At 72.1% G+C, this 112,171-nt stretch carries 97 protein-coding genes, 1 tRNA gene and 6 pseudogenes (1 of these 104 only partly in view); 55 read left to right on the forward strand and 49 right to left on the reverse strand.

Annotated elements, in window-relative coordinates; translation table 11 throughout:
• Positions 1 to 211 precede the first annotated feature (211 nt).
• The 7 genes from ACZ7GZ_RS10970 to lgt all read left to right on the forward strand — a co-directional run bounded on the left by ACZ7GZ_RS10970 (position 212) and on the right by lgt (position 5,890).
• Complete coding sequence (locus ACZ7GZ_RS10970) at positions 212 to 604, forward strand: DUF2752 domain-containing protein (RefSeq protein ID WP_471023135.1); 393 nt, start codon at positions 212 to 214, stop codon at positions 602 to 604.
• A 135-nt stretch (positions 605 to 739) separates the two neighbouring features.
• Positions 740 to 1,549 (forward strand): indole-3-glycerol phosphate synthase TrpC, encoded by an 810-nt coding sequence (gene trpC, locus ACZ7GZ_RS10975; RefSeq protein WP_471022833.1) that lies wholly within the window; start codon positions 740 to 742, stop codon positions 1,547 to 1,549.
• Between the two features lie 21 nt (positions 1,550 to 1,570).
• The gene (gene trpM, locus ACZ7GZ_RS10980) at positions 1,571 to 1,777 is read left to right on the forward strand and encodes a tryptophan biosynthesis modulator TrpM (protein ID WP_471022834.1); all 207 of its coding nucleotides are present in this window, start codon (positions 1,571 to 1,573) and stop codon (positions 1,775 to 1,777) included.
• Between the two features lie 68 nt (positions 1,778 to 1,845).
• Positions 1,846 to 3,129 (forward strand): tryptophan synthase subunit beta, encoded by a 1,284-nt coding sequence (trpB, locus tag ACZ7GZ_RS10985; RefSeq protein WP_471022835.1) that lies wholly within the window; start codon positions 1,846 to 1,848, stop codon positions 3,127 to 3,129.
• 11 nt (positions 3,130 to 3,140) lie between these two features.
• Positions 3,141 to 3,962 (forward strand): tryptophan synthase subunit alpha, encoded by an 822-nt coding sequence (gene trpA / locus ACZ7GZ_RS10990; RefSeq protein WP_471022837.1) that lies wholly within the window; start codon positions 3,141 to 3,143, stop codon positions 3,960 to 3,962.
• Positions 3,963 to 4,058: 96 nt separating this feature from the next.
• The gene (locus ACZ7GZ_RS10995) at positions 4,059 to 4,835 is read left to right on the forward strand and encodes a DsbA family protein (RefSeq protein ID WP_471022838.1); all 777 of its coding nucleotides are present in this window, start codon (positions 4,059 to 4,061) and stop codon (positions 4,833 to 4,835) included.
• 101 nt (positions 4,836 to 4,936) lie between these two features.
• Positions 4,937 to 5,890, forward strand: coding sequence for a prolipoprotein diacylglyceryl transferase (gene lgt / locus ACZ7GZ_RS11000; protein WP_471022841.1), 954 nt, complete (start codon positions 4,937 to 4,939; stop codon positions 5,888 to 5,890).
• 67 nt (positions 5,891 to 5,957) lie between these two features.
• Here lgt and ACZ7GZ_RS11005 read toward each other — a convergent pair whose 3' ends face one another.
• The 7 genes from ACZ7GZ_RS11005 to ACZ7GZ_RS11035 are packed head-to-tail and all read right to left on the reverse strand — an operon-like array spanning position 5,958 to position 14,255.
• Positions 5,958 to 6,770, reverse strand: a complete 813-nt coding sequence (locus ACZ7GZ_RS11005) for an HpcH/HpaI aldolase/citrate lyase family protein (RefSeq protein WP_471022842.1) — start codon at positions 6,768 to 6,770, stop codon at positions 5,958 to 5,960.
• Positions 6,767 to 7,978, reverse strand: a complete 1,212-nt coding sequence (locus ACZ7GZ_RS11010) for a CaiB/BaiF CoA transferase family protein (RefSeq protein ID WP_471022845.1) — start codon at positions 7,976 to 7,978, stop codon at positions 6,767 to 6,769. The genes ACZ7GZ_RS11005 and ACZ7GZ_RS11010 overlap by 4 nt, the downstream gene beginning before the upstream one ends.
• Positions 7,975 to 8,868, reverse strand: coding sequence for a ribokinase (gene rbsK, locus ACZ7GZ_RS11015; RefSeq protein ID WP_471022848.1), 894 nt, complete (start codon positions 8,866 to 8,868; stop codon positions 7,975 to 7,977). The genes ACZ7GZ_RS11010 and rbsK overlap by 4 nt, the downstream gene beginning before the upstream one ends.
• On the reverse strand, positions 8,865 to 10,283 hold the full coding sequence (locus ACZ7GZ_RS11020; protein ID WP_471022850.1) for an ADP-ribosylglycohydrolase family protein: 1,419 nt from the start codon (positions 10,281 to 10,283) through the stop codon (positions 8,865 to 8,867). Before ACZ7GZ_RS11020 ends, rbsK begins: the two co-directional genes overlap by 4 nt.
• The gene (locus ACZ7GZ_RS11025) at positions 10,271 to 11,485 is read right to left on the reverse strand and encodes an ADP-ribosylglycohydrolase family protein (RefSeq protein ID WP_471022852.1); all 1,215 of its coding nucleotides are present in this window, start codon (positions 11,483 to 11,485) and stop codon (positions 10,271 to 10,273) included. Before ACZ7GZ_RS11025 ends, ACZ7GZ_RS11020 begins: the two co-directional genes overlap by 13 nt.
• Before the next feature lie 8 nt (positions 11,486 to 11,493).
• Positions 11,494 to 12,612 carry an ADP-ribosylglycohydrolase family protein gene (locus ACZ7GZ_RS11030; RefSeq protein WP_471022854.1) on the reverse strand — a complete coding sequence of 373 codons (1,119 nt, stop codon included), beginning with the start codon at positions 12,610 to 12,612 and terminating at the stop codon, positions 11,494 to 11,496.
• Entirely contained in the window at positions 12,609 to 14,255 is a 1,647-nt protein-coding gene (locus ACZ7GZ_RS11035) for an ADP-ribosylglycohydrolase family protein (protein WP_471022856.1), read from the reverse strand. Before ACZ7GZ_RS11035 ends, ACZ7GZ_RS11030 begins: the two co-directional genes overlap by 4 nt.
• Positions 14,256 to 14,526: 271 nt before the next feature.
• Between ACZ7GZ_RS11035 and ACZ7GZ_RS11040 the strand changes: the two genes are divergently transcribed.
• The 4 genes from ACZ7GZ_RS11040 to ACZ7GZ_RS11055 all read left to right on the forward strand — a co-directional run bounded on the left by ACZ7GZ_RS11040 (position 14,527) and on the right by ACZ7GZ_RS11055 (position 22,631).
• On the forward strand, positions 14,527 to 15,258 hold the full coding sequence (locus ACZ7GZ_RS11040) for a VIT1/CCC1 transporter family protein (RefSeq protein ID WP_471022857.1): 732 nt from the start codon (positions 14,527 to 14,529) through the stop codon (positions 15,256 to 15,258).
• A 472-nt stretch (positions 15,259 to 15,730) separates the two neighbouring features.
• Positions 15,731 to 20,332, forward strand: a complete 4,602-nt coding sequence (gene gltB, locus ACZ7GZ_RS11045) for a glutamate synthase large subunit (protein WP_471022859.1) — start codon at positions 15,731 to 15,733, stop codon at positions 20,330 to 20,332.
• Positions 20,325 to 21,788 carry a glutamate synthase subunit beta gene (locus ACZ7GZ_RS11050; RefSeq protein WP_471022861.1) on the forward strand — a complete coding sequence of 488 codons (1,464 nt, stop codon included), beginning with the start codon at positions 20,325 to 20,327 and terminating at the stop codon, positions 21,786 to 21,788. Before gltB ends, ACZ7GZ_RS11050 begins: the two co-directional genes overlap by 8 nt.
• 117 nt (positions 21,789 to 21,905) lie before the next feature.
• Positions 21,906 to 22,631 carry a VWA domain-containing protein gene (locus tag ACZ7GZ_RS11055; protein WP_471022863.1) on the forward strand — a complete coding sequence of 242 codons (726 nt, stop codon included), beginning with the start codon at positions 21,906 to 21,908 and terminating at the stop codon, positions 22,629 to 22,631.
• A gap of 1 nt (position 22,632) precedes the next feature.
• Here the strand turns inward: ACZ7GZ_RS11055 and ACZ7GZ_RS11060 are convergent, their stop codons facing one another.
• Positions 22,633 to 23,667: an acyl-CoA dehydrogenase family protein gene (locus ACZ7GZ_RS11060; RefSeq protein WP_471022865.1), complete on the reverse strand. Its 1,035-nt coding sequence runs from the start codon at positions 23,665 to 23,667 to the stop codon at positions 22,633 to 22,635.
• Entirely contained in the window at positions 23,667 to 24,806 is a 1,140-nt protein-coding gene (locus ACZ7GZ_RS11065) for an acyl-CoA dehydrogenase family protein (RefSeq protein WP_471022866.1), read from the reverse strand. The genes ACZ7GZ_RS11060 and ACZ7GZ_RS11065 overlap by 1 nt, the downstream gene beginning before the upstream one ends.
• Before the next feature lie 60 nt (positions 24,807 to 24,866).
• On the opposite strand from ACZ7GZ_RS11065, the gene ACZ7GZ_RS11070 reads away from it, so the two are divergent.
• Genes ACZ7GZ_RS11070 through ACZ7GZ_RS11080 form a run of 3 tightly spaced genes read left to right on the forward strand, consistent with a single transcriptional unit; the run spans position 24,867 to position 27,477 of the window.
• On the forward strand, positions 24,867 to 25,652 hold the full coding sequence (locus ACZ7GZ_RS11070; RefSeq protein ID WP_471022868.1) for an SDR family oxidoreductase: 786 nt from the start codon (positions 24,867 to 24,869) through the stop codon (positions 25,650 to 25,652).
• A 15-nt stretch (positions 25,653 to 25,667) separates the two neighbouring features.
• Positions 25,668 to 26,279 (forward strand): TetR/AcrR family transcriptional regulator, encoded by a 612-nt coding sequence (locus tag ACZ7GZ_RS11075; protein WP_471022870.1) that lies wholly within the window; start codon positions 25,668 to 25,670, stop codon positions 26,277 to 26,279.
• A 40-nt stretch (positions 26,280 to 26,319) separates the two neighbouring features.
• Positions 26,320 to 27,477, forward strand: a complete 1,158-nt coding sequence (locus tag ACZ7GZ_RS11080) for an acetyl-CoA C-acetyltransferase (RefSeq protein ID WP_471022872.1) — start codon at positions 26,320 to 26,322, stop codon at positions 27,475 to 27,477.
• A 24-nt stretch (positions 27,478 to 27,501) separates the two neighbouring features.
• On the opposite strand, the gene ACZ7GZ_RS11085 is transcribed toward ACZ7GZ_RS11080, so the two are convergent.
• The 4 genes from ACZ7GZ_RS11085 to ACZ7GZ_RS11100 are packed head-to-tail and all read right to left on the reverse strand — an operon-like array spanning position 27,502 to position 30,895.
• Positions 27,502 to 28,563, reverse strand: coding sequence for an NAD(P)H-dependent flavin oxidoreductase (locus tag ACZ7GZ_RS11085; protein ID WP_471022874.1), 1,062 nt, complete (start codon positions 28,561 to 28,563; stop codon positions 27,502 to 27,504).
• Complete coding sequence (locus tag ACZ7GZ_RS11090; protein WP_471022876.1) at positions 28,563 to 29,318, reverse strand: CoA-transferase subunit beta; 756 nt, start codon at positions 29,316 to 29,318, stop codon at positions 28,563 to 28,565. Before ACZ7GZ_RS11090 ends, ACZ7GZ_RS11085 begins: the two co-directional genes overlap by 1 nt.
• Complete coding sequence (locus ACZ7GZ_RS11095; RefSeq protein ID WP_471022878.1) at positions 29,315 to 30,151, reverse strand: CoA transferase subunit A; 837 nt, start codon at positions 30,149 to 30,151, stop codon at positions 29,315 to 29,317. Before ACZ7GZ_RS11095 ends, ACZ7GZ_RS11090 begins: the two co-directional genes overlap by 4 nt.
• Positions 30,152 to 30,895: an enoyl-CoA hydratase family protein gene (locus ACZ7GZ_RS11100; protein WP_471022880.1), complete on the reverse strand. Its 744-nt coding sequence runs from the start codon at positions 30,893 to 30,895 to the stop codon at positions 30,152 to 30,154. It lies immediately after the preceding gene.
• Between the two features lie 85 nt (positions 30,896 to 30,980).
• On the opposite strand from ACZ7GZ_RS11100, the gene ACZ7GZ_RS11105 reads away from it, so the two are divergent.
• Both ACZ7GZ_RS11105 and ACZ7GZ_RS11110 read left to right on the forward strand, forming a co-directional pair.
• Positions 30,981 to 31,751: an SDR family oxidoreductase gene (locus tag ACZ7GZ_RS11105; protein WP_471022881.1), complete on the forward strand. Its 771-nt coding sequence runs from the start codon at positions 30,981 to 30,983 to the stop codon at positions 31,749 to 31,751.
• A 1-nt stretch (position 31,752) separates the two neighbouring features.
• On the forward strand, positions 31,753 to 32,658 hold the full coding sequence (locus tag ACZ7GZ_RS11110) for an SDR family oxidoreductase (protein ID WP_471022883.1): 906 nt from the start codon (positions 31,753 to 31,755) through the stop codon (positions 32,656 to 32,658).
• A 6-nt stretch (positions 32,659 to 32,664) separates the two neighbouring features.
• Here the strand turns inward: ACZ7GZ_RS11110 and ACZ7GZ_RS11115 are convergent, their stop codons facing one another.
• Positions 32,665 to 33,147 (reverse strand): MarR family winged helix-turn-helix transcriptional regulator, encoded by a 483-nt coding sequence (locus ACZ7GZ_RS11115; RefSeq protein ID WP_471022885.1) that lies wholly within the window; start codon positions 33,145 to 33,147, stop codon positions 32,665 to 32,667.
• A gap of 137 nt (positions 33,148 to 33,284) precedes the next feature.
• Between ACZ7GZ_RS11115 and ACZ7GZ_RS11120 the strand changes: the two genes are divergently transcribed.
• Complete coding sequence (locus ACZ7GZ_RS11120) at positions 33,285 to 34,724, forward strand: MFS transporter (protein ID WP_471022887.1); 1,440 nt, start codon at positions 33,285 to 33,287, stop codon at positions 34,722 to 34,724.
• A 47-nt stretch (positions 34,725 to 34,771) separates the two neighbouring features.
• Here the strand turns inward: ACZ7GZ_RS11120 and ACZ7GZ_RS11125 are convergent, their stop codons facing one another.
• Together ACZ7GZ_RS11125 and ACZ7GZ_RS11130 are read right to left on the reverse strand one after the other, a co-directional pair.
• Positions 34,772 to 35,653, reverse strand: a complete 882-nt coding sequence (locus ACZ7GZ_RS11125) for a hypothetical protein (protein WP_471022888.1) — start codon at positions 35,651 to 35,653, stop codon at positions 34,772 to 34,774.
• A 58-nt stretch (positions 35,654 to 35,711) separates the two neighbouring features.
• On the reverse strand, positions 35,712 to 37,472 hold the full coding sequence (locus ACZ7GZ_RS11130) for a glycoside hydrolase family 35 protein (RefSeq protein WP_471022890.1): 1,761 nt from the start codon (positions 37,470 to 37,472) through the stop codon (positions 35,712 to 35,714).
• Positions 37,473 to 37,557: 85 nt separating this feature from the next.
• On the opposite strand from ACZ7GZ_RS11130, the gene ACZ7GZ_RS11135 reads away from it, so the two are divergent.
• The 5 genes from ACZ7GZ_RS11135 to ACZ7GZ_RS11155 all read left to right on the forward strand — a co-directional run bounded on the left by ACZ7GZ_RS11135 (position 37,558) and on the right by ACZ7GZ_RS11155 (position 44,836).
• Complete coding sequence (locus tag ACZ7GZ_RS11135) at positions 37,558 to 38,475, forward strand: helix-turn-helix domain-containing protein (protein WP_471022892.1); 918 nt, start codon at positions 37,558 to 37,560, stop codon at positions 38,473 to 38,475.
• A gap of 5 nt (positions 38,476 to 38,480) precedes the next feature.
• Positions 38,481 to 38,828, forward strand: a complete 348-nt coding sequence (locus ACZ7GZ_RS11140; protein WP_471022894.1) for a chorismate mutase — start codon at positions 38,481 to 38,483, stop codon at positions 38,826 to 38,828.
• 132 nt (positions 38,829 to 38,960) lie between these two features.
• Complete coding sequence (gene pepN, locus ACZ7GZ_RS11145; protein ID WP_471022896.1) at positions 38,961 to 41,510, forward strand: aminopeptidase N; 2,550 nt, start codon at positions 38,961 to 38,963, stop codon at positions 41,508 to 41,510.
• Between the two features lie 540 nt (positions 41,511 to 42,050).
• Positions 42,051 to 43,427, forward strand: a complete 1,377-nt coding sequence (locus ACZ7GZ_RS11150; RefSeq protein WP_471022898.1) for a pyridoxal phosphate-dependent decarboxylase family protein — start codon at positions 42,051 to 42,053, stop codon at positions 43,425 to 43,427.
• Positions 43,424 to 44,836 carry a lysine N(6)-hydroxylase/L-ornithine N(5)-oxygenase family protein gene (locus tag ACZ7GZ_RS11155; protein ID WP_471022900.1) on the forward strand — a complete coding sequence of 471 codons (1,413 nt, stop codon included), beginning with the start codon at positions 43,424 to 43,426 and terminating at the stop codon, positions 44,834 to 44,836. Before ACZ7GZ_RS11150 ends, ACZ7GZ_RS11155 begins: the two co-directional genes overlap by 4 nt.
• Positions 44,837 to 44,926: 90 nt before the next feature.
• Here the strand turns inward: ACZ7GZ_RS11155 and ACZ7GZ_RS11160 are convergent, their stop codons facing one another.
• Positions 44,927 to 45,220 carry a hypothetical protein gene (locus tag ACZ7GZ_RS11160; RefSeq protein ID WP_471022901.1) on the reverse strand — a complete coding sequence of 98 codons (294 nt, stop codon included), beginning with the start codon at positions 45,218 to 45,220 and terminating at the stop codon, positions 44,927 to 44,929.
• Between the two features lie 152 nt (positions 45,221 to 45,372).
• Here ACZ7GZ_RS11160 and pyk point away from each other — a divergent pair, with 152 nt between their 5' ends.
• Positions 45,373 to 46,809, forward strand: a complete 1,437-nt coding sequence (pyk, locus tag ACZ7GZ_RS11165; RefSeq protein WP_471022902.1) for a pyruvate kinase — start codon at positions 45,373 to 45,375, stop codon at positions 46,807 to 46,809.
• 76 nt (positions 46,810 to 46,885) lie between these two features.
• On the opposite strand, the gene ACZ7GZ_RS11170 is transcribed toward pyk, so the two are convergent.
• Positions 46,886 to 46,960: transfer RNA gene (locus tag ACZ7GZ_RS11170), tRNA-Leu, on the reverse strand.
• A gap of 99 nt (positions 46,961 to 47,059) precedes the next feature.
• On the opposite strand from ACZ7GZ_RS11170, the gene ACZ7GZ_RS11175 reads away from it, so the two are divergent.
• Entirely contained in the window at positions 47,060 to 47,713 is a 654-nt protein-coding gene (locus ACZ7GZ_RS11175; protein WP_471022905.1) for an ANTAR domain-containing response regulator, read from the forward strand.
• Between the two features lie 58 nt (positions 47,714 to 47,771).
• Here the strand turns inward: ACZ7GZ_RS11175 and ACZ7GZ_RS11180 are convergent, their stop codons facing one another.
• The 7 genes from ACZ7GZ_RS11180 to ACZ7GZ_RS11210 all read right to left on the reverse strand — a co-directional run bounded on the left by ACZ7GZ_RS11180 (position 47,772) and on the right by ACZ7GZ_RS11210 (position 57,083).
• On the reverse strand, positions 47,772 to 48,488 hold the full coding sequence (locus ACZ7GZ_RS11180) for an ABC transporter ATP-binding protein (protein WP_471022906.1): 717 nt from the start codon (positions 48,486 to 48,488) through the stop codon (positions 47,772 to 47,774).
• Entirely contained in the window at positions 48,485 to 49,636 is a 1,152-nt protein-coding gene (locus ACZ7GZ_RS11185) for an ABC transporter ATP-binding protein (protein ID WP_471022907.1), read from the reverse strand. The genes ACZ7GZ_RS11180 and ACZ7GZ_RS11185 overlap by 4 nt, the downstream gene beginning before the upstream one ends.
• A 6-nt stretch (positions 49,637 to 49,642) precedes the next feature.
• Positions 49,643 to 51,433 (reverse strand): branched-chain amino acid ABC transporter permease, encoded by a 1,791-nt coding sequence (locus tag ACZ7GZ_RS11190; RefSeq protein ID WP_471023138.1) that lies wholly within the window; start codon positions 51,431 to 51,433, stop codon positions 49,643 to 49,645.
• A gap of 5 nt (positions 51,434 to 51,438) precedes the next feature.
• Entirely contained in the window at positions 51,439 to 52,377 is a 939-nt protein-coding gene (locus tag ACZ7GZ_RS11195; protein WP_450796524.1) for a branched-chain amino acid ABC transporter permease, read from the reverse strand.
• Positions 52,378 to 52,486: 109 nt separating this feature from the next.
• Positions 52,487 to 53,695: a branched-chain amino acid ABC transporter substrate-binding protein gene (locus ACZ7GZ_RS11200; protein WP_471023141.1), complete on the reverse strand. Its 1,209-nt coding sequence runs from the start codon at positions 53,693 to 53,695 to the stop codon at positions 52,487 to 52,489.
• Between the two features lie 537 nt (positions 53,696 to 54,232).
• Positions 54,233 to 54,724: a hotdog fold thioesterase gene (locus tag ACZ7GZ_RS11205; protein WP_471022908.1), complete on the reverse strand. Its 492-nt coding sequence runs from the start codon at positions 54,722 to 54,724 to the stop codon at positions 54,233 to 54,235.
• 46 nt (positions 54,725 to 54,770) lie between these two features.
• Positions 54,771 to 57,083 (reverse strand): FdhF/YdeP family oxidoreductase, encoded by a 2,313-nt coding sequence (locus ACZ7GZ_RS11210; RefSeq protein WP_471022909.1) that lies wholly within the window; start codon positions 57,081 to 57,083, stop codon positions 54,771 to 54,773.
• Positions 57,084 to 57,294: 211 nt separating this feature from the next.
• Between ACZ7GZ_RS11210 and polA the strand changes: the two genes are divergently transcribed.
• Positions 57,295 to 60,021, forward strand: coding sequence for a DNA polymerase I (gene polA, locus ACZ7GZ_RS11215; RefSeq protein ID WP_471022910.1), 2,727 nt, complete (start codon positions 57,295 to 57,297; stop codon positions 60,019 to 60,021).
• 269 nt (positions 60,022 to 60,290) lie between these two features.
• A complete protein-coding gene (locus ACZ7GZ_RS11220) occupies positions 60,291 to 60,701 on the forward strand; it encodes a hypothetical protein (RefSeq protein WP_471022912.1) in 411 nt (136 codons plus the stop codon).
• On the opposite strand, the gene ACZ7GZ_RS11225 is transcribed toward ACZ7GZ_RS11220, so the two are convergent.
• The gene (locus ACZ7GZ_RS11225; RefSeq protein ID WP_471022914.1) at positions 60,619 to 61,479 is read right to left on the reverse strand and encodes a DUF4184 family protein; all 861 of its coding nucleotides are present in this window, start codon (positions 61,477 to 61,479) and stop codon (positions 60,619 to 60,621) included. The genes ACZ7GZ_RS11220 and ACZ7GZ_RS11225 overlap by 83 nt on opposite strands.
• A 315-nt stretch (positions 61,480 to 61,794) precedes the next feature.
• Here ACZ7GZ_RS11225 and ACZ7GZ_RS11230 point away from each other — a divergent pair, with 315 nt between their 5' ends.
• The 3 genes from ACZ7GZ_RS11230 (at position 61,795) to pgfA (ending at position 64,871) form a co-directional block, all read left to right on the forward strand.
• Entirely contained in the window at positions 61,795 to 63,552 is a 1,758-nt protein-coding gene (locus tag ACZ7GZ_RS11230) for a lytic transglycosylase domain-containing protein (RefSeq protein WP_471022916.1), read from the forward strand.
• 163 nt (positions 63,553 to 63,715) lie between these two features.
• The gene (locus ACZ7GZ_RS11235; protein WP_471022917.1) at positions 63,716 to 63,850 is read left to right on the forward strand and encodes an SPW_0924 family protein; all 135 of its coding nucleotides are present in this window, start codon (positions 63,716 to 63,718) and stop codon (positions 63,848 to 63,850) included.
• Positions 63,851 to 63,878: 28 nt separating this feature from the next.
• The gene (gene pgfA / locus ACZ7GZ_RS11240; RefSeq protein WP_471022920.1) at positions 63,879 to 64,871 is read left to right on the forward strand and encodes a cell envelope lipid trafficking protein PgfA; all 993 of its coding nucleotides are present in this window, start codon (positions 63,879 to 63,881) and stop codon (positions 64,869 to 64,871) included.
• Here pgfA and hrpB read toward each other — a convergent pair.
• Positions 64,861 to 67,386: an ATP-dependent helicase HrpB gene (hrpB, locus tag ACZ7GZ_RS11245; protein ID WP_471022922.1), complete on the reverse strand. Its 2,526-nt coding sequence runs from the start codon at positions 67,384 to 67,386 to the stop codon at positions 64,861 to 64,863. The two genes, pgfA and hrpB, sit on opposite strands and share 11 nt — an antisense overlap.
• A 69-nt stretch (positions 67,387 to 67,455) precedes the next feature.
• Positions 67,456 to 68,361 carry a class I SAM-dependent methyltransferase gene (locus tag ACZ7GZ_RS11250; RefSeq protein WP_471022923.1) on the reverse strand — a complete coding sequence of 302 codons (906 nt, stop codon included), beginning with the start codon at positions 68,359 to 68,361 and terminating at the stop codon, positions 67,456 to 67,458.
• Between the two features lie 296 nt (positions 68,362 to 68,657).
• On the opposite strand from ACZ7GZ_RS11250, the gene rpsA reads away from it, so the two are divergent.
• From rpsA to ACZ7GZ_RS11270, 4 genes are all read left to right on the forward strand, one after another.
• Positions 68,658 to 70,151 (forward strand): 30S ribosomal protein S1, encoded by a 1,494-nt coding sequence (gene rpsA, locus ACZ7GZ_RS11255; RefSeq protein ID WP_067015219.1) that lies wholly within the window; start codon positions 68,658 to 68,660, stop codon positions 70,149 to 70,151.
• A 261-nt stretch (positions 70,152 to 70,412) separates the two neighbouring features.
• Entirely contained in the window at positions 70,413 to 71,351 is a 939-nt protein-coding gene (locus ACZ7GZ_RS11260) for a PAC2 family protein (RefSeq protein WP_471022924.1), read from the forward strand.
• 69 nt (positions 71,352 to 71,420) lie between these two features.
• Positions 71,421 to 72,044, forward strand: a complete 624-nt coding sequence (gene coaE, locus ACZ7GZ_RS11265) for a dephospho-CoA kinase (protein ID WP_471022925.1) — start codon at positions 71,421 to 71,423, stop codon at positions 72,042 to 72,044.
• A 50-nt stretch (positions 72,045 to 72,094) separates the two neighbouring features.
• Complete coding sequence (locus ACZ7GZ_RS11270) at positions 72,095 to 72,475, forward strand: tetratricopeptide repeat protein (protein WP_471022926.1); 381 nt, start codon at positions 72,095 to 72,097, stop codon at positions 72,473 to 72,475.
• 23 nt (positions 72,476 to 72,498) lie between these two features.
• Here the strand turns inward: ACZ7GZ_RS11270 and ACZ7GZ_RS11275 are convergent, their stop codons facing one another.
• Entirely contained in the window at positions 72,499 to 72,834 is a 336-nt protein-coding gene (locus ACZ7GZ_RS11275) for a DUF6343 family protein (protein ID WP_471022928.1), read from the reverse strand.
• Between the two features lie 175 nt (positions 72,835 to 73,009).
• Between ACZ7GZ_RS11275 and ACZ7GZ_RS11280 the strand changes: the two are divergent.
• Both ACZ7GZ_RS11280 and ACZ7GZ_RS11285 read left to right on the forward strand, forming a co-directional pair.
• Positions 73,010 to 73,237, forward strand: a pseudogene (locus ACZ7GZ_RS11280) (acyltransferase domain-containing protein); the annotation flags it as partial.
• Positions 73,238 to 73,321: 84 nt separating this feature from the next.
• Positions 73,322 to 73,555, forward strand: a pseudogene (locus ACZ7GZ_RS11285) (hypothetical protein); the annotation flags it as partial.
• A gap of 163 nt (positions 73,556 to 73,718) precedes the next feature.
• Here the strand turns inward: ACZ7GZ_RS11285 and ACZ7GZ_RS11290 are convergent.
• On the reverse strand, positions 73,719 to 74,480 hold the full coding sequence (locus tag ACZ7GZ_RS11290; RefSeq protein ID WP_471022930.1) for an RNA-binding S4 domain-containing protein: 762 nt from the start codon (positions 74,478 to 74,480) through the stop codon (positions 73,719 to 73,721).
• 773 nt (positions 74,481 to 75,253) lie between these two features.
• Here ACZ7GZ_RS11290 and ACZ7GZ_RS11295 point away from each other — a divergent pair.
• Together ACZ7GZ_RS11295 and ACZ7GZ_RS11300 are read left to right on the forward strand one after the other, a co-directional pair.
• Positions 75,254 to 75,949 carry a uracil-DNA glycosylase gene (locus ACZ7GZ_RS11295; RefSeq protein ID WP_471022933.1) on the forward strand — a complete coding sequence of 232 codons (696 nt, stop codon included), beginning with the start codon at positions 75,254 to 75,256 and terminating at the stop codon, positions 75,947 to 75,949.
• 2 nt (positions 75,950 to 75,951) lie between these two features.
• Positions 75,952 to 76,386: pseudogene (locus tag ACZ7GZ_RS11300) on the forward strand (aspartate/glutamate racemase family protein); the annotation flags it as partial.
• 22 nt (positions 76,387 to 76,408) lie between these two features.
• On the opposite strand, the gene ACZ7GZ_RS11305 reads toward ACZ7GZ_RS11300, so the two are convergent.
• From ACZ7GZ_RS11305 to ACZ7GZ_RS11315, 3 genes and pseudogenes are all read right to left on the reverse strand, one after another.
• Positions 76,409 to 76,864, reverse strand: a complete 456-nt coding sequence (locus ACZ7GZ_RS11305; RefSeq protein ID WP_471023143.1) for a GNAT family N-acetyltransferase — start codon at positions 76,862 to 76,864, stop codon at positions 76,409 to 76,411.
• A 42-nt stretch (positions 76,865 to 76,906) separates the two neighbouring features.
• A pseudogene (locus tag ACZ7GZ_RS11310) lies at positions 76,907 to 77,287 on the reverse strand (RidA family protein); the annotation flags it as partial.
• A gap of 73 nt (positions 77,288 to 77,360) precedes the next feature.
• On the reverse strand, positions 77,361 to 77,501 hold the full coding sequence (locus ACZ7GZ_RS11315) for a hypothetical protein (protein WP_471022935.1): 141 nt from the start codon (positions 77,499 to 77,501) through the stop codon (positions 77,361 to 77,363).
• A gap of 48 nt (positions 77,502 to 77,549) precedes the next feature.
• Here ACZ7GZ_RS11315 and ACZ7GZ_RS11320 point away from each other — a divergent pair, with 48 nt between their 5' ends.
• The 5 genes from ACZ7GZ_RS11320 (at position 77,550) to ACZ7GZ_RS11340 (ending at position 83,310) form a co-directional block, all read left to right on the forward strand.
• Positions 77,550 to 78,482, forward strand: coding sequence for a nucleotidyltransferase domain-containing protein (locus ACZ7GZ_RS11320; RefSeq protein WP_471022937.1), 933 nt, complete (start codon positions 77,550 to 77,552; stop codon positions 78,480 to 78,482).
• Positions 78,483 to 78,630: 148 nt separating this feature from the next.
• Positions 78,631 to 80,499, forward strand: coding sequence for an FUSC family protein (locus ACZ7GZ_RS11325; RefSeq protein WP_471022938.1), 1,869 nt, complete (start codon positions 78,631 to 78,633; stop codon positions 80,497 to 80,499).
• A gap of 88 nt (positions 80,500 to 80,587) precedes the next feature.
• Positions 80,588 to 81,574, forward strand: coding sequence for an SMP-30/gluconolactonase/LRE family protein (locus ACZ7GZ_RS11330; protein ID WP_471022941.1), 987 nt, complete (start codon positions 80,588 to 80,590; stop codon positions 81,572 to 81,574).
• Between the two features lie 158 nt (positions 81,575 to 81,732).
• The gene (locus ACZ7GZ_RS11335; RefSeq protein ID WP_471022942.1) at positions 81,733 to 82,899 is read left to right on the forward strand and encodes a cytochrome P450 family protein; all 1,167 of its coding nucleotides are present in this window, start codon (positions 81,733 to 81,735) and stop codon (positions 82,897 to 82,899) included.
• 234 nt (positions 82,900 to 83,133) lie between these two features.
• On the forward strand, positions 83,134 to 83,310 hold the full coding sequence (locus ACZ7GZ_RS11340) for a hypothetical protein (RefSeq protein ID WP_351246887.1): 177 nt from the start codon (positions 83,134 to 83,136) through the stop codon (positions 83,308 to 83,310).
• A 6-nt stretch (positions 83,311 to 83,316) separates the two neighbouring features.
• On the opposite strand, the gene ACZ7GZ_RS11345 is transcribed toward ACZ7GZ_RS11340, so the two are convergent.
• The 3 genes and pseudogenes from ACZ7GZ_RS11345 to ACZ7GZ_RS11355 all read right to left on the reverse strand — a co-directional run.
• Entirely contained in the window at positions 83,317 to 85,260 is a 1,944-nt protein-coding gene (locus tag ACZ7GZ_RS11345; RefSeq protein WP_471022943.1) for an ABC transporter ATP-binding protein, read from the reverse strand.
• Positions 85,261 to 85,630: 370 nt separating this feature from the next.
• A complete protein-coding gene (locus ACZ7GZ_RS11350) occupies positions 85,631 to 86,014 on the reverse strand; it encodes a hypothetical protein (RefSeq protein ID WP_471023147.1) in 384 nt (127 codons plus the stop codon).
• A 335-nt stretch (positions 86,015 to 86,349) separates the two neighbouring features.
• Positions 86,350 to 86,934 (reverse strand): annotated as a pseudogene (locus ACZ7GZ_RS11355) (ATP-binding protein); the annotation flags it as partial.
• A 250-nt stretch (positions 86,935 to 87,184) separates the two neighbouring features.
• Here ACZ7GZ_RS11355 and ACZ7GZ_RS11360 point away from each other — a divergent pair.
• Positions 87,185 to 88,045: a helix-turn-helix domain-containing protein gene (locus ACZ7GZ_RS11360; protein ID WP_471022945.1), complete on the forward strand. Its 861-nt coding sequence runs from the start codon at positions 87,185 to 87,187 to the stop codon at positions 88,043 to 88,045.
• Entirely contained in the window at positions 88,046 to 88,300 is a 255-nt protein-coding gene (locus tag ACZ7GZ_RS11365) for a DUF397 domain-containing protein (RefSeq protein WP_023551555.1), read from the forward strand.
• A 106-nt stretch (positions 88,301 to 88,406) separates the two neighbouring features.
• On the opposite strand, the gene pdxR is transcribed toward ACZ7GZ_RS11365, so the two are convergent.
• Positions 88,407 to 89,864, reverse strand: a complete 1,458-nt coding sequence (pdxR, locus tag ACZ7GZ_RS11370) for a MocR-like pyridoxine biosynthesis transcription factor PdxR (RefSeq protein ID WP_471022948.1) — start codon at positions 89,862 to 89,864, stop codon at positions 88,407 to 88,409.
• Positions 89,865 to 89,910: 46 nt separating this feature from the next.
• Between pdxR and ACZ7GZ_RS11375 the strand changes: the two genes are divergently transcribed.
• Entirely contained in the window at positions 89,911 to 90,429 is a 519-nt protein-coding gene (locus ACZ7GZ_RS11375; protein ID WP_471022950.1) for a carboxymuconolactone decarboxylase family protein, read from the forward strand.
• A gap of 86 nt (positions 90,430 to 90,515) precedes the next feature.
• On the opposite strand, the gene ACZ7GZ_RS11380 is transcribed toward ACZ7GZ_RS11375, so the two are convergent.
• The 5 genes and pseudogenes from ACZ7GZ_RS11380 to ACZ7GZ_RS11400 all read right to left on the reverse strand — a co-directional run.
• Positions 90,516 to 92,003, reverse strand: coding sequence for a glutamate synthase subunit beta (locus ACZ7GZ_RS11380; protein WP_471022952.1), 1,488 nt, complete (start codon positions 92,001 to 92,003; stop codon positions 90,516 to 90,518).
• Between the two features lie 256 nt (positions 92,004 to 92,259).
• A complete protein-coding gene (locus tag ACZ7GZ_RS11385) occupies positions 92,260 to 92,709 on the reverse strand; it encodes a DUF2293 domain-containing protein (protein ID WP_471022955.1) in 450 nt (149 codons plus the stop codon).
• A gap of 17 nt (positions 92,710 to 92,726) precedes the next feature.
• A complete protein-coding gene (locus ACZ7GZ_RS11390) occupies positions 92,727 to 92,864 on the reverse strand; it encodes a hypothetical protein (RefSeq protein ID WP_471022956.1) in 138 nt (45 codons plus the stop codon).
• A 157-nt stretch (positions 92,865 to 93,021) separates the two neighbouring features.
• The gene (locus ACZ7GZ_RS11395) at positions 93,022 to 93,441 is read right to left on the reverse strand and encodes a hypothetical protein (RefSeq protein WP_471023154.1); all 420 of its coding nucleotides are present in this window, start codon (positions 93,439 to 93,441) and stop codon (positions 93,022 to 93,024) included.
• Between the two features lie 22 nt (positions 93,442 to 93,463).
• A pseudogene (locus ACZ7GZ_RS11400) lies at positions 93,464 to 93,544 on the reverse strand (hypothetical protein); the annotation flags it as partial.
• Positions 93,545 to 93,662: 118 nt separating this feature from the next.
• Between ACZ7GZ_RS11400 and ACZ7GZ_RS11405 the strand changes: the two are divergent.
• Positions 93,663 to 94,295 (forward strand): nucleoside/nucleotide kinase family protein, encoded by a 633-nt coding sequence (locus tag ACZ7GZ_RS11405; protein WP_471022957.1) that lies wholly within the window; start codon positions 93,663 to 93,665, stop codon positions 94,293 to 94,295.
• Between the two features lie 31 nt (positions 94,296 to 94,326).
• Here ACZ7GZ_RS11405 and corA read toward each other — a convergent pair whose 3' ends face one another.
• Positions 94,327 to 95,454 (reverse strand): magnesium/cobalt transporter CorA, encoded by a 1,128-nt coding sequence (gene corA, locus ACZ7GZ_RS11410; RefSeq protein ID WP_471022960.1) that lies wholly within the window; start codon positions 95,452 to 95,454, stop codon positions 94,327 to 94,329.
• A gap of 178 nt (positions 95,455 to 95,632) precedes the next feature.
• On the opposite strand from corA, the gene ACZ7GZ_RS11415 reads away from it, so the two are divergent.
• Positions 95,633 to 96,427, forward strand: coding sequence for a class I SAM-dependent methyltransferase (locus tag ACZ7GZ_RS11415; protein WP_471022962.1), 795 nt, complete (start codon positions 95,633 to 95,635; stop codon positions 96,425 to 96,427).
• Positions 96,428 to 96,963: 536 nt separating this feature from the next.
• On the opposite strand, the gene ACZ7GZ_RS11420 is transcribed toward ACZ7GZ_RS11415, so the two are convergent.
• Both ACZ7GZ_RS11420 and ACZ7GZ_RS11425 read right to left on the reverse strand, forming a co-directional pair.
• Complete coding sequence (locus ACZ7GZ_RS11420; protein WP_471022965.1) at positions 96,964 to 97,893, reverse strand: carbohydrate kinase family protein; 930 nt, start codon at positions 97,891 to 97,893, stop codon at positions 96,964 to 96,966.
• A complete protein-coding gene (locus ACZ7GZ_RS11425; protein WP_471022967.1) occupies positions 97,878 to 98,786 on the reverse strand; it encodes a pseudouridine-5'-phosphate glycosidase in 909 nt (302 codons plus the stop codon). Before ACZ7GZ_RS11425 ends, ACZ7GZ_RS11420 begins: the two co-directional genes overlap by 16 nt.
• Positions 98,787 to 98,887: 101 nt before the next feature.
• Between ACZ7GZ_RS11425 and ACZ7GZ_RS11430 the strand changes: the two genes are divergently transcribed.
• Positions 98,888 to 99,319 carry a VOC family protein gene (locus ACZ7GZ_RS11430; RefSeq protein ID WP_471022968.1) on the forward strand — a complete coding sequence of 144 codons (432 nt, stop codon included), beginning with the start codon at positions 98,888 to 98,890 and terminating at the stop codon, positions 99,317 to 99,319.
• Positions 99,320 to 99,328: 9 nt separating this feature from the next.
• Here the strand turns inward: ACZ7GZ_RS11430 and ACZ7GZ_RS11435 are convergent, their stop codons facing one another.
• Together ACZ7GZ_RS11435 and ACZ7GZ_RS11440 are read right to left on the reverse strand one after the other, a co-directional pair.
• Entirely contained in the window at positions 99,329 to 99,883 is a 555-nt protein-coding gene (locus tag ACZ7GZ_RS11435; protein ID WP_471022970.1) for a methylated-DNA--[protein]-cysteine S-methyltransferase, read from the reverse strand.
• Positions 99,884 to 99,924: 41 nt separating this feature from the next.
• Positions 99,925 to 100,794, reverse strand: coding sequence for a glycerophosphodiester phosphodiesterase (locus tag ACZ7GZ_RS11440; protein WP_471022972.1), 870 nt, complete (start codon positions 100,792 to 100,794; stop codon positions 99,925 to 99,927).
• A 280-nt stretch (positions 100,795 to 101,074) separates the two neighbouring features.
• Here ACZ7GZ_RS11440 and ACZ7GZ_RS11445 point away from each other — a divergent pair, with 280 nt between their 5' ends.
• The 6 genes from ACZ7GZ_RS11445 (at position 101,075) to ACZ7GZ_RS11470 (ending at position 109,449) form a co-directional block, all read left to right on the forward strand.
• A complete protein-coding gene (locus ACZ7GZ_RS11445; protein ID WP_471022974.1) occupies positions 101,075 to 101,941 on the forward strand; it encodes an MHYT domain-containing protein in 867 nt (288 codons plus the stop codon).
• Positions 101,942 to 101,981: 40 nt separating this feature from the next.
• Entirely contained in the window at positions 101,982 to 104,129 is a 2,148-nt protein-coding gene (gene uvrB / locus ACZ7GZ_RS11450; protein ID WP_471022977.1) for an excinuclease ABC subunit UvrB, read from the forward strand.
• Positions 104,130 to 104,285: 156 nt separating this feature from the next.
• Positions 104,286 to 104,864 (forward strand): TerD family protein, encoded by a 579-nt coding sequence (locus ACZ7GZ_RS11455; RefSeq protein WP_471022980.1) that lies wholly within the window; start codon positions 104,286 to 104,288, stop codon positions 104,862 to 104,864.
• 55 nt (positions 104,865 to 104,919) lie between these two features.
• Positions 104,920 to 106,953: a TerD family protein gene (locus ACZ7GZ_RS11460; RefSeq protein ID WP_471022981.1), complete on the forward strand. Its 2,034-nt coding sequence runs from the start codon at positions 104,920 to 104,922 to the stop codon at positions 106,951 to 106,953.
• Between the two features lie 222 nt (positions 106,954 to 107,175).
• On the forward strand, positions 107,176 to 108,177 hold the full coding sequence (locus ACZ7GZ_RS11465) for a TerC family protein (RefSeq protein WP_471022983.1): 1,002 nt from the start codon (positions 107,176 to 107,178) through the stop codon (positions 108,175 to 108,177).
• Positions 108,178 to 108,348: 171 nt separating this feature from the next.
• Positions 108,349 to 109,449 (forward strand): calcium:cation antiporter, encoded by a 1,101-nt coding sequence (locus ACZ7GZ_RS11470; protein ID WP_471022986.1) that lies wholly within the window; start codon positions 108,349 to 108,351, stop codon positions 109,447 to 109,449.
• Positions 109,450 to 109,464: 15 nt separating this feature from the next.
• Here ACZ7GZ_RS11470 and ACZ7GZ_RS11475 read toward each other — a convergent pair whose 3' ends face one another.
• Positions 109,465 to 110,736 carry an MFS transporter gene (locus tag ACZ7GZ_RS11475; RefSeq protein WP_471022988.1) on the reverse strand — a complete coding sequence of 424 codons (1,272 nt, stop codon included), beginning with the start codon at positions 110,734 to 110,736 and terminating at the stop codon, positions 109,465 to 109,467.
• Between the two features lie 209 nt (positions 110,737 to 110,945).
• Here ACZ7GZ_RS11475 and aroQ point away from each other — a divergent pair, with 209 nt between their 5' ends.
• Positions 110,946 to 111,419: a type II 3-dehydroquinate dehydratase gene (gene aroQ / locus ACZ7GZ_RS11480; protein WP_471022990.1), complete on the forward strand. Its 474-nt coding sequence runs from the start codon at positions 110,946 to 110,948 to the stop codon at positions 111,417 to 111,419.
• A 28-nt stretch (positions 111,420 to 111,447) separates the two neighbouring features.
• Here aroQ and ACZ7GZ_RS11485 read toward each other — a convergent pair whose 3' ends face one another.
• Positions 111,448 to 112,171 carry the 3' portion of an amino acid ABC transporter ATP-binding protein gene (locus tag ACZ7GZ_RS11485; RefSeq protein WP_471022992.1) on the reverse strand. Its footprint extends 35 nt past the window's final position, so only the last 724 of its 759 coding nucleotides appear in the window; the start codon falls outside the window, past its right edge; its stop codon occupies positions 111,448 to 111,450.

The raw sequence follows: 112,171 nt of genomic DNA on the forward strand, positions 1-112,171 counted from the left end.
CGAGCGGGGTGCGCAGGGAGCCGACTAGGGCGAAGCGGTAGGCGGGCGCCCGGCCCCCCCCCCCCCCCCCCCCCCCGCCCCCCCCCACCCCCCCCCCCCCCCCCCCCCCCCCCCTCGCGCATGGTGCCGACTCGCAGGAGACAATGGTCGCGTGAACGCCGACAGTCCCCCGGCCCCGCAGGCCGTTCCGTACGACGCCGTCGCGGACCCGCTGTGGCGGCGCCTGGCCGTCCCGGCCGGGCTCCTCACGGCCGTCGCCGGAGCCTTCGCATACGTCGGTGCCGTCGACCCCGGCGAACCCGGTCACTACCCCGTCTGCCCGCTGTACCGGCTCACCGGCCTGTACTGCCCCGGCTGCGGCGGCCTGCGCAGCGCGCACGCCTTCGTCCACGGCGACCTCCTCACCGCCCTGCACGACAACGCGCTGGGCGTCGCCGCCTACCTGGGCTTCGCCGTGCTGTGGACCGTGTGGGTGATCCGTGCGGCGCGCGGCCGGCCGATGCGCGTGGACCTGGGACCGGTGCACCTGTGGGCCGCCGGTGCGGTGCTCCTGTTGTTCACGGCTGTGCGGAACCTGCCGTCGGGCGGCTGGCTGCATCCCTGATCGGTCGGGTCGACGTCCAGGTGGTGGGACCGGCGTCCACCGGATGCGAAGGCTCCGCACCGCTGCGGATACCATCGCAGTGACCACAAGTTTTCAAAACCTGAAGGAACCACCGTCTGAAAGGGGGCCGCTCGCGTGAGTGTGCTCGACGAGATCATCGACGGAGTCCGTGCCGACCTGGCGGAGCGGCAGGCACGCGTCAGCCTCGACGAGCTCAAGGAGCGCGCGGCCAAGGCTCCTGCCGCCAAGGACGGAGTGGCCGCGCTCAAGGGCGACGGCGTGAAGGTGATCTGCGAGGTCAAGCGCTCCAGCCCCTCCAAGGGCGCGCTGGCCGCGATCGCCGACCCCGCCGGGCTGGCCGCGGACTATGAGGCGGGCGGTGCGGCCGTCATCTCCGTCCTCACCGAACAGCGCCGCTTCGGCGGCTCGCTGGCCGACCTCGAGGCCGTCCGTGCGCGCGTGGACGTCCCGCTGCTCCGCAAGGACTTCATCGTCACCTCGTACCAGCTGTGGGAGGCCCGGGCGTACGGCGCCGACCTCGCGCTGCTGATCGTGGCCGCCCTGGACCAGCCGGCCCTGGAGTCGCTGATCGAGCGCGCGGTCTCCATCGGCCTCACCCCGCTCGTCGAGGTCCACGACGAGGACGAGGTCGAGCGGGCCGTGGACGCGGGCGCCAAGATCATCGGCGTCAACGCGCGCGACCTGAAGACCCTGGAGGTCGACCGCGGCACGTTCGAGCGGGTCGCGCCGGAGATCCCGGACCACATCGTCAAGGTCGCCGAGTCCGGTGTGCGGGGCCCGCACGACCTGATCGCCTACGCCAACGCCGGTGCCGACGCGGTCCTGGTCGGCGAGTCCCTGGTCACCGGCCGTGACCCGAAGACGGCCGTCTCCGACCTGGTCGCCGCGGGCGAGCACCCCGCTCTGCGGCACGGGCGGGGCTGATCGCCGGTAGGCTGGGTAACGATGACTCTCACCGTGACGACCGTGGACCGGCACGCCCGCCTGGCGCGTGGCTGCCGCCCGAGGGGCTGTCGCGCCCCGGCGAGGCGCGTCCACGGCCGCCGCGTGCGTTACGTCATCGGTGACGAGCCCGGGCAGGTGAACGGCCGTCGATGGCAGCGCGCCCCACAGGGGCGCGGGGAACTGCGCGACCAGCCGTACACGGCCTGAGGTCGTACGACGAACTCCGCCCCCACGGCGAACAGTGTCTTTTCACACACTCACCGTGAGGTATTCGCATGCCCAGCGATTTCTTCTTCCCTGACCCCACCGGCCAGGTGCCCAGCGCCGAGGGCTACTTCGGCGCGTTCGGCGGCAAGTTCATCCCGGAGGCCCTCGTCGCCGCCGTCGACGAGGTCGCCGTCGAGTACGACAAGGCCAAGCAGGACCCCGAGTTCGCCCGAGAGCTCGACGACCTGCTCGTCAACTACACGGGGCGCCCGTCGGCGCTGACCGAGGTACCCCGTTTCGCCGCGGAAGCGGGGGGCGCCCGGGTGTTCCTCAAGCGCGAGGATCTCAACCACACCGGTTCCCACAAGATCAACAACGTGCTCGGCCAGGCCCTGCTCACCAAGCGGATGGGCAAGACCCGGGTCATCGCCGAGACCGGCGCCGGCCAGCACGGTGTCGCCACGGCCACCGCCTGTGCCCTCTTCGGCCTCGACTGCACCATCTACATGGGCGAGGTCGACACCCGGCGCCAGGCCCTGAACGTGGCCCGCATGCGCATGCTGGGCGCCGAGGTCGTCGCCGTGAAGTCCGGCAGCCGCACCCTGAAGGACGCCATCAACGAGGCGTTCCGCGACTGGGTCGCCAACGTGGATCACACGCACTACCTGTTCGGGACCGTCGCCGGACCGCACCCCTTCCCGGCCATGGTCCGCGACTTCCACCGGGTCATCGGCGTCGAGGCCCGCCGCCAGCTGCTGGAGCGCGCCGGGCGCCTCCCGGACGCCGCCATCGCCTGCGTCGGCGGCGGCTCCAACGCCATCGGACTCTTCCACGCCTTCATCCCCGACGAGGGCGTCCGCCTCATCGGCTGCGAGCCGGCCGGACACGGCCTCGAGACGGGAGAGCACGCGGCCACCCTGACCGCGGGCGAGCCCGGCATCCTGCACGGCTCCCGGTCCTACGTGCTGCAGGACGACGAGGGCCAGATCACCGAGCCGTACTCGATCTCGGCGGGCCTGGACTACCCGGGCATCGGACCGGAGCACTCCTACCTCAAGGACTCCGGCCGCGGCGAGTACCGCGCGATCACGGACGACGCGGCCATGCAGGCCCTGCGCCTGCTGTCCCGTACCGAGGGGATCATCCCGGCCATCGAGAGCGCCCACGCCCTGGCCGGCGCCCTGGAGGTCGGCAGGGAGCTGGGCAAGGACGGCCTGATCATCGTCAACCTCTCCGGCCGCGGCGACAAGGACATGGACACCGCCGCCCGCTACTTCGGCCTGTACGACACCGACGCCGAGGTGGCCGCCGACCAAGCCGACACCGCCGAGATCGAGGGGGACGCCAAGTGAGCGGGGCCGCATTGAACAGCACCAAGGGTCAGCTGCTGTCCGACACCCTCGCCGCCGCCAAGGCCGGGGGAAGGTCCGCGCTGATCGCCTACCTCCCGGCCGGCTTCCCGACCGTGGACGGCGGCATCGAGGCGATCAAGGCCGTCTTCGAGGGCGGGGCGGATGTCGTGGAGGTGGGTCTGCCGCACAGCGACCCCGTCCTCGACGGCCCGGTCATCCAGACCGCCGACGACATCGCCCTGCGGGGCGGCGTCAGGATCGCCGACGTCATGCGGACGGTCCGCGAGGCGTACGCCGCGACCGGCAAGCCCGTGCTCGTCATGACGTACTGGAACCCCATCGACCGCTACGGCGTCGAGCGGTTCACCGCCGAGCTGGCCGAGGCGGGCGGCGCGGGCTGCATCCTGCCCGACCTGCCGGTGCAGGAGTCGGCCCTGTGGAGGGAGCACGCCGAGAAGCACGGCCTCGCGACGGTCTTCGTCGTGGCGCCGAGCAGCAAGGACGAGCGGCTCGCCCAGATCACCGCGGTGGGCAGCGGCTTCGTCTACGCGGCGTCGCTGATGGGTGTCACCGGCACCCGCGAATCCGTCGGCGCCCAGGCCCAGAACCTGGTCGAGCGCACCCGCGCCACCGGCACCGAGCTGCCCGTCTGCGTCGGACTCGGCGTCTCCAACGCCGCCCAGGCCGCCGAGGTCGCGGGCTTCGCCGACGGTGTGATCGTCGGTTCGGCGTTCGTGAAGCGGATGCTGGACGCGCCCGACCACGCGGCGGGTCTCGCGGCGGTCCGCGAGCTGGCCGGGGAGCTGGCGAAGGGCGTGCGCGGACAGGCGTAACCGCCGGTCGTTTTCCTATCAGAACATTCGGTCACTCGAACGAGTGGACCTGGGACCGGGGAGGCGCGCTGCGCCTTCCCGGTTCGTTCTGGGGGTGTGAGTGAGAAGAACCGTGACGGAAAGCGCACCGCCCGGGAGCGGCTGGCGGTCGAGCGCGAGAAGCAGAGGGCCGCGGACAAGCGGCGGCGCACGCTCATCGTGGGCGCGAGCATCGTCTGCGTCCTGGGCCTCGCGGCGGTGATCGGCGTGCTCGCCGCGAACGCGGGCAAGGACAAGGGCGGCCAGAAGGCGGGACCGGTCGTGGCGCCATCGGGCGCGCAGGGCAAGGACAGCCTCGCGATCCCGGTCGGCAAGGACGGCGCCAAGTCCACGCTCACCGTCTGGGAGGACCTCCGCTGCCCGGCCTGCCAGGCGTTCGAGATCGCCTACCGCCCGACGCTCCACCAACTGGTCGACTCCGGCAAGCTCAGGATCGAGTACCACCTGGTCCGGCTGATCGACGGCAACCTCGGCGGCACCGGCTCCCTGCGCGCGGCCAACGCCGCGGCCTGCGCCCAGGACACCGGAAAGTTCCGCGACTACCACGACGTGCTGTACGCGAACCAGCCCAAGGAGACCGACGACGCGTACGCCGACAACGCCAAGCTGACCGCGCTGGCCGGAAAGGTCGGCGGTCTGAACACCCCGGCCTTCCAGAAGTGCGTCAAGGACGGCACCCACGACAGCTGGGTGAACAAGTCCCAGAAGGCCTTCCAGGGCGGCGGCTTCACCGGCACGCCCACCGTCCTGCTCGGCGGGAAGAACATCTACCAGGACCAGACCATGACCCCGGCCAAGCTCAAGCAGATGGTGGAGGCGGCCGACCGCGGGTAAGGACTTCCCCGGACCGTCCGCTTTTCTCACGCCCCCGTTATGGACCCGTAGCCGGGCTGCTTGCCGTCCCCACGGCCCGGCACGGTAGCGTCGGACCTGCCATGGAACTTTCCTACATTCCCAGCCCGTCGCGCGGGGTGCTCTACCTCGGCCCCATCCCGCTGCGCGGCTACGCCTTCTGCATCATCATCGGCGTCTTCGTGGCCGTCTGGCTCGGCAACAAGCGCTGGATCGCCCGCGGCGGGCGGGCCGGTACCGTCGCCGACATCGCGGTCTGGGCGGTGCCGTTCGGCCTGGTCGGCGGTCGGCTGTACCACGTGATCACGGACTACGAGCTGTACTTCAGCGACGGCCGTGACTGGGTGGACGCCTTCAAGGTGTGGGAGGGCGGCCTGGGCATCTGGGGCGCGATCGCGCTCGGCGCGCTCGGCGCGTGGATCGGCGCGCGGCGCCGGGGCATCCCGATGCCGGCGTACGCCGACGCCGTCGCGCCCGGCATCGCCTTCGCACAGGCCATCGGCCGCTGGGGCAACTGGTTCAACCAGGAGCTGTACGGCCATGAGACCCACGTTCCCTGGGCACTGCACATCACCTCCTCCGAGGGCGGCCGGGTCCCGGGCTACTACCACCCGACCTTCCTCTACGAGTCCCTGTGGTGTGTCGGCGTCGCCCTCCTGGTCATCTGGGCCGACCGCCGCTTCACGCTGGGCCACGGCCGAGCGTTCGCCCTGTACGTCGCCGCGTACTGCGCGGGGCGCGGCTGGATCGAGTACATGCGCGTCGACGACGCCCACCACATCCTGGGCGTCCGCCTCAACGTCTGGACCGCGCTGATCGTGTTCGTGCTCGCGGTGACGTACCTCATCGTGTCGGCGAAGAAGCGGCCGGGCAGGGAAGCCGTGGTGGAGCCCGAGGCCGTTGCCGAGGTGGCCGGTGCTGAGCCGGATGCCGCTGCCGAGGCCGAGGACAAGAGCGGGGACAAGACCGAGGACCAGACCGAGCCCTCCGATGCGGAGGCGAAGGACGAGGCCGAGTCGGCGACGAAGAAGAGCTGACGGCCGGTCGTACGACGCCGAGGGCGCCCGGGTTTTCCCCGGGCGCCCTCGGCGTGTGCGGGCGAGGTCAGGCCCTGTACGCCAGCGTCAGCGTGCGCCGGGCCATGGCCACCACCGCCGCGTCGATGAAACGGCCGTCGGGGAGGGCCTGGGCGCCCTCCTTCGTGGCCGCTGCCTTGAGGATCGTCTCCGCGTGTTCGATCTCCGCCGGTGTGGGCAGGTAGGCCCGTTCGATCACCGGCAGCTGCCGGGGGTGGATCGCGGCGCGGCCCAGGAAGCCGAGGGTGCGGCCGTGGGCGCAGGAGGCGGCGAGGCCGTCCAGGTCGCGGATGTCGGGGTGGACCGACTGGGGCGGTGGGGCGAGGCCGGCCGCACGGGCGGCGACGACCACTCGGGAGCGCGGCCAGTCGAGGCCCGCGTCGGCCCGTACCCCCAGGTCGGCCCGCAGGTCCGCCTCGCCGAGGGCGATGCCCCGCAGGGCGGGGTGCGCGGTGGCGATGGCATGGGCGTGCTCGATGCCGAGGGCCGTCTCCAGCAGGGCGTACAGCGGGACGGGGGTGGCCGCGGCGACCTGCCTGATCGCGTCCGGGCCGGTCACCTTGGGGAGCCGCAGGCCCGAGAGGCCGGGGAGCGCGGCCAGGGCGGCCAGGTCCCCGGCGGCCCAGGGGCTGTCCAGGGCGTTGACGCGGACGTGTACCGGGACCGGCTGGGGCTCGGTGAGGAGGTCGGCCGTGGCCGCGCGGGCGTACTCCTTGCGGCCCTGGGCGACCGCGTCCTCCAGGTCGATCACCACCACGTCGGCGCCCGCGGCCAGCGCCCTGGCCACCACGGCCGGGCAGTCGCCGGGAACGTAGAGCCAGGTCAGCGGGGCCCGGGTCACAGGGCTCCCTCCGCGCGCAGGACGGCGACCTCGGCCGGGGTGAGGCCCAGCTCGGTGAGCACGGCCTCGGTGTCGGCGCCGTGCGGGCGGCCGGCCCAGCGGATCGCGCCGGGGGTCGCGGAGAGCCGGAAGAGCACGTTCTGCATGCGCAGCGGGCCCAGCTCGGGGTCGAAGACCGTGGTGATCGTGTCCAGCGCCTGGTACTGGGGGTCGGCCAGGACGTCCCGGACGTCATGGACCGGGGCCGCCGCGGCCTCGGCCTTCTCGAAGGCCGCGAGGACCTCGGCGCGGGTGCGGGCGGCGATCCAGCAGCCGACCGCCTCGTCCAGGACGTCGGCGTGCGCGGCGCGGTCCGCGCCGGTGGCGAACCACGGTTCCCCGATCAGCTCCGGACGGCCCACCAGGCGCATCACCCGTTCCGCGACCGACTGCGCGGACGTGGAGACCGCGACCCAGAGCCCGTCCGCGGTGCGGTACGTGTTGCGCGGTGCGTTGTTCGCGGAGCGGTTGCCGGTGCGTTCCTGCACATGACCGAGCTGGTCGTACCAGGTCGGGTGCGGGCCGAGGACCGACAGCATCGGCTCGATGATCGCCATGTCGACGACCTGCCCGGCCCCGGTGCGCTCCCGTGCGGCCAGCGCCGTGAGCACCGCGTAGGCGGTCGCCAGGCCCGTGACCGAGTCCGCGAGCCCGAACGGCGGCAGCGTCGGCGGTGCCTCCGGCTCACCGGTGAGCGCGGCGAAGCCGCTCATCGCCTCGGCGAGGGTGCCGAAGCCGGGGCGGTGGGCATACGGGCCGAACTGGCCGAAGGCCGTCACCCGGGCGAGGAGCAGCCGAGGGTTGGCGGCCGACAGCTCCGCCCAGCCCAGCTCCCACTTCTCCAGGGTCCCCGGGCGGAAGTTCTCGATCACCACGTCGGCGGTGGCGGCGAGCCGGAGCAGGACGGCACGGCCGCCGGGCGTGGACAGGTCCAGGGTGATGGTCCGCTTGTTGCGGCCGAGCACCTTCCACCACAGGCCGATGCCGTGCTTGGCCGGGCCGTGCCCGCGGGAGGGGTCCGGCCGGTCCGGGTGCTCGACCTTGATCACCTCGGCGCCGAAGTCACCGAGCAGCGTGGCGGCCATCGGGCCCGCGAACAGCGTCGCCAGGTCCAGCACCCGCAGACCGGTCAGCGGCGGTGCCGTCGTACTCACACGTGCCGCACTCATGCGGTGCACTGTGCGTCGATCTCCGGGCGGTACGGCATCGACGCCGACGCCCCGGCCCGCTGGACGGAGATCGCCGCGGCGGCCGCCGCCCAGGACAGGGCCTCCCGTACCGGTTTCTCCTCGGCGAGGGCCACCGCGAGCGCACCGACGAAGGTGTCACCGGCGCCCGTGGAGTCGACGGCCGTCACGCTCGGCGCCGGGATCACGAGCGGCTCGGCGCCCCGGGCCAGGTAGAGGCTGCCGGTCGCGCCCAGGGTGACGACGACCTCGGGCACCTGGTCCAGCAGGGCGGCGGCGGCCTCGCGCGGGTCGGTGCGGCCGGTGAGCGTGACCGCCTCGAACTCGTTGGGCACCAACAGGTCGATGACGTCGAGGAGTTCGGGAGGCAGCGGCTGGGCGGGCGACGGGGTGAGGACCGTACGGACCCCGTGCCGGCGTGCCGCCTGAGCGCCGGCGACGACCGCGGCCAGCGGGATCTCCAACTGCAGCAGCAGGGCGTCGGCGGAGGCGATCACGCCCTCGTCACCGGGCGAGAGGTGGTCGACGGTGCCGTTCGCGCCGGGGATGACGACGATGGAGTTGGCACCCTCGTCGTCCACCACGATGTGCGCGGTGCCGGACGGGCCCTCGACCGTGCGCAGGAAGTCGGAGTCCACGCCGGAGTGTTCGAGGGCGTCGCGCAGCCGCAGGCCGAAGGCGTCGTTGCCGACCGCGCCGATCATCGAGACGGTCGCGCCGGCGCGGGCGGCGGCGATCGCCTGGTTGGACCCCTTGCCGCCGGGGACGGTGTGGAACTCGCGTCCCGTCACGGTCTCGCCGCGCTGCGGGGCCTTCGCGACATAGGTGACGAGGTCCATGTTCGTGCTGCCGAGGACGACGATGTGGGTCATGAGCGGGTCGCCTCCAGATGGGTGAGATGGGCGAGGGTGTCGAAGCCGGTGCCGTCGAAGTCGCCGACGGCGGTGGCGAGCCGGTTCTTCAGCGGGGCCCGCCAGCGGTCGGGGAGGGCGGCGGGGGCGCCGGCGAGCAGTCCGGCGATGCTGCCGGCCGTGGCGCCGTTGGAGTCGGTGTCCCAACCGCCCGACACCGCACGGCACACGGAGCCGGTGAAGTCGCCGTCCGCGTGGGTGAGGGCGGCGGCCAGCAGGGCGGTGTTGGGGAGGGAGTGCACCCAGTGGTGGGCGGGGGAGTAGCGGGCGTGGAGTTCGTCCACGACCTCGTCGAAGTCCTCGCGGGACCCGGCCAGTTCGACGGCGTGGTCGATCGCACGCGCGAGCCGGGAGCGGGGCGGGACCACGCTCCGGCCGGTGCGCAGACAAGCGTGCACGTCCTGGGCGCCGGTCGCGGCGGCGGCGATGACGGCGGCCGTGAACATCGCCGCGTAGACGCCGTTGGCCGTGTGGGTGAGGACCGCGTCGCGGTGCGCCTGTTCGGCGGCGGCGGCCGGGTCGCCGGGGTTGGTCCAGCCGTGCACGTCGGCGCGGATCAGGGCGCCGATCCACTCGCGGAAGGGGTTGCGGTGGCGGGCGGTGTGCGGGGGTTCGATGCCGGACAGGAGGTTGCGGTAGGCGATGCGTTCGGCGGTGAAGGCGCGGCCGGGCGGGAGCTCGTCCAGCCAGAGCCGGGCCACGTCGCCGGTGCGGAAGCTCCTTCCGTGGCGCTGGAGGAGCAGCAGATTGAGGAGGGGGTAGTTGAGGTCGTCGTCCTCGGGCATGCCGTCGATGTTCTCGGCGAGGCAGGTGTCGGCCGAGCGGCGGTTCCACGGGTGGGCGGCGAGGAGGTCTTCCGGGACGCCGACGCCGGTGAAGTAGGTGGTGAGGGGCCAGTTGCCGGCTGCGCGGGCGAGGGCCCGGATGGCGTCGAGGGGGAGCTTTTCGACGGGCTTGCCGAGGAGGCAGCCGATGGCCCGGCCGAGCCAGGCGGCTTCGAGGGCGGCCGGGGTGGGGGCCGGCGCAGCTGGGCAGCGCCCCGCAGGGGGGCGGGGGACTGCGCGATCGGCCGCGTCGGGCCCGCAGCCGGACGACGGCCAGTCCGTGCACAGGCGCTTGATGCGTGCCAGGTCCGTCGGTTCGTCCTCGGACAGGTGACTGGGCAGGTCGGCCAGTTCGTCCAGCAGGTCTTCCGCGAGGAGACGCAGATAGCGGGACGCCCGGTGGGTGGACGCCCCCGCGCGCGGCGGCGCTTCGGGGCCGCCCGCCGCTCGCCAGCGGGCCTCGATCGCCGACGGCTCACGGCCGTCCAGCCGTGCCTGGCGGAGTTCGTGGCCCAGCAGGTCCTCCGGCTGGACCCAGGTCAGTCGGAGCATGCAGTTCCTCCGAGGGCCGTGAACGCCCGCTCGTGGGCGCGGCGCCGCCGTACGTCGCGTGCGAAGACCTCCCGCGTGACCTCGGTGAGCGTGCGGGCCGGCGCCCACAGGTCCAGGCGGCTGGCCTCGGCGACCGCCTTCGCCCAGTCCTCCGGGACGGGCGAGCCGAGGGCGCCCGCGAGGGCACCGGCCATCGTGGCGATCGAGTCGCAGTCCCGGCCGTAGTTGACCGCGCCGAGGACCGCGTGCCGGTAGTCGCCGCCGGAGACCAGCACCATGCCCAGCGCGATGGGCAGTTCCTCGATCGCGTGCAGCCGGGAGGGGCGGCGGGCGGCGAGCGAGGGCGCGCGGTAGTCCGGGCCGACGGTGTCGTACGGGGCCACCGCCGCGCGCAGGGGGCGCAGAGCCGACTCGAAGTCGGTGTACTCGCAGGCCACTTCGCAGACCTTCTCGACCGCCACGCGCGTGCCGTCCTTCGCCAGGGACAGGCAGGCGCCGACGACGGAGTCCGGGGTCGCGCCCGGTGTCGCGGCGGCGGCGACGGCCGCGGCCAGGACACCGGCCGCCTCCCGGCCGTACGACGACTGGTGCGCGCCGGCGATGTCCAGCGCCTCGGCGTAGGCGGCGGCCGGGTTGGCCGCGTTGACCAGTCCGACGGGGGCCATGTACATCGCCGCGCCGCAGTTGACGATGTTGCCGACGCCCGCCTCCCGGGGGTCCGCATGACCGTAGGCCAGCCGGGCCGCGAGCCACTTCTCGGCGAGGAAGAGGCGGTGCAGGGGCAGGGCCTCGGTCTCCAGTTCCGGGATCCACCGCAGGTTGGTCATCAGGTCCGGGACCAGGTGGTCGGCGATCGAGTACGCGTCGAGGTGGTCGCGGACGCGGGCGTAGACCCGGATCAGCGCGTGGGTCATCAGGGTGTCGTCGGTGACGTGGCCGTCGCCCTTGTGGTATGGGGCGACGGGGCGGGCGGTGCGCCAGGCGTCGCCGTGCCAGGGGCCGACGATGCCGTGGACACGGCCGCCGTGGCGCTCGGCGATCTGCTCCGGGGTGTAGCCCTCCACCGGACCGCCGAGGGCGTCGCCGACGGCCGCTCCGACGAGGGCGCCGGTGATCCGCTCGTCGAGGCCGTGCACGGGACTGTCCGAAGGGGGATGACTGTTTTCTTCGTCTTTCAGTCCTTTGGACTTCTTGGGCGTCATGCCCCGAATCATCCTCCTGGGTGGGCCGGTTGTGCGGCTTCCAGGAGTCCGGCGAGTTCCACCAGGTCGGTGCCGGTGAGGCGGGGCAGTGCGCAGCCGGACAGGGTGCGGCAGGCGTCCCGCCAGGTCTGCGGGACGGCCGCGCCGCCGCCGAGGGCTCCGGTCAGGGCGCCCGCGAGGGCGGGAGCGGAGTCGGCGACCCGGGACAGGCAGGCGGCGGCGGGTACGGCCTCGGCGATCCGGCCGCCGGCGGCGGTGGCCAGGGCGAGGGCGACCGGGACGGTCTCGGCCGCGGCGATGCCGTAGCTGTAGACGTGGTCGACGATCTGGTGCTCGAGGAGCGGGACGAGGGCGAAGGCGGACTCGCTGTCCTCGGCGAGGGCCAGCGCGTGACGGGCGTTGCGGCCGATCTCGGTGTCGGGCGGGAGCTCGGCGAGCGCGGCGGTCACGCATGCGTCCGTCTCGGCGCCGGCGAGGGCGAGGGCGAGGGCCGCGGCCATGGCGCGGGCGCCGTGCACGCCGTCGCCGTCCTGGGTGTAGCGGGCGTCGAACTCGGCGAGGGCGGCGGCGCGTTCGGGGTCGCCGGGGTGGGCGACGGCGAGGACGCAGGCGCGGACGCAGGCGGCGTCGTCGAAGTAGTGCGGGTTGTCGTGCCCGGTGGCGGGCGGCCGCAGCCCGGTGGCGAGGTTGCCGAGGCCGGCGCGGACCGAGATGCGGGCGCGCAGGGGGAGCACGGCGGACTCGATCTCGGGGGCGCGGTCCGCCGCGGCGGCGACTTCCGCGGCCACGGCGGTCCAGGTGAGGTCGATGGCGGCGCGGGTACGGCGCTCTCGGCTGAGGTCGCCGAGGACGTCGTCGTCGCCGGCCCGCAGCACCGCCTCCGCGGCGAAGGCCGCCCACTCGGCGTCGTCGGAGGGGCCGAGGCGGAGGGGTTCGGGGGGTTGGTTCAGGGCGATCGGTACGGGGAGGGTGGTGGTGGCGTTCTGCTCGGCGAAGGTGTCCAGTTCGCGGGTGAGGCGCCGGGTCCACTCGGGCATGCGGCTGGCTCGGTGCCGTGCCGCCGGCCAGCCGGCGGCGTCGCCTGCGGCCAGGCCGAGCAGGAGCCCCTCGATGCGGCGCGCTTTCATGGCCGGCCCTCGCTGTCCTGCTTGCCGGAGTTCCCCGCACCGACCAGCGGACTCCGCCCCCTGGCCCCCCGCTCACCCGCCCACCGACCCGACTCGGTGGGCTCAGAACCGGCCGGGACCGGCGCGAGGGAGCCGTCCGGTGCGGGTGGAGGCGGGAGGGAGGCGGGGAATGCGGTCGGTTCGGGTGCGGGCGGGAGGGAGGCGGGGAATGCGGTCGGTTCGGGTGGGGGCGGGAGGGGAGCGGGGGGTTCGGTCGGCTGGGGTGCCGTCCCCGCCCCTTCCGGGAGCGAGCCCCGTAGTGCGGCCCCCGTCCCCTCCGGAGGTAAGCCCCGTAGAGCAGCCCCTGCTCCTTCTCGAAGCGCCTCCGGGAGAGCAGTCTCCGCCGTTTCCCGAAGTGCCTCCGGGAGAGCAGCCTGCGCCGCTTCCTGAAGTGCCCTCGGGAGGGCAGTCTCCGCCGTTTCCCGAAGTGCCTCCGGGAGAGCAGCCTGCGCCGCTTCCTGAAGTGCCCTCGGGAGGGCAGTCTCAGCCGTTTCCCGAAGTGCCCCCGGTAGCGCAGGCCCCGTTCCTTCCCCCAGCAACCCGGGTGCCGCACCGCGCGCCCCCTCCCGCGGCACCCCGGGAAGCGTCACCTTCGCCCCCCGCTTCTCTCCCTCAGCCGGTACCAGCAGCTCCGCCACCTCCAGGACGTGGTGGCCGGTCATGGCGGGCAGGCAGTGGCCGCGGGCCGGGCCGATGGGGGTGGCCCAGTGGGGCGGGATCGCCGCGATGCCGTAGGTCGCGCCGGCCAGGGCGCCGGCCACAGCCGCCGTCGTGTCCGCGTCGCGGCCCATGTTGACGGCGGTCAGAACGGCCTGCACGAAGTCGCCGTCGGCCGCCGCGTACGCCCCGAAGGCGAGGGCGACCGCCTCGGGGGCCAGGTCGGTCCAGGGATAGCCGCCGATGACGACCGCGCAGCGGACCGCGCGTTCGCCGCGGTGGGCCACGGCCACCGCGCGCCGCAGGGAGCGCGCCGTCCAGGAGTCCTCGGGTACGACCGCGAGGGCCGCGGCGATCACCACCGGAACCGGCGCGCCGGTCATCGCCGCCGCCACCCCGGCCGCCACCGCCTGGCCGCCGTAGATGCCCTCGCCCTCATGGCTGACCGAGCCGTCGATCGCCACCAGCCGGGCCGCCTCGGCGGGCCGGCCGGCCGCGAAGACGCCGAAGGGGGCCGCGCGCATCGCCAGGCCGTCGCTCCAGGCGTGCCGGTGCTGGGCCGAGATGGGCGCCGCAAGGCCGCGGCGCAGGTTCTCCAGGGTGCCGCGCTCGCTGAAGCCCGCGCCCCGGAAGGGGCCCTCGGCCCGGTCGGCGATCCACTCGTGCCAGGCCGCCTCCACATGGGCCGGAGTCAGCGCCGAACCGTGCCGGGCGAGCAGCAGCCCCGAGAAGATCGCGTACTCCGTGTCGTCCGTGCCGCACGGCTTCTCCGCCACGTAGCCGGTGATGCGGCCCCAGCGGGCGCGGATCTCGGACGGCTTGAGGTTCTCCGCGGGCGCTCCCAGCGCGTCCCCGACGGCCAGGCCGAGCAGCGCGCCGCGGGCCCGCTCGCGCAGTCCGGCGGCGTCGGGCGCGGGGAGCGGGGGACTGCAGGCGATCGATGCCATGGGCGGCCTCCTTCAGCGGGACCACGAAGACGCTTTGCGGATGTGTCCCACGGCGCGCGCCCACGCGAGCCTCCGCAGAGCCGGAGTCACCCTCTCGGCATCTGAGCATGATCATGCACGGATGAGCAAAGTCGGTGCGCAATCAGGTAAAGGCGCAGGTTAGCCCAGCCTTTCCTTGCTGGCGCGAGCGGCGGAATGGGCATAGGTTCGGTGCTGTCGAAAAGTAGAACTCATCCAAAGTTAGCTTTGGCTAAGCTATCCGGGGGTCCCCATGGCCGTCATCGAAACGCAGGCCGCGCTGCACGAGGCGCACCGCGACAACCACACGCACCGCGACGTCAACGGCGGCTGGCTGCGCCCCGCGGTCTTCGGTGCGATGGACGGCCTTGTCTCCAACCTCGCCCTGATGACAGGTGTCGCCGGCGGGTCCGTGAGTCATCAGACCATTGTCATCACCGGGCTCGCGGGACTGGCCGCCGGCGCCTTCTCCATGGCGGCCGGTGAGTACACCTCGGTCGCCTCGCAGCGGGAGCTGGTCGAGGCCGAGCTGGATGTCGAGCGCCGTGAGCTGCGCAAGCACCCGCAGGACGAGCAGGACGAGCTCGCGGCGCTGTATGTCGCCCGCGGTGTCGAGCCCGACCTGGCCCGGGAGGTCGCGCGCCAGCTGTCCGAGGACCCCGAGCAGGCCCTGGAGATCCACGCCCGGGAAGAGCTGGGCATCGACCCCGGTGACCTGCCCTCGCCGCTGGTCGCCGCCGTCTCCTCCTTCGGGTCCTTCGCCCTCGGCGCCCTGCTGCCCGTGCTGCCGTTCCTGCTCGGCGCGACCGCGCTGTGGCCCGCCGTGCTGCTCGCCCTCGCCGGGCTCTTCGGCTGCGGTGCCGTGGTGGCCAAGGTGACCGCGCGCGGCTGGTGGTACAGCGGCCTCAGGCAGCTCGTGTTGGGCGGTGCCGCGGCCGGTGTGACGTACGCCCTGGGCGGCCTGTTCGGAACGGCCGTAGGATAGCGGGGCCGGGACTTATGCGTCGGGCCGCATAAGTAGCCGTTACTCGCTGGTTTCAAATGCGTGACCACCGGGCATGAGCCGTAAGCGCTGCAGGCAATGACGCCTGCCGCACCCCTGTGGGGAGAGTGAAGACGCTCCCCCCGCACCCCCGGGCCGCCGGACACCGATCCGACCGATCTTCTCCGCGACGGTCCCCTTCACACGTCTGCCGCCGCCGTGTGCGGCACCGCGCCGCCTCGCGCGGCACCTGCCGCGTACCGCGCGGCACCCCCGCCGCCTCGTGCGGCAGCCTGCCGCGGACCGTGCGGCACAGGTGCCACGGACCCCGTGGCGTCCGCATGTTGGAACGGAGTATCCGCTTCCCGGGTACCACCCCATCATGTAATCTGCACGAAATTTTGCACTCCACGCAGAGGGCCAACGTCGTCCCTCGGCACTTGCCACATGCCTCATGACGACGACGGGAGAGCCGATGCGTACGCCGCGCCAGCCGTCCCAGCATTCCGCGAATGGCCAGAACTGGTCGTTCATGGATGCTCGCCCTGCTGCGCAGGGTATGTACGACCCCCGCAACGAACACGACGCCTGTGGTGTCGGTTTCGTCGCCACCCTTACCGGCGAGGCGTCCCACACGCTGGTCGAGCAGGCGCTCACCGTGCTGCGCAACCTGGAACACCGCGGCGCCACCGGCTCCGAGCCGGACTCGGGTGACGGCGCGGGTCTGCTCTGCCAGGTGCCCGACGCCTTCTTCCGCGAGGTGGCCGGATTCGACCTTCCCTCGGCCGGCTCCTATGCCGTAGGCACCGCCTTCCTGCCCGAGGAGGGGAGCGCTGACTCCGTCTCACAGATCGAGACGATCGCCGGCGAGGAGGGCCTCACCGTCCTCGGCTGGCGTGAGGTCCCGGTCGCCCCGGAGCTGCTGGGTGCCACCGCCCGCTCCACCATGCCGGTCTTCCGGCAGATCTTCGTCGCCGACGGCGGCGCCAGCGAGGGCATCGCGCTGGACCGCAAGGCGTTCGTGCTGCGCAAGCGTGCCGAGCGCGAGGCCGGTGTCTACTTCCCGTCGCTCTCCGCCCGCACGATCGTGTACAAGGGCATGCTGACCACCGGCCAGCTGGAGCCCTTCTTCCCGGATCTGTCCGACCGCCGGTTCGCGTCGGCCGTCGCGCTGGTGCACTCCCGGTTCTCCACGAACACCTTCCCGTCGTGGCCGCTCGCGCACCCGTACCGCTTCGTCGCGCACAACGGTGAGATCAACACCGTCAAGGGCAACCGCAACTGGATGCGCGCCCGCGAGTCCCAGCTGGTCTCCGACCTGTTCGGCTCCTCCGGGAAGACCCTCGAGCGGATCTTCCCCGTCTGTACGCCGGACGCCTCCGACTCCGCCTCCTTCGACGAGGTCCTGGAGCTGCTGCACCTGGGCGGGCGTTCGCTGCCGCACTCCGTGCTGATGATGATCCCGGAGGCGTGGGAGAACCACGACTCCATGGACCCGGCCCGGCGCGCCTTCTACCAGTTCCACTCCACGATGATGGAGCCCTGGGACGGTCCCGCCTGTGTCACCTTCACCGACGGCACCCAGGTCGGCGCCGTGCTCGACCGCAACGGTCTGCGCCCGGGCCGCTACTGGGTCACCGACGAGGGCCTCGTCGTCCTCGGCTCCGAGGTCGGCGTCCTCGACATCGACCCGGCCAAGGTCGTCCGCAAGGGCCGCCTGCAGCCCGGCAAGATGTTCCTCGTCGACACCGCCGAGCACCGCATCATCGAGGACGACGAGATCAAGGCCTCCCTCGCCACCGAGAAGCCGTACGCCGAATGGCTGGAGGCCGGCGAGATCGAGCTGGGCGACCTGCCCGAGCGCGAGCACATCGTCCACACCCACGCCTCGGTCACCCGCCGCCAGCAGACCTTCGGCTACACCGAGGAGGAGCTGCGCGTCATCCTCGCCCCGATGGCCCGCACCGGCGCCGAGCCGATCGGCTCCATGGGCACCGACTCGCCGATCGCGGCCCTGTCCGAGCGCCCGCGCCTGCTCTTCGACTACTTCACCCAGCTGTTCGCGCAGGTCACCAACCCGCCGCTGGACGCGATCCGCGAGGAACTGGTCACCTCCCTGCGCTCCTCGCTGGGCCCGGAGGGCAACCTGCTGGAGCCGACGGCCGCCTCCTGCCGCTCGGTCACCCTGCCCTTCCCGGTGATCGACAACGACGAGCTGGCCAAGCTCATCCACATCAACGCCGACGGCGACATGCCCGGTTTCAAGGCCGCGACCCTGTCCGGTCTGTACCGGGTGAGCGGCGGCGGTGAGTCGCTGGCCGCCCGTATCGCGGAGATCTGCGCCGAGGCCGACGCCGCCATAGAGAACGGCGCCCGCCTGATCGTCCTCTCGGACCGCCACTCGGACGCCGAGCACGCGCCGATCCCGTCGCTGCTGCTCACCTCGGCCGTTCACCACCACCTCATCCGCACCAAGCAGCGCACCCAGGTGGGCCTGCTGGTCGAGGCCGGTGACGTCCGCGAGGTCCACCACATCGCCCTGCTCATCGGCTACGGCGCCGCCGCCGTCAACCCGTACCTGGCGATGGAGTCCGTCGAGGACCTGCTGCGCGCGGGCACCTTCCTCAACGGTCTGGAGCCCGAGAAGGCCATCAAGAACCTGATCTACGCCCTCGGCAAGGGCGTCCTGAAGGTCATGTCGAAGATGGGCATCTCCACCGTCGCCTCCTACCGCGGCGCCCAGGTCTTCGAGGCCGTCGGCCTGGACGAGGCCTTCGTCGAGAAGTACTTCAACGGCACCGCCACCAAGATCGGCGGCGTCGGCATCGACGTCATCGCCGAGGAGGTCGCCGCCCGCCACGCCAAGGCCTACCCGGCCTCCGGCATCGCCCCGGCGCACCGCGCGCTGGAGATCGGCGGCGAGTACCAGTGGCGCCGCGAGGGCGAGCCCCACCTGTTCGACCCGGACACGGTCTTCCGCCTCCAGCACTCCACGCGCACCGGCCGCTACGACATCTTCAAGAAGTACACGTCCCGCGTGAACGAGCAGTCCGAGCGCCTGATGACGCTGCGCGGCCTGTTCGGCTTCAAGTCCGACCGCCAGCCGATCCCCGTCGACGAGGTCGAGCCGGTCAGCGAGATCGTCAAGCGCTTCTCGACGGGTGCGATGTCGTACGGCTCCATCTCCAAGGAGGCGCACGAGACCCTCGCCATCGCCATGAACCAGCTGGGCGGCAAGTCCAACACCGGTGAGGGCGGCGAGGACCCGGAGCGCCTGTACGACCCCGCGCGCCGGTCCGCCATCAAGCAGGTCGCCTCCGGCCGCTTCGGCGTCACCTCCGAGTACCTGGTCAACGCGGACGACATCCAGATCAAGATGGCTCAGGGCGCCAAGCCCGGCGAGGGCGGCCAGCTGCCCGGCCACAAGGTCTACCCGTGGGTCGCCAAGACGCGTCACTCGACCCCGGGCGTGGGCCTGATCTCGCCGCCGCCGCACCACGACATCTACTCCATCGAGGACCTGGCCCAGCTGATCCACGACCTGAAGAACGCGAACCCGCAGGCGCGGATTCACGTCAAGCTGGTCTCCGAGGTCGGCGTCGGCACGGTCGCCGCGGGTGTCTCCAAGGCGCACGCGGACGTGGTCCTGATCTCCGGCCACGACGGCGGTACGGGTGCCTCCCCGCTCACCTCGCTGAAGCACGCCGGCGGCCCCTGGGAGCTCGGCCTCGCCGAGACCCAGCAGACCCTGCTGCTCAACGGTCTGCGCGACCGCATCGTCGTGCAGACCGACGGCCAGCTGAAGACCGGCCGCGACGTGATCATCGCCGCGCTGCTCGGCGCCGAGGAGTTCGGTTTCGCGACCGCTCCGCTCGTCGTCTCCGGCTGCGTCATGATGCGCGTCTGCCACCTGGACACCTGCCCGGTCGGCATCGCCACCCAGAACCCGACCCTGCGCGACCGCTTCGCCGGCAAGGCCGAGTACGTGGTGAACTTCTTCCGGTTCATCGCCGAGGAGGTCCGCGAGCTGCTGGCCGAGCTGGGCTTCCGCTCCATCGAGGAGGCCGTCGGCCACGCGGAGGTGCTGGACGTCGAGCGCGCGGTCGACCACTGGAAGGCGCAGGGCCTGGACCTGGAGCCGCTGTTCCACGTGCCGGACCTGCCCGAGGGCGCGGTGCGCCACCAGCTGGTCGAGCAGGACCACGGCCTGGAGAAGGCGCTGGACAACGAGCTGATCAAGCTCGCCGCCGACGCCCTGGCCGCGAACGACGCGACCGAGGCACAGCCGGTGCGCGCCCAGGTCGCCATCCGCAACATCAACCGCACGGTCGGCACCATGCTCGGCCACGAGGTGACGAAGAAGTTCGGCGGCGCGGGCCTGCCCGACGACACCGTCGACATCACCTTCACCGGCTCCGCCGGCCAGTCCTTCGGCGCGTTCCTGCCGCGCGGTGTCACGCTGCGCCTGGAGGGCGACGCCAACGACTACGTCGGCAAGGGCCTCTCCGGTGGCCGCGTCATCGTCCGCCCGGACCGGGCCGCCGACCACCTCGCCGAGTACTCGACCATCGCGGGTAACACCATCGCCTACGGCGCCACCGGCGGCGAGCTGTTCCTGCGCGGCCGTACCGGTGAGCGGTTCTGCGTCCGCAACTCCGGCGCGCTGGTCGTCTCCGAGGGCGTGGGCGACCACGGCTGCGAGTACATGACCGGCGGTCACGCGGTCGTCCTCGGCCCGACCGGCCGCAACTTCGCGGCGGGCATGTCCGGCGGCATCGCCTACGTCATCGATCTCGACCGCGACAACGTCAACGTCGGCAACGTCGACTCGGTCGAGGCGCTGGACGAGACGGACAAGCAGTGGCTGCACGACGTGGTGCGCCGCCACGCCGAGGAGACCGGCTCGACGGTCGCCGAGAAGCTGCTCGCCGACTGGGACCAGGCCGCGCAACGGTTCAGCAAGATCATCCCCAGCACGTACAAGGCAGTGCTCGCCGCCAAGGACGCCGCCGAGCGAGCCGGTCTGACCGAGACCGAGATCACCGAGAAGATGATGGAGGCGGCGATCAATGGCTGACCCGAAGGGCTTCCTGCACCACGGCCGCGAGGTCGCCAAGACCCGTCCCGTCGGTGAGCGCGTCAGGGACTGGAACGAGGTCTACGTCCCCGGTTCCCTGCTGCCGATCATCAGCAAGCAGGCCAGCCGGTGCATGGACTGCGGCATCCCGTTCTGCCACAACGGCTGTCCGCTGGGGAACCTGATCCCCGAGTGGAACGACTACGCCTACCGCGAGGACTGGGCCGCCGCCCAGGAGCGGCTGCACGCGACCAACAACTTCCCGGAGTTCACCGGTCGCCTCTGCCCGGCCCCCTGCGAGTCGGCGTGCGTGCTCGGCATCAACCAGCCGCCGGTCACCATCAAGAACGTCGAGGTCTCGATCATCGACAAGGCGTGGGAGACCGGGGACGTCGCCCCGCAGATCCCCGAGCGCCTGTCCGGCAAGACGGTCGCGGTCATCGGCTCGGGCCCGGCGGGTCTCGCCGCCGCCCAGCAGCTGACCCGGGCCGGCCACACGGTCGCCGTCTACGAGCGCGCGGACCGCGTCGGAGGCCTCCTCCGCTACGGCATCCCCGAGTTCAAGATGGAGAAGCGGCACATCAACCGCCGTATCGAGCAGATGCGCGCGGAGGGCACCCGCTTCCGTACCGGCGTCGAGATCGGCCGCGACCTGGGCGCCCGCGACCTGAAGAAGCGCTACGACGCGATCGTGATCGCCGCTGGTTCGACCACGGCCCGCGATCTCCCCGTCCCCGGGCGGGAGCTCAAGGGCATCTACCAGGCGATGGAGTACCTGCCGCTGGCGAACAAGGTCCAGGAGGGCGACTACGTCACCTCGCCGATCTCGGCCGAGGGCAAGCACGTCGTCGTCATCGGCGGCGGTGACACCGGCGCGGACTGCGTGGGCACCGCGCATCGGCAGGGCGCGGCCTCCGTCACCCAGCTGGAGATCATGCCCCGCCCGAACGAGGAGCGGCACCCGACCAACCAGCCGTGGCCGACGTTCCCGCTCCTCTACAAGGTCACCTCGGCCCACGAGGAGGGCGGTGAGCGGATCTACTCCGCCTCCACCACCCACTTCGAGGGCGACGAGGACGGCAACGTGCAGTGGCTGCACCTGGCCGAAGTGGAGTTCGTCGACGGCAAGTTGACCTCCAAGCCGGGCACCGAGCGCAAGATCCCGGCCCAGCTGGTCACCCTCGCCATGGGCTTCACCGGCACCGACCGGGAGAACGGCCTGGTGGAGCAGTTCGGCCTGGATCTCGACGAACGCGGTAACATCGCCCGCGACGCCGACTTCCAGACCAACGTGCCGGGTGTGTTCGTCGCCGGTGACGCCGGCCGCGGACAGTCCCTCATCGTGTGGGCGATCGCGGAGGGCCGCTCGGCCGCCCGCGGTGTCGACCGGTTCCTGACCGGTGCCAGCGACCTGCCGGCCCCGATCCGCCCGACGGACCGCGCCCTGGCGGTCTGACGGCACCCCGAAGAACGTCCCGTACAACGGCGTACGGAACACTGACGGCGCCTGCCCACCGTCCCCGACCGGACCCTGGGCAGGCGTCGTCGCATGTCCGCACAGCCGAGAGGGATCATGGCCGCGCTCAGTCTGCGCAAGGTGGAACAGACCGCCCCCGCGCTGGTCAGCCTGTACAAGAGCGCCGGGGTGTCCTTGCGCAAGCACGGCCTGGACGGGCTGCGCGCCGCCGTCTACCTGGTGGTCGACCACTCGGGCTCGATGAAGCCGTACTACAGGGACGGCAGCGTGCAGACGCTCGCCGACCGGGTGCTGGGCCTGTCCGCGCATCTGGACGACGACGGCCGGGTACCGGTGGTGTTCTTCTCCACGGACGTCGACGCGGTCACCGACATCGCCCTCGACCGCCACGAGGGCAGCGTCGAGCGGATCGTGTCCGGACTCGGGCACATGGGCAGGACCAGCTATCACCTGGCCATGGACGCCGTCATCGACCACTACCTGGACAGCGGCGCCACCGACCCCGCCCTGGTCGTGTTCCAGACCGACGGCGGCCCGGTCAACAAGCTCGCCGCCGAGCGCTATCTGTGCAAAGCGGCCAGGCTGCCGCTGTTCTGGCAGTTCGTCGGCTTCGGCGACCCCGGCAGCCGGCAGTTCGAGTTCCTGCGGAAGCTGGACGAGCTGGCCGTACCGGGCAAGCGGATCGTCGACAACGCCGGCTTCTTCCACGCCGGCGAGGACCCGCGGCGCGTCTCCGACGCCGAGCTGTACGACCGGCTCGTCGGCGAGTTCCCGCGGTGGCTGGCCGCCGCGCGCGCCGCGGGTGTCGTGCGGCCGGCCTGAGTCAGGCTCCGGCGTCGATCCGCTTGAACCCCTCGTCTTTCTCGAGCGCGTCGTCGAGCACCACCTCCCGGCACTCCTCCGGCGTGCCCCACGCGGTGCGCAGGGCGCGGGCCTTGGTCAGCCACAGGGACAGGTCGTACTCCGCGGTGTAGCCGATCGCACCGTGCAGCTGCAGTGCCGTACGGGCCGTGCGGTACGCCGCCTCGCACGCCGTGAGCTTGGCGGCGGCCACGTCCGCGGGGCGCAGGGAGAGTGCCGCGCCGAGGACCAGGGGTCTGGCGAACTCCAGGGCGGTCCTGGCATCCGCGAGGCGGTGCTTGACCGCCTGGAAGGAGCCGACGGGGACACCGAACTGGGTGCGCTGCCGGACGTATGCGACCGTGCGGTCGAGGAGGGCGAGTCCGACGCCGAGGGCCTGGGCGGCGGTGGCCAGGCGAGCCCAGGTGAGGGCGCGGTCGAGCGGCGGATCGGAGGTGAGGAGTTCACCGTCCGGGGCGAGCGGGGTGAGACGGCGGGCGGGGTCGAGGGAGCGGCGCAGGGGGCCGGCGGCCGTGGCGGACAGGCGGAGACCGTCGGCGGTGAGCGCCAGGCGGAGGGTGGCCACGTCGGCGTCGAGGGCGTGTCCGGTGGCCGATATCGCGGTTGCTCCGGTGCCGGGGCGGTGCCCGAGGAGCGCCGCCACCGTCGCCAGGTCCGTCCCGGCCGCGAGCCCCGGCAGGAAGCGCTTGGCCGAGGGGAGGTCCCGGACGAGTACCGCCGCGGCGACCGTCTCCACCAGGGGACCCGGTACCGCATGCCGCCCCAACTCCACGAAGGCGAGTGCCAGTTCCACGGGACGCGGCCCCAGTCCGCCGTACTCCTGCGGCACCGCGAGGCCGAACACCCCCGCCGCGGCGATCCGCGACCACAGCGCGCGCCCGCTCGCATGGTCGCCGCGGCTCCAGTCCCGGACCACCGCCGGGGTGTTCGCGGCCGACAGCATCGTGTGCAGGGAGTCGGTGAAGGCGCGCTGTTCGGCGTCGAGGAGGAAGCGCATCAGCGGCGTCCCTTCGGCAGGCCGAGCAGCCGCTCGGCGATGATGTCGCGCTGGATCTCGTTGGTGCCCGCGTAGAGGGGACCGGCGAGCGAGAAGACGTACCCCTCGGACCAGTCCGTGTCCGCCGACTCGCCTTCCGGGCCCAGCAGATCGAGGGCCGTCTCGTGCAGCGCGAGGTCCAGCTCGGACCAGAAGACCTTGTTCATGCTGGACTCGGGACCGAGTTCCTCCCCGTCCAGGAAGCGGGAGGCGGCGGCGTAGGTGAACAGCTGGTAGGCGCGGGCGCCGACCAGGGCGTCGGCCACCCGCGCGCGGACGTGCTCAGGGCAGCCGCGCGCCCGCCACAGCTCCACCAGCCGGTGCGCCGAGGCGAGGAAGCGGCCCGGTGAGCGCAGGGTGAGCCCGCGTTCGTTGCCCGCCGTGGACATCGCGATCCGCCAGCCCTGGCCGGGCTCGCCGATGACGTCCTCGTCCGGCACGAACACGTCGTCCAGGAACAGCTCGGCGAAGGCCGGCTTGCCGTCCAGGCGGCCGATCGGACGGACCGTGACACCCGGCGCCCGCAGGTCGAACATCACGTACGTGAGCCCCTGATGGGGTTTCGGGGTGTCCGGGTCGCTGCGGAACAGGCCGAAGGCCCGGTCGGCGAAGGCCGCCCGGGAGGACCAGGTCTTCTGCCCGCCGAGCAGCCAGCCGCCGTCCGTCCGCAGCGCCCTGGAGGTCAGCGAGGCCAGGTCGGAACCCGCTTCCGGCTCGGACCAGGCCTGCGCCCAGACCACCTCGCCGGTGGCCATCGGCGGCAGCACACGCGCGCGTTGCTCCTCCGTGCCGTGGTCGAAGAGCGTCGGGGCGAGCAGGCTGATGCCGTTCTGCCCGACCCGGCCCGGGGCACCCGCCGCCCAGTACTCCTCCTCGAACACCAGCCACTTGAAGGTGGTGGCCGCACGGCCACCGTACCGCTCCGGCCAGGACACCACCGACCAGCGGTCCGCGGCCAGTTCGGCCTCCCACGCGCGGTGCGCCGCGAAGCCCTCCGCCGTCTCCAAAGACGGCAGCGGGGAGCGCGGCACATGCGCCTCCAGCCAGGCCCTGGCCTCGGCGCGGAACTCCTCGTCGGCCTCGGAGTGGGACAGATCCACCGCCGTCGCCTCCCTTCCGGCAGCTTCCCTAACAAGTGTTTGGTAGGTTAGCGTGGCCCTATGACAGGCGTCGAGAGCCCGGCCTACGTGCCCGGGCACGGACTGCTCAGGGGCCGCACCGCCGTCATCACCGCGGCGGCCGGCGCCGGCATCGGCGGTGCGACCGCGCGCCGCTTCCTGGAGGAGGGGGCGCATGTCGTGGTCAGCGACGCGCACACGCGCCGGCTGAGGGAACACGAGGCCGAACTGGGCCGCAAGTTCCCGGGCCGGGTGACGGCCGTGCCGTGCGACGTCACCGACGAGGGCCAGGTGCGGACCCTGTTCGAGGCGGCCGTGGCCGAGCACGGGCGGCTGGACGTCGTCGTGAACAACGCGGGCCTCGGCGGCACTTCGGACCTCGTCGACATGACCGACGCGCAGTGGTCCCGGGTGCTGGACGTCACCCTGAACGGCACCTTCCGGTGCACACGCGCCGCCCTGCGGGCGATGCGGGAGACCGGCGGCGGGGTGATCGTCAACAACGCCTCGGTCGTCGGCTGGCGCGCCCAGGCCGGTCAGGCGCACTACGCCGCAGCCAAGGCCGGGGTGATGGCCCTGACCCGGTGCGCGGCGATCGAGGCCGCCGCGTACGGCGTGCGGGTCAATGCGGTGGCCCCGAGCCTCGCCATGCACCCGCACCTGGCGAAGGTCACCTCCTCCGAACTGCTGCGGGAACTGACCGAACGGGAGGCCTTCGGGCGGTACGCCGAGCCCTGGGAGGTGGCCAACGTGATCGTCTTCCTGGCCTCCGGTTACTCCTCCTACCTGACCGGTGAGGTCGTCGCCGTCAGCAGCCAGCACCCCTAGGACGACAATGGGTGCGTGCCGACCAAGAAGAAGCCCCAGGTGACCGCGGCAGCGGCCCGGCGCGGCGAACTCCTCAGCACCGCTGCCGAGGTCTTCGCCGAGCACGGCTACAACGCCACCACCGTCCGCAGGATCGCCGACCACGCCGGGATGCTCGCGGGCAGCCTGTACTACCACTTCGACTCCAAGGAGTCGATGCTCGAGGAGATCCTGCGCACCTTCCTCGACGAGCTGTGGGACGGCTACGACACCGTCCTCGCCTGCGGACTCGGGCCCCGTGAGACGCTGGAGGCGCTCGTCACCGAGTCCTTCCGGGAGATCGACCGGCACCGCGCTGCCGTCGCGATCTACCAGAAGGAGAGCAGGCAACTCGCCGCCCAGGACCGGTTCGCGTTCCTCACCGAGTCCCAGCGCCGGTTCGAGAAGGCCTGGCTCAGCACGCTGGAACGCGGGGTCGCCGAGCACGCCTTCCGCGCCGACCTCGACGTCCGCCTCACCTACCGGTTCGTACGCGACACCGTGTGGGTCGCCGCCTCCTGGTACCGGCCCGGCGGACAGCACAGCCCCGAGGAGATCGCCCGCCAGTACCTGTCGATGGTGCTGGACGGGATCGCCGTACGCGAGTGACACCTGTTGCATAACGCCCCTTTCCTGTGAGGGAGTTGCCATGGCCGAGGCCTACATCGTCGAAGCGGTCCGCACGCCCGTCGGGCGGCGCGGGGGAGGGCTCAGCACCGTCCATCCCGCCGACCTGGGCGCGCATGTGCTGACGGCGCTGGTGAAGCGGGCCGGGATCGACCCGGCCGCCGTGGACGACGTGGTCTTCGGCTGCCTGGACGCGGTGGGGCCGCAGGCCGGGGACATCGCCCGCACCTGCTGGCTGGCCGCCGGGCTCCCCGAGGAGGTGCCGGGCGTGACCGTCGACCGGCAGTGCGGCTCCTCGCAGCAGGCCGTGCACTTCGCCGCGCAGGCCGTGCTGTCCGGCACCCAGGACCTGGTGGTCGCCGGCGGGGTGCAGAACATGTCCCAGATCCCCATCGCCTTCGCCTCCCGTCAGGCCGCCGAACCCCTCGGCCTGACCGACGGACCCTTCCTCGGCAGCACCGGCTGGCGCGCCCGCTACGGCGACCAGCCCGTCAACCAGTTCACCGGCGCCGAGATGATCGCCGCCAAGTGGGGCATCAGCCGCGAGGACCAGGAGCAGTTCGCCCTGGGCTCGCACCGGCGGGCGGTCCGCGCCATCGACACCGGCCGCTTCGCACGCGAGACCGTCCCCTACGGCGACGTCGCCGTGGACGAGGGTCCGCGCCGGGACACCTCCCTGGAGAAGATGGCCGCGCTGAAGCCCGTCCTCGACGGCGGCACCGTCACCGCGGCCTGCTCCTCCCAGGTCTCCGACGGCGCCGCCGCCCTGCTGCTCGCCTCCGAGCGGGCGGTGCACGACCACGGGCTGCGTCCGCGTGCCCGCGTCCACCATCTCTCCGTGCGCGGCGAGGACCCCGTCCGGATGCTCTCCGCTCCCATCCCGGCCACGGCCCACGCCCTGAAGAAGACCGGCCTCACCATCGACGCCATCGACCTCGTCGAGATCAACGAAGCCTTCGCCCCGGTCGTCCTGGCCTGGCTGAAGGAGACCGGCGCCGACCCCGGGAAGGTCAATGTCAACGGTGGCGCGATCGCCCTCGGCCACCCGCTCGGCGCCACCGGGGTCCGCCTGATGACCACCCTGCTGCACGAACTGGAACGCACGGGCGGCCGTTACGGCCTGCAGACCATGTGCGAGGGCGGTGGCCAGGCCAACGTGACGATCATCGAACGCCTCTGAGTCCTCCTCCCCCTCCCGCTCCGGTCAGCCCCGCCGGTCCCGCATTCCTGCCAGTCGTCCCAGCACCTCCTCCGCCTCCTTCACGATCCGCTCCACCAGCTCCGCGCAGGACGGCAGGTCGTCGATCAGCCCGGCGACCTGCCCGGACGCCATCACGCCGAGGTCCGTACGGCCGTCCACCATCGCGGACTTCAGCAGCATCGGCGTGTTCGCGGCCAGCACGACCTGGCTCCAGGACAGCTCCTTGCCGTGCTTGAGCGCGAGGCCGTCCCGGACCAGCTGCCGCCAGGTGAGCCCCGACAGCCGGCGGAAACCGGCCGCCTTCCGTACCGCGTGGGCCAGGACCCGTATCCGGCCCGAGCGCTCCAGCGCATCCACCAGGTCCGTGCGCAGCATCCGGTGCGGCAGGCCGTCCACCGCCCGGGTGACCGTGACGTCCCGGACCGTCGCCGCCAGATACCGGGCCTTCACCGCGTCCGGGACCGTCGAGTCGGAGGTGAGCAGGAACCGCGTACCCATCGCCACCCCGGCCGCCCCGTACGCCAGCGCCGCCACCAGACCCCGGCCGTCGAAGAAGCCGCCCGCCGCCACGACCGGGATGTCCACCGCGTCCACCACCTGTGGCAGGAGCACGCTCGTCGCCACCTCGCCGGTGTGCCCGCCGCCCTCGCCGCCCTGCACGATCACCGCGTCCGCACCCCAGGCGGCCACCTTCTCGGCGTGCCGCCGCGCCCCGACGGACGGGACGACGACCACACCCGCCTCCTTGAGCGCGGTGATCAGCTCACGCGAGGGCGCCAGGGCGAAGGAGGCCACCCGGACGCCCTCCGCCAGGATGATCTGCACGCGGTCCGCCGCGTCGCCCGCGTCGGCGCGCAGGTTCACCCCGAACGGCGCGTCGGTACGCGACCTCACCTCCCGTATCGCCTCGCGCAGCCGGTCCGGTGTCATCGTCGCGGACGCCAGGATGCCGAGCGCGCCCGCGTTCGCCGCGGCCGAGACCAGGCGTGGGCCGGCCACCCAGCCCATCCCGGTCTGCACGATCGGATGGCGGACCCCGACCAACCGGGTCAGCGTGGTGTCCATCAGGCCGGAACCTCCCGGGCCCGGGTGTTCCCGGGATCGATCACCTCGCGGATCAGGCGCAGTTCGGCGGCCGTCGGTTCACGGGTGCACGGCACCTCGTCCGGGATCACCAGGTCGAACCCGGTCGCCTCCTGCACCTGGGCCACGGTCACCCCCGGATGCACCGAGACCAGCCGCATCGTGCCGCCCGGCGTGGCGAAGTCGAAGACGCCGAGGTCGGAGACGACCCGCGGGATGCGGTGGTACGGCGCACCGTCCGCATGGTCGTACCCGACCCCGCACACCATGTCGACCTTCTCGACGAAGACCCGCCGGGAATGCCTCGGGATCCAGTAACTCGTCGGGTTGTTCAGCGTGTTGACCGGTGCTCCGCGCACCCCGAGCAGCTGCCGCGCCGGCTTCGCCCAGTCGCCGATGCAGGAGATGTTCTGGTTGCCGTACCGGTCGATCTGGCTGGCGCCCATCATCACGTGCCGCCGGCCCCCGGTGACCAGTTCCAGATGCCTGCGGTACGGCAGCCAGCCCTCGACCGTGCCGTCCGGGCCCACGATCATCGCCTCGCCGTCGGTCAGCAGCAGGTCGGGCGCGAAGGTCAGCCGGGCGAGACGGGCGCCGACGGACGGGACCAGACCCATCGGGCTCGCCAGGACCTCGCCCCCGCCCCGCCAGGCCTCGGCGCAGGCGATGACGCAGTACTCGGCGCGGCCCGCGACGCCGTGTCCGGACGGTGTGGCCTCACTCCTGACTCCGCTCACGACTCCTCCTCGACCGCCGTCCGGTAGTGCTGTTCGTCCCCGGCCAGGTAGCGCGCCGCGAACCGGGGCCAGGGCGTGGTCGCGTACCGCTTCTGGAACGCCTCGTCCCGGCCGTAGTCGGGAGCGCAGGACGTGAAGTGCGCACCGCCCGGGGCCTCCACGACCCCGGTCACCACATGCCGCTTGACCAGCAGGGTCTGCGGCGCCGCCGCCTTCGTCAGCTCGGCCGTGTCCACGATCCGTTCGCAGGAGACGTACGCCGCGTCCGCCGCCTCGCAGAACAGGTCGTCGAAGTACGGGTCCGGGCCCAGATACTGGCCGTTGCCCAGCCGGTCGGCGCGGTTGACGTGCACCAGGGCGGCATCCAGGCGCAGGGCGGGCACGGCGACGAACGTCTCCCCGTCCCCGTACGGTGAAGTGACCGTCCGCAGGCCCGGGTTGACCCGCATGACGTCCGAGCCGAGGGCCGCCCGGACCGGCAGGAAGGGCAGCCGGTTCGCGGCGGCGCGCAGCCCCCACATGAACATCGCCTCGTCGATCTCCGCCAGCTCGAAGGCGCCGCGCTCGCGTGCCGCCCGGTAGTGCGGTTCCAGCGGGATGGAGTCCAGCGTGACGAAGGCGGTGACCAGCTTGCGGATCCGGCCGGCCGCCGCGAGCATCCCGACGTCCGGGCCGCCGTACGACACCACGGTGAGGTCGCTGATCCCCGTCCGCAGCAGGGCTCTGACCAGCGCCATCGGCTTGCGGCGGGAGCCCCAGCCACCGATGCCGAGGGTCATGCCGCTCTCCAGCCGGGAGACCACCTCGTCGGCGGTCATCGTCTTGTCTGCCATCTACGCCCCCTCCTTCCCGAACGTGTCGCGGACCCGGTCGGCCAGGCCGCCGAGGTTGGCCTCGAAGGTGAAGCCCTGTTCGAAGCGGTAGCTGCGGCGGACGTCGACCGGATCGATGCCGTTGATGGCGGCCTTGGCCATGCGCAGCAGCCGCCCGTCCTTGGCGGCGATCTCGCGGGCCAGCTCCAGCGCCGCCGCCCGTAACCGCGCACGCGGCACCACGCGCCACACCGAGCCGTGCCGGTGCAGCTCCTCGGCGCTCGCCGTGCGCCCCGTGTAGTACAGGGCGCGCATCAGATGCTGCGGGACCAGCCGGGCCAGATGCGTCGCGGCCCCCAGTGCGCCCCTGTCCAGCTCGGGCAGGCCGAAGGAGGCGTCCTCGCTGGCCACGATCGCGTCCGCGTTGCCCACCAGGCCTATCCCGCCGCCCAGACAGAAGCCCTGCACCGCCGCGACGACGGGGACCGCGCACTCGTAGACCGCCGCGAAGGCCTCGGCGCAGCCGTGGTTGGCGCCGATCAGTGCCTGTTGCCCCTGCGCCTGTATCTCCTTGATGTCCACGCCCGCGTTGAACCCGCGGCCCTCGGCGGCCAGCACCACGCACCGGACATCGGTGTCGCGGCCCGAGGCGCGCACGGCGTCGGCCAGGTCGAACCAACCGCGTACCGGCAGCGCGTTCACCGGCGGGAAGTCGACGGTGACCACGGAAATCCCTTTTTCCGGGGACGAACGGGAGACACCCATGGGCGCATCAGCTACCTTTCCACCAAACATTTGTTAGGTGCGAGGCTTCGAAGCTAGCAGTCCGCGCAGACAAGCGGGAGAGCCTGTGGATAACGTGCCGCGCGGCAGGACCGCCGACAGGACCAGCGACAGAACCGTGGTCGTCACGGGAGGCACCCGGGGGGTCGGAGCCGGGATCGCCCGGGCGTTCGCCGACACCGGCGCCCGGGTCGTGGCCTGCGCCCGACGACCGCCCGAACAACCCCTGGACGGCGTCGAGTTCGCCCCCCTCGACCTGCGCGACCCGTCCGCCGTCAGGGCCTTCTTCGCCGCGCTGCCCCGGCTCGACGTCCTCGTCAACAACGCGGGCGGCACGCCGTACCGGCGGCTCGCGGACGCCGGCGCCGAACGGCATGCCAGGGTGGTCGAACTGAATCTGATCGCCCCGCTCACCGCCTCCCTCGCCGCCTACGAGCACCTGCGGCGCAGTCGGGGCTCGGTCGTGATGGTCGGCAGCGTCAGCGGCGGCCGGCCCTCACCCGGCTCGGCCGCGTACGGCGCGGCCAAGGCCGGTCTCGCGAACCTGGCCGCCTCCATGGCCGTGGAGTGGGCGCCGGAGGTCCGCGTCAACACGCTCGTGGTCGGCATGGTCCGCACCGAGCTGTCGCATCTGCACTACGGCGGACCGGACGGCGTCGCCGCCGTCTCCCGCACCGTCCCGCTCGGCCGGCTGGCCGCCCCCGCCGACATCGGGGCCGCCGCCGTCTTCCTCGCCTCCGACGCTGCCGCCTACATCAGCGGAGCCAGTCTGCAGGTGCACGGGGGCGGGGAGCGGCCCGCCTTTCTGGACGCCACAACCACCCCCGGGGAGAAGTGAGATGAGCGGAATCTGCGACGGCCGGGTCGTCGCCGTCACCGGAGCCGGTCGCGGGCTCGGCCGCGCGCATGCGCTCGCCTTCGCGGCCGAGGGCGCCAGGGTCGTCGTCAACGACCTGGGCGTGGGACTGGACGGAGCGCCCGGCGCGGAGAGCCCGGCCGAGGCCGTCGTCGCGGAGATCCGGGCCGCCGGCGGTGAGGCGGTCGCGCACGGCGGTGACATCGCCACGACCGACGGCGCCGCCTCCCTGGTCCGTACCGCCCTGGACACGTACGGCCGGCTCGACACGCTCGTCAGCAACGCCGGTTTCCTGCGCGACCGGATGCTGGTCAATCTCGGCGAGGACGACTGGGACGCCGTGATCCGCGTTCACCTCAAAGGGCACTTCCTGCCCCTGAAGCACGCAGCCGCGCACTGGCGGGGCGAGGCCAGGGCCGGGCGTGTCCCTCAGGCCCGGATCGTCCACACCAGCAGCGGGGCCGGCCTGCTGGGCTCGGTCGGGCAGGGCAACTACAGCGCCGCCAAGGCCGGGATCGTCGGGCTGACGCTGGTCGCGGCGGCCGAACTGGCCCGCTACGGCGTCCAGGTCAACGCCGTCGCGCCCGCCGCCCGCACCCGTATGACGGAACGCGCCTTCGCCCAGGCCATGGCGGCTCCGGCCACCGGTTTCGACGCCATGGCACCCGAGAACGTCTCCCCGCTCGTGGTCTGGCTGGGCTCGGCCGCGAGCGCGGGGGTCACCGGCCGGGTCTTCGAGGCGGAGGGCGGCCGGATCACCGTCATGGAGGGCTGGCGGCCCGGCCCCACCGCCGACCAGGGCACGCGCCGGACACCGGCCGAGGCGGGGGAGACGGCGCGCAAGCTGCTGGCGGAGGCGGTGCCGCCGGGGCCGGTCTACGGGTCGTAGTGATGGTCAGCCGGTCAGGCGGGCCGCCGCCGCGTGCTGCCGCTCGCTCATCACCGACAGGAAGCGGACCACCGTCCTGAGCTCCTCCGTGCTGAACTCCTCGCACGCCTCGACGATGTCCCGCGCCCAGTCCTCGAAGAACACGGCCAGCTCGGCGAGCTTGTCCTGGTTCAGTTCGACCAGCACCCGGCGCTTGTCCGTCGGGTGCTTGACCCTGCGCACGAAACCCTTGGCCTCCAGCCGGTCGAGCAGCCCCGTGACCGATGCCGGGGCGAGTCCGGTCAGCTCGGCGAGGTCCTTCGCGGTGAGTGGACCGTGCCGCTGGAGGAGGTCGAGGGTCTTCTCCTCCGTCGCGCTCAGGCCCTGCTTGGCGGCGACCGCCGAGTGGAACATGACCGTGACCGCGCTGTGCGCCCGGCCCACCTTCATGAGCTGGTCCAGCGCCTCGGACCGCGCCGCCTCGTCCCGCTTCTCGTCTGCCTTGGCCATGGTCCCAGGCTAGCAAAAATTTCGTTCGGTCGAACTAAGGACTTGCGGAGACGGTCGTGTCGGTGCAACTCTTTCGTTAGGTCGAACGAAATAAATCCGACCGGGAAGCCCGGAGCCGAGGAGTCGAGGAGACCTCCATGTCCGCAACACTCACCGCCCAACCCACCAGCGCGACGGAACCCCATCCGCGCCGCTGGGCCGCCGCCGTCGTGATGATGATCGCGGCGCTCATGGACCTGCTGGACACCACGATCGTCAACGTGGCCGTGCCGTCCATCAGCCGTGACCTGCACGCCTCGACGAGCGACCTGCAATGGGTCGTCTCCGCCTACCTGCTCGGCTTCGCCGCCGCCCTGATCGTCTCCGGCCACGTCGGCGACCGCATCGGCCGCCGCCCGCTCTTCCTCGCCGGTACGGCCGGTTTCGGACTGGCGAGTCTGGCCTGCGGGATCGCCCAGTCACCGGGGCAGCTGATCGCCGCCCGCGCCGTCCAGGGCGTCCTGGCGGCCGTGCTGGTGCCGCAGGTCATCGGCTCGTTCCGCACCCTCTTCCAGGGAAAGGAACGCGGGGCCGCCTTCGGGATGTACGGCGCCGTCGCCGGGTTCGCCTCCGCCGTCGGGCTGCTGCTCGGCGGGGTGCTGACGGACGCCGACCTGTTCGGCTGGGGCTGGCGCTCGGTGTTCCTGGTGAACGTGCCGGTGGCCGTGGCGACCTTCGTCGGCGGGCTGTTGCTGGTCCCCTCCACGCGGGAGCGGTCGGCGGGCCGGCCGGACGCCGTGGGCAGTCTGCTGCTGGCCGGGGGCCTGGTCGCGATCGTGCTGCCGCTGGTGCAGGGCCGGGAGAACGGCTGGCCGCTGTGGGGCTGGGTGTGCCTCGGGGCGGGAGCCGTGGCCGTGGTGGGGCTCGGGGTGTACGAGGCCCGACGGCACCGCCCCGGGACGGTGCCGCTGCTGCCGGCCCGTGCCTTCCGGCTCCCCGTGTTCTCGGTCGGCGTGCTCGTGCAGTTGCTGTTCTCCGTCGGCATGCAGGGCTTCTTCCTGGTCTTCGCGGTCTGGTTGCAGGCCGGTGAGGGGTACACGCCGATGCAGGCCGGGCTGGTGACGGTCGCCTTCTCGGCCGGCGGTTTCCTCACCGCGCCGGCCGCGGACGGGCTCGCCGTACGGTACGGGCGGCTGGTGCTCGGTGCGGGGGCGCTGATGATGGCGGGCGGCCTGGCCTGGGTCGGGGCCGTGGCCGGCGGGGCGCCGGCCGCGCACACCGGGGCGTGGCCGCTGGTGCCGGGGCTGCTCCTCGCCGGGGCGGGGCTGGGGTTCCTGGTGGTGCCGCTGGTGAACGTGGTGCTGTCGGCGGTGCCGGGGGAGTTGGCCGGCGGGGCGTCCGGGATCTTCTCCACGGCTCAGCAGTTCGGGGGAGCGGTCGGGGCCGCCGGGGTCGGCACGGTGTTCTTCGGGCGGGTGTCCACGGGGATGTCCGGGGCGTTGGGCGATGCGATGCCGTGGGTGATCGGGGCGTTCGTGGCGTGCGGGGTGTTGTGCGCGGCGCTTCCCCGGCGGGGGTCGGCCGAGCACCTCGGCTGATGCCCCGGGCCAACTGGCGGCGCGGCCCCCGACTCGGTGCGGTGAATCTAGGTGTCGCACTCCAGGACCGTCCGGCACAGCCCGCACCGCGCCCGTACCCGCCCCTTCACCGGTACCCGGATCCGCTGGTGGCAGGTCGGGCACGGGAAGGACACCCGGAGGTGGCCGGCGGGGTCGGGGCTGAAGGCGTAGGGGGCCGTCGGCTGGATGCCGGACGCGTGCCGGCGGTCGTGGGCGTACCGGCGCCGCCCCGCCCAGCCCGCCCCGGTCAGCGGCGGCTGCTGTTCGTCCCGGCGGGCCAGGGCCATCCCCTTGACGTACGCGTCGTAGGCCTGCGGGCTGGTGAACCACAGCGAGGGGTCCTCGTGGAAGAGCAGCGCCCGCTTGGCGAGGACGTAACCGAACTCCTCCGGGGTGAGATAGCCGAGCTTCTGCGAGGAGACCGCGTCCTCCCGGTAGGCGTCCAGCAGCAGCCAGCCCGCGCCCAGGTACGCCGTCACCGTGTCCGTGAGGATCTCGTTCTCCGCGGTGGTCGGGAAGGACAGGTCCAGGCGGTGCAGGTAGACGTGCGCGACCTCGTGGGCGAGCGCGGCGCCGATGTCCCCGCGGTGGGTGCGGAAACGGTCGTTCAGCTCCACGAAGTACTCGGGGCCCGCGGCCAGTTCGACGTTCGCCGCGTGGGTCATCTCCCGGAAGCCGACGATCAGCCGCGCGTCCGGCAACCGGAAGTGCCGCACGATCTCGCGGGCCACCCGCTGCGCGCCCAGATGCAGGTCGTCGGTGTCGCAGAAGGCCACGTCGGCGGGGACCACGCTCGTCGAGAACGTCTGCACGGTGGCGTAGGACAGGCGCTTGTACAGCGCGGTGATGGCGGCCCGCACCGTCTCCAGGTGCGGATAGCCGTGCTGGACCGGTCCGCCGTTCGCCACGTCCGCACCCCCAAAGACGCCGGAACCCCTCTCCACTGTAGGCGGGACGGACGGCCGGTCACACGGGCAGCAGACGGGGCGGCGCCGGGTGGTCCGAATCCGTCTGCTGCAGTTCCAGCACCCAGACCTCGTTCTCGCCCTCCCGCAGCACCGGGCCGGGGACGTACAGGGACCGCTGGGGACCCACCGACCAGTAACGGCCCAGGTTGAAGCCGTTGATCCAGGCGAAACCGCGCGTGCGGCCCGGCAGCTCCAAGCGGGCTTCCCCGGCCCCGCGGACCACGACCGAACCCCGGTACAGCCCCGGCGCGCCCTCCTCCGGCAGGGCGCCGAACCGCACCGCGTCCACGCCCCCGTCGAACGCGCACAGATCCAGGCCACGCGCGCGTACCCCGTGCAGAAACTGCCGCTCGTGCAGGATGCCGCCGGTGATCCCCTTCTCCTCACCGAAGCGCGGCCCGTAGTTCACCCGCCCGAGGGACTCCACCCACAGCTCCACGCGCGCGGGGCCCGCCACGGGCTCCTTCAGCCGGGGCTCCTCCTCGGTGAGGACCCCGGCCCGCTCGCCGTCGACGTACACCACCGCGAGGTCCCGCAGCCCGCGCAGGGTCAGCGGGTACGGCTGCCGTGGGCCGGGCACGTCCACCTCGTAGCGCACCAGGCCCCGGGTGACGTGCAGTTCCTCAAAGGAGGGCGGCAGCGGTGCGACCGTCTCCTCGCCGCCCAGCGTCTCCAGCACGTCGCCCAGGGGCGCCCAGCCGTGGAAGGTCACCTCCGTCGGGCGGGCCAACGGGGCGGGCGCCGACGGCAGTCCGGGCAGCGGTTCGGTGTGGTACTCGGCCAGCACTTCGCGGAAGCGCCAGAACTTCTCCGTAGGGCGGCCGTACTCGTCCACCGGGGCGTCGTAGTCGTACGAGGTCACATCGGGCTCCAGCGGGCCCTCGTGCAGCTCGCCGCCGCCCCGGTTGGCGCCCGACCAGCCGCCGAAGCTGGTGCCGCCGTGCGCCATGTAGAGGTTCACCGACGCCCCGCACTCCAGGATCTCCCGCAGCGCCCCGGCGGCCTCCTCCGGGTCCCGTACGACATGCCCGCCGGCCCAGTGGTCGAACCAGCCGCACCAGAACTCCATGCACATCAGCGGGCCCCCGGGACGGTGGCGGCGCAGGGTCCCGAAGGCCTCGCGCGCGTGGGAGCCGAAATTCACCGTGGCGAGCACCCCGGGCAGCGAACCGCCGGTGAGCATGTGGTCCTCGGGGCCGTCCGAGGTGAACAGGGGGACCGTGACGCCCTTGGCGCGCAGCAGACCGGCCAGCTCCTCCAGGTAGCCGGTGTCGCTGCCGTAGCTGCCGTACTCGTTCTCGACCTGCACCAGGACCACCGGGCCGCCGCGGTCGATCTGCCGGGGCGCGACCTCGTGCATCAGGTGGTGGAACCAGTGCTCCACACGGGACAGATAGCGCTCGTCACGCGTGCGTACGCGCGTGCCCGGCTCGCCCGTCACCCAGGGCGGCAGTCCGCCGTTCTCCCACTCGGCGCAGATATAGGGGCCCGGCCGCACGATCGCCCACAGGCCGGCCTCCCGGACCGCGTCCAGGAACCGGCCGAGCGCCCGCACGTCCCGGTAGCCGCCCGGGGCCGGCTGGTGCAGGTTCCACGGGACGTACGTCTCCACGCAGTTCAGGCCCATCGCACGCAGCATCGCCAGCCGGTGCCACCAGTGCTCCTCGTGCACCCGGAAGTAGTGCAGCGCCCCGGACAGCAGCCGTACCGGACGCCCGTCCAGCAGGAAGTCGGACTCCCCCACCGTGAACTCGCTCATGCGCCCCAGCCTCAGCCCTTCCGGCGACCAGCGCCATGGACGAAGATCAGCGCTGCTTGGACAAAAGCGTCCGGGAGGAGCGGCGATGTACCAGACCTGGATGCGGTTCTTCAGCCCCGGCCCCGCCCACCACGGCCTCGGCCTGGTCTGCCTGGGCGTCGGCCTCCAGCACGGCGTGCTGCCCACGGTCGGCCCGCGCACCCTCGACCACCACGTGGCCGTCGTGATCAGCGCGGGCGGCGGCTGGTACCGGGGCGCCGACGGCCGCCGTACGACCGTCACCGCGCCCGCGCTGCTCTGGCTCACCCCGGGGGTGCCCCACCACTACGCACCCGATCCGGACACCGGCTGGGACGAGGGCTTCGTCGACTTCGCGGGACCCGCGACCGCCCCGTACACCGAACTCGGTTACATCGAGCCGGACCGGCCCGTCGTCCCGCTCTCCGACGCCTCCGGGCCCCGCGCGGTGGTCGCCCGCATCGCCCGCGCCGCCCGCCGTGGCAATGCGCTGCTGGAGGTGGAGACCGGCGCCGCCGTACACGAACTCCTCGTCGCCCTGCGCCGTGCCCGTGCCGACCTCGCCCCGGACGGCGACCAGGTGCTCGAGGCGCTCGCGCGGGACGCCTGCACGCCCATGGGCGTCGCCGACCACGCGCGCGTGCACGGCATGACCCCCGCCGAACTGCGCAGCGCCGTCCGCCGGGCCGCGGGCTGCAGCCCCAAGGACTACCTGCTGGGCATCCGCCTCGGCCGCGCCAAGGAACTCCTCGCCGCCACCGAGCTGCCCGTCGCCGCCGTCGCCCGCCGCGTCGGCTACGACGACCCCGCGTACTTCTCCCGGCTGTTCACCCGCCGCGTGGGCCTCGCCCCGGTCCGCTTCCGTGCCCAGCAGGGCCGCAGCGTGCCCGGCGGCTGGAGCGACCGCGTCCCGGACCCCGACGATCCGCCGATGATCCACTCCCCGGACGCCGCCGAGGCCGGGCCCGGCGAACCCCTAGGCTGACGCTTATGACCACCAGCAACATCGGAAACGGCGACGTGGACCCCGAGGTCCGCCAGGAGCTGGAGCGGCTCCGCGAGAGCATCGACAACATCGATGCGGCCGTCGTCCACCTGCTCGCCGAGCGTTTCAAGGCCACCCAGCAGGTCGGCCGGCTCAAGGCGGTGCACCAGCTGCCGCCGGCCGACCCGGCCCGCGAGGCCCGCCAGATCGAGCGGCTGCGCCGCCTCGCGGAGAACGCCAAGCTCGACCCGGCCTTCGCCGAGAAGTTCCTGAACTTCATCATCGCGGAGGTGATCCGCCACCACGAGCGCATCGCGGAGGACGCCGCCAACGGAGAGCGGACGCAGGCCTGACCCCCGCGCCGGGGCGCGTGCGGCGGGGTCGGGGGCGGGGTCGGGGGGCGAGTCCAGGGAACAAGTTGGACATAAGGCGTGAAGCTGCCGACCCGCTGTGCGGTGTCAGTGGGATCAGGCAGCATGGCCTGCATGTCCGTACTCAGGCGCGATGAAGCGCAGCTCCGAGCACAGCTCCTCGACGTCCACCGCTACACGGTCGAACTGGACCTCACGACCGGGGACGAGACCTTCGACTCGCGTACCGTGGTCCGGTTCACCGCGCGGTCCGCCGGGGACACGTTCGTGGAGCTGAAGCCCGCCGAGTTGCGCGCCGTCACGCTCGACGGGGAGCCCCTGGACCCCGAGTCGCTGCAGGACGGCCGGCTGGCGCTGAGGAACCTCGCCGCGGGCGCGCACGAGTTGCGCGTCGACGCGGCCATGGGCTATTCCCGCACCGGCGAGGGCATGCACCGCTTCACCGACCCGAGCGACGGCGAGACGTACGTCTACACGCAGATGTTCATGGACGACGTCCAGCGTGTCTTCGCTGCCTTCGACCAGCCCGACCTCAAGGCCGTCTTCGAGGTCTCCGTCAAGGCACCCGAGGGCTGGACCGTGCTCGCCAACGGCGTCACCGAGCACCGGGACGACGGCGTCTGGCGGGCCGCCCCCACCCCGCTGATCTCCACCTACCTGGTCGCCGTCGCCGCCGGACCCTGGCACTCGGTGCGCACCGAGCACCGCGGGCTGCCCTTCGGCATCCACTGCCGCCGCTCCCTCGCGCCGTACCTCGACACCGACGCCGACGAGATCTTCGACGTCACGCGCGCGTGCTTCGACCGCTACCACGAGAAGTTCGAGGAGCCGTACCCCTTCGACTCCTACGACCAGGCGTTCGTCCCCGAGTTCAACGCGGGCGCGATGGAGAACCCGGGCCTGGTCACCTTCCGCGACGACTTCGTCTACCGCTCCGCCGTCACCGACACCGAGCGGCAGACCCGCGCGATGGTCATCGCGCACGAGATGGCCCACATGTGGTTCGGCGACCTCGTCACGCTCAAGTGGTGGGACGACATCTGGCTGAACGAGTCCTTCGCCGAGTACATGGGCTACCAGACCACCGCCGAGGCCACTCGCTTCGCCGGTCCCTGGACCGAGTTCGGTGTGACCCGCAAGGCCTGGGGCTACGACGCCGACCAGCGGCCCACCACCCACCCGGTCGCCCCCGAGAAGGTCGACGACACGGCCTCCGCGCTGCTCAACTTCGACGGCATCTCCTACGCCAAGGGCGCCTCCGCGCTGCGCCAGCTGGCCGCCTGGCTCGGCGAGAAGGACTTCCTCGCCGGCATCAACACCCACTTCGCCCGGCACAAGTTCGGCAACGCCACCCTCGCCGACTTCATCGACTCCCTCGCCTCCGCCACCGACCGCGACGTCCCCGCCTGGGCCGACGACTGGCTGCGCACCACCGGCGTCGACAAGCTCACCCCCCTCGTCGTCGCCGCCGACGGCACCTGCACCCTGACCGTCGACCGCGCGGGCAGCCGCCCGCACCGCCTCACCGCCGGCCTGTACGACCACGACATCGCCGACGAGGGCCGGCTGGTGCTGCGCGAGCGCCTCGACCTCGACGTCCCGCAGACCGCCCCGCAGCCCATCGGCAAGCGTCCGGCGCTGCTCCTGCTCAACGACGGCGACCTCACCTACGCCAAGGTCCGCTTCGACGCCGAGTCCTTCGCAACGGTCCGCTCCGGTCTGTCCGGCCTGCCCGACCCGCTCACCCGCGCGGTCGTCTGGAACGCCCTGCGGGACGCCGTACGCGACGGTGAACTCCCGCCCGCCGCCTACCTGGAGACGGCCCGCGCCCACCTGCCGCGCGAGACCGACCTGGCCCTCGCCCAGGGCGTCCTCGCCTTCGCCTCCGGGCAGATCGCCGACCAGTACCTGAAGCCCGAGGACCGCCCGGCCGCCCTGTCGACCCTCACCGCCCTCTGCCGCGACCTGCTGCGGCGCACCGAGGACGGCGACCACCCGGGCCTGCGCCTGATCGCCGTACGGCACCTGATCTCCGTGGCCGCCCACCCCGACACCATCGCCGCCTGGCTCGCCGACGGCACGGTGCCCGGCGGTCCGGAACTCGACCCCGAGCTGCGCTGGCGCATCCTCGGCCGACTCGCCGCGCTCGGCGCCACCGACGAGGCCGCCATCGCCGCCGAGCTGGCGCGCGACCCCTCCGCCACCGGACAGGAGGGCGCCGCCCGCTGCCGTGCCGCCCTGCCCGACCCCGACGCCAAGCGCGCGGCCTGGGAGGCGATGTTCACCGGCGACGACCTGTCCAACTACCTCTTCACGGCCACCGCGCAGGGCTTCTGGCAGCCCGAACAGGCGGACGTGGTACGGGAGTACGTGCCCCGCTTCTACGCGGACGCCGTCGCCCTCAGTGCCCGGCGCGGCCCCGCCATAGCGGTCGCGGCCGGCCGCTGGGCCTTCCCGGCGCATGCCGTCGACACCGAGAACCTGCGGCTGGGCGAGGCCTGTCTGCGCGACGCCGACCCCACTCCGGCCCTGCGCCGTACCCTCGCCGACCGCCTCGACGACCTGGCCCGGGCCCTGCGGGTGCGCGGCCGGCAGGAGCGGGAGGCGCAGACGCAGAACGGGGGACGGGCGGAACGGGAGGAACAGGGGGTGCGGGCGGATTAGGCCCGGCGCCCCCGGCGCGGCCGGTCCCTGCCGGCGATGCGGCGGCCCGGACGCCCTTCCTGGGCTCGGGCCGAGCCTTCGGAGGCGACTTCCGCCATGGTGGCGACCGGCGCCGGCCGGCCATGGCGGCCGTGCCCTCGCCGGCCGTCTCCTCGCGCCGGGCCGGCCCGTGCGGGCGCTCACCCGGGCCCCTCGGCGGGCCGCACTGCCCGACGGCGCCGAGGTGGTCCGGTTCCGGCCGGACGACCCGGCCGCACTGTTCGGCGGCGCGGCGGTCGCCGAGTGGGCCCTGCTCGACGGGGGCACGAGGGCACCGCGCGGAGCTTCTGCACCCTGCCGGTGATCTCCGGTGGCACGCCGGCGCTCTCCTCGTAGGACAGCACCAGCCGTTCGAGCGCCGAACCACGCGCTTCCCCCAACGCGCCTTGTCCACACGGCAGTACCCACTTTCGGGTGCGATCGTCGTTCTTTCGGGACAAGCGGTCCTCTTCCCGTACAAGCTGGATACCGAAGGTCAGCTTATGAGCGGGAGGACAGCCGATGAGCGGTGCGGAACCCCTGCGTACGCCGCCCCTCGCCTCGGGCCCCCACGGCCCCGCCACCCTGCGCCCCCTTCTCGGCACCGTCCTCGACGCGCTCGCGGCCGGAGGCCGGGCGCGCGGCGGACCGCTGCCCGCCGGGGGACCCGAGGCCGTCGCCGCGCGCGTCGCCGACGTCCTCGATGACGTCCTGCCGGACCACGGCGACCCCGATGCGCTGCGCGCCCTCGTGCACGCCCTCGCGGAGGGCGCCGCCGATCCGGCCGACCCGCTGTGCGCCGCCCATCTGCACTGCCCGCCGCTCGCCGTGGCCACCGCCGCCGACCTCGCCGTGAGCGCCCTCAACCCATCCCTGGACTCCTGGGAACAGGCCCCGGCCGCCTCCGCCCTGGAAGCCGCCGTCACCCGCGCACTCGCCCACACCGCGGGTCTCGCCGACGCCCTCGTCACCTCCGGCGGCACCGAGTCCAACCAGCTCGCCCTGCTGCTCGCCCGTGAGGCCCACGGCGGCAGCGTACGGCTGGTGTGCGGGGCCAACGCCCACCACTCGCTGCCGCGCGCCGCCTGGCTGCTCGGCCTGCCCGACCCGGTCGTCGTCCCGGCGGCGGCCGGCACCCTCGACCTCGCCGCCCTCGACGAGGCCCTCACCACGGTCTCCGGGCCCCTGCTGGTCGCCGCCACCGCCGGCACCACCGACGCCGGACTCATCGACCCGCTGCCCGAGATCGCCGGCCTGTGCACCGCCCACGGCGCCCGCCTGCACATCGACGCCGCCTACGGCGGTGGCCTCCTCTTCAGCGACCGGCACCGGGAGAAACTCGTCGGCCTCGAGGCCGCCCACACCGTCACCCTCGACCTGCACAAGCTCGGCTGGCAGCCGGTCGCCGCCGGCCTCCTCGCCGTTGCGCGCCCCGCCGAACTCGCCGTCCTCCACCACCGCGCCGACTACCTGAACGCCGGTGACGACACCGAGGCCGGACTCCCCGACCTGCTCGACCGCTCCCTGCGCACCACCCGCCGCCCCGACATCCTCAAGACCGCCGTCACCCTGAAGACCCTCGGCCGTACCGGACTCGGCGTCCTGGTCGACCAGGTCTGCGCCCGGGCAGCCGAACTCGCCGCGCTGGTTCAGGAGCACCCCGGCTTCGAGCTGTACGACCGGCCCGTGATCAGCACGGTCCTGTTCCGGCCCGCAGGCGCCGCCGACGACACCGTGGCCGCCGTACGCCGCAGCCTGCTGCACGAGGGCCTGGCCGTCCTGGGGCGCGCCCGGCTCGACGGCCGCCTCTGGCTCAAGGCCACCCTCCTCAACCCCCACACCCGGGCGGGCGACCTGGCCCAGCTCCTGAAACTCGTGGAAGAAGGCACCCTCGCATGACCAACCCCCCACGCCACGAGCCGGCCTCCCCCCGCGACCTGGTCGGCATCGGTATCGGACCGTGCAACCTCTCCATGGCCGCCCTCGCCCACCCGCTGGCCGAACTCGACGCCGTCTTCTACGAACAGCGCCCCGGCTTCGACTGGCACTCCGGCCTGCTGATCGAGGGTGCCACCGTCCAAGTGCCGTTCCTGGCGGACCTGGTGACGCTCGCCGACCCAACCAGCCCCTGGAGCTTCCTGAACTACCTCAGAACGCACGAACGGCTCTTCCCCTTCTACTTCGGCGAGCGCTTCCACATCCAGCGCGCCGAGTACGACGCCTACTGCCGCTGGGTCGCGCAGAGCCTGCCCGGGCTGAACTTCGGCCACCAGGTCGACTCGGTCTGCTGGAACCCCGAACGGGACGTGTTCGAGGTCGACTTCACCCAGCTGGGCGCCGAGGGCGAGGCCGAGGCCCTGGGTCGTACCTACACCCGGAACGTCGTCCTCGGCGTCGGCACCGCCCCGTATGTCCCCGACGCGCTCCAGCCGCTGGTGGACGCCCCGGGCGTGCCCGTCATCCACGCCGCCGACTACCTGGACCACCGCTCCGCCGTCCTGGCCGCCGAGCACGTCACCGTCGTCGGCTCCGGACAGTCCGGTGCCGAGGTCTTCCTCGACCTGCTGCGCCACCGCCCCGCCGGCCGGGAGAAGCTGCACTGGATCGGCCGCAGCGAGGCGTTCGCGCCGATGGAGTACTCCAAGCTCGGCCTGGAGCACTTCACGCCCGACTACACCCGCTACTTCCACGCCCTCGCCGAGCCCGTCCGCGACCGGCTGGTCGCCGCCCAGGGGCAGCTGCACAAGGGCATCGACGCCGGTACCCTCGCCGCCATCCACGACGAGCTGTACCGGCGCACCCTGGACGGCGGCTGGCCCGACGCCGTCCTCACCCCCGGCGTCCGGGTCCGCACGGCGGGCCGCATCGCCACCACCAAGATCGAGCTGCACCTGGAACACCTCCAGCAGGACAGCCGCTCCCGGCTGACGACCGACGCCGTCGTCCTCGCCACCGGCTACCGGGAACGCCCCCTCAACCGCCTGCTCGCCGGGCTCGACGCCTATGTGCGCCGCGACAGCAGTGAACGCCCGCGCATCGACGAGGAGTACCGGCTCGTCCTGGACCCCTCGGTCACCGGCTCGGTGTACGTCCAGAACGCCGAACTGCACACCCACGGCGTCGGCGCGCCCGACCTCGGCCTCGCCGCCTGGCGCAGCGCCACCATCCTCAACTCCCTCACCGAGAAGGAGCCGTACCCGCTGCCCGTCCGAACGGCCTTCACCACCTTCGGCCTTGCGGAGTCCCGGCCCCGGATCCCGCGGGCCCGGCAGGCACCGCAGCTCACGCCGCTTGTCGAAGGAAGGTAGGAAACGGGCAAGGCCGGAAGAAGGCCGGTGGCGGCGGCGCTGTCACGGCCATGATGACCACATGGATCGCCGCCCACCGCACCGCCGTCATCAATGGGCTGGGTCCTCACGGTCGGCCTGTACCTGCCCGGTGACACCGGCCTGGCCGCCCCGGGAACCAGCTGTCCGTTCGGTGACTCCTGGATCGAGGGCGCGGCCACCACTCCCGGTCTCGACAACAGCTTCCCGTCCCAGCTCGGCCGCCGGCTCACCCGCGGCTGGATCGTCAACCAGGGCATCTCCGGCAACCGGCTGCTCACCGACGAGATAGGCGAACGCCTGCTCGCCCGCGTCGACCGGGACGTCCTCGCCGCCGCCGTCGCGGACCCTGCCGACCCCGACCATGACCTGAGCGCCAGGCCTTCCGGAAGGCGACTTCGCTCATCGGAGCGAGCTGTCGCACAATTCAACACTTGTCAACAAGGCTTCACCCAAAGGTTGTTGAGCGGACATGCGGCCCGGAATCTCTACCCGCGGGTAAGGCCTAGGCTCGACTCATGCGCCGAGCAAAGATCGTCTGTACATTGGGGCCCGCCACCGACTCGTACGACCAGATCAAGGCACTGGTCGAGGCCGGAATGGACGTCGCCCGGTTCAACCTCAGCCATGGCACGCACGCCGAACACGAGGAGCGGTATCAGCGCGTGCGAAAGGCGGCCGACGAAACCGGCCGCAGTGTCGGAATCCTCGCCGACCTTCAGGGTCCGAAGATCCGGCTCGGCCGCTTTGCCGAAGGACCCGTACTCCTTGAACGCGGCGACACCTTCACCCTCACCGTGGAGGAGGGCGTCGAGGGGGACCGCCACCAGTGCGGCACCACCTACGGCGGTCTCGCGGCCGACGTCACCCCGGGGGAGCGCGTCCTCGTGGACGACGGCAAGGTCTGCCTGGAGGTCACCGCCGTCGACGGCCCCCGGGTCCGCACCCGCGTGGTCGAGGGCGGCGTGATCTCCGACCACAAGGGACTGAACCTCCCCGGAGCCGCCGTCTCCGTCCCCGCCCTCTCCGAGAAGGACGAGGACGACCTGCGCTGGGCGCTGCGCACCGGCTTCGACGTCATCGCCCTCTCCTTCGTCCGCACCGGTGACGACGTCAGGCCCGTGCACCGCATCATGGCCGAGGAGGGCCGCCGCCTCCCGGTGATCGCGAAGGTCGAGAAGCCGCAGGCCGTGGCGGACCTCGACGGCATCGTGGCCGCCTTCGACGGGCTGATGGTCGCGCGCGGCGACCTGGGCGTGGAGATGCCGCTGGAGCAGGTGCCGATCGTGCAGAAGCGCGCGATCAAGCTCGCCAAGCGCAACGCCAAGCCGGTCATCGTCGCCACCCAGATGCTCGACTCGATGATCGACAACTCCCGGCCGACCCGCGCCGAGGCCTCCGACGTCGCCAACGCGGTCCTCGACGGCACGGACGCGGTGATGCTGTCCGGTGAGACCAGCGTCGGCACGTACCCGGTCGAGACCGTGCGCACCATGGCGAAGATCGTCGCGGCGGCCGAGGAGGACATGCTCGCCAAGGGCCTGCCGCCGCTGACCGAGCGGAACAAGCCGCGCACCCAGGGCGGTGCGGTCGCCCGGGCCGCCGCCGAGATGGGGGACTTCCTCGGCGCGAAGTTCCTGGTGGCGTTCACCCAGTCCGGAGACACCGCCCGCCGGCTGTCCCGCTACCGCTCGCCGATCCCGCTGCTCGCCTTCACCCCCGAGCCGGCCACCCGTTCCCAGCTCAGCCTCACCTGGGGGGCCGAGACGTTCCTCGGGCCGCATGTGGACTCCACCGACGCCATGGTCGGCCAGGTGGACGAGCTGCTGCTGAAGTACGGCCGCTGCGCGAAGGGGGACGTGGTGGTGATCACGGCGGGTTCCCCGCCCGGGGTCTCCGGCTCGACCAACATGGTCCGGGTGCACCACATCGGCGAGGACGACAGCCCGCGGTGAGGAGCACTACGACGGCGAAGGGCCCCTCACCGAGAGGGGCCCGCCAAAAGTGGTGACCTTGGAATCCAAGGAAAAGTGCCCCGAGTCGGACTCGAACCGACACTGTACGGGTTTTGAATCCGTTGCCTGCTGCCAATTGGGCTACCGGGGCTCGCAGAATCCAAGGTTTCCCCCGACCCTCCGCGCGTCCACCATACCGTAGCTAGGTAGGCTCTTGTAAGCAGTGCCCTGCCTGGAACGAGGAGCCCCCGTGACCGCCGAGTCGCCCCAGCCCGTAGACGCGCCCGACGACGACAAGTCGCACGTGCCTCCGCTGACGACCCGTGTCGTCATCGCCGAGGACGAGGCCCTGATCCGGCTCGACCTGAAGGAGATGCTGGAGGAGGAGGGGTACACCGTCGTCGGCGAGGCCGGGGACGGCGAGCAGGCCGTCGAGCTGGCCCGCGAGCACAAGCCGGACCTGGTCATCCTGGACGTGAAGATGCCGAAGCTGGACGGCATCTCCGCGGCCGAGAAGATCGCCGAGGAGTCCATCGCGCCGGTCCTGATGCTCACCGCCTTCTCGCAGCGCGACCTCGTCGAGCGCGCCCGGGACGCCGGCGCCATGGCGTACCTGGTCAAGCCGTTCAGCAAGAGTGACGTGGTCCCGGCCATCGAGATGGCCGTCTCCCGCTTCACCGAGCTGAAGCAGCTGGAGAAGGAGGTCGCCGACCTCACCCAGCGCCTGGAGACCCGCAAGCTGGTCGACCGCGCCAAGTCCATTCTGCAGACCGAGTACGGCCTGACCGAGCCCGCCGCGTTCCGCTGGATCCAGAAGACCTCCATGGACCGCCGCCTGTCGATGCAGCAGGTCGCCGAGGCGGTCATCGCGGACAGCGAGGAGAAGAAGGCCAAGAAGGCCTGAGCGGTACGGCGAGGCCCGCGCCCCGGAGAAGGGGGCGCGGGCCTCGCGGTTACCGGGGTCAGTCCTCGCCGAGGTACGCCTTGCGGACCGACTCGTCGTGCAGCAGGTCCTGCCCCGTGCCCGACAGGACGATGTTGCCGACCTCCATGACATGACCCTGGTCGGCGAGCGAGAGCGCCGCCTGGGCGTTCTGCTCGACCAGCAGGATCGTCGTGCCCTGGGACTTCAGCTCGGAGATCGTCGCCATGATCTTCTGCATCATGATCGGCGACAGGCCCATGGACGGCTCGTCCAGCATCAGCAGCTTGGGCTGGGACATCAGCGCCCTGCCCATCGCCAGCATCTGCTGCTCACCGCCGGAGAGGGTGCCGGCGGCCTGCTTGCGCCGCTCCCCGAGGATCGGGAAGAGGTCGTAGGCGCGCTGGATGTCCCTCTCGATGCCCTCCTTGTCCTTGCGGAGGAAGGCGCCGAGCTGGAGGTTCTCGGCGATGGACAGGCGGGGGAAGATGTGCCGGCCCTCGGGGGAGTGGGCGAGCCCGAGGGCGACGATCTTGTGCGCCGGGACGCCGGTGAGCGGCTTGCCGTCGAACACGATCTTGCCGGATGTGGGCTTGAGCAGACCCGAGAGCGTGCGCAGGGTCGTCGTCTTGCCGGCGCCGTTGGTGCCGATGAGGGTGACGACCTGGCCGGCCTCGACGCTGAACGAGATGCCCTTGACGGCCTCGATCTTGCCGTAGGAGACCCTGAGGTCCTCGACCTCCAGCAGTGCGGTCACGGGGCCTCTCCCTTGGTGGTGCTGGTGCTCTCCGCGTCGGCGGTGCCTTCTGCGTCGGCGGTGCTCTCCGCGTCGGCGGTGCTGTCCGCGTCGGCGGTGCTGTCCGCGTCCGCGGTGCTCTCTGCGTCGGCGGTGCTCTCTGCGTCGGCGGTGCTCTCTGCGTCGGCGGTGCTCTCCGCGTCGGCGGTGCTCTCCGCGTCCGCGGTGCTCTCTGCGTCGGCGGTGCCTTCCGCTTCCGCGGTGCTGTCCGCGTCGGACTCGGCGGACTCCGCGGTGGCGGGCTCCGCTGCGGCGGACTCCTCTGCCGGACCGGCATCGGATCCGGCCTCGGCGGCGGCCTCCGCGGCCTCGACCTCGGCGGCCTCCGCCTCCCCGGGATCGCCCTCGAAGGGTTCGCCCAGGTAGGCGGCGACGACGCGCTCGTCGGCCTGGACGACCTCGGAGGTGCCCTCGACGAGCTTCTCGCCCTGGACGAGGACGGCGACCCGGTCGCACAGGTTGAAGATGAAGCGCATGTCGTGCTCGATGACGAGGACGGCGACGCCCTTGTCCCGGATGGCGAAGACCAGTTCCTCCGTCGTCCGGGTCTCCTGCGGGTTCATGCCGGCCGTCGGCTCGTCGAGCAGCAGCAGGCCCGGCTCGCTCGCCAGTGCCCGGGCGATCTCCAGCTTGCGCTGCTCGCCGTAGGGCAGGTTGCGCGCGAGGTGGTCGCGTTTGGCGGCGAGGCCGACGAACTCCAGGAGTTCCATGGCCTTCGCCTCGGACTCCTTCTCGGCCTTGCGGAACCCGGGGCCGCGCAGCAGCGCCGACCACAGGCCCTCCCTGGTGCGTGTGTGGCGGCCGACGAGGACGTTCTCCAGGACGGTCATGTTGGCGAAGAGCCGGATGTTCTGGAACGTCCGGGCGATCCCCGCCTGCGTCACCAGGTGCGGCTTGGGCGGCAGCACCCGCCCCTGGTAGGCGACCGTGCCCTCGGTGGGGACGTACAGACCGGTGAGGCAGTTGAAGAAGGTGGTCTTGCCGGCGCCGTTCGGGCCGATGAGGCCGACGATCTCGCCGCTGTTGACCGTGAAGTCGACGGACCGGACGGCGGTCAGACCGCCGAAGCGCATCGTGACGTCACGGGCTTCGAGTACAGGTGTCGTCATGGTTCCTTACGCCCCTGCCTTGGTGACGGCCGGATCGTCGGCCAGCGTCGCTTGCGCCGGTACGTCGAGCTGGCCGGTCTCGTGGAACTCCAGCTGGCGGCGGCGGTTGGCGATGATGCCCTCCGGCCTGAAGCGCATCAGCAGGATCAGCGCGATGCCGAAGGCGAACAGCTCGTAGTTCTGCAGGAACTGGAGCTTCTCCGGGACCAGGTAGAGGACGCTCGCGCCGAGCAGCGGGCCGCTGACGGTGCCCATGCCGCCGAGGACGACGGCGGCCAGGAGGAAGGCCGAGTTGGGCGGGGCGGCGCCGGCGAACTGGTACGGCTGCGGGTTCACGCTGTAGTTGACGTGCGCCATCACGGTGCCGGCGAGGCCCGCGAGGGAGGCACCGAGGGCGAAGGCGATCAGCTTGACGCGGAAGCCGTTGATGCCCATGGCGGTGGCGGCGGTCTCGTCCTCGCGGATGGCGATCCAGGAGCGGCCGATGCGGGAGTCGGCGGCGCGGGTGAAGACGAGCACGACGATCGCCGTGATGACGAGCATCAGGAAGAGGTAGTTGGCGAAGCGGCCGAGGGTGAAACCCGCGACGTCGTGGGAGTCGCCCAGGTTGAACCCGAAGATGTTGATGTCGGGGATCTGGGTGATGCCGTTGGGGCCCCGGGTGACGTTCGGACCGGAGTCGCCGTCCAGGCTGTTGACGGTGATGCGGAAGATCTCTCCGAAGCCGAGGGTGACGATGGCCAGGTAGTCGCCGCGCAGTCGCAGCGTCGGCCCGCCGATCAGGACACCGAAGACCAGCGAGGCGCCCATACCGGTGACGGCCGCCGCCCAGAAGGGGAAGTGGACGGAGTACGGGGAGTACTCCGAGCCGGAGACCAGCGCGGCGGCGTAGGCGCCGACGCCCAGGAAGGCGACGTAACCGAGGTCGAGCAGACCCGTGAGACCGACGACGATGTTCAGGCCCAGGGCGACGGTGGCGAAGATGAGGATGTTGACGCCGATGTTCGCGTTGTGGTCGTCGCTCTGGGTGAAGGGGAAGATCACGGCCGCGACGAAGGCCAGGGTGGTGGCGAAGCCCTTGTGGCGGGCGGACATCGTCGCGTACCGCTCGAGGAGCCCGGCGTGGACCAGTCCCCAGGCACCGAAGGCCAGGACGAGCAGGAAGCCGATGAAGGTCTCGCTGTCGTCGTCGTTGATGCCGATGCCGTAGGTGAAGACCACGAGGCCGAGAGCGGTGCCCACGGTGATGACGGCACGCTCGGCGAGCGGCGAGAGCGTGCCGTGGCGAGGCTGGCCGGGCTTGGCGAAGTAGCCGCGCAGGCCCGTGCCGGGGGCCGGGTGGGGCAGTGCGAGGGCGCCGACGACGGGCAGCGCGGAGGCCGCCATCGCCACGAAGGCGCCGGGGTCCAGGTTCACCAGGCCGCCGAGGTCCACGGCGATGGCGATGCCGGTGAACCAGCAGACGGCGAACGCCGCGAGGGCGATCAGGAAGACCGGGGTGGTGGCCTTGCCCGGGTTCAGCCAGTCCAGTCCTCGCACGTTCCACAGGACGAGCCCGTAGAGCAGGGTGAGGGCGCCGGCCACGAGAGCGATGGTCTGCAGGCCCGCCGGATAGCCGTAGTAGGTCAGGTCGCCGGGGAAGTCGGAGGTCCAGGTCCAGCTGAGGAAGGTGCTGGCGATGGTGCCGATCGCGCCGATCACGATGAGCAGGCGGGCGGCGGCCCGGGGGAGCGGGACGGGTCCGCGTCCGGCCGATTCCGGGGCCTTGGCGGTGGGCTCGGTGGTGGTGTCGGTCATGCTGCTCACGCCCTGTCCGCGACGCGTTCGCCGAGCAGGCCCTGTGGCCTGAAGAGGAGTACGAGGATGAGGAGGACGAAGGCCCACACCGGAGCCCAGCTGCCGCCACCGAGCTGGTGCATGCCGGGGACGTCGGCGATGTAGGCGGTGGCCATGGCTTCGGCCACGCCGAGCACGAGACCGCCGAGCATGGCGCCGTAGATGTTGCCGATGCCGCCGAGGACGGCCGCGGTGAACGCCTTCAGACCGGCGAGGAAGCCCATGTCGTAGGAGACGGAGCCGTACTTGAGGCCGTAGGAGACACCGGCGACCGCGGCGAAGAAGCCGCCGATGGCGAAGGCGATGACGATGATGCGGTTGGTGTCGATGCCCATCAGCTGGGCGGTGTCCGGGTCCTGGGCGGTGGCCTGCATGGCGCGGCCGGTGCGGGAGAGCCGGACGAAGAAGGCGAGGGCCGCCATGCACAGCGGGGCGGCGATGATCAGGAAGAGGTCACCGCTCTGCACGGTCACGGAGCCGATGTGCAGCGGGCCGAACGGCAGCTGCGGGAAGACCCGGGCGGACTTGGCGTCGCCGTCGACGTGGTACCAGTTGAACACCGCCTGCTGCAGCGCGAGCGACAGACCGATCGCGGTGATCAGCGGGGCGAGGCGTGGCGCGCCGCGCAGCGGACGGTAGGCGAAGCGCTCGGCGCCGACGGCGATGAGGACGGCGACCAGTGCACCGCCGATCAGCATCGCCGGCAGGGCTATCCACATGGATATGCCGTCCGGCAGGACGAGGTAGACCGTGAGGGCGCCGAAACCTCCGGTCATGAAGATCTCGCCGTGGGCGAAGTTGATGAGCTGGACGATGCCGTACACCATCGTGTAGCCGATGGCGATCAGCCCGTACATCGAGCCGAGGAACAGCCCGTTGGCCAGCTGCTGCGGCAGGGTGTTCACCGCATGGCCTCCATGTGGTGGGGAGAGTCAAGGGGGCGGTAGAAGGCGGGCCGCGCGGTGACGGTGGTCTGCGCCGCGCGGCCCTGGGGGTGCGATGTGCTGCGGTGGGTTACTTCGGGTTGGCCGTACCGCTCTTGACGGACTTCCACTCGCCCTTGGTGACCTGGTAGACGGTCAGCTGCTTGTTCGTGGTGTCGCCGTACTCGTCGAACGAGATCTTGCCGGAGATGCCGTCGAAGGAGGTCTTCTGGACGGCGTCGACGACCTGGCTGCGGGCGTCGGACGGAACCTTGCCGTCCTTCACGACCTGGCCGACGGCCTTGATGATGGCGGTGGTGGCGTCGTAGGCGTAGGAGCCGTAAGTGCCGTAGTCGCCGGGGTACTTCTTGGCCTTGTAGGTGGCGACGAAGTCCTTGGCGGCGGGCAGGGTGTCGACCGGGACGCCGATCGAGGTGACCAGATCACCCTCGGACGCCTTGCCGGCGGTCTTGATGTAGGTCGGGGTGAACATGCCGTCGCCGCCGAACAGCGGGATCTTGGCCCCGGCGTCCTTGAGCTGCTTGGTCAGCACCTCGGACTCGTCGTACTGGCCGCCGTAGTAGAGCACGTCGGCACCAGAATTCTTGATCTTGGTGACCAGGGTGGAGAAGTCGCGGTCACCGGTGTTGACGTGGTCGGTGCCGATGACCTTGCCGCCCTGCTTGGCGAACTGCTCCTTGAAGATCTTGGAAAGGCCCGCGCCGTAGGTCTGCTTGTCGTCGACGACGAACGCCTTCTTCTTGTGAATGCCGTTGTAGGCGTAGTCCGCCGCGTAGGCGCCCTGCAGCGCGTCGGTGGTGGCGGTGCGGAAGTACGTCTTGAACGGGCGGGACTTGGTGGTCTGCCAGTTCTTGCCCTGGGTCAGTTCGACACCCGTGTTGGACGGGGAGATCTCCACCAGGTTGGCGGTGGCGAAGACCTGCTGCATCTGCGTGGCCACACCGGAGTTGAGGGGGCCGACCACACCGAGAACGTCCTTGTCGGAGACGAGCTGGGTGGCGTTCTGCTGGCCGGTGGCGGGGATCGCCTTGTCGTCCAGCGCCTTGATCTTGAAGGTGACGCCGGGAACGGCCTTGTTCTTGTTGGCGTCGTCGACGGCGATCTGGGCGCCGTACTGGATACCCAGACCCGTCGCGGAGTTCTGGCCGGTCAGCGGGGCGTCGACGCCGATCGTGACCGTCACGTTGCCGCTGTCGCCGCCCTTGTTGTCCTTGTCGCGGGAGCCACACGCGGTGAGGGTCAGAGCTCCGGTGGTCAGCACGGAGGTAAGAATCACCAGAGAACGCTGTCGCACAATCGATCCTTTCCGCAGGCACATTCCGCCCCCTTCGCAGGGGAGCGACGGGTGCCGCGCCGGTACCGAACTCCCGATGGAGCGGTGACTGGCGGTGACTCTAAGCGTGTGTAGGGAACGTGGAGGAGAGCTTGACCAAGGCTGTGACGCTCTTGTTATGACACGGGGTAATGCAGAGCGGTACAGCGTGGGGTGGAAAACAGGAATTCAGGCCGATTCACCCCGTCCACATTCTGAGAACCCGCAGGACCCACCATGATCAGTTCAGGCGTCTCAGGCGATTTGGTGATTACCAACCACTGTTACTGCAGGCGACTTCCCGGGGCCGCGAAGGGCGTTGTCCACACCGGGAGACGGGAGGGAACGCACGAATGTATATTGCACGCGTATTACGCAGAGTTACGCGAGGGAAAGAAAGCCGAGGCCTCGAAGTAAACCTGGCGGGCCGTCAGCTGTCCGGCCCTCAAGTCGCCGACGGATGCGACCGCTCGGCGGGGCCGCACGGGCCCCGCCCAGGTGCTCTCAGGCGCCCGCGCCCCGGGCGTGCGCTGCGTCGCCCCTGTTCACGTCCCGCAGCAGGCAGGTCAGCCGGGCGCTGCACACCCGGTGACCCTCCTCGTCGCTGATCACGATCTCGTACGTCGCCGTCGAACGGCCCCGGTGCACCGGCGTGGCCACACCCGTCACCAGGCCGGAGCGGACCCCGCGGTGGTGCGTGCAGTTCAGGTCGACACCCACCGCGATCTTCGAGCTGCCGCCGTGCAGCATCGAGCCGACCGAGCCCAGGGTCTCCGCCAGCACCGCGGAGGCGCCGCCGTGCAGCAGGCCGTACGGCTGGGTGTTGCCCTCCACCGGCATGGTCCCGACGACCTTCTCCGGCGAGGCCTCCAGGATCTGCACCCCCATGCGCGTGCCGAGGTGTCCGGCCGAGAAGAGGGCGGGCAGGTCGACACCGAGCGCCGCGTACTCGTCGATGATCTCCTGCGGGAACTTCACTCGCTGCTGCTCGCCCATGGGCCCGGCTCCGTTCTTGGTCCAGCTGTCCTGGCTGAGCAAACGCTCAGTCGGTCGCCGATTGTTCCAGACGGCCCACGGTGCCCTCCGTGTGGTCTTCGAGCCGGACGACCACGGACTTGCTGGCCGGGGTGTTGCTGGTGTCGGCGGTGGCGTCGAGCGGGACCAGGACGTTCGTCTCGGGGTAGTACGCCGCCGCGCATCCCCGCGTCGTCGGGTAGTGCACGACCCGGAAACCGGGCGCACGCCGCTCCACGCCGTCCTTCCACTCACTCACCAGGTCGACGTACGACCCCTCGGCGAATCCGAGCGCCCGCGCGTCCTCGGGATGCACCAGCACCACCCGGCGTCCGCCCGTGATGCCCCGGTACCGGTCGTCCAGGCCGTAGATCGTGGTGTTGTACTGGTCGTGTGAGCGCAGGGTCTGCAACAGCAGCCGGCCCTCGGGCAGTTCGGGATACTCCACCGGCGCCGCCGTGAAGTTCGCCTTGCCCGTGGCGGTCGGGAAGCGGCGTTCGTCGCGCGGCGCGTGCGGCAGTGTGAAGCCGCCCGGCCGGGCCACGCGCGCGTTGAAGTCCTCGAAACCGGGGACCACGCGCGCGATGCGGTCGCGGATCGTCGCGTAGTCCTTCTCGAACTCCTCCCACGGCACGACGCTGTCCGCGCCGAGCACACGACGCGCGAGACCGCAGATGATCGCCGGCTCCGACCTCAGCCGCGGGCTCGCCGGAGCCAGCCGCCCGCGCGAGGCGTGCACCATGCCCATCGAGTCCTCGACGGTCACGAACTGCTCCCCACCGGCCTGCAGGTCCCGCTCGGTGCGGCCCAGCGTGGGCAGGATCAGCGCCCGCGCACCGGTGACCACGTGCGAGCGGTTGAGCTTGGTCGACACATGCACCGTCAGCCGCGCGCGCCGCATCGCGGCCTCGGTCACCTCCGTGTCGGGGGAGGCGGAGACGAAGTTGCCGCCCATGGCGAAGAACACCTTCGCCTCGCCGTCGCGCAGCGCGCGGATGGCCCGTACGACGTCGAAGCCGTGCTCGCGCGGCGGCGCGAACCCGAACTCCTTCTCCAGCGCGTCCAGGAAGGCCGGCGCGGGCCGCTCGAAGATGCCCATCGTGCGGTCGCCCTGCACGTTCGAGTGACCGCGCACCGGGCACACGCCCGCGCCCGGCCGGCCGATGTTGCCGCGCAGCAGCAGGAAGTTGACCACCTCGCGGATGGTCGGGACGGCGTGCTTGTGCTGGGTGAGGCCCATGGCCCAGCAGACGATGGTCCGCTGCGAGGCGAGGGCCATGCCGAGGGTCTGCTCGATCTCCGCGCGCGTGAGGCCGGTCGCCCTCAGCGTCTCGTCCCAGTCGGCGGCGCGGGCCGCCTGGGCGAACTCCTCGAAACCGTGGGTGTGTTCGCGGACGAACTCCTCGTCGACCGCGCCGTCCGTCTCGAGGATCAGCTTGTTCAGGAGCCGGAAGAGCGCCTGGTCGCCGCCGATGCGGATCTGCAGGAACAGATCGGTGAGGGCGGCGCCCTTCAGCATGCCCTGGGGCGTCTGCGGGTTCTTGAACCGCTCCAGGCCGGCCTCGGGCAGCGGATTGACACTGATGATCTTCGCGCCGTTCGCCTTGGCCTTCTCCAGGGCGGAGAGCATGCGCGGATGGTTCGTCCCCGGGTTCTGCCCGGCGACGATGATCAGGTCGGCCTTGTGGAGGTCGTCCAGCAGGACGCTGCCCTTGCCGATGCCGATGGTCTCGCTGAGCGCCGACCCGGACGACTCGTGACACATGTTGGAGCAGTCCGGCAGGTTGTTCGTGCCCAGCTCGCGCGCGAAGAGCTGGTACAGGAACGCGGCCTCGTTGCTGGTACGGCCCGAGGTGTAGAAGACGGCCTCGTCGGGGGAGGAGAGGGCGGCGATCTCCTCGGCGACGATGTCGAAGGCGCGCTCCCAGCCGACCGGCTCGTAGTGCGTGCCGCCCTCGGGGAGATACATGGGATGCGTGAGCCGCCCCTGCTGGCCCAGCCAGTACCCGCTGCGCGTCGCCAGGTCGGCCACGGAGTGCGCGGCGAAGAACTCCGGGGTGACCCGGCGCAGTGTGGCCTCCTCGGCCACCGCCTTCGCGCCGTTCTCGCAGAACTCCGCCTTGTGCCGGTGGTCCGGCTCCGGCCAGGCGCAGCCCGGGCAGTCGAACCCGTCCTTCTGGTTCACCCGCAGCAGGGTCAGCGCCGTGCGCCGCACACCCATCTGCTGCTGGGCGATGCGCAGCGTGTGCCCGATGGCCGGCAGCCCCGCGGCCGCGTGCTTCGGTTCCGTGACCTGCGGCGCGTCCTGAACCGGATCACCCTTGGGCGGCTTCGTCGCCATCGCACGCTCCCCTTCGACTGCGCATCCCGAGTACGCAGAGGATCCTCCCACGCGGCACCGACAACCGTGCCGCCCCTTCCACCCCCGCCCCGCCCCTTTCCTTCCCTCCGGCCCCGCCCCCGCTTGTCCCTCTTCGGTCGCTGTGCCGGAGCTCACACCCACCAGCCGGACGCGACCCGGACTGTCAGTGCGGCGTGGCAGGATCGGGGACGTGGCAGAGACAGCATCGAAGAAGACCGACAAGACCCCCGGCGGCCCCCGTCCCAGGCTGATGCTCATGGACGGGCACTCCCTCGCTTACCGCGCGTTCTTCGCGCTGCCCGCGGAGAACTTCACGACCGCGACCGGCCAGCCGACGAACGCGATCTACGGCTTCGCGTCGATGCTGGCCAACACCCTGCGTGACGAGGAGCCCACGCACTTCGCCGTGGCCTTCGACGTCTCGCGCAAGACCTGGCGCTCCGAGCGGTTCACCGAGTACAAGGCGAACCGCTCCAAGACCCCGGACGAGTTCAAGGGCCAGGTCGAGCTGATCGGCGAGCTGCTCGACGCGATGCACGCCCCGCGCTTCGCCGTCGACGGCTTCGAGGCGGACGACGTCATCGCCACCCTCGCCACCCAGGCCGAGGCCGAGGGCTTCGAGGTGCTGATCGTCACCGGCGACCGCGACTCCTTCCAGCTGGTCACCGAGAACATCACGGTGCTCTACCCGACGAAGGGCGTCTCGGAGCTGACCCGGTTCACCCCGGAGAAGGTGTTCGAGAAGTACGGCCTGACGCCCGCCCAGTACCCGGACTTCGCGGCCCTGCGCGGCGACCCGTCAGACAACCTCCCCGGCATCCCCGGCGTCGGCGAGAAGACCGCCGCCAAGTGGATCAACCAGTTCGGCTCGTTCGCGGAGCTGGTCGACCGCGTCGACGAGGTCAAGGGCAAGGCCGGGCAGAACCTCCGCGACCACCTGGAGTCGGTCAAGCTCAACCGCGTCCTGACCGAGCTGGAGCGCCAGGTCGAGCTGACCCGGTCGGTCGCCGACCTGGAGCGGGCCGCGTACGACCGCAAGGCCGTGACGCTGGTCCTGGACACCCTGGAGATCCGCAACCCGTCCCTGCGCGAGCGCCTCTTCGCCGTCGACCCCGGCACCGAGGAGGCCGAGGCCACACCGATCGCCACCGGCGGAGTGGAGCTGGACGGCACGATCCTGCGCACCGGCGAGCTGACCGCCTGGCTCGCCGAGCACGGCGCCGAGACCCTCGGCGTCGCCACCGTCGACACCTGGGCGCTGGGTACCGGCTCGGTGACCGAGGTCGCCGTCGCCGCGGCCGGGGGAGCGGCGGCCTGGTTCGATCCGGCCGAGCTGGACGAGGCCGACGAGAACGCGTTCGCGGCCTGGCTGGCCGACGCCGCCCGCCCCAAGGTGCTCCACGACGCCAAGGGCGCCATGCGCGTCTTCGCCGAGCACGGCTGGTCCGTCGAGGGCGTGACCATGGACACCGCGCTCGCCGCCTACCTGGTCAAGCCGGGCCGCCGCTCCTTCGACCTGGACGCGCTGTCCCTGGAGTACCTGCACCGCGAGCTGGCGCCCGCGGCCACGGCCGACGGCCAGCTGGCCTTCGGCACCGACGAGGGCGCCGAGGCCGAGGCCCTGATGATCCAGGCCCGCGCCGTCCTCGACCTCGGCACCGCCTTCCGGACCCGCCTCGAAGAGGTCGGCGCGGCGGAACTGCTGCGCGACATGGAGCTGCCGACGTCCGCCCTGCTCGCCCGCATGGAGCGGCACGGCATCGCGGCCGACCGCGCGCACCTCGAAGCGATGGAGCAGACGTTCGCGGGCGCGGTGCAGCAGGCCGTGAAGGAGGCGCACGCCGCCGCCGGCCACGAGTTCAACCTGGGCTCGCCCAAGCAGCTCCAGCAGGTCCTCTTCGAGGAGCTGGCCCTGCCGAAGACCAAGAAGACCAAGACCGGCTACACCACCGACGCCGACGCCCTGGCCTGGCTCGCCACCCAGACCGACAACGAACTGCCGGTGATCATGCTCCGCCACCGCGAGCAGGCGAAGCTGCGGGTCACGGTCGAGGGCCTGATCAAGACCATCGCGGGCGACGGCCGTATCCACACCACGTTCAACCAGACGGTGGCCGCGACCGGCCGGCTGTCCTCCACGGAACCGAACCTGCAGAACATCCCGGTCCGCACGGACGAGGGCCGGGCCATCCGCCGCGGCTTCGTCGTCGGCGAGGGCTTCGAGTCCCTGATGACCGCCGACTACAGCCAGATCGAGCTGCGCGTGATGGCCCACCTCTCCCAGGACGAGGGCCTGATCCAGGCGTTCACCTCCGGCGAGGACCTGCACACCACTGCCGCCTCCCAGGTGTTCGGCGTCGAGCCCGCCGCGGTGGACGCGGAGATGCGCCGCAAGATCAAGGCGATGTCGTACGGCCTGGCCTACGGCCTGTCCGCCTTCGGCCTCTCCCAGCAGCTGAACATCGAGGCGGCGGAGGCACGCGCCCTCATGGACGCGTACTTCGAGCGCTTCGGCGGCGTCCGGGACTACCTCCGCCGGGCGGTCGACGAGGCACGGGCGACGGGCTACACGGCGACGCTCTTCGGCCGCCGCCGGTATCTGCCGGACCTCAACAGCGACAACCGCCAGCGCCGCGAGGCGGCCGAGCGCATGGCCCTCAACGCGCCCATCCAGGGCACGGCGGCCGACATCGTCAAGATCGCCATGCTGAAGGTGGACAGCGCCCTGCGGGCAGCGGACCTGAAGTCCCGCATGCTCCTCCAGGTCCACGACGAAATCGTCCTGGAAATCGCCCCCGGCGAGCGGGCCGCGGCGGAGGAGATCGTCCGCCGCGAAATGGCGAACGCCGTCGAGCTGCACGCCCCCCTGGACGTCTCGGTGGGCGTGGGCCCGGACTGGGAGTCGGCGGCCCACTAGCCCGCGGTGCTTCGGGGGACGGGGCGTTGTACGCCGGCTCAGTACAGCGCCCCCGGCACCCGCGACGTCTTCCCGCCGCGACGGCGCTCAGCCTCATGGCGCATACCGGCGTGCCGGACCCGCCGCAACCCCACGCCTCCACATTCACCCCACCCGCACAAGAACCCGGCGCCCGCACCGGCACGCCGGCCGAACCCCCGGAGGGGACCGTCACTCACGTGGCCCCCGCCAAAACGCCCCCCACCCCCCACAGCCGCAAAACTGCGGGCATGGGTATACGCATGCTTCACCGCCGGACGCCCGAGGCAGACACCCGGGCCTGGGCGGACACCGCCTCGGCGCAGGCCATGCCCGCCTCGCCGGTCCCGGCCCTCGCGGCCGACGCAAGCACCGCCCGCATCCCCGCCGACCCGGCCGAGACGGTCCGCGCGGCCGCCACGCGCCTGCGGCACAGACTCGCCGGCCTGACCGCCCACGCGGGCCACGCCCCGGACTGGCGCCAGTGGGCCGACCTCGCCCGCGGCTACCTCGCCCTCGCGCTGACCACGATCCCCAGATCGCGCCCCCGGCCCACCCTCACGGTCTTCGTCGCGTCCCTCACCGAGCGACCGGCCACTCCCGGCCCGCACCGGCCACCCCACCGGGACCGTCCGGGACCCGGCCCGGACGCCACACCCTGACGCCGACGGCGTACAGCACCAGCCCCAGGGCCAGCCCGGCGCCGGTCCCGAAGCAGAGCGTGGGCACCAGCTCCCACGGCCGCTGGGGCGCGTCCAGGGACTCCCACCAGCGCGCCGCCCGCTGCAGCGCCCCGGCCACCGCGCAGCCGCCGACCACCGCGCCGGCCCAGCACCGGTCCCGCCCGGACAGCACGGGCACCCCCACCGGCTCCCCGGCCGGTGCCCGCCGCAGCGCACGCGCGGCGAACACCGCGACGACGAGCGCACCCACCACGGACGAGCCGTACTGCAGCCACGAGAACAGCGGCGTGCCCGCCGGACCGCCCCGCCCGATGGCCGGAATCAGCCGCGTTCCCCACCGCCCGTGATGCGTGAACGCGTCCCACGCCACATGGGTCAGCGCACCCAGCACGGCGCAGACGTACCACCACCCCACCGACACGGCCCGTATCCGCGCGCGCGGCGCACCACAGCCCAGCAGCACGGCCGGCCGCCCCTGCCGGCCCCGGGGCAGCAGCGCGAGCAACGGTTCGCGGACGAGCAGCCACAGCCCCACCAGCGCCCAGGAGATGAGCACGTCGACCGTGCCGACCCCGGCGAACGAGTGCGTGACGGCGCCGAATTCCATGCCGCCGGGGAGGACACTCGCCGCATAGAAGGTCATGTCGGGCGCGAAAGACCCCGCGACGAGCACCGCCGGCACCAGCGGGCCGCGACCGGTCCCGTCCCGGCGGACCGCGGGCAGGACGGCGGCCGCATGACTGAGCGTGAACGGCAACGGAGCCCCCTGGAACGGTCGTCGGCCGTGGCGCCGTGCCGATGATCAAGTGCGTCCAGTATGCGGGACGCCCGTCCGGGGCCATAGGTGGTAACCAGAGTTGGCCAACCGTTGAAAACGGGCGTGAGCGGGTCCCGACGCCAGGAAAGTTGCCGTAGGGTCACCTGCGTCGCCTGCCGAACACACGGGGTCGAACGCACGTCACACGGACGGAAGGGCGACACAGGGGCAACCGGATCACCGGGTCAAACGTCACACCAGAGCAGGGCGGACAGAGGAGACGGACGCAGGGCGTCCACGGGAGGGGTTCACTCGATGGCGGCGCATTTCGGAAGGCGGCTGCGCAAGGGGGCGGCGACAACCGCCGTGGCCGCGGCGGCGGTCGCGGCTCTGTCCGCGTCCCAGGCTCCGGGAGTGACCGGCGAGGACCACGGCAGACAGGCGACGGCCGGCGCCTCCACCCCCGTACCCGACCCGCGCTCCGACGGCAACGCCACCGGCAACTCCCCGTACTACACGGACCTGCCGCCGCTCAACAGCCCCAACCCCAGCCCCTCGCCGACCACCGGCACCCCCGTCGCCCGGGGCGACTCCGGGGCCGGCATCCCGGCGACGGTCCTCGACGCCTACAAGAAGGCCGAGGCCGAACTGCGCTCCTCCAAGCCCGGCTGCAATCTGCCGTGGCAACTGCTCGCCGCCATCGGCAACGTGGAGTCGGGCCAGGCCCGCGGCGGCCGGGTCGACGCGGACGGCACCACACTGGGCCGGATCCTGGGCCCGGCCCTGGACGGCAACGGCTTCGCGCTCATCAAGGACACCGACCACGGCGCGTACGACGGCAACAGCGAGTACGACCAGGCCGTCGGCCCCATGCAGTTCATCCCGTCGACCTGGGCCTGGGCCGGCCGCGACGGCAACGGCGACGGCAAGAAGGACCCCGACAACGTCTACGACGCCGCCCTCGCCGCCGGCCACTACCTGTGCCGCAACGGCTGGGACCTCTCGGACGAGCGAGACCTGCACAAGGCGATCCTCAGCTACAACGACTCGCAGGACTACCTGAACCTGGTCCTCAACTGGCTGGAGTACTACCGCAAGGGCACCCACTCCGTGCCCGACGGCACCGGCGGCCTGCCCAGCCACCGCAGCGACGACCACACCCCGCGCGCCCATCCCCCCAAGCACTCCCACCCACCGAAGACCAAGCCGGAGCACAAACCGGATCCCAAGCCGGACCCGAAGCCGGACCCGAAGCCCAGCACGCCCGGCGGCGGGCACGACACCCCGAGCCCCAAGCCGCCGAAGCCGCCCGTCCCGCCGACGACCCCGCCGACCCCCACCGACACGGTGGACCACCTGGAGGACGCGGGCACCGCCAAGCTCAGCGCGATGGCCGGGCACGCCTTCACCGGGCGGATCGGCACCCGTGCCGAGACCAAGGCCGACAAGTCCGTCGCCAAGGTCAGGATCAGGTTCACGATCAGCGGAGACACCGACGCCACCTTCAGCGGCGGCGAGACCGTGGCCACGGTCGCCACCGACGCCAAGGGCGTCGCTCTCGCCCCGGCGTTGCAGGCGGGCGAGAAGACCGGTGACTTCAAGGTCACCGCCACCGTCGTGGGCCGCTCGGTCAAGGGCGTCGCCTACACGGCCACCGTCACCGAGCACGCCGCCGACACCCTGGCCCGCACCAGCGACACCCCGCTGACCTGCACCCCGGACGGCGAGTTCGCCGACCAGGTCCAGGTGAAGGCGACGTACAAGGGCGCCGTCGCGGACAAGGTCGCGGCCACCGCCACCCTGATCACGTCCGACAAGGACGCCACCGAGAACGACAAGGGCCCCTACTTCAAGGACGCCGACGGCAAGCCCGTACGCACCCTCAGCGGCCTCCAGACCGACGCCAAGGGCCTGCTGACCCTGCCGAAGCTGTACGCGGACGACACCACCGGCACCTTCCTGCTCCGCATCACCACCCCCGGCGGCGGCACCCTCACCGTCGAACTGAAGGTCGCCGCCGCCGACACCTCGGCGAGCCCGTCCCCGTCGCCGAGCCCGTCCGCCTCCTCCTGACCCACAGCGGCCCGGGCAGGGCGCCCTCCCCGCACCGGCGGGCAGGGCGCCCTCGTTCGTGCGTGCGCCGCTGTTCTCATCTCACCCGCCCGTTGCTACGGTGCCGGACCTGACGCCCCATCAGCACGCTGTCAGGACCCAGACCGTCCGCCGGGAGGCCCGTATGCGCGCCCTGATCGCCGCAGCGACCGGTCTCGCCCTCGCGCTCGCCGTCGTCCTCACCATCAGCGCGGCGGGCGCGCCGTCGGGCCGGACGTCCCCCAAGCCGCTGCTGACGTCGGTGCCCTCGCATCCGTAGCCGCGCCCGTCCGGGAGGGAGGCCTTCCATGCGCCGCAAGGCAAGCCTGGTCCTGCTCGCCTGCGCCGTCTTCTGCGCGGCGCTGTCCCCGCTCATGCGCTGGTACGCCTTCCCGCGCCTGGCCAGGATCCCCGCGAACCAGTACCAGGACATGGTCCTGGAGGCCAGGGGCGCCACCCTGCTGGACTACGGCACGATGCGTGCGAAGAAGGTCTCCAAGGTCACCATCGTGCAGACCCTCAGGGGCGACGTGGAGGCCGCGAAGAAGATCGAGAAGACGGCGGGACGGCCGGTCGTGGTCTGGGACGGCCTGTCCTACGTCCAGGGCCCCGACGGCAACATGGTCTCCCGCGTCCCCGAGCGGTACATCTTCGACGCCCACAGCCAGGACCCCGTCCACGCGACCGGCGAGACGGTCGACGGCGACCCGGTCACCCGCCAGGGCATCGAGTTCAAGTGGCCCTTCCTGACACAGAAACGCGACTACGAGTACTTCGACGCGCAGACCCGTACCACCAGCCCCATCCACTACAAGGGCACCCGGACCTTCCGCGGCCTGAAGGTCTACTACTTCGAACAGGCCATCCCCTGGACGAAGGTCCCGATGCCGAAGGCCATGCCCGTCCAGGGCATCACCCCGGAATCGGTCGCCAAGACGGGAACCACCCGCTGGTACAGCACGATCCGCAGGTTCTGGGTCGAACCGGTCACCGGCGCCCCCGTCTACGGCGAGGAACTCCACAAGGAGGAGCTGCGCGGCGGCACCCTGCTGGGCGGCCGGGCCAGGGTCACGGCGTTCGCCGGGGACGTGAGGATGCGCGAGGACTACACCGAGCACACGGTCGCCCTGGTCAAGCACAACCGCACCCTGGTCCTGATGCTCACCTCGTACGTCCCCTGGGGCTCCCTGACGGCAGGCCTGCTGCTCCTCGCCCTCTCCCTCTACCTGGAGGCCCGCGCCCGCCGCCCCGAGGACCCGGCGCCCGCTCGCACGACGGAACCGGAACCGGTCAGCGCCTGAGCCGCGCGTTGGTGTGCCGGGTGGGCTCGGCGGTCGCCGGGTCCTCGGGCCACGGATGCTTCGGATACCGCCCGCGCAGCTCCGCGCGTACCCCCTTGTAGCCGTCCTTCCAGAAGGAGGCGAGGTCGGCCGTGACGGCGGCGGGCCGCCCGGCGGGGGAGAGCAGATGAACGAGGAGCGGTACGCCGCTGATGGCCGGCGTGTCGCGCAGCCCGAACATCTCCTGGAGCTTCACCGCGAGCACGGGCCGCTCAGGGTCCCGATAGTCGATCCGGATTCTGGACCCACTCGGCACGGTGATCCGCTCGGGCGCCAGCTCGTCCAGCCGCGAGGCTTCCCCGCTCGCCCACGGCAGCAACCGCGCCAGCCCCTGCCCGGCGTCGATCCGCCCGAGATCGGCCCGCCGCCGCGCCCTGCTCAGCTCCGGCTCCAGCCACTCGTCCACGCGCGCGTGGAGCGCGCCGTCGGACACGTCCGGCCACGGCTCAGCGAGATGCGCCCGCAGAAAGGCCAGCCGCTGCCGCAGCGCCTCGGCCTCCGGTGACCAGCGCAGCAACCCGAGCCCTTCCTGCCGCAGCCCGTCGAGGAGGGCCGCGCGTACGAGGGCCGGCTCGACGTCCCCCAGAGGCCGCACGGCGAGCTCGACGGCGCCCAGCCGCTCGACACGCCGGGCTACGACGTCCCCGTCGGCCCAGTGCACCTCGTCCCGCTGGGCGAGCAGCGGGCCCGCGGCGGCGAGAGCCACACCCTCCTCCACGGCGGCCCCGAGCCGCACCCGCGCGTGCCCCTTCCCGGTGGGCCGGTCGGCAACGGCCACGACGATCCAGGGCGCTCCCCGCAGCCCCGACCCGTCCCCCAGCTCGGCCCGGGTCCCGGAGGCCATCAGATACGACCCCCCGTCGAGCCTGGCAACCCGCTCGGGAAAGGCGAGAGCGGCGACGACCCCGGCGAGCCCGTCGTCACCGGTGCCCGGTCCGGCCTGGCCGGCGCCCTGTGTCCGACGGTCGCGGGCGGGCGGGTGAGAAGACTCCCCCGCGACGGCCCGCAGCCGCCGCACCTCCGCAGCCCATCGCGCAGCGTAGGCGTCACCCCCGCCCCGGGCACGCCGCAACGCGGCAGCAAGATCGTCCCCGTAGTCCCGCGGCACCTCTTCGGAGAGCAGGGCGACGACCTCCGCACCCTCACCGGCCGTGTCCAGCAAGGCTCGTCCCAGCCGAGGGTGCACCCCCAGCAAGGACAGGCGCACCCCGACCGGAGTCGCCCGGCCGGCGGAGTCCACCGCGCCTACCGCCGTCAGCGCGGAGCGCGCCGCCGCCATCGCCCCACCCGGCGGAGGATCGAGCAACGCCAGCCCGGAGGCGTCCGGATCCCCCCAGCAAGCCGCCTGCAGCGCAAACGCGGTCAGGTCGGCCACCTTGATCTCCGGCGCCGGAAACGCCGGCAGACGCCCGTCCTCGGCCTCCGCCCAGCACCGGTACACCGCCCCCGGCGCCTCTCGCCCGGCCCGCCCCGCCCGCTGCCGCCCGGCGGCCCGCGACGCCCGCACCGTCGTCAGCCCGCTCAGCCCACGCGCGTGGTCCACCCGCGGCTCCCGGGCGAGCCCCGAGTCCACCACCACCCGCACCCCGGGCACCGTCAGCGACGACTCCGCCACCGAGGTCGCCAGCACCACCCGGCGCCGCGCCCCCGGAGCGAGTACCGCGTCCTGCACGGCGGCCGGCGCCCGGCCATGGACCCGGAGCACCTCCACCGCCCCGAGATCCCCGAGCTGCCCCGCCACGCGCGCGATCTCGCCCACACCCGGCAGGAAGCACAGCACGTCCCCGTCCCGCTCGGCCAGCGCCCGGCGCACCACCGACGCCACGTGCGCCAGCAGCGCCGGATCGACACGCATCCCGTGCGGCGGCCGTACCGGGCGCGCGGGTGGCGCCCACACCACCTCCACCGGGTGTGCGACGCCGGCCGCCTCGACCACGGACGCCCCGCCCAGCAGTCGCGCCCAGCCCTCCGCGTCCGTCGTCGCCGACGCGGCCACCAGGCGCAGCTCCGGCCGCAGGGTCTGCCGCACGTCCCACAGGAAGGCGGCCGCCGTGTCGGCATCCAGATGCCGCTCGTGGCACTCGTCCAGCACGACGGCGTCCACGCCGGCCAGCTCCTGATCGCGCTGCAGCCGCTGCAGCAGCACACCCGTCGTCACGACCTCCACGCGCGTGTGCCGGCCGGCGACGCGCTCGCCCCGCACCGTGAAGCCGACGCTCTCGCCCGGCCTCTGACCCAGCAGCCAGGCCATTCGCCGGGCCGCCGCCCGGGCCGCGATCCGGCGGGGCTCGGCCACCACGACCCGCCGCGCCGGCCCGCCGCCGACCAGCCCCGCCAGCACAAGCGGTACCAGCGTCGTCTTGCCGGTGCCGGGCGGCGCCACCAGCACGGCGGTGCCGGCACCCTCGAGGGCCTCGGTCAGAGCGGGCAGGGCGGAACGCACGGGCAGCGCGTCCAGGGCGTCGTAACGGATCACGCCCCTAGTGTCGTACGACGGCGAAATCGACCCCACGCACGCGTGCCCCCGATGATCAGCGGGGGTCGGTCAGTCCCGCTCGCACACGAAGATCGCCGTTCCCGGGATCAGGCTGCCGCGCAGGGGCGACCAGCCGGCCCACTCCGAGGTGTTCCAGGACGGCCACTCCGGCTCCAGCAGGTCCACCAGCCGGAAGCCGGACGTCACGACGTCCCGGACGCGGTCGCCGAGCGTCCTGTGGTGCTCGACGTAGACGGCGCGGCCCTCCTCGTCCTGCTCCACGTACGGCGTGCGGTCGAAGTAGGAGGAGGACACGGACAGGCCCTCGGGTCCCGGCTCGTCGGGGAACGCCCAGCGGATCGGATGCGTCAGCGAGAAGACGAACCGGCCGCCCGGCCGCAGCACCCGGCGCACCTCGCGCAGCACCAGCCCCGGGTCGGCGACGAACGGCAGCGCCCCGTACGCCGAGCAGGCCAGATCGAAGGAGCCGTCCGCGAAGGGCAGCGCGCCGGCGTCCGCGCAGACGAGCGGAAACGATCCGCCGATGCGCAGGGCGTGCTGCAGCTGGCGGTGGGAGAGGTCCAGCGCCACCGGGCGGGCGCCCTGGGCGGCCAGCCAGCGCGCGCACTGCGCCGCGCCCGCACCGATCTCCAGGACCGCCTTGCCCTTCAGTTCCTCCGGCGGGCCCAGCAGCTCGGCCTCGACCTCGTCCAGGCCCTCCGGACCCCACACGAAGCGGTCGTCGCCGAGGAAGGTGCCGTGCTCGGTCTGGTACTCGTCCGCGTTGCGGTCCCACCAGCCCCGGTTGGCCCGGGCGCTCTCCGCGACGCCGGCCTCACGTCGCGTGGCCTCCGGCTCGTACGCCTCGGGTCCTTCGGGCTCGTACGCTTCCGGCTCTTGGATGATCGGCTCCCTCGTCGTACTCTTCCGTCCAACCCGGAAGGGGTCCGTGACGGACGCGGTCCCACAGGCCATGTGGCCTCAAAGGACGTTTCTTCTGCCGGTTATGCGGGGTTCTGCCCCGGGTGGGCGCCTTCGCGCATTGACCCTGTCCGGCTGCCCCCGTATGCTACAAGTTGCGCTGCGGGCCTGCGCACCTCAGACGTAGCAGGCTGCGCTCGCATCTGTTGTATGTCCCCTCGGTTGTCGAGGCGCCATCACCAGTATCTGGTGGGGCGCTTCCTTGGCTGTCCGGCTTCTGCAGAGCGAAACGGGCTCCCGGCGTAAGCAGTACCTACGACTTCAATGTCCGTACCGGAGCCCTTTCCCACATGACGAGCAGCACCGAGACCACCGCCACCACCCCGCAGGTAGCGGTCAACGACATCGGTAACGAGGAAGCCTTCCTCGCCGCGATCGACGAGACGATCAAGTACTTCAACGACGGCGACATCGTCGACGGCGTCATCGTGAAGGTCGACCGGGACGAGGTCCTGCTCGACATCGGTTACAAGACCGAAGGTGTCATCCCGAGCCGCGAGCTCTCGATCAAGCACGACGTCGACCCGAACGAGGTCGTCGCCGTCGGCGACGAGATCGAGGCCCTGGTCCTCCAGAAGGAGGACAAGGAAGGCCGCCTGATCCTCTCGAAGAAGCGCGCCCAGTACGAGCGTGCCTGGGGCACCATCGAGAAGATCAAGGAAGAGGACGGCATCGTTACCGGTACCGTCATCGAGGTCGTCAAGGGTGGTCTCATCCTCGACATCGGCCTCCGCGGCTTCCTCCCGGCCTCCCTGGTCGAGATGCGCCGCGTCCGCGACCTCCAGCCGTACGTCGGCAAGGAGCTCGAGGCCAAGATCATCGAGCTGGACAAGAACCGCAACAACGTGGTCCTGTCCCGCCGTGCCTGGCTGGAGCAGACCCAGTCCGAGGTCCGCCAGACGTTCCTCACGACCCTCCAGAAGGGTCAGGTCCGCTCCGGTGTGGTCTCCTCGATCGTCAACTTCGGTGCCTTCGTGGACCTGGGTGGCGTCGACGGTCTGGTCCACGTCTCCGAGCTGTCCTGGAAGCACATCGACCACCCCTCCGAGGTCGTCGAGGTCGGCCAGGAGGTCACCGTCGAGGTCCTCGACGTCGACATGGACCGCGAGCGCGTCTCCCTGTCGCTGAAGGCGACCCAGGAAGACCCGTGGCAGCAGTTCGCCCGCACCCACCAGATCGGCCAGGTCGTGCCCGGTAAGGTCACGAAGCTGGTGCCGTTCGGTGCGTTCGTCCGCGTGGACGAGGGCATCGAGGGTCTGGTCCACATCTCCGAGCTGGCCGAGCGCCACGTGGAGATCCCGGAGCAGGTCGTCCAGGTCAACGACGAGATCTTCGTCAAGGTCATCGACATCGACCTCGAGCGCCGCCGCATCAGCCTCTCGCTGAAGCAGGCCAACGAGTCCTTCGGTGCCGACCCGGCCTCGGTCGAGTTCGACCCGACCCTGTACGGCATGGCCGCGTCCTACGACGACCAGGGCAACTACATCTACCCCGAGGGCTTCGACCCCGAGACCAACGACTGGCTCGAGGGCTACGAGAAGCAGCGCGAGGAGTGGGAGCGCCAGTACGCCGAGGCGCAGACCCGCTTCGAGCAGCACCAGCAGCAGGTCATCAAGAGCCGCGAGGCCGACGCTGCCGCTGCCGCCGAGGGTGGCGAGGCTGCCGCTCCGGCCGCTTCGGGTGGCGGTTCGTACTCCTCCGAGGGTGCGGACACCTCCGGTGCGCTGGCCTCGGACGAGGCGCTGGCCGCGCTGCGCGAGAAGCTGGCCGGCGGCCAGAGCTGATCGCTGCGGCTGAGGCTTAGCCGATAGCTGGTCCTGAGGGACCGTACCTTTCGAGGTGCGGTCCCTCAGGCCTTTTCGGGTGCCCGTCGTTCGAGTGCAGGCCGTCTGTGGCTTCTCGCGCAGTCCCCCGCGCCCCTGAGGGCATTGCCCTCGCCCCGTGTCCGTACAGGCTCCGTGAGATCGCGGATCAACGGCGTGTCGCGGGAATGCCCGCTCTCCAGGGCGTGTTGACCACGACGAACACGAGGAGGAGCGGTCACAGTGCTTGATCCGCAGGGTTTGTACGCATGGGAGCCGAAGGGCCTCGCCGTTGTCGACATGGCGCTCGCCCAGGAGTCGGCCGGCCTTGTCATGCTCTACCACTTCGACGGATACATCGACGCGGGTGAGACCGGAGACCAGATCGTCGACCGGCTGCTCGACTCACTGCCCCACCAGCTCGTCGCCCGCTTCGACCACGACCGGCTCGTGGACTACCGGGCCCGCCGGCCCCTGCTGACCTTCAAGCGGGACCGCTGGACCGACTACGAGGTCCCGGCCATCGAGGTCCGCCTCGTCCAGGACGCCACCGGCGCCCCCTTCCTGCTGCTGTCCGGGCCCGAGCCGGACGTGGAGTGGGAGCGGTTCGCGGGGGCCGTACGGCAGATCGTGGAGCGGCTCGGCGTACGCCTGTCCGTGAACTTCCACGGCATCCCCATGGGGGTCCCGCACACCCGGCCGGTGGGTCTCACCCCGCACGGCAACCGCGCCGAGCTCGTCCCGGGTCACCGCAGCCCCTTCGAGGAGGCCCAGGTCCCCGGCAGCGCCGAGTCACTGGTGGAGTACCGCCTGATGGAGGCCGGGCACGACGTCCTGGGCGTCGCCGCGCACGTCCCGCACTACATCGCCCGCTCCACGTACCCGGACGCCGCCCTGACGGTCCTGGAGGCCATCACGGCCGCCACCGGGCTGGTGCTGCCGGGAGTCGCGCACTCGCTGCGCACGGACGCCCACCGCACGCAGACGGAGATCGACCGGCAGATCCAGGAGGGCGACGAGGAACTCACCGCGCTCGTCCAGGGCCTGGAGCACCAGTACGACGCCGCCGCGGGTTCCGAGACCCGGGGCAACATGCTCGCCGAGCCCGTGGACATCCCGTCGGCCGACGAGATCGGGCGCGAGTTCGAGCGGTTCCTGGCGGAGCGGGAAGGCGACAACTGATCCGCTAGGCTGCGCCCGGAGTCGACAAGTCGTCCCCGCGGAGGGGGTTCGTGAGGTGGAGGCGCAGCCATGCTGTCCGTGGGCCTGACCGGTGGGATCGGCGCCGGCAAGAGCGAGGTGTCACGGCTGCTCGTGGAGCACGGGGCCGTGCTGATCGACGCGGACCGTATCGCGCGCGAAGTTGTGGCGCCGGGCACTCCCGGCCTCGCCGCCGTGGCCGAGGCCTTCGGTGGGGACGTCCTCACCGCGGACGGCAGTCTGGACCGGCCCAGACTCGGCTCGATCGTCTTCGCCGACCCGGAGAAGCTCGCCGCCCTCAACTCGATCGTGCACCCCCTGGTGGGCGCCCGCTCCCGTGAGCTGGAGGACGCCGCGGCCGACGACGCCGTAGTGATCCACGACGTGCCCCTCCTCACCGAGAACGCACTGGCGCCGCTCTACGACCTCGTGATCGTCGTGGACACGAGCCCCGAGACCCAACTCGACCGACTGGTCCGGTTGCGCGGGATGACCGAGGAGGACGCACGCGCGCGTATGGCCGCGCAGGCGACCCGTGAGCAGCGCCGGGAGATCGCGGACATCGTGATCGACAACGACGTACCCCTGGACGCGCTGCACAAGCGCGTCGCCGAGGTGTGGGAGGACCTCGTACGGCGGGCGCGCGGGGATCGCGCGGAACAGGGCTCGGAATAGCGGCCCCCTCCGCGGGCGTTGAAGTGCCGCAGCGAGGGAAGGACTCTGCCGTGCCCGAGACCAGCGGTTCCACCGGACGTACTCCGGAAACGCATGTCATCGACTTCCGTGCAGCCGAGCATCTGCTCAACTCGCGGGATCCGCGGGGCGCGGTGAAGCTGCTCGACGGCGTCATCGCCGCGCACCCCGAGAACACGGCGGCCCGCCTGCTCCGTGCGCGTGCGTTCTTCGCGGCGGCCCAACTGCGGCCCGCCGAGCTGGAGTTCACGATCGTGCTGGAGCGCGAGCCGGACAACGCGTTCGCGCACTTCGCACTGGCCCGCACCTATGAACGCCAGGGCCGAGCCGACCAGGCCAAACGCCATTTCCGCCTCGCGGCCGCGCTGGACCCGAACCCGCAGTACCTGAAGGCGGCGCGCTTCGACGGCTGAGCGGCGCGTGCCGCGTCGGCCGGTCACGGATGCCGTCGCCTGGGAGGCCCCCGGTACGGCCGACTCGGGTACGGCGGTCCCGGATGCGGCGGTCCGCTCTCCGGCGGCGGATACGGTGGCACCTCGCGGCCCGGCTGGTAGTGCGGACCCTGCCGGATGTGTCTGAGGACCATGGTCATGTCCGCGGTGACCACCAGCCACAGCACGGCACAGGCCGCCGCCCACCCCGGGTGCCCGGCGACCGCGAACGCCGCCGTGCCGAAGACCGACCAGGCCAGCCCCCACAGGCACAGCCAGAACCGCGCCCGCAGAGCACTGCGCGCGGTCGCCGGTTCACTGCCTGTACGCACCAGAACCACTCCTGCTTGCAACGTACTCTTCGGTGCCGACGTTCATCAACGGCGCCTGTCCACGGCGTGCGGCAACGGCGCCGTTCCTCGCCCGCCGAAGGGGGGTCCCTTGCTGCCGGACGCAGACGACCTGCCGGAACTGCTCCCCGACCTGGCCGTGCCGCACGAGGACGTCAACGCACTGGTGACCGGACGGCGCCGGGTGACCGCCGACCCGGGCGCGCTCAGACTCCTCGAGGAGTGCGTCGAGGAGCTGTTCCGCCACCCGGAGGCGACCGGCCACCCACCCGACCTCGGTGAGTTCTTCGACGCGGCACCGCCCGAGCTGAGCGGCACCTTCGCCGCGTACGTGTGCATCGCCGCGGTCCCGCGCACACGCGCCCGGCACCGGTAACGCGGCATACCGTCCGAGGTCTCCCGGCGCACCCTTGCCGACCTGGGCCGTCACATGGCGGTGCACCGCAGACCGCACGTACCAGTGGCCGCCCGCCCGCGACTGGCGGAGGGCGGCTGCGTGCTCGGTCAGCGGGAGGGCGAGGACTATCACACCAATGTGCCGAGGGAGCGGGTCGACCCGAGCGGCTTCACCCTGCGAATCGCCTCGGTGGAGCCTGCCGGAGACGGCGCGACCGCGGCGACCCCGCTGATCCTGGTGGTGCCGCTCACCCTGATCGCCTGGGCCCGGCGCGGGCACAACGGTGAGCTGCTCCGGTTGGTGCGGCGACGGTAACGGAGGCGGCAAGTCCCGCTCCGGCGGCCCGCCGACGCCGACGGACCGGGCGCGGGGGCCCGGCCGATGGCGCCGACGGACGCCTGTGGCGTATCGGCCCCCGGATCACCGACGCCGAGTATGCCCACTGGTCCTACCGGACCTGGTCCGCCGCGCCGCTGGATCAGGATCCGCCGCGCCTGCTGGTTCCGCCGGGCCGGGGTCCACCGGTCTCGCCGGAACGGGATCCACCGTGCCTGCCGGTTCCGCCGGGTGCGCCGTGTCCACCGGACCCGGATCCGGCCCGCCCGCCCGATCCGCCGGGCCCTGCGAAGCCGCGGGGGCCTGCGGCGCCGCCGAAGGTGCCGTAGCCGCCCGGGATGCCCGGGCCCGCGAGGCCGCGGAGGCGTTCCAGATCACGGCGATCGCGTTTGGTGGGTCGGCCGGTGCCTCGCTCGCGGAGGCCGGCGGGCGCGACGGCCTCGCGAGGCGGGGGCGGAGGGGAGTTGTCGATGTAGCACTGGGCGGCCACCGGGGCACCGACCCGCTTGCGGATCAGGCGCTTGACGATCACGATCCGTTCCCGGCCCTCGTGCCGCAGCCGCACCTCGTCGCCGACGCGCACGGAGTAGGCGGGCTTCACCCGCTCCCCGTTCACGTGGACGTGGCCGCCCCGGCAGGCGGTGGCGCCCAGGGAACGCGTCTTGATCAGACGCACGGCCCAGATCCAGCTGTCGATCCGGACCGTCTCACCCGGGGCCGGCCCCGCGGCCTCGGCGGCGGCCACCGCGGCGGTGATCTTCGGATCGACGTGCTGGTCAGCATCGACAGGCTGATCAGCGGGGACACCGGCGTCCTGGGCGTCCTGGGCGTCCTGGGCGGAGCCGGTGCCGTCCGGCCCGCCGGTCCCACCGTTCACGTTCTCGTCCGCAACGTCGGAAGCCATGCCCCCGACCTTAACTCCCCGGGCGGGGTGAGCCGGAGGAGATTTTCCCGGGGCACGGGGTAGCCGGTGGCAGGGAGCCCGACGTTGGCGTGGCACACATCGATCGGATCACCCTGCCCGGCACCGTCAGGTGATCTCCGAGGAGACTCCAGCACCGGACCTCGCGGCCCCCCGGACGCCCCGCCGTGGCCCCCTAGCCCTCGAACCGGGCCCCTGCAGACGCCCCGAGCCTTGCAGCCCCAGCCCTCGACCGGGCCGGGCCCCTCAGACGCCACGGATCTTCCGTGCCTCCGCGGACCCCGAGGCCCCGAGCCCCCTCGGACCTCCTGGCCCTCTCGGATTTCCTGGCCCTCTCGGACTTCCTGGCCCTCTGGGACCTCGGCCCTCTGGGACCTCTTGGCCCTCTGGGACCTCTTGGCCCTTTCGGACCTCCTGGCCCTTTCGGACCTCCTGGCCCCGGGTGCCCACAGGCCCCCTGCGTGCTCCCATGCCGGAGCCCTGCGGACCCCCGGGACCCTCGCGGCCTCTTGGCCGCCGCGTGCCCCCATGCCCCGAGCCCTGCAGACCCCCGGATCCTCGCGGCCTCTTGGCCGCCGCGTGCCCCCATGCCCCGAGCCCTGCAGACCCCCAAACCCTCGCAGGCCTCGCCGGCGCCGCGCGCCCCACCGCACCCCGTGGGTGCGACAGTGGCGCGCGGCGCGGTCAAGGCGGGGCGTTCCTGTGCAGGTGAAGCGGTTTGCTTGCCCGGCCCGGTCCGGGCATACGGTGGCCGTATGGACCACAGCAGTGCCGTCGCCCGGCTCGACCGGCGTGTCGCGGACTGCAGGGCCTGCCCTCGGCTGGTCGAGTGGCGGGAGGAGGTGGCCCGTACCAAACGGGCCGCGTTCGCCGACTGGACGTACTGGGGCCGGCCGGTCCCCGGCTTCGGTCCGGCCGACGCCCGGCTGGCGATCATCGGCTTGGCCCCCGCCGCGCACGGCGGCAACCGCACCGGCCGGATGTTCACCGGCGACCGCTCCGGGGACGTGCTCTACCAGGCCCTGTACGACGTGGGGCTCGCCTCTCAGCCCACCTCCGTCAGCGCCGACGACGGGCTGGAACTGTACGGCGTCCGCGTCACCGCGCCCGTGCACTGCGCCCCGCCCGCGAACAAGCCGACCCCCGGCGAGCGCGACACCTGCCGCCCCTGGCTGGTGCAGGAGCTGAAGCTGCTGCGCCCGACGCTGAGGGCCGCAGTCGTCCTCGGCGCCTTCGGCTGGCAGGCCGCGCTGCCCGCGTTCACCGAGGCGGGGTGGACCGTGCCCCGCCCCCGTCCGGCCTTCGCCCACGGCGTCAGGGTCACCCTCGACGGCCTGGACCTCTTCGGCTGCTTCCATGTCAGCCAGCGCAACACCTTCACCGGCCGGCTCACCCCGGAGATGCTCCGCGAGGTGCTGCGCACGGCGGCGACGACGGCAGGGTTGCCATAGGCGTGGACACCACCGAGGCCGCCGCCCACCTCGCCTGCCTCCTCGGCCACCGCCACGGCGTCATCACCACCCTCGACCGCTCCCGCGGCCACACCTAGGACGGCCGGAGACCACCGGCATGGCCGGTGCCCGCGCCGCCGTCATGGGCACCGGCCTCGGCGCCTCGGCCTCGCCGGCGACCCCGGGCGCACGGAGTCCGCGTTCCTGACGGCGGCCGAACGGGCCCGGGACACCGGCGCCGAGGTCCTCGTCCCGGGCTGCGCCGGGATGACCGGACCGCAGCGGGCGGTGAGGGAGAAGCTCCGACTGCCGGTGGTCGACGGCGTCGCGGCGGCGCTCAAGCTCGCCGAGTCCCTGGCCGGCCCGGCCGGACCACCAGCCGAGCGGGCAGTTACGGCAGGCCGCTGCCCGGGGAGAGGAGCTGGGGGCGGCCGTAGCGGCGAGCCGGAACGCGGGGGCTCACGGCCGCCAGACGTACCGCACGTCCGGCTCCCGCTCCTCGTTCCCGCTGCCGTCGGTGAACTCGACGGCGGTGAAGCCGTGCCGCTCGTAGAAGCGGTGGGCGGGCTTGTTGACCTGGAAGGTCCACAGGGACAGCCCGTCCGGGCTGCGCTCCTTGGCCAGCGCGACGAACCGGTCACCGACACCACGCCCCCGCCACCCGGGGTCCAGATACAGCTGGGACAGCACCTCTTCCTCCAGCACCATCAGTCCGACGATCCCGGCCCCGTCGGCCTCCGCCACCCAGGTCTCCCGCAACGGAACGACGACATGCTCGAAGTACTCCCGCACCTCGTCGTCGGTGTGCGCGCGGACGACGGTGGGCAGGGCGGCGTCGAAGGACCGCAGATACACATCGGCGGCGGCCCGGGCGTCCTCCGCCACGGCCCGACGCAGTACGACCTCGCCCGTCACCGGCTCTCCTCCTTGCTCCGGTTGCTCCGGCACCACAGCCGTGGCCGTGATCTCCACCAGCTGCCCGGTGTAACCGAGGCAGGCGACACCGAGCAGAGTCGACGCATGCGGGCCAGCGCTGAGCCCGGAGGCCTCGACGACCTCCCACACCGCGGACAACACGGCGGGCTCGCTGCTCACCACGTACACATCCGTGGCGACCACATGCGCCAAGTCGCTTCCCACTGCGGCCAGTTGCTCCCGCAGATTGGCGATCACCTGCTCGGTCTGACGCACGGGGTCACCCGGGCCGACGAGGTCCCCCTTCTCGTCGAGCGGCACGGCCCCGGCCAGAAAAGCCAACCTCGTCCCGGCCTCGACGACGGACGCGTGCGAGTAGGTGGGCGGGGGAAAGAGGGCCGGGGCGGTCACGCGCTTGATCACGAGGGTTGCTCCTGGGAGGAGGTGAACAATGTCCCGATGATCGTTTCTTTCGACCCCGCCCGCATCCGATTTCTCAGGACGACAGGCGTGGGACGGCGTCGGGGCCGTAGCGGTGCAGGATCTCCCCGGTGGGGTGGAAGAACGGGTACAGCGACGACACCGCCTCGCCGCAGGAACCCCGTGAGCTGTCGCGGCGGGCGTCGCGGCGGGCCACGCGGTAATTCCGGAGCGGACTTCGCGATGGCTGCGGCAGGCTGAGGGCATGCCCGAGCCTTCCGATTCCGCTCCCGAGCCTTCTGATTCCGGGCCCGAGCCTTCTGATTCCGGGCCCGAGCCTTCCGGTTCCGGGCCCGAGCCTTCCGATTCCGACTTCCTCGGCCGCACCGCCGAGCGCCTCGCCTCCCTGCCCACGGTCCGGGCGGTGGCCCTCGGCGGCTCCCGGGCCCAGGGCACCCACCGCCCCGACAGCGACTGGGACCTGGCGATCTACTACCGCAGCCCCTTCGACCCGGACGACCTCAGGGCCGTCGGCTGGCCGGGGGAGGTCTCCGGGGTCGGCGGCTGGGGCGGTGGGGTCTTCAACGGCGGGGCGTGGCTGACCATCGACGGGCGCCGGGTCGATGTGCACTACCGGGACCTGGCGGTGGTCGAGCACGAGCTGGCGGAGGCGGAGGCGGGACGGTTCCGGGTGGAGCCGCTGCTCTTCCATCTCGCCGGCATCCCCACCTACCTGGTCGTGGCCGAACTGGCCGTCAACCAGGTGCTCAGCGGTACCCTGCCCCGCCCGGCGGGCTACCCGGCCAAGCTGCGTGTCACCGCCGCCGAGCGCTGGTACGGCGCCGCCCGCGCCACCCTCGCCTACGCCAAGGCCAACCACGCCGCCCACGGCCGCCTGACGGAGACCGCCGGCTCCCTCGCCACGGCCGCCCTCCAGGCCGCCCACGGGGTCCTCGCCGCACGCGGGGAGTGGGTGACGAACGAGAAGCGGCTGCTGGAACGGGCCGGGCTGCGCGGGATCGACGCGGTGACGGGGGAACTGCGGGGCGAGTCCGAGGCCCTGGTCCGTACCGTGACCGAGGCCGAGACCCTGGTCCGTACCGTGGCCGAGGCCGCGGCCGGGGAGATCGGCTCCGGGGAGATCGTCTCCGGGGAGGACATCTCCGGGGAAATCGTCGCCCGGGAATTGCGTTCATAAAGAAACCGGCCACCTCAGGCACCTTTCACCTGCCCGAAACGTGATCGCCCCGTACGCTCGGCAAACACCCCTTACGGTGGACACACCGTCCCCCGGCCACCGTCGTCCGAAGGCACCCGCACCCCGCCCTCGTACGAACAGGAGCCCCGTGTCCCGGCTCGCCGCACCTCCCTGGCTCGCCCATGCCCTCAGCGCGCAGCGCGGTCCCGTGCCCTGGAGCGCGGTGACCCGGGGCGCGTTGGCCGCCGGGCCGCTGTTGTTCGCCGGTCTGGTCGCCGGACGGACGTCCGACGGTGTGCTGGCCGCCATCGGTGCGATGCTCGCCGGCATCAACGACCGGCCGGGCAGTCGACGCGCCTCCGTCAAGCGGCTCGGGGTGCCCGCGCTGGCCGGCGCCCTCGGGCTGCTCGTGGGCACGTATGCCGGGCAGGGACTGGCCGCCGTACCGCTCGCCCTGGCGCTCACCGGGCTCGGGCTGGTCGCCGGCGGGGTCAGTGCGGTCGGGCCCGTCGCCTCCGCCGTGGGGACGCAGCTGCTCGTCGGGGCCGCCCTTGGAGCGGGGATGCCGGCGGCCGAGAGCGGCCGGCTGCGCGCCCTCGTCTTCCTCGCCGGTGCCGGATGGCTGCTCGTCCTGCGACTGGCCCTGCCCACGCCCGGTGCCACCGCCGGTGACTTCAGGTTCGACGGGGAGCGGGCGGCGGTCGCCGCCGTGTACGACGCCGTCGCCGCGCTCCTCGACGCCGTGGGCGGTGAGCAGGCCACCGCCCGGCGGGCCGCGCTCACCGCAGCCCTCGACCATGCCCAGGACGCCCTCGCCGGGCCCCGGCTGCGCCGGTACGCCTCTTCCGCCGCCGAGCGCCGGCTGCATGCGCAGTACGCGGCCGCGCTGCCCCTCGCCGAAGCCGCCACCGCGCTGTTCTGGGCGGGGGAGCGGGTCTCGGCAAGGGCCGCGGACGGGCCCCGGCGGCTCGCCGCCGCCGTCCGCGGCAACACCGTCACCGGCCCGCTGCCCGCTCCCCACCGGTCCGCCCCCGCCCTGCGCGCCCTCGACGACGCCCTGCTGCGCGCCGCCGAGGCCTTCGACCGGGCGGAGGGCGCAGACCAGCGGTTGCCCGCCCGGCGCCGGGGTGCAAAGGACGCCGTCCGCGCCGCCGTGCGCGCCGCGTCGGGTGCGGGCGGGCGCGAGTACGGGCTGCGGGTCGCCCTCTGCTTCGGGGCCGGCGCCGCCCTCGCCCAGGCGCTGCACCACACCCGCTGGTACGGCCGGCACCAGCACTGGTACTGGCTGCCCGCCACCGTCGTCTTCCTCGTCAAGCCCGACCTCGGGCCGCTCGCCTCCCGGCTGCTGTGCCGGGCGGCGGGAACCGTGCTCGGCGCTCTGGTGTTCGCCGCCTTCGCCGCGGTGCTGCCCCGGCCCGGCGGGCTCGTCGCGCTCGTCGCCGTCAGCGGGGCCCTGATCCCCGTCGCCACACGGCACTTCGCCGCCCAGACCGCGGTCGTGACCGTGCTCGTTCTCAGTCTGGTGATGGCCGGCGGTGAGCCGCAGGCCTCCGTCAGCCGGATCGGGGAGACGCTGCTGGCCTGCGTGATCGTGCTCGTCGTCGGGCACCTGCCGATGCCGGGGCAGCGGGGAGGGGGAGTGCGGGCCCGGCTGGCCGCCGCGGGGAACGCCGCGCACGCCTACCTCGCGCATGTGCTGAGCCGGTCCCCTGACCGCGCCACCCGCTGGACCCTGCGCCGCGAGGCCTACCGCACCCTCGCCGAGGCGCGTGCCGCCATCGCCCTCGCCTCCGCCGAACTCCCCTCACTCGCGCGGCACACGGAGGGCGCGGACGAAGTGGCCGCCACCCTCGAACGGCTCGTCGACACGACCACCGCCTGCGCCGTCCACCTCGACGACTCCGGCCGCCTCGCAGCCCGGCACCGGGAGCAACTCACCGGGTTGCTGGCCGAGTTCGAGAAGAGACGCCGGGAGCGGGCGGGGCTACGGCTGCCCGGCCTGCCGCTCGCCGGGTGAGGCCCGCGTCCGCTCGGACCGAGTCAACCCACGGCGGCGCGTCCGCGTCCAAGAGAGAGGTCCATGTCCCCCGTACAAGGAGAGGTTCATGCCCCGACTCACCCGTCTCAGACTCGCAACCGGTGCCGCCGCGGCCGTCGTCGCCTCCGTCGTGCTCGCGGCGTCACCCGCGGCCGCCGGTGAACCGACCGTGTCCCAGCCGCACATCGTCGCCCACTTCGACCGGGCGACGGGGCAGACACCGGAGAACATCACGGTCGAGCCCGACGGATCCGCCGATCTCACCTTCGCCTCCGCCCGGCAGGTCGCCCACGTCACGCCGGACGGGGACACGACGATCCTCGCCACCCTGCCCGCCGAGCAGAACCCGAACACCCCCGTCCTCAAGGCCGCGACCGTCTTCGGTATCGCCCGCGCCCACGACGGCACGCTCTACGTCGACTACGCCACCGGCACAGGAAAGACCGGCATCTGGCGCATCGGCCCCGACGGCGGCGCGCCCCGGCAGATCGCCCAGCTCCCGGCGACCGCACTGCCCAACGGCCTCGCGCTCGACGAACGGCACGGAGTGCTCTACGCCGCCGACTCGGCTCAGGGAATCGTGTGGCGGGTTCCGCAGGCAGGGGGTGCACCGACCGTGTGGGCCCAGGACACCGCCCTCACCCCGGTCCCCGTCACCGGCGCCGGCTTCGGCGCCAACGGCGTCAAGGTCCACGGCGGTGCCGTATGGGTGTCCAACAGCGACCGCGGGACGCTGCTGAGGATTCCCGTACGGCCGGACGGCTGCGCGGGGCCGGTGGAGACCCGGGCCACGGGGCTCGACCACATCGACGACTTCACGTTCGTCACACCGTACGGCGACACCCTCCTCGCCGCCCTGATCGGCGATGACGAGGTCGTCGAGGTACACCCCGACGGCACCCGCACCGCCGCCCTCACGCAGGCGGACGGGCTGACCAACCCGACCTCCGTCGCCGTGCACGACGGGACGGTCTACGTCGACAGCGCCGCCTACTTCAGCCAGCAGGCCCCGAACCTGCTCCTGGCCCGCCTGAACCGCGGGCTCGGCCACTGACGGGCCGGGCGGCGGAACGGGCCGGCACCCTTGCCGGATCCCGCCCCGCCGCCCGTGACACCCGGCGAATCCTCCCCGCCGTCGGTCAACTCGCCGACAGCGCAACGCAGTCGGGAGGGTGATCCGCCAGGACACCCCGGCACCCTAGGCTGAAGCCCATGGATCCCGCCGACGGCCTCCTCGACCACCCCTACGACGTCTACCAGCGCCTGCGCGAGACCGCGCCCGTGCACCGCATCACCGGACCGGACGGCACCGCCGCCTGGCTCGTCACCCGGTACGAGGACGTCCGGGCCGCGCTCGCCGACCCCCGGCTCTCGCTGGACAAGCGGCGGGGCACGGCCGGCACGTACAAAGGCTTCTCACTGCCGGCCGCCCTCGACGCCAACCTCCTCAACATGGACCCGCCCGACCACACCCGCATCCGGCGCCTGGTCGGCCGTGCCTTCACCCCGCGCCGCGTCCAGCAGCTCCGCGAGCCGATCCGCCGTACCGCCGACCGGCTTCTCGACGCGCTCGGCCCGCACGGCAGCACCGACCTGGTCGCCTCCTACGCCGCCCCGCTGCCCATCACCGTCATCTGCGACCTGCTCGGCATCCCGGAGGGGGACCGGCTGGACTTCCGGCAGTGGACCGACAGCCTCACGGCGCCGGACCCGGCCCGCCCCCACGCCACCAAGGAGGCGATGGCGGCCCTGCTGGACTTCCTCACCCGGCTCATCGGGGCCAAACGCCGGGCGCCCGCGGACGACCTGCTCTCCGACCTGATCGCCGTACGCGACGAGGGCGACCGGCTCGGCGAGGACGAGCTGATGTCCCTGGCCTTCCTCATCCTCTTCGCCGGATACGAGAACACGGTCCAGCTCATCGGCAACGCCGTGCTCGCCCTGCTGGAGCACCCGGACCAGCTCGCCGCCCTGCGCAAGGACCCCGCGCGACTCCCTGCCGCCGTCGAGGAGCTGGCCCGTTACGAGGGGCCCATGCTGTTCGCCATACGCCGGTTCCCCACCGAGGACGTGACGATCGCCGGGGTCACCATCCCGGCGGGCGAGACGGTCTGGGTGTCCCTGTCCGCCGCCGACCGCGACCCCGCCCGCTTCCCCGACCCCGACCGCCTCGACCTCTCCCGCGACGCGGCCGGTCATCTAGCCCTCGGCCACGGCATCCACTACTGCCTCGGCGCGCCGCTGGCCCGTGCGGAGACGGAGATCGCCCTGGCGGCCCTGCTGGAACGCCTTCCGGAACTCGCCCTCGCCGAAGGGGAGGTGACGTGGCGGCGGTCGATGCGAGCCCGGGGGTTGCGGGCCCTCCCCGTGACGTACTGAACGGACCGACGGGCCCGGCTGAAGCCAGGTGACGGCGCCGGGGGCGACCCGCTCCGCCTTCACGACGAGTACGTCTCCTGACACGGACGGTGCGGTTCCTGTCACAAAGTGAACGGATCCTCACGGTCCGCGCCGAACGGGTGTAGGTAATGTCTCAGTCCCGTCACCGAGCGAGGCGTTTGCCGTCTCCAGGGCGTTAACTCCAATAAGCACGACGCTTTCTGGAGGTGCGAGATGGTGAACGGGCGAACCGTGCTCGAACGCTTTCCCGCCGGTGGTCCGCGGGGATCCCGGCCCGCGGAGGAGTTCGCGCACGCCCGGCGTCAGGAAGGCCTCCCGGCGGAAGTCGTCATGGACCTCGCGACGGACACGTTCCTGGTGATCGTACGGGGCGGCGACCACACGGAGTGAGGTCGCTCAGGCCGGCTTCGGTGCCGGGACCTCCGCGCTGAACTGCTGCGCCTGCAGCGCGTACAGCTCGGCGTAGACACCGCCCCTGGCCAGCAACTCCTCCGGGGTCCCCGACTCCACCAGCCGCCCCTGCTCGAGCACGTGCACGAGGTCGGCGTGCCGGACCGAGGCCAGCCGGTGGGTGATCAGCACGACCGTCTGCCCGCTGCCGGCCAGCGCCCGGATCTTCTCGAACACCTCCAGCTCGGCCCGCGCGTCCAGCGCGGCCGTCGGCTCGTCCACGATCAGCACCCGCCCGCGCCGGTACGCCGCCCGGGCGATACCGAGCCGCTGCCACTGGCCGCCGGACAGCTCGTGCCCGCCGCTGAAGTCGCGGGCGAGCAGGGTGTCCAGGCCGCGCGGCAGATCCGCGACCACCTCCTCGGCCCCCGCCCCGGCTACGGCCGCGGCCAGCCGTTCCTCGGTCAGGGGCGCGCCGGAGCGGCCGACGGCCACGTTCACCCGGGCGGTGAACGGCCAGCGCTTGAAGTCCTGCGCCACCATCGCGATGCGCTCGGCGAGCAGCCGCCGGTCGGCCCGCGCCGCGTCGACGCCGTCCCACAGGATGCGGCCCCGGTCCGGCGTGTACAGCCCCGCGAGCAGCTTGACCAGGGTCGTCTTCCCCGAGCCGTTCTCACCGACGAGCGCGATGATCCGACCGAGCGGCAGCGTGAGGGTGACGTCGTCCAGGGCGGGGCGCGCCCGGTCGCCCGGATAGCTGAAGGTGACGTGCTCGAACCGGATCTCCTTCGGGTCCTCCGGCAGGGCGTCGCCGCCCGCCGGGATGGCCCGCTCGGCCGCCTCCACGTACAGCCGTTGCAGATCGCCCACGAACAGGGCCTCCTCGTGCAGCTGGTTGATCTCCAGCACCAGCGCGTCCAGGCTCGCCGCTCCGGTGCGGATCGCGATCACCGCCGTACCGGCCACGGACAGGCCCATCGCGCCGGCCAGCAGCAGGGAGCCCAGTGTGGCGTAGGTGGCGAGTGTGGCGAGGCCCGTCCAGGCCGCCGCGATCAGACCGGTCCGGGCGGCGAGCCGGGACAGCCGGGCCTGCTCCGCCTCCGCCGTCTGGGACATGGACCGGAAATGACGCAGCAGGAACGGGCCGACCCCGTGCACCCGGATCTCCGGGGCCGCGGCGGGCTCGGTGAGCAGATGGCTGATCAGCCGGCCGGCGCGGGCGTGCTGCACCCAGACGTGGAAGGACTCGTAGCGGCGCCGCGCGTTGGTCAGGGCGCTCCAGGCGCTGGGCAGGGTCATGGTGACCAGCAGCGGCAGCAGAACCGGGTGCAGCACCGCCAGCACGCCCGCGGCGGCTGCCAGCGAGATCAGCGCGCTGATCACCCGGGTGCCGTAGGAGATCATGCGGCGCGCGGATTCGGCGCCGTACTTGGCGGTGTCCAGCAGCTTGTGAAAGGCGTGGTCCTCGATGGCGGCCAGCTCCACGTTCGCCGCCCGCTCCAGGTAGAGCTCGGTCGCCACGCGCTCCACCTTGGGTTCCAGCCGCCCGGTGGCGTAGGTGGAGGCAGCCCGCAGCAGTACGGTCACGAGGGCCACGGCGGCCATGGCGACCAGCGCGGGGGCGGCCGAGCGCAGCCGCTGCTCGATGTCCGGGCCGGTCAGCAGCCTGCCGAGCGCGCTGTTCACGGCCAGCAGGCTCACCGCCTGGGCGGCACCCCGGACCACCTCGGCGGCCAGGACGATCCAGGCGGCCCGGGCGTCGGCCTGCCGGGCCAGCCGGAGGCTGGACGCCAGCATGCCGGGCAGCCGGACCACCATCGCGCGCAGGCTCAGCTCCAGGAAGGCGTCCGCGTGCTCGTTCCAGCCCATGTCGTAGCGCAGCGGCCCCCCGAACAGCAGTTGCTCCGACCCCGACACCGCAGGCTCGGGCGCCCCCCGCCGCTTCCTCACCGTGACCTCCCGGACCGTGACGGAAGGGCCACTATCCCCGCACGGGCCGGCGTCGTGGGAGGGCGCGCGGGGGAGTGCGGGGGGAGTGGTGGGGGCATGCGGTGGGCCACCGCCCCTGGGGAGGCACCCGTCGGCGCGGCCAGGCGAAGCCGACCCCGGGACGGGGGCGGCCGGGACGCAGGCCGGTCGATCGGCCGACCGGTGGGCAGCCGGCCCAAGGGGCGCGGGGAACCGCGCGAGCAACTACAGACAAGCCGCAGGCGCCCAGCAACAGAACCCGGCACCTGAGTGGGCGCCTCGGCACCCGGCACCTGAGTGGGCGCCTCGGCACCCGGCACCCGTGGGCGCCTCGGCCAAGGCCGGCGCAGCGCTACGCCGAGACGGCCCGAGACCAGTCCGGGGCCGTCCCCGTCACCCGGCACAGGGCCAGGTACAGCGGGATCGGCGGGGTGTACGGAACCGTTCCCTCCGGCCGGTGGATGAGCCGGGCGGTGCCGGTGACCAGGGCGCCGGGGGCGTAGTGGGCCGGGAACGGCCAGGGCAGGGCGTAGTCGGAGTCCGACGGGACGATCCACCACCAACGGGCACCGTCGGCGTACACACAGCCCAGCCGCGGCAGCCGGGGTACGACCAGCGGGCCGAGACGGTCGGGTACGGCCACGGCGTCGCAGCCGAGCGGTGCGCTCATACCGTCCGGCACCGTGAGCCGGCGCGGCGCGTCCGGCGCGGACCGGCGGCGCTCCAACCGCACCAGGGTGTCGAGACCGAGGCTCGTGGGGGTGCGCCGTGCGAAGTCGGCGGGGCTGTTCCGGGCCGAGCCGGCGCTGGCCCCGCGGTCGGCGTCGTAGCCGCCGGTCACGGGCGCTCACCGGCGCGGCGCTGCTCAGGGGCCCGGTGCAGAGGCTGGTGCGGGGGCCGGTCCAGGGCCCGGTGCCGGTGGGGCTCCGGAGCAGCGTGGCGGTGTTGTTCGGGGACCTCGTGGCGGTGGTGTTGCCCCGGGACCTCGGGGCGGGGCTGATGCTCCGGTACCCCGTTGCGGGGCTGATGCCCCGGTACCCGATGCGGGGGCTGCCCGGGAGAGCGGTGCCGGCCCTCCGGGGGCTCGTCCTCGTCGGGGTCGTCCGGGCGGCCGGGCTTGGGGCGGGCGCCCCAGCCGAGGTCGTCGCGCGGCTCGGCGATGTCATGGGCCGCGTCGGCCTGCCGGGACAGCTCGGCCCAGACCAGCAGTCCGGGCCCGTGTTCCTGGGCGCCCCAGGCCCGGCACAGCGCGTCGACGAGAAGCAATCCCCTCCCGTGCTCCTCGTCGGGCCGCTGTGGGGACGGGCGGGGTTCGCCGGGGGTGCAGCCCTCGTCGCGTACGGCTATGCGCACGGTGTCGTCGTGGTCCTGCAGCTCGCACACGACGCGACTGCTCGCGGTGTGCACGATCGCGTTCGTGACCAGCTCCGATACGACCAGGGCCGCGCTGTCGCAGGTGTCCGCGCACACCGACCAGCCGGTCAGCCGGGCATGCGCCAGGCGCCTCGCCTGGGCGACGGAACCCGGATGTGCGGCCAGCTCGAAACGGAACCGGCGCTCGGCCGTGCCCCGTTGGGGGGCTGCCGTGGCGGCACCGAGACCGGGACGGTCTGCGGCGTCTGTTCCTAAGGGCGCGGACGGAATCACGCTTGCCACTATCTCCCCGCCGTGAACACTTGGCAAGTGTCACTCTGAAAATTGCAGAGTGCTGTATGGCGCGGTCGGAGGCCGTGGCACACTGCTCGCAACAGCACGTCGCGCGGCGCCAATTGGGGTCATCGGAGATCCGGCCGGTCTTCGAATGCACCTTCGAATGGCGCCGCAGGGCTGTCGGGAAACATTCGGTGGAGCTGTCGGTGGAACGGTCGACGGGGCTTTCGGTGGAGCTTTCGATGGAGGTGGGAGCGTGAGCGAACCGCGGTCCGCGCCGACGGTGGGTCAGGTGGTCCTCGGTCGGCGCCTGCTGGACCTGCGGGAACGCGCCGGACTGAAACGCGAGGACGCCGCCCGCGTCCTGCGCGTCGCACCCGCCACCGTCCGCCGCATGGAGATGGCCGAGGTCGCCCTCAAGATCCCGTACCTGCAACTCCTGCTCAGGGCCTACGGCGTACCCGACGACGAGGCCGAACTCTTCGTCCAGGTGGCCGAGGAGGCGAACAGGCCCGGCTGGTGGCAGCGCTTCCACGACATCCTGCCCGGCTGGTTCTCGATGCATGTCAGCCTGGAGGGCGCGGCGAGCCTCATCCGCTCCTACGAGCCGCACTTCGTCCCCGGCCTGCTGCAGACCGAGGACTATGCGCGCGCTGTGCTCAAGTCCGGTGCCATCGGCCAGACGAGCCCGGACGACACCGAGCGGCACGTCGCCCTGCGCATGCAACGCCAGCAATTGCTCACCCGTAGCGACGCCCCGCGCTTCTGGGCGGTGATGGACGAGACCGCCCTGCGCCGTCCGGTCGGCGGTCCGGAGGTGATGCGCACGCAGATCGACAAGTTGCTCGAGGCCACAAAGCTGCCCCATGTGACGCTCCAGGTCGCCCCGTTCGCGAGCGGACCGCACCCGGGGACGTACGGGCCCTTCGTGCTGTTCCGATTCGCCGTTCCGGAGCTGCCGGACATGGTCTACAGCGAGTACCTGACGGGCGCCGTCTACCTGGACGCGCGCGCCGAGGTGGCGACCCATCTCGAGGTCATGGACCGCATGGCGGCGCAGGCCGCTACGGCACAACGCACGAAGGAGATCCTCCGGGACCTCCGCAAGGAGCTGTGAATGGATCGCATAGAGCCGCGCGGACACGTCTACAACGGCATGCCCGCGCGGGAGCTGGGCAGCGAGGGCTGGCACAAGCCCTGGAGCGGCGGCAACGGCGGGAACTGCCTGGAGGCGATGAAGCTGGCCGACGGCCGGATCGCCGTACGCCAGTCCACCGACCCGGACGGCCCGGCGCTGATCTACACCGCGGACGAGATGACCGCGTTCATCGAGGGCGCCAAGGCGGGAGAGGCCGACTTCCTGCTGTCCTGATCCGGTTCATGCGCGCGTTCATGCAGTGCGCCACGCGGTGGCCGGTCCAGCAGGGCGTACGGCAGTTACGTCACCGCTGACGAGCCCGTCTCCGAACCACCGGTCCTCATCCGGGAGGCCCGGGAAGCCGGGGAGGCTCGGGTGGCCCGGGAGGCAGCACCCCGCACAGCGCCCCCAATGCTGCGCCGAAGGCGTGCTCGGCGGCGGTCGCGTACCCCACCACCAGCCCGTCACCCAACGTCGCCTCGGCCTCCGGATGCCGGAACGCGGCCAGTCCGTCCACGGCGACGCCCTGCCACGCGGCGGCCTTCAGCGTGGACCGCTCGGTGCCCGGCGGCAGCCGCAGTACCGCGTGCAGCCCGGCCGCGATGCCCGTCACCCCGACGTGCGGCGCGTGCGCGGCGAGCGCGGCGACGAGCCGGTCACGCCGGCGCCGGTAGCACTGCCGCATGCGCCGCACATGACGGTCGTACGCCCCGGAGGCGATGAACTCCGCCAGCGCCAGCTGGTCCAGGACGCTGGCCCAGCCCTCCCGCTCGCCCTTGGCCGCGAGCACGGGCCCCGCATACCGCTCCGGCAGGACCATCCAGCCCAGCCGCAGCGCCGGTGACAGGCTCTTGCTGACCGACCCGAGGTGGATCACGCGCTCCGGATCGAGCCCCTGGAGCGCGCCGACGGGCTTGCGGTCGTACCGGAACTCGCCGTCGTAGTCGTCCTCCAGTACGACCGCCCCACGCGCGCGTGCCCAGTCGATCACGGCCGCCCGGCGCTCGGGGTGCAGCGGGCCGCCGGTCGGGAACTGGTGCGCCGGAGTGAGCAGCACGGCCCGCTCCCGCGCGAGTACGTCCACGCGTGCGCCGTGCTCGTCCAGCGGGAGCGGCACCGTCCGCACCCCGGCCGTGGTGAGCAGTCCCCGGTGGAACTCCAGCCCGTACGCCTCCACGCCGAGCGGGCCGCGCAGCACCCCGCCCGCCCCCTGGCCGAACAGCAGCCGCAGCGCGTGCGCGAAGCCGGAGCAGATGACGATCCGGTCCGGCTCGGTCCGCACCCCCCGCGCGCGTGCCAGATATGCGGTCAGTGCCTCCCGCAACTCCCGGCGCCCGGCCGGGTCTCCCGGCCCGAACGCCTCGCTCGGCGCCGCCCGCAGCGCTCGCCGGTAGCAGGCGGACCAGGCGGCCCGCGGAAAGGCCGAGGCGTCCGGCGTGCCCTGCCGCAGATCGTGCCGCGGGCCACGCGCGCGTGGAGGTGCCTTCACGGGCGTCCGTACGGCGTGCCGCAGCGGTTCCGCCCGGTCGGCGACCCGGGTGCCCGAGCCCTGGCGGGCGGTCAGCCAGCCCTCCGCGACCAGTTCCGCGTAGGCGTCCGCCACCGTGTTGCGGGCCACGCCCAGATCGGCGGCGAGCGACCGGTACGGCGGCAGGCGGGTGCCGGCCGCCAGCCGCCCGCTGCGCACGGCTTCCCGCAGCGCCCGGGTCAGCGCCGCCCGCCGCCCGCCCGGACCCGACAGCTCCAGAAGCAGGTCGGCGCCGATCCGCTCCGCGGAATTGACCCATGATCCCGTCACGGAAATGCACCCTACAACCGGTCTCTCGGGTTCGTAGGTTGAAGCCATGACGACGAACACGACCGCCACCGCAGCCGACTTCACCCCCGCGATCGCCGAGGCCGACACCGGCCGCATCCGACTGGATTTCGCGAAGTCCGCTCCGAAGGTCTTCCGCGCCCTCATCGGCTTCGACGCAGCCGCCCGCGCGGGCCTGGACCCGGCGCTGGTCGAGCTGATCCAGATCCGCGCCTCGCACCTGAACCACTGCGCCTACTGCCTTCACATGCACACCAACGACGCCCGCAAGGCCGGCGAGAGCGAGGACCGGCTGCACATGATCGCCGTCTGGCGCGAGGCCCGGCACTTCTTCACCCCGAAGGAGCAGGCCGCCCTCGCGCTCACGGAGGCCCTGACCCTCGTCGCCGACGCGGGCGTCCCCGACGCCGTCCACGCCGAGGCCGCCGCCCGTTTCGAGGAGGAGGAACTGGCCCATGTCCTGGCCCTGATCTGCACGATCAACACGTGGAACCGGGTGGCCCTGTCGACGGGCAAGGTGGCGGGGACGGACGAGAGGAACGGCTGACCAGGGCGGCCGCAGGGCCGACCAGGACGGTAACGGCCGCACGGAAACGGTCTCGGCCGCGGCCGGACCCTCATCCACGTCCTCGTCTACACCCTCATCGGGCGATCCCTCGGAGAGACCGGCGCGGGCAACCGGGAGCTGCCCGTCAGATAGCGGTCGACGGCCGCCGCCACCGCCCGCCCCTCCGCGATCGCCCACACGATGAGCGACTGTCCGCGGCCCGCGTCCCCGGCGGCGAACACGCCGGGGACGTTGGTCGCGAAGCCGTCGTCCCGCGCGATCGTGCCGCGCGGGGCGAGTCCCAGCCCCAACTGCCCGATCAGCCCGTCCCCCTGATCCGGCCCGGTGAACCCGAGGGCGAGCAGCACGAGATCGGCGGGGAGCGTCTGCCCGGTGCCCGGCACCGGGCGCCGCAGCTCGTCGACCTCCACCAGGTGCAGCGACCGCACCCGCCCGCTGTCGTCCCCGGTGAAGCGGAGCGTGGACGCCGCGAACAGCCGCGCGTCCGCGTCCGCCGCCGGTGCCGTCCGCAGGTCCCGGGCCTCTTCGTGCGCGGCGGACAGCCGGTAGATCTTCGGATACGTCGGCCACGGCTCGACGTCCTCGTCGCGCTCGGCGCCCGGCTGCGCGTAGATGTCCAGCTGGGTCACGGACGCGGCCCCCTCGCGCACCGCGGTCCCCAGACAGTCCGCGCCGGTGTCCCCACCGCCGACGATCACCACGTGCTTGCCGGCCGCGGACAGCGGTGAAACCTGCAGATCCCCCTCACACACCCGGTTCGCCAGGGGCAGATACTCCATCGCCTGGTGTATCCCGGCCAACTCCCGACCCGGCACCGCAAGTTCCCGCCACGCGGTCGCCCCCGTGGCGACGACCACGGCGTCGTACCGTCCGCGCAGCTCCGCCGCCCCGACATCGCGCCCGACCGTCGTCGACGTACGGAACTTGGTCCCCTCGGCCCGCATCTGCTCGACCCGCCGCTCCAGGTGCCGCTTCTCCATCTTGAACTCGGGGATGCCGTACCGCATCAGGCCGCCTATCCGGTCGTCCTTCTCGTACACGGCGACCGTGTGCCCGGCCCGGGTCAGCTGCTGTGCCGCGGCGAGCCCAGTGGGTCCGGAGCCGATGACGGCGACCGTCCTCCCGGACAGCCGCTCGGGAGGCCGCGCCGGGACGAACCCCTCCGCCCAGGCCCGGTCGGCGATCGCGCACTCGACGTTCTTGATCGTGACGGCCGGCTGGTTGATCGCCAGCACGCATCCCGCCTCACAGGGCGCCGGACACAACCGGCCGGTGAACTCGGGGAAGTTGTTCGTCGCGTGCAGGCGGTCGCTCGCCGCGCGCCAGTCCTCCCGCGAGACCAGGTCGTTCCACTCCGGGATCAGGTTGCCCAGCGGGCAGGCCTCGTGGCAGAAGGGGATCCCGCAGTCCATGCACCGGTCGGCCTGCTTGCTGATGATGGGCAGCAGCGCTCCGGGGACGTAGACCTCGTCCCAGTCCCGCACCCGCTCCTCGACGGGCCGCCGCGGCCACTCCTGGCGCGGCGTGGTCATGAACCCCTTGGGATCGGCCATGGTCGTCTTCCTCGCGTACGGGTACCGCGCGGGCACCGGGTGTACGACGGGCCGTACGCCGTCGGACGGCGTCCTTCAGCACCCTTTGGGCGCTCTGACGGCACTCTTCCGGCCACGATACGTCCGCACCGACCAGCGCGCAGAGCGACGGACAGCGCTTTCTGTCGCGAGGTCCTCGTCCCCGGGCCACTCTCCTTCCCGTCCTCTTTCCCGCCTCGCTTTCGTCGCCCTGTGCTCAGCCCACCCTGCCCGGCCCTCAGCCCACGTCCGCCCCGGCGTCCTGCCAGGCCCGCAGCACGCTGTCCACGGCCGGGGCGATCCTGCGCCGTGCCTCGTACCGACACACACCGCGCATCAGCAGCTGGTCGTACGGAGTGTCCACATGCCGTACCGCCGCCACCACCGCCGAGATCACCGCCTCCTCCACAAGCACGCCCTGCCGCTCGTAACGGCTCTTGCGCCGGTTGAACCGCACCACCACGACCGACAGCCCGCTCTCCTCCCTCGACCTGCGGGTCAGCGCGGTGTCCCCGCGCGGCAGGAACACCAGGTGCCCGAGGTCCGCGCAGTGCAGGCAGCGCGGTGCCCCGTCCTCCAGCACGAGCAGCGACAGCGGTCCACGCCGGCAAGCGGCACACCGCTTCGGCTTCAGCGCCTGGATGACGACAAGCCGACCGGTGGAACGGGGAGTTGAGGGAAGCGCCATACCCGATACTTTCCCCGTCACCGCCCGCGCGTCCCATGCCCTCCCTGCACCTTCTGCTCCTTCCGCATGCCGCCCTTCTCGCCGTTCCGGACGTTGAACACCGGCACCCGCGTGCGGTGCCGCAACGGCGTCTGGATCTCGTCCGCCGTCGCCACCGCCAGGTCGGTGTATGACCACCACGTCTCACCACCGTGCTCGTCACCACCGTGCTCGCCCTCCTCCTCACCCTTGATCCCGGGCAGCCGCTCCCCGCCGGCGCGATACCGCCCCGTCCGCGGCCCGCCACGCTCCGGAACCCGGCGGGCGTGAGCATCACCCGGTCGACGGGTCCGTCCGCGTGTTCCCGCAGCCGTTCCAGCCCCGCGGCGCCCGCGCGAAAGGGCGGATCTCCGGCAAGAACACCACCGGGTCGTCCATCACCGGCCGCCCGTCCGCCCCGACCAGGTTCGCAAAACGTCCCACCGCGACGAGCCGGCCCACCCCGGCCCCGGCGAGCCCGTCGAACAGCGCGTCGGCCGCCTTCACGAAGAACCCGGGATCGAGTGTGTCGCACCCCTGCTCAGGCCCGCTGAACGGCGCGAAGGCGTGTACGTCACCGGCCTGCCCGGCGGCGACCGCGGCGACGGACGACGGCTGCGGCGGACGACGGCTGCGGCGACGGCTGCGGCGAGGGACGACGGCTGCGGCGAGGGACGACGGCTGCGGCGACGGACGAGGTGTCCGTGATGTCACCTCGTACCACGGTGACGCCCTCTCCACCGGGATCCGGATGCCGCGCCGGATCCCGCACCACGGCGATCACCGAGTACCCGCGCGCAAGCGCCTCGTGTGTCACCGCCTGGCCCGGCCCGGCCTCCGGCGCCGAAGACCGCAATCCCGCTCATCCCACCTCCATGTCCGGCCGGCAGCACCGGCACCGCACCACCTCCCGGCCACCCGGCATCATTGACCCCGTGCGACTGGAAGCGATCACCTGGGACCGGCTCGCCGAGCTGCTGGCCGACCGGCTGGCCGGCCTCGAGCCGACCGACGGAAGCGCCTGGCCGCGCGTCGGCTTCGACGGGGCCCCGGCCGCCCGGCCCGGCGACCTGGCCGAGCGGGTCGGGGAGGCGCTGCGGGTGCGCGGCCGGCCCTCGCTGGTGGTCGGCGCCGAGGGCTTCCTGCGGCCCGCCTCGCTGCGCCTGGAACACGGGCGGCGGGACGCGGAGTCGTACTACGGGGGATGGTTCGACACCGGCGCCCTGTGGCGCGAGGTCTTCGGCCCGCTGGACCCCGGAGGCACCGGGCGCGTCCTGCCCGACCTGTGGGATCCGGCCACCGACCGGGCCACCCGCAGCCCCTATGTCCAACTCCCGCCCGGCGCAATCCTGCTGCTCCACGGCCCCCTGCTGCTGCGTCACTGGTTCCCGTTCGACCTGACCGTGCACGTGTTCCTCTCGCCGGGTGCACTGCGCCGCCGCACCCCCGAGGCCGACCACTGGACGCTCCCCGCCTTCGAGCGCTACGAGTCCGAGACCGACCCCGCCGGCACGGCGGACGTCCTGGTACGCGCCGACGACCCACGCCACCCCGCCTGGAGCGGCTGATCGGTACGTCCGGGCCGCAGGCTCCCGCGGCTCAGAGCCAGCCGTTGCGCCGGAAACCCCGGTACAGCACCAGACACGCCCCTGCCATGACGGACATGACCAGCGGATAGCCGAACCGCCAGTGAAGCTCCGGCATGTGGTCGAAATTCATGCCGTACACCCCGCACACCATCGTCGGCACGGCGATCACCGCGGCCCAGGCCGTGATCTTCCGCATGTCCTCGTTCTGCGCGACGGTCACCTGCGCCAGGTGGGCCTGCAGAATCGAGTTGAGCAGTTCGTCGAACGCGGCGATCTGTTCCTTGGCCCGGATCAGATGGTCGAGCACATCCCGGAAGTAGGCCTGTATCTCCGGGGCGACGACCCGTATGGGCCGGGTGGCCAGATCCTCCACGGGACGGCCCAGCGGCACCACCGCCCGCTTCAACTCCAGCAGTTCACGCTTCATCTGGTAGATGCGACCGGGGTCGAGGCGAGCGCCGTTCTCCGAGAACACCTCCGTCTCGACCTGGTCGATGTCGGCCTGTACCGCGTCGGTGACGTTCAGGTAGTCGTCGACGACATGGTCGGCGATCGCGTGCAGCACCGCCGCCGGGCCCTTGGCGAGCTGATGCGGATGCGCCTCCAGCTCCTCGCGCAGCGGCCCCAGTGAGCCGTGCCGGCCGTGCCGCACCGTGATGACGAAGTCCTCACCGACGAACACCATGATCTCTCCGGTGTCCACCACTTCGCTGGTCGCCGTCAGCTGTTCGTGCTCCACGTAGCAGACGGTCTTGAACACTGCGAAGAGCGTGTCCCCGTAGTGTTCCAGCTTCGGGCGCTGATGAGCCTCGACCGCGTCCTCCACCGCCAGCGGGTGCAGGTCGAACAACTCGGCGATGCCGGCGAACTCACGGTCCGTAGGCTCGTGGAGCCCGAGCCAGACAAACCCCTCGCCGGTCTTGCGTACCATCCGCACGGCATCCACCAGGTCCGTGCACTGCGGCACGCGCACGCCGTCCTGGTACGTCACGCAGTTGACCACCGACGAGCCCAGTGGCGACCTGGCGGGATGACTCAGGTCCACGCGCGGGCGCCGCCGGGCCAGTCGCGCCATCTTGCGCAGGCCGCCGACCCTGCCCAGCTCCGTGACCTTCCGCAGATTCCCCGCCATGGACATCTGGATCTCCTCGCTTGGATCTCCCTCACGCAACGCTTGCGCGCCTTGCCCGGGCAAGTCTGCCAGCCGAGGGCAAAGCGCGGGCAAGCCTGTGGGAATGGAGCGTTCCGCTTGGTTCCCGCCGGTGGACGAAGCGCCGGCCGTCCCGGACAGGCCAGGTGACGGGGATGATCGTGGCATGACGCCATCCGACGGGTACCTCCTGGACAACCGGCAGAACGAAGCGGCACGGCGCTTCGACGCATTCGCCACCCTCTTCGATCCCACGACGTTCCGGCACATCGAGGCGTTCGGCATCGGACCCGGCTGGCGCTGCTGGGAAGTCGGGGCCGGCGGTACCTCAGTGGTGTCCTGGCTCGCCGAGAAGGCGGGGCCCACCGGCAAGGTCGTGGCGACCGACATCGACACCTCGCGGCTCGCCGCCGCTGCCCGTCCGCCGGTGGAGGTGCGCGTCCACGACGTCGGTGCGGAGGAACCTCCGGGCGAGGGCTTCGACCTGGTCCACGCCCGGCTCGTCCTCGTCCATGTCCCGGACCGGGAAAGGGCGTTGCGGTCCATGATCCAGGCCCTGCGGCCCGGCGGACGGCTGCTGCTCGAGGACGCAGACCCCGCTCTCCAGCCTTTGACCTGCCCCGACGAGTACGGCCCCGAGCAGAAGCTGGCGAACCGGCTGCGCCGGGGCTTCCGCAAGCTGCTCGCCGAACGCGGCGCGGATCTGTCGTACGGCCGCAAACTCCCGCGTCTCCTGCGCGAAGCCGGCCTGTGCGGCGTGGAGGCCGATGCGTTCTTCCCGGTGACATCGCCTGCCTGCACCGCCCTCGAGGCCGCGACGGTCCGTCAGATCCGCGCCAGGCTCGTCGCCGCGGGGCTCGCCACCGACGAGGACATCGACCAGCATCTGGCCAACGTCGAGGCCGGCGGCATGGACCTGGTCACCGCACCGATGATCTCGGCGTGGGCGACGAAGGCCTAGACGACCGCGCACAAGAGCCCGGGCCGCGCGGCTCCGACCGCTCTGCCCACGCGCCGCGGTGCCGCGCGGGGGCGCACCACGGCTGCCGGCGTCCCCATGGCACCGGCAGGTGGCCATCCGCCGCTCCTGGTCGCGGTGATCTGCCTCTCAGAGATGGCCAGCCACCGTGTCCCCCACGCGGTGGTTCGTCTCCTACCCCTGGCCAGCCGTCGTTCCCCGAGCGTGGCGGTCTGCCGTCCGGGCGCGGACAAGCGGCCGCTCCTGGCGTTGTGCCGGCCGTGTGGGGTCGGCCTGGCTTCCGGATGCGGCGCTGTGCCTCGCAGGTGTGGTCAGCGGTCGCTTCCGGGGGCGTGGCGGTCTGCCGTCCAGACGCGGGCAAGCGGCCGCTCCTGGCGCTGTGCCTGCCATGAGCGGCCAGCCTTTGCCCGGGTGCGGTGCTGCGCCTCCCAGCCGTGGTCAGCCGTCGCTTCCGGACGCGGCGGTTTTGCCCCCGGCGTGGCCAGCCGGCGTTTCCCGCACGCGGTGGCTTTCCATGGCTAGCCGTCGTCCCCCGCACGCGGTGGTCTGCCTCCCACCCGTTCCACCGCCACGGCGCCCGCCCGGCAGCCCCGGGCCGCCGCCTCCTCCGGATCCGCGCCCGCGAGCAGCGCGGCGAGGAACGCGCCGGTGAAGGCATCACCCGCGCCCGTGGTGTCCCGGGGAACCGCCGGCGTCGCCGCGACCCTGGCCGGTGCGTGGCCGGAACGGGCCACCAGCGCGCCGGCCGCGCCCGCCTTGGCCACCACCAGCGGAACGAGACGGCTCAGCTTGGCCGCCGCGTCCACCGGATCCGGCAGCCCCGTCAGCAGACACGCCTCGTCCCGGCTGGGCAGCAACACGTCCAGGCCCTCCGCGAACGCCAGGAAGCGATCCACGCCCAGCCGCACCAGGAAGCCCGCCGAAGCCGGATCCAGGCTGACCGGCACACCACGCGCGCGTGCCGCCATGAGCGCCGTCCGCGCGAGCTCCCGGCTCGGTTCCGTGAACAGCAGATAGCCGGACAGGTGCAGCCTGGCCACGCCGTCGAGCAACGCGTCCGACCAGTCGGCGGGTTCGAGCCGCAAAGACGCCCCGCTGTCCGTGAGGAACGTGCGCTCCGCCGCCGCGCCCGTGTCGACGAGGCAGATCACCGTCCCGGTCGGGGCTGTCGGATCGACCACCAGCCGGGGCCGCACTCCGGCCGCGACCAGCTCGCGCTCGTGCCACGCGGCCGCATCCACGCCCACCCGCCCGAGCAGACGTACGTCCGCACAGCCCGCGTGTGCGGCCCAGCAGGCCACGTTCGCGCCTGCGCCGCCCGGCACCGTACGGATCGCGGCGGCCGTGTCGGTGCCGGCCGCGAGCGGCCCGCGGTGCCGGGCGACCACATCCGTGACCACGTCCCCGACGACCAGCAGTGCCCCGTCCGCGGTCACCCCCTGGTCCACGCCGTGGCGATCCGTGCCGCCAGCCGTACGTTGCCGCGTACGGCCGCCAGATTGGCGCTCAGGGAGGCGCCGTCGGTGTGCCGGACCAGGTAGTCCAGCAGGAACGGGGTGACCGCCTGCCCGGTGACCCCCTGCTCCGCGCAGGCGCGCAGCGCGTCGGCGAGCACGCGCGCGTGCAGTTCCGGATCGAGCTGCTCCGCCTCGGGGACCGGGTTGGCGACGATCAGCGCCGACCCCGGCGCGTCGAGCGCGTCCTGGGCCCGCATGACGTCCGCGACCTGCTCCGGAGTCCCCAGGGTCCAGTCGACCGGATGCCCCGAGTCCGACAGATAGAAGCCGGGAAACCGGTCCGTGCCGTACCCGGCGACGGCCACACCCAGCGTCTCCAGCCGCTGCAGGGTCGCCGGCACGTCCAGGATCGACTTCACGCCCGCACAGACCACCGTGATCCGGGTGCGGGCCAGCAGACCCAGGTCGGCCGACTCGTCCTGGGTCACCGTCCACTCCCGGTGGACACCGCCCAGCCCGCCGGTGGCGAACACCCGGATGCCCGCGAGCGCGGCCAGCTGTGCCGTGGCCGACACCGTGGTCGCACCGCTCGCACGCGCCGCCACGGCGAGCGGAACGTCGCGGTGGCCCAGCTTGCGGATGCCGTCCTCGTTCGCGACCCGCTCCAGTTGCTCCTTGTCCAGGCCGACACGGGGGCGGCCGTCGAGCACGGCGATGGTCGCCGGTACGGCGCCCTCCCGCCGTACCGCGTCCTCCAGCTCCCGCGCCGCCTGCAGGTTCCGCGGGCGGGGCAGGCCGTGCGCGATGATCGTGGACTCCAGAGCCACCACCGGCCGCCGTGCGTCGATCGCTTCCCGGACCTCTTGCGACACCATCAGCACCACGCGCACCGCCTCCTGTCCGTCGGTCCCTTCCCCATCTCTGGCGGGTGCCGGCCGTCGCTAAACGCTTGCGGACTGTGGGGGACGCCACCAGCCTGGGCCGCATGAGGAAGAACAGCACGCGTCTCGACCACGTCGTCCTGTGGGTGGCCGATCCGGTCGCCGCGGCCGGCTTCTACCAGGATGCCGTCGGCCTGGAACCCGTGAGAGTCGCCGAGTACGCCGACGGAAAGACGGCGTTCCCCTCCGTGCGCGTCAACGAGGAGACCATCCTGGACCTCGTCCCGCTCACCTCGGCCGAGGGCATGAACATGCTGCCCGGCGCTGCCGACGCCGCCGGCCATCCGGTCAACCACATCTGCCTGTCCCTGCCCGCCGACGCCTTCGACGCCCTCCGCGCCCGGCTGGAGGAGCACGGCGTACCCATGAGCGACATGGGCCGCGACTCCTTCGGCGCCCGTGGCAGGGCCCGGCGCAACTTCTACTTCCGGGACCCCGACGGCAACGTCTTCGAGGCCCGGCACTACGACGACTAGCCGGGCCGGTCAGAACAGCGGCTCGGGCAGCACGCCCTCGAGGGCGAGCAGCTTGCGCTTGGTCTCCAGGCCGCCCCCGAAGCCGCCGATGCCGCCGTCGCTCTCCACCACCCGGTGGCACGGCACGACCACCGGCAGCGGATTGGCACCCATCGCCATGCCGACCGCCTGCGCCCCGCCGGGCTGCCCGACCCGCCCGGCGAGATCGCCGTACCCCACCACCGAGCCGTAGGGCACGCCGGACGCCAGCTCGCGCAGCACCTGCCGGTTGAATCCGGAGATCAGCGACCAGTCCAGCGGCAGGTCGAAGCCGTGCCGCTCGCCCGTGAAATAGGCCCGCAGCTGGCGTATCGCCTCTGCCAGCAGCGGCGAGTCCGGATCCTCCACGGGAGTGCGGCCCAGCCGGGCCGCCAGCCGCTCCACGGCGCGGTCGCGCACCGCGTCCGTGGCATGGAAGACCACGTTGACCAGGCCGTCACGGGTCGCCGCCAGCATCAGCGGACCGATGTCCGTGCCCACCACGGCCCACACGACCCGCTGCTCATCCTGCCCATCGCTGTCCATGCGCCCACGGTACGACCCGCCACTGACAACGCCCGTCCCGCTCAGTGCGAACCCAGCGCCGCCCGCACCACGTCGGGCTTGTTGCTGATGATCCCGTCGACGCCGTAGTCCGCGACCCTGCGCGCGGTGGCCGCGTCGTTCACCGTCCAGGCGAACACCCCGAGCGGCTTGTCATGCGGTCCGTCGACGGCGTGCACGGCCGAGACGTACGCCTGGGAGAGCGACCCGTACGAGGGATTGATGAGATCCGTGTAGGGCGCGTATTGGCGCAGTTGCGCCGTCGTGGGCGACCCGAGGTAGGCCGTGGTGACCGCGGGCCTCAGCTCGTGCACGGTCCGGATGCTGTCGCCGCTGAAGCTCTGCACGATCAGCCGCCCGAGGTGCTTGTGGTCCAGCCAGCCCTCGTTGCCGAGAAGCTTCAGCGTCTGCTGCTCGATGCCCGGGTACAGCTCCGGGTTCTTGATCTCCAGGAGCAGTTTCTCGTGGTTGTGTTCGATCCGGCACATGTACTCCTTCAGTGTCGGCACGCGCGTGCCCGCGTACGCCTGGGAGTACCAGCTGCCCGCGTCCAGCCGGGCGATCTCGGCGGCGGTGAAGTCCTTCACCTTCCATGGGGCCCGGTCGGGGAAGACCTGCTCGACGTCCGTGGTGCGCTGCAGGCTGTCGTCGTGGATGACGACCAGCTCGCCGTCCTTGGTGCGCTGAACGTCGTTCTCGACCCAGGAGAAGCCCAGCTGCGCGGCCTTGTCGATCGAGGCCAGCGTGTTCTCGGGGGCATAGGCGGAGGCACCCCGGTGGGCGATCACCGTGGGCACGCCGACGTCGCCGGCCCGGGTGTCGGAGGTGGGGCTCGGCAGGGCCGCCGTCCCCAGGACGGCGGCGGCCGCGGCGGCAAGTACGCGCGCGTGCATGCAGACTCCTCGCGTCGAGTGAATTCCGACAGCAACCAGAGTGACAGCAGACGGTCAACGGCACGCGGGCGCACGATGGCCACAGAGCGAATGGAGATGTCCAGGTCCGCTCACCGGTACCCCACAACTGAGGCAAGGCCGTGTTTCTTTGCCGGAAAATCGTTCGACCATTCCGGTGGGGGTCATACTCTCTGCGACAACCCTGACCGCCGGCGCGGTCCTGGGCCGGGGGGACAAGTCGGGGATTCCGGGACGCAAGAGGGCGGAAGGGCAGCCGCGGATGCAAGGCACGGTCGACGGATTCAGCTACGGGGCCGTCACCCCGTTGGTGGCCTATCTGATGGCCTGCCTCGGTGGCGCCCTCGGCCTGCGCTGCACCACCCGGTCCCTGCTGGTCACGCACTCCTGGCGGCCCGCCTGGCTGGCCCTCGGCTCCGCCGCGATCGGCTCCGGCATCTGGACCATGCACTTCGTCGCCATGATGGGATTCGCCATCAAGGAGACGCCGATCCACTACGACAAGTCGATCACCTACGCGAGCCTCGGCCTCGCCGTCGTCATGGTCGGGGTCGGGATCTTCATCGTCGGCTACCGGGGCGCCACCGGCACCGCTCTGTTCACCGGTGGCACGATCACCGGCCTGGGTGTGGCCTCGATGCACTACCTCGGCATGGCGGGCGTGCGCTTCCACGGGCGCTTCACCTACAACACGTTCACCGTCGCCGCCTCCGTGGTCATAGCGGTCGTGGCCGCCACCGCCGCCCTGTGGGCCGCCGGACGCGTCCGGGGCTTCATGTGGAGCGTGGGCGCGAGCCTCGTCATGGGGCTCGCGGTCAGCGGCATGCACTACACCGGCATGGCCGCCCTGGGGGTCCACCTCGACGGCACGACCCACGCCGCCGGAGGCGCGCCCGAGCCGTCCGTGCTCGCACCGATGCTGATCGGCCCGCTCGCCTTCCTGCTCCTCGCGGGCGTCGTGGTGATCTTCGACCCGCTGATGGTCATGGGCCGGCCCGTGCCCAGGCCCATCGAGCAGAAACCCGGTGTCCCGGCCACCGCCGTCGCCTTCCACCCGGACCGCCGTGCCGCCCTTCACGAGGAGCGCCGCACCGCGCACCACGTCTCCCGGACCCCGCAGAATCGCTGATCCGGACCTGTTGTCAGTGCGGGGTCGTACGGTGGATGACATGCGGCCCGTTTCCCACATCGAACGCACGGTGGCGCCCTTCGAGGTCGTCAGCCCCTACCAGCCCAGCGGCGACCAGCCGACGGCCATCGCCGACCTGGCCAAGCGCATCGGGGCCGGTGAGAAGGACGTCGTCCTGCTGGGCGCGACCGGCACCGGCAAGTCAGCCACCACGGCGTGGATGATCGAAAAGCTCCAGCGCCCCACGCTCGTGATGGCGCCGAACAAGACGCTGGCCGCCCAGCTGGCCAACGAGTTCCGCGAGCTGCTGCCGAACAACGCGGTCGAGTACTTCGTCTCGTACTACGACTACTACCAGCCCGAGGCCTACGTCCCGCAGTCGGACACCTACATCGAGAAGGACTCCTCGATCAACGAGGAGGTCGAGCGGCTGCGCCACTCGGCGACCAACTCGCTGCTCACCCGCCGCGACGTCGTCGTGGTGGCCTCGGTGTCCTGCATCTACGGCCTCGGTACTCCGCAGGAGTACGTGGACCGCATGGTTCCCCTGAGGGTCGGCGACGAGATGGACCGCGACGAGCTGCTGCGCCGCTTCGTCGACATCCAGTACACGCGCAACGACATGGCCTTCAGCCGCGGCACCTTCCGGGTCCGCGGCGACACCATCGAGATCTTCCCGGTCTACGAGGAGCTGGCCGTCCGCATCGAGATGTTCGGTGACGAGATCGAGGCGCTGTCCACGCTGCACCCGCTCACCGGCGAGATCATCAGCGACGACCAGCAGCTGTACGTCTTCCCCGCCTCCCACTACGTCGCCGGCCCCGAGCGCATGGAGAGGGCCATCAACGACATCGAGAAGGAGCTGGGGGAGCGCCTCGCCGAGCTGGAGAAGCAGGGCAAGCTCCTGGAGGCCCAGCGCCTTCGGATGCGCACCACGTACGACATCGAGATGCTCCGCCAGATCGGCAGCTGTTCCGGCGTGGAGAACTACTCGATGCACTTCGACGGCCGCCTGCCCGGATCCCCGCCCAACACCCTGCTGGACTACTTCCCGGACGACTTCCTGCTCGTCATCGACGAGTCGCACGTCACCGTCCCGCAGATCGGCGCCATGTACGAGGGCGATGCCTCCCGTAAGCGCACGCTCGTGGACCACGGCTTCCGCCTGCCCTCCGCGCTGGACAACCGCCCTCTGAAGTGGGAGGAGTTCCAGGAGCGCATCGACCAGACCGTCTACCTGTCGGCCACCCCCGGCACCTACGAGCTGTCCCGCTCGGACGGCGTCGTGGAGCAGATCATCCGCCCGACCGGCCTGGTCGACCCGGAAGTCGTGGTGAAGCCCACCGAGGGCCAGATCGACGACCTGGTGCACGAGATCCGTAAGCGCACCGAGAAGGACGAGCGCGTCCTCGTCACCACCCTCACCAAGAAGATGGCCGAGGACCTCACCGACTACTTCCTGGAGCTCGGCATCCAGGTGCGCTATCTGCACAGCGACGTCGACACCCTGCGCCGCGTCGAACTGCTGCGCGAACTGCGCTCCGGTGAGTACGACGTCCTGGTCGGCATCAACCTCCTCCGCGAGGGCCTCGATCTGCCCGAGGTGTCCCTGGTGGCGATCCTGGACGCCGACAAGGAGGGCTTCCTGCGCTCGGGCACCTCGCTGATCCAGACCATCGGCCGCGCGGCGCGCAATGTCTCCGGCCAGGTCCACATGTACGCCGACAAGATCACCCCGGCGATGGAGAAGGCCATCGAGGAGACCAACCGCCGCCGGGAGAAGCAGGTCGCCTACAACAAGGCCAACGGCATCGACCCCCAGCCGCTGCGCAAGAAGATCAACGACATCGTCGCGCAGATCGCCCGTGAAGAGGTCGACACCGAGCAGCTCCTCGGCTCCGGCTACCGCAAGTCCAAGGACGGCAAGGCCGCCAAGGCACCCGTTCCGTCGCTCGGAGACAAGACCGCCAAGGGCGCAAAGGCGGGCAAGGCCGCCAAGGGCAAGGCGGCGGCCACGGTGCCCACGGACCGTCCGGCGGCCGAACTCGCCGAGCAGATCGAGGAGATGACCGAGCGCATGCGCGCCGCCGCCGCGGAGCTGCAGTTCGAGATCGCGGCCCGGCTGCGCGACGAGGTCTCGGAGATGAAGAAGGAGCTGCGCCAGATGCGGGAGGCCGGCCTCGCCTGAGCCCCGCCACCCTGTCGGACCTCGGCATATGCGCCAAGTGTTGCAACACCGACACAAAGCGCGGGCCGGGGTGCGGCACTGTCGGTGCCCCTGCGTAGGGTTCTGGACAACCGCGCACTGCGCGGCAACAGGGGACCATCGAGAGGGGATTCAGCGGTGTCCGTCAACTTGAGCAAGGGTCAGGCCATCAGCCTGGAGAAGAAGGACGGGGCCACCCTGACCGCGGTCCGAATGGGACTGGGCTGGCAGGCGGCGAAGCGACGCGGCCTGTTCGGCTCCCGCACCCGCGAGATCGACCTGGACGCCTCGGCCGTCCTCTTCGCCGAGAAGCAGCCGGTCGACGTCGTCTTCTTCCGCCACCTGGTCAGCGACGACGGCTCCGTCCGGCACACCGGCGACAACCTCGTCGGCGGTGTCGGCCAAGGCGGTGACGACGAGGCGATCCTCGTGGACCTGCAGCGCGTCCCGGTCCACATCGACCAGATCGTCTTCACCGTGAACTCCTTCACGGGCCAGACCTTCCAGGAGGTGCAGAACGCGTTCTGCCGCCTCGTCGACGAGACCAACGGCCAGGAACTCGCCCGCTACACCCTGGACGGCGGCGGCGACTACACCGCCCAGATCATGGCGAAGGTGCACCGCGCGGGCTCGGGCTGGACGATGACCGCCCTGGGCGCCCCGGCCAACGGCCGCACGTTCCAGGACCTGATGCCGGCGATCCTGCCGCATCTGTAGGACCGCCCGTTCGACCGGCAGGGCGCACGAGACAACGACACAGGGGGCGACGGCGATGACGGCCGAGCTGGTGCGGGGACAGAACCACCCGCTGTCCCACATCCGGCTGACCATCCGGATCTCGGCCGGGGCGCCGGTCCTGGCCGGGGTCACCCTCGGCGACGAGAACGGCGCGGTGCACGGCATCCAGTGGGTGGCCCATCCCGGCTCCCCCGCTCTGCCCGGCATCGAGGTGTCCCGGCAGGCCGCAACCGAGCACCGGCTGGCCGTCGACCTGGGCGCCCTGCCCGAGGCCGTGCATCGCGTGGACGTCTTCCTCGCCCTGCCCGAAGGGGCGGCAGTGCCCCCGCGGTTCGGGGCCGTCGCCGCCCCGCACACCGCCGTCGAGGGCTTCGACGGCACCGAACTCGCCTGCTTCACCCTCACCGGCCTGGACAGCGAGACGGCCGTGCTCGCCCTGGAGCTGTACCGCAGACAGGGCGCCTGGAAGGTGCGTGCGGTGGGTCAGGGCTACGCTGCCGGGCTCACGGCGCTCCTCGCCGACCAGGGGCTGCGCGAGGCCGCCGACCTCGCGGCCGCCGTCCATGAGGCGGCGGCGCACGGCCCGTCCCGCCCACTGCCGCACCCCTCCGCCGCGCCGACGCCGCAGGACACCTCGGTCTGCGACGCCTCGGCCCGCACGCCGCAGGGCACCTCCGCGACCGTCCCGCACGACGCCTCCACTGCCGCGGCTCGCGACACGTCGGCAGGCGCACCGCACGACACCCGTGCGCCGGAGCCCCCGTACGCCGCGCAGCGGCCGGAGCCGGCACCCTCGTACGACGTGCGGAACCCGTACGACGCCCAGGCCTCGGGCGCCGGCCCGCGCGACACCGGCGCCCGGGTCGACTACACGCACCCCGGCCGCCGCCGCCATCACGCCCCACCGCCCCCGGCGTCTGCGGACACCGACGGCCGGCCCGCGCTGCCCGTAGCGGGTGACGCCGTGGGCTGGTCGATGGAGGAGCGGCTGTACAACCAGGTCTGGGGCATGTTCGAGGACGTGGCCCGCACGACCGCCGCGTACCGCAGCGCCGTCGACTTCGCCGACTCCCGCCTGGAGAAGGAACTCGACCAGGCCCTCACCGACCCCCGCGGCCGGCTCGGCACCGCGGGAGAGACCGCGCGTGAGGTGGCCCACGCCCGCCGGACGCAGTTGGTGGACCAGGCCCGCGCGGTCCTCGACCGCGACCTCGCCCAGCTCACCGCCGAGTCCGAGGTGGTCGAGCCCGCGCTGCCGCCCGCATACGCCGGCTGGGACAACCCCGTCTGGCACGGCTACCGCATGCCCACCGAGCCGCCGATGGCCCTGCGCCTGGGCGACCTGTATCTGCCCGAGAGCGTGCCGCTGCGCATCCCCATGCTGGTCAGGCTGCCGCTGGAGCGCGGCCTGTGGGTCGACAGCGGGCCGGCGTCCGCATCCGACGGCTTCCCGGACTCCGCCGAGCTGCGGCATCTGGCCATGGAGGCGGCCGTGGCGGTCGCGGCGAGGCTGCTCGCCGTGCATCCGGCGGGGGACTTCGCCGTGCAGATCATCGACCCGGCCGACGCCGGGGCAGCGGCGTTCGCTCCGCTCAGGCGGACCGGCGTGCTCGCCGCGCCTCCCGCGACCGGGGCGCCCGGGGTGACCGAGGTGCTGGAGAAGCTCACCCGGCGGGTCGACCTGGTGCAGATGGCCCTGCGCGGCGGCGCGCCCGAGTCGCTGCCGGCCGACGTCGACACCGCACGACAGCTGCTCATCGTCAATGACTTCCCGCACGGTTTCGACGACCGGGCCGTGACCCGGCTGCGCTATCTCGCCGACGAGGGGCCCGACGTCGGCGTGCACCTCCTGCTGGTGGCGGACCGCGAGGACGCAGCGGCCTACGGCCCTCTGCTCGATCCGCTGTGGCGTTCGCTGATGCGACTCACCCCCCTGCCCGACGACCACCTCGCCGATCCCTGGGTCGGGCACGCCTGGACCTACGAACCCTCTTTGGTGCCGGCCGGCAGCCAGATCGTGCACCAGGTCCTCGCCGAGGTGGCCAGGACTCTGACCAAGCGCAGGTAAAGCCCCGTTGACCAGGTCACTTGGTCTTTATTTTGCCTTTCCCTTTACCTTTCCTTGGTGGTTCGGGTACTGTTTCCGTACGGAGGGGAGTACTCCCTGACTGCGGCGCACCCGTCAGTACGGACCGTTTCCGGTCCCGGGGCGTCGGCCCGACGCGGGTGGAAGAGACCTCCGGCAGCGACGACGCTGACGTGTTTGCCGTTACGTAATGCCGGAGGTGCAGTGGAAGTCTCCATGACCCTGTGGGTCCTGACCGTCGTGGGTCTCGCCGCCCTGATCGCGGTCGATTTCTTCATCGGGCGCAAGCCGCACGAGGTGTCGATCAAGGAAGCCGGTATCTGGACCGTCGTCTGGATCGCCCTGGCCGGCCTCTTCGGCCTCGGTCTCCTCGTCTTCGGCGGCGGACAGCCGGCCGGCGAGTTCTTCGCCGGGTTCATCACCGAGAAGTCGCTGAGTGTCGACAACCTCTTCGTCTTCGTCCTGATCATGGCGAAGTTCGCGGTGCCCACCCAGTACCAGCAGCGCGTCCTGCTCGTCGGCGTGCTGATAGCCCTGGCCCTGCGGACCGTCTTCATCGCCGCGGGAGCCGCGATCATCGGCAGCTTCTCCTGGGTTTTCTTTCTCTTCGGCGCCTTCCTGATCTGGACCGCCTGGAAGCTCGTCCAGGAGGCCCGCGCGGACGAGGAGGACGAGGAGTACGAGGAGAACAAGCTGCTGAAGGCCGCGGAGCGCAAGTTCGGCGTGGCCGACCGGTACCACGGCACCAAGCTGTGGATCCAGCAGAACGGCAAGCGGGTCATGACCCCGATGCTGGTCGTGATGCTGGCCATCGGCACCACGGACGTCCTGTTCGCCCTGGACTCCATCCCCGCGATCTTCGGCCTGACCCAGGACCCGTACATCGTCTTCACCGCCAACGCCTTCGCCCTCATGGGTCTGCGGCAGCTGTACTTCCTCATCGGCGGCCTGCTGACGAAGCTGGTCCACCTCTCCTACGGCCTGTCGATCATCCTCGGCTTCATCGGCGTCAAGCTGGTGCTGCACGCCCTGCACGAGTCCGGCGTCCACGTCCCCGAGATCAGCATCCCGGTCTCGCTCGGCGTGATCTGCGCGGTCCTGGTCGTCACCACCATCACCAGCCTGATGGCCTCCAGGAAGCAGGCGGCCGTCGAGGCGGCGCACGCCGGCGGGGAAGGCGCTCCGAAGGACAGCGTCGACGCCTGACCGAGGCCGCGGCGGATGTGGCCGTGGGGGGGGGGGGGGGGGGGGGGGGGAAAAAACCCCCCCCCCCCCCCCCCCCCCCCCCCCCCGATGCCGGTCTGCACGACGGAAAGGACGAGAAGTATCCGAAAAGAGCGGAATGCGAACCCAGTACCTGTCTGCGACCATCGCCGCATGATCACTCGGTTCCGGTCGCTCACCCGGCAATGGACGATCCTCGTGCCCGTACTCGCGGTCGTTCTCCTGGTGTTCACCTGGGGCCGTGACCTGCCGGGCGCGGTCGTCGCCCTCGTGACCGTGGTGCTCGCCGGGGCCGTCCTGGCCGCGGTGCATCACGCCGAGGTCATCGCTCACCGCGTCGGCGAGCCCTTCGGGTCCCTGGTGCTCGCCATCGCCGTCACGATCATCGAGGTGGCCCTGATCGTCACCCTCATGGCCGACGGCGGCGACAAGAGTTCCACCCTGGCCAGAGACACCGTCTTCGCCGCCGTGATGATCACTTGCAACGGCATCGTCGGCCTCTGCTTGCTCGTCGCCTCGCTGCGGCACGGCACGGCGGTCTTCAACCCCGAGGGGACCGGTGCCGCCCTGGCGACCGTGGCGACGCTCGCCACGCTCAGCCTGGTGCTGCCGACCTTCACCACCAGCAAGCCCGGACCCGAGTTCTCCACGGTGCAGCTGACCTTCGCCGCGCTGTCCTCACTGATCCTTTACGGCCTGTTCGTGGCCACCCAGACCGTGCGCCACCGCGACTACTTCCTGCCGATCACCCGGCAGGGCGAGGTCATCACCGCCGACGACCACGCCCAGCCCCCCTCCGCGCGCACCGCCTGGATCGGCCTCGGTCTGCTCGGCCTGGCCCTGGTCGGCGTGGTCGGCCTGGCCAAGGGTGTGTCGCCCACCATCGAGTCGGGCGTGGCGGCGGCGGGCCTGCACCAAGCCGTCGTCGGTGTGATCATCGCCCTGCTCGTCCTGTTGCCGGAGACGATCGCAGCCCTGCGCTCCGCACGCCGCGACCGGGTGCAGACCAGCCTCAACCTCGCTCTCGGCTCAGCCATGGCCAGCATCGGACTGACCATCCCGGCCGTCGCCCTCGCCTCCGTCTGGCTGTCCGGACCGCTCGTCCTCGGCCTCGGCTCGACACACATGCTGCTGCTCGCGCTGACCGTGGTGGTCAGCTCCCTGACGGTGGTGCCGGGACGGGCCACGCCCCTGCAGGGAGGGGTCCACCTGGTGCTCTTCGCGGCATACCTGGAGCTGGCGATCAATCCATAGCGCAGCGGCGCCGGGTCAGCCTGCCACGGGCTCCACCGCCGGCACCGGTACCGGCCGCGTCTCCGGAAGCAGCGCGAAGCACACCAGGCTGACCAGTGCGACACCCGTCAGATACGCGCCCACGGCCCACGGCACCCGTCCGCCCTGCTCCGCGAGCGCCGTGGCCACGATCGGAGTGAGGGCGCCGCCGAGGACCCCGCCGAGGTTGTAGCCCACCGCGGCGCCCGTGCAGCGCACCCGCGCTTCGTACAGTTCCGGCAGATAGGCGGCGACGACCGCGAACATGATGACGAAGGTGATCAGGGCACCCAGAATGCCGAGGAACATCAGCAACGGCTCACCGGTGGCCAGCAGCGCCACCATCGGGAGCATCCACAGGGCGCAGGCCGAGCACCCCGTCAGACACATCGCCCGGCGCCCGTAGCGGTCGCCGAGCAGCGCCATCACAGGCGTGAGCGCCCCCTTGACGACCACCGCGGCCATGACACAGGTCAGCATCACTGTCCGGCTCACCCCGAGCCGTTCCGTCGCATACGCCAGCGACCAGGTCGTCACCGCATAGAACACCGCGTACCCGACGGCCAGCGCGCCGGCCGTCAGCAGCACCAGCCGCCCGTGATGCCGTACGACCTCGACGAACGGCACGCGCGCGTGGTCGTCGATCTCCAGGAACCGAGGGCTCTCGGCGAGCGACGAGCGCAGCCACAGCCCGGCCAGCGCCAGCACCCCGGCCGCCCAGAACGGCACCCGCCACCCCCACCGCGCGAACTCCGCGTCCGACAGTGCCGCAGACAGGGCGAGCATCACCCCGTTGGCGAGCACGAAACCGAACGCGGGGCCGACCTGAGGGAAGCTCGACCACAGCGCGCGTCGCGCGGCCGGCGCGTGCTCGGCGGTCAGCAGGACCGCTCCACCCCACTCCCCGCCGAGCCCCAGCCCCTGCAGGAAGCGCAGGACGAGCAGCAGTACGGGTGCGGCGACGCCGATCGCGCCGTACGACGGCACGCAGCCCACCGCGACCGTCGAGGCGCCCGTGAGCAGCAGCGAGAGGACGAGCACCGGCCGCCGCCCGCGCCGGTCGCCGAGATGCCCGAACAGCACCGCGCCGAGCGGACGGGCCACGAACCCCACCCCGAACGTCGCGAACGCCGCCAGGGTCCCCGCAACGGGCGAGAACGTCGGGAAGAACAGCGGCCCCAGCACCAGGGCCGCCGCCGTCCCGTAGACGAAGAAGTCGTAGAACTCGATCGCGCTCCCCGCCAGCGATGCGGCGGCGAGTCTCGGCATCGAAGGGGCACTTACGGCGCGTAGAGGCTGCATGCCGCGTCAACTACTCCCTGTGATCGGCGGTTACGGGGCGCGCGGAGGTGATCGGGCGACCGTGGCGTGCGCCGAAGTCACCGGGGCACACGGCCCGCCCTTCGCTCCGGCCACCGTGATACACCGGGTGCGAGCAGCGGTCGTCGACGTACCGCCCCGAACGGACCGGAGGAACCGTGCCCCGCACCCTGGCCAACGCCCCGATCATGATCCTCAACGGGCCCAACCTGAACCTGCTCGGCCAGCGCCAGCCCCAGATCTACGGCAAGGACACGCTGGCCGACGTCGAGGCGCTGTGTGCCAAGGCCGCGGCGGCGCACGGCGGCACGGTGGACTTCCGGCAGTCCAACCACGAAGGCGAACTGGTCGACTGGATCCACGAGGCGCGCCTGAACCACTGCGGGATCGTCATCAACCCCGGCGCCTACTCCCACACGTCGGTCGCGATTCTGGACGCACTCAACACCTGCGACGGCATGCCCGTGCTGGAGGTGCACATCTCCAACATCCACCAGCGCGAATCGTTCCGGCACCACTCGTACGTCTCGCTGCGCGCCGACGGTGTGATCGCCGGGTGCGGAGTGCAGGGCTATGTGTTCGGCGTGGAGCGCGTGGCCGCCCTGGTGGGCGCGGCCCAGGCCGACGCGTAGCCCTGCGCCGCCGCGTGGGCCTGCGCTGTCACAGCCGGCCCGCCTCCACGATCCGCCGCAGGAAGCGCCGCGTGCGCTCCTGCTGTGGGTCGCCGAAGACCTGCTCGGCGGTGCCGCGCTCCAGGACGACTCCACCGTCCAGAAAGCAAACCTGGTCGGCCACGTCCCGCGCGAAGCCCATCTCGTGCGTCGCCAGCATCATGGTCATGCCGTCGTCCTTCAGGTCCCGGACCACCTCCAGCACCTCGCCCACGAGTTCGGGGTCGAGCGCGGCCGTGATCTCGTCCAGCAGCAACAGCCGGGGCCGCACGGCAAGCGCCCGTACGATCGCCACACGCTGCTGCTGGCCGCCGCTGAGCCGGTCGGGATAGGCATCGGCCTTGGCGGCCAGTCCGAGGCGCTCCAGCAGCTGCCTGGCCCGTTCCTCGGCCTCGGCGCGGGCGGCGCCGTGCACGCGGCGCGGCGCCAGCGTGATGTTGTCCAGCACGGTCATGTGCGGGAACAGGTTGTACGCCTGGAAGACCACACCGATGCGCCGCCGCACCGCGTCCTGGTCGGCACGGGGATCGGTGATCTCCTCGCCGTCCAGCCAGATCGCACCGTCGTCGATCTCCTCCAGGAGGTTGGCGCAGCGCAGCAGCGTGGACTTGCCCGATCCGGACGCGCCGATCAGGGCGGTCACCGTGTGCGGCGCGACCTCCAGTTCGACGTCCCGCAGGACGATGGAAGCGCCGAAGGTCTTGCGGACGGAC

This window comes from Streptomyces sp. NPDC037288 (genome assembly GCF_055603265.1).

What these genes read in the sequence shown, in the direction of transcription:
- coaE (WP_471022925.1), top strand. Translation starts at nt 71,421, where the DNA reads ATGCTGTCCGTGGGCCTGACCGGTGGGATCGGCGCCGGCAAGAGCGAG.
- ACZ7GZ_RS11160 (WP_471022901.1), bottom strand. Translation starts at nt 45,220, where the DNA reads ATGGTCGGGGTCGGCAGGGTCCGCGACGGCGGCGGCGAGGACGTCCCG.
- corA (WP_471022960.1), bottom strand. Translation starts at nt 95,454, where the DNA reads ATGTCCATGGCGGGGAATCTGCGGAAGGTCACGGAGCTGGGCAGGGTC.
- ACZ7GZ_RS11330 (WP_471022941.1), top strand. Translation starts at nt 80,588, where the DNA reads ATGCCCCGACTCACCCGTCTCAGACTCGCAACCGGTGCCGCCGCGGCC.
- ACZ7GZ_RS11460 (WP_471022981.1), top strand. Translation starts at nt 104,920, where the DNA reads ATGACGGCCGAGCTGGTGCGGGGACAGAACCACCCGCTGTCCCACATC.
- ACZ7GZ_RS11010 (WP_471022845.1), bottom strand. Translation starts at nt 7,978, where the DNA reads ATGAGTGCGGCACGTGTGAGTACGACGGCACCGCCGCTGACCGGTCTG.
- ACZ7GZ_RS11210 (WP_471022909.1), bottom strand. Translation starts at nt 57,083, where the DNA reads ATGGCGACGAAGCCGCCCAAGGGTGATCCGGTTCAGGACGCGCCGCAG.
- gltB (WP_471022859.1), top strand. Translation starts at nt 15,731, where the DNA reads ATGCGTACGCCGCGCCAGCCGTCCCAGCATTCCGCGAATGGCCAGAAC.
- ACZ7GZ_RS11290 (WP_471022930.1), bottom strand. Translation starts at nt 74,480, where the DNA reads ATGGCTTCCGACGTTGCGGACGAGAACGTGAACGGTGGGACCGGCGGG.
- ACZ7GZ_RS11445 (WP_471022974.1), top strand. Translation starts at nt 101,075, where the DNA reads ATGCAAGGCACGGTCGACGGATTCAGCTACGGGGCCGTCACCCCGTTG.
- ACZ7GZ_RS11335 (WP_471022942.1), top strand. Translation starts at nt 81,733, where the DNA reads ATGGATCCCGCCGACGGCCTCCTCGACCACCCCTACGACGTCTACCAG.
- ACZ7GZ_RS11185 (WP_471022907.1), bottom strand. Translation starts at nt 49,636, where the DNA reads ATGACGACACCTGTACTCGAAGCCCGTGACGTCACGATGCGCTTCGGC.
- ACZ7GZ_RS11430 (WP_471022968.1), top strand. Translation starts at nt 98,888, where the DNA reads ATGAGGAAGAACAGCACGCGTCTCGACCACGTCGTCCTGTGGGTGGCC.
- ACZ7GZ_RS11025 (WP_471022852.1), bottom strand. Translation starts at nt 11,485, where the DNA reads ATGACGCCCAAGAAGTCCAAAGGACTGAAAGACGAAGAAAACAGTCAT.
- ACZ7GZ_RS11230 (WP_471022916.1), top strand. Translation starts at nt 61,795, where the DNA reads ATGGCGGCGCATTTCGGAAGGCGGCTGCGCAAGGGGGCGGCGACAACC.
- pepN (WP_471022896.1), top strand. Translation starts at nt 38,961, where the DNA reads ATGTCCGTACTCAGGCGCGATGAAGCGCAGCTCCGAGCACAGCTCCTC.
- ACZ7GZ_RS11115 (WP_471022885.1), bottom strand. Translation starts at nt 33,147, where the DNA reads ATGGCCAAGGCAGACGAGAAGCGGGACGAGGCGGCGCGGTCCGAGGCG.
- pyk (WP_471022902.1), top strand. Translation starts at nt 45,373, where the DNA reads ATGCGCCGAGCAAAGATCGTCTGTACATTGGGGCCCGCCACCGACTCG.
- trpM (WP_471022834.1), top strand. Translation starts at nt 1,571, where the DNA reads ATGACTCTCACCGTGACGACCGTGGACCGGCACGCCCGCCTGGCGCGT.
- ACZ7GZ_RS11250 (WP_471022923.1), bottom strand. Translation starts at nt 68,361, where the DNA reads ATGGCCTGTGGGACCGCGTCCGTCACGGACCCCTTCCGGGTTGGACGG.
- ACZ7GZ_RS11190 (WP_471023138.1), bottom strand. Translation starts at nt 51,433, where the DNA reads ATGACCGACACCACCACCGAGCCCACCGCCAAGGCCCCGGAATCGGCC.
- ACZ7GZ_RS11040 (WP_471022857.1), top strand. Translation starts at nt 14,527, where the DNA reads ATGGCCGTCATCGAAACGCAGGCCGCGCTGCACGAGGCGCACCGCGAC.
- ACZ7GZ_RS11475 (WP_471022988.1), bottom strand. Translation starts at nt 110,736, where the DNA reads ATGCCGAGACTCGCCGCCGCATCGCTGGCGGGGAGCGCGATCGAGTTC.
- ACZ7GZ_RS11110 (WP_471022883.1), top strand. Translation starts at nt 31,753, where the DNA reads ATGAGCGGAATCTGCGACGGCCGGGTCGTCGCCGTCACCGGAGCCGGT.
- ACZ7GZ_RS11050 (WP_471022861.1), top strand. Translation starts at nt 20,325, where the DNA reads ATGGCTGACCCGAAGGGCTTCCTGCACCACGGCCGCGAGGTCGCCAAG.
- ACZ7GZ_RS11320 (WP_471022937.1), top strand. Translation starts at nt 77,550, where the DNA reads ATGCCCGAGCCTTCCGATTCCGCTCCCGAGCCTTCTGATTCCGGGCCC.
- ACZ7GZ_RS11155 (WP_471022900.1), top strand. Translation starts at nt 43,424, where the DNA reads ATGACCAACCCCCCACGCCACGAGCCGGCCTCCCCCCGCGACCTGGTC.
- ACZ7GZ_RS11295 (WP_471022933.1), top strand. Translation starts at nt 75,254, where the DNA reads ATGGACCACAGCAGTGCCGTCGCCCGGCTCGACCGGCGTGTCGCGGAC.
- ACZ7GZ_RS11020 (WP_471022850.1), bottom strand. Translation starts at nt 10,283, where the DNA reads ATGCTCCGACTGACCTGGGTCCAGCCGGAGGACCTGCTGGGCCACGAA.
- ACZ7GZ_RS11150 (WP_471022898.1), top strand. Translation starts at nt 42,051, where the DNA reads ATGAGCGGTGCGGAACCCCTGCGTACGCCGCCCCTCGCCTCGGGCCCC.
- ACZ7GZ_RS11085 (WP_471022874.1), bottom strand. Translation starts at nt 28,563, where the DNA reads ATGGACACCACGCTGACCCGGTTGGTCGGGGTCCGCCATCCGATCGTG.
- ACZ7GZ_RS11415 (WP_471022962.1), top strand. Translation starts at nt 95,633, where the DNA reads ATGACGCCATCCGACGGGTACCTCCTGGACAACCGGCAGAACGAAGCG.
- ACZ7GZ_RS11435 (WP_471022970.1), bottom strand. Translation starts at nt 99,883, where the DNA reads ATGGACAGCGATGGGCAGGATGAGCAGCGGGTCGTGTGGGCCGTGGTG.
- rpsA (WP_067015219.1), top strand. Translation starts at nt 68,658, where the DNA reads ATGACGAGCAGCACCGAGACCACCGCCACCACCCCGCAGGTAGCGGTC.
- ACZ7GZ_RS11365 (WP_023551555.1), top strand. Translation starts at nt 88,046, where the DNA reads ATGGATCGCATAGAGCCGCGCGGACACGTCTACAACGGCATGCCCGCG.
- ACZ7GZ_RS11070 (WP_471022868.1), top strand. Translation starts at nt 24,867, where the DNA reads ATGACAGGCGTCGAGAGCCCGGCCTACGTGCCCGGGCACGGACTGCTC.
- ACZ7GZ_RS11120 (WP_471022887.1), top strand. Translation starts at nt 33,285, where the DNA reads ATGTCCGCAACACTCACCGCCCAACCCACCAGCGCGACGGAACCCCAT.
- ACZ7GZ_RS11340 (WP_351246887.1), top strand. Translation starts at nt 83,134, where the DNA reads ATGGTGAACGGGCGAACCGTGCTCGAACGCTTTCCCGCCGGTGGTCCG.
- ACZ7GZ_RS11035 (WP_471022856.1), bottom strand. Translation starts at nt 14,255, where the DNA reads ATGGCATCGATCGCCTGCAGTCCCCCGCTCCCCGCGCCCGACGCCGCC.
- ACZ7GZ_RS11380 (WP_471022952.1), bottom strand. Translation starts at nt 92,003, where the DNA reads ATGGCCGATCCCAAGGGGTTCATGACCACGCCGCGCCAGGAGTGGCCG.
- ACZ7GZ_RS11030 (WP_471022854.1), bottom strand. Translation starts at nt 12,612, where the DNA reads ATGAAAGCGCGCCGCATCGAGGGGCTCCTGCTCGGCCTGGCCGCAGGC.
- ACZ7GZ_RS11080 (WP_471022872.1), top strand. Translation starts at nt 26,320, where the DNA reads ATGGCCGAGGCCTACATCGTCGAAGCGGTCCGCACGCCCGTCGGGCGG.
- ACZ7GZ_RS11385 (WP_471022955.1), bottom strand. Translation starts at nt 92,709, where the DNA reads ATGGCGCTTCCCTCAACTCCCCGTTCCACCGGTCGGCTTGTCGTCATC.
- ACZ7GZ_RS11470 (WP_471022986.1), top strand. Translation starts at nt 108,349, where the DNA reads ATGATCACTCGGTTCCGGTCGCTCACCCGGCAATGGACGATCCTCGTG.
- pgfA (WP_471022920.1), top strand. Translation starts at nt 63,879, where the DNA reads ATGCGCCGCAAGGCAAGCCTGGTCCTGCTCGCCTGCGCCGTCTTCTGC.
- ACZ7GZ_RS11100 (WP_471022880.1), bottom strand. Translation starts at nt 30,895, where the DNA reads ATGGGTGTCTCCCGTTCGTCCCCGGAAAAAGGGATTTCCGTGGTCACC.
- trpB (WP_471022835.1), top strand. Translation starts at nt 1,846, where the DNA reads ATGCCCAGCGATTTCTTCTTCCCTGACCCCACCGGCCAGGTGCCCAGC.
- ACZ7GZ_RS11235 (WP_471022917.1), top strand. Translation starts at nt 63,716, where the DNA reads ATGCGCGCCCTGATCGCCGCAGCGACCGGTCTCGCCCTCGCGCTCGCC.
- ACZ7GZ_RS11130 (WP_471022890.1), bottom strand. Translation starts at nt 37,472, where the DNA reads ATGAGCGAGTTCACGGTGGGGGAGTCCGACTTCCTGCTGGACGGGCGT.
- ACZ7GZ_RS11135 (WP_471022892.1), top strand. Translation starts at nt 37,558, where the DNA reads ATGTACCAGACCTGGATGCGGTTCTTCAGCCCCGGCCCCGCCCACCAC.
- ACZ7GZ_RS11055 (WP_471022863.1), top strand. Translation starts at nt 21,906, where the DNA reads ATGGCCGCGCTCAGTCTGCGCAAGGTGGAACAGACCGCCCCCGCGCTG.
- uvrB (WP_471022977.1), top strand. Translation starts at nt 101,982, where the DNA reads ATGCGGCCCGTTTCCCACATCGAACGCACGGTGGCGCCCTTCGAGGTC.
- rbsK (WP_471022848.1), bottom strand. Translation starts at nt 8,868, where the DNA reads ATGACCCACATCGTCGTCCTCGGCAGCACGAACATGGACCTCGTCACC.
- ACZ7GZ_RS11095 (WP_471022878.1), bottom strand. Translation starts at nt 30,151, where the DNA reads ATGGCAGACAAGACGATGACCGCCGACGAGGTGGTCTCCCGGCTGGAG.
- lgt (WP_471022841.1), top strand. Translation starts at nt 4,937, where the DNA reads ATGGAACTTTCCTACATTCCCAGCCCGTCGCGCGGGGTGCTCTACCTC.
- ACZ7GZ_RS11140 (WP_471022894.1), top strand. Translation starts at nt 38,481, where the DNA reads ATGACCACCAGCAACATCGGAAACGGCGACGTGGACCCCGAGGTCCGC.
- ACZ7GZ_RS11060 (WP_471022865.1), bottom strand. Translation starts at nt 23,667, where the DNA reads ATGCGCTTCCTCCTCGACGCCGAACAGCGCGCCTTCACCGACTCCCTG.
- ACZ7GZ_RS11205 (WP_471022908.1), bottom strand. Translation starts at nt 54,724, where the DNA reads ATGGGCGAGCAGCAGCGAGTGAAGTTCCCGCAGGAGATCATCGACGAG.
- ACZ7GZ_RS11375 (WP_471022950.1), top strand. Translation starts at nt 89,911, where the DNA reads ATGACGACGAACACGACCGCCACCGCAGCCGACTTCACCCCCGCGATC.
- ACZ7GZ_RS11440 (WP_471022972.1), bottom strand. Translation starts at nt 100,794, where the DNA reads ATGCACGCGCGCGTACTTGCCGCCGCGGCCGCCGCCGTCCTGGGGACG.
- ACZ7GZ_RS11220 (WP_471022912.1), top strand. Translation starts at nt 60,291, where the DNA reads ATGGGTATACGCATGCTTCACCGCCGGACGCCCGAGGCAGACACCCGG.